The following is a 111,997-nucleotide window of genomic DNA, read 5'->3' as shown; positions in this document are numbered from 1 at the left end:
CTGTGTCGCTGGCGTTCTCGGTATTGTCGCTGTTTCAGGTGCTTGGCCTGTACGGACTGCAGTTCGACAGTGCGATCGAGATCGTGTCATGCATCCTGACCGGGCTCGGGCTGTATTGCGCTTTCACCGGCGATGCGAAAACGTGGTTCAAGGCCTGATCGCATTTGCTGCGGCGGCTGCCGAATTCCTGTAAACTGCCCCCATGGAATGGACCGATGAAGGCATCATCCTGGGCGTGCGGCGGCATGGCGAATCCAGTGCCATCGTCGAATTGCTGACGCGTAGCCATGGTCGTCATCTCGGCCTGGTGCGCGGTGGTGCGGGGTCAAAGATGCGACCGCTGCTGCAACCCGGCAATAGCGTGCAGGCGATATGGCGTGCGCGGCTGGACGAACAGCTCGGCTATTACCTGATGGAAGGCACGTTGATGCGTGCCGCGGCGCTGCTGGGTTCGTCCCATGCGGTCTACGGCATCACCCATCTCGCCTCGCTGGCGCGGTTGCTGCCGGAGCGCGATCCGCATGAAGACATCTACGAGACGCTGGAGCGCATCCTGGATGACTTCGATGATGTCGGCGAAGCCGCGCTCCATGTGATCCGGTTTGAGCTGGCGATGTTGACCGAACTCGGCTTCGGCCTCGATCTGGAGAATTGCGCCGCCACCGGCGTGACCTCTGACCTGATTTACGTGTCACCCAAATCTGGCAATGCAGTATCCCGGACCGCGGGTGAACCGTATCGCGACCGGCTGATGCGGCTGCCGTCATTCCTGCGCGAGAGTGAAGACGGCCAAAACAGCATCTCCGACCGCGACCTGCAGGACGGCTTCGACCTGACCGGGCGCTTTCTGCTCCGCAACGTGCTGGAACCGCGCGGGCAGGGCCATTCCGACGCCCGCGAAGGGTTCATCAACGCGGTGACGCGGCACCTCGCGCGAATCTCATCGTCCTGAGGCAAGTTCGACATTGGCGAATGCCGGATTCGCGTCTATGTTCCGTGCGTTGACGGGTTCATAGGAAGATATCGCATCCAGATGCTGGTTCGTCTGACCAGAGTGCAGCGGCTGAGAGCAGGGTGGTTCGTCGCCCTGGTTTATTTGTTGTGCGTGCTGGCGCCGACGATCTCCCTTGCCTTGCCGGGACAGCACCCGGTCGCGCCGTGCCTGACCGGCGAAAGTCATATGACCGGCATGGTTCATGTTAACAGCAGCGCGTCGGCGCACATGCATGGCGATGGTCACGCACACGATCATTCTGTCGCGCACTCATCTGCTGCACATGCTGACGGCGACCATGCATTGACGGCAATCGACGATGCCTCGGGTCCGCACAAGGTCCCGCACTCACCGAATGGTCCATGCTGCGGCCTGATGTGTGTCTCCGCGCTGCCGGCACCGCTGACTGACATCGTGACCCCTTCGGTGCCGACGGTCCTTTGTGTCACCGAAGGCTATCGCGCGGTCACCGACAGTGCGCCCGCCCGGCTCTACCGCCCTCCCATTTCCTGATCTGATCGTATCGACGCGGTGCCGCGCCCGCTAAGGGCACGCGCACCTGTGATCCATCGTCATTTCAGGAAAATAACATGCTTGCGCAGCTTGGGGCGAAGCTCACCGCCGTTTGTTCGGTGGTCGGGAAGCTATTCGATATCAGATTTGGAATCCTCGCAGCGATGACCGCTGCCAGTATGGCGCTCGGTGGTTGCATGCCAGTGACCGCACCGTTGGCTGGCGCCGACCCGGCAGATCCCGGCACCAAGGTCGCTGGTGTCGGCTATCGCTCCACCGTGGCTCCTTACAGCAGCCTTCGGCCGGTTGCCCCGTCGTCATGGCGCGAGCAGAACGACCGTGTCGCTCCTGTGCCGAAATCTGGCCGGTAGGGGCGCGTCATGTTCAATAAGCATCACAAGTCGCGCACGCACGCGCGCCAGTTCGGTTCAAGGTCTGCAGCCAGCATTTCGCTGCTGTTGGCGCTGTTGCTGGCGGGATGTGCATCGTTCTCGCCTGACGGCGGTATGGGCGTCGTCGCCGGGGTCGCAAGCGGGACCATCAACAAGGACGTGATTGCGATCCGGACGACGGATGACGCACAACGTGCCGATGCAACCGTCAAAGCCCTGCTGCGGCGGCCATTGACAGTCGACAGCGCGGTCCAGATCGCACTGCTCAGTAATCGCGGGCTGCAGGCCGCCTATAACGAACTGGCGCTGGCTGAGACTGACCTGGTCGGCGACAGCCTGCCGCCCAATCCGACATTCTCGATCTCGCGCATTTCCGGCAACGGCGCGTTGGAAATCGAGCGACAGGTCGTCGGCGATATTCTCGCGCTGGCGACACTGCCGTTCCGCTCCGAGATCGCCCGTCAGCGATTCCAGAAGGCGCAATTGCGCGCCGCGGAAGAGACGCTGCGGCTGGCCGCTGACCTCAGACGCGCCTACTACCGCGCCATCGCTGCCAATGAACTTGTTGGCCTGCTGACGGACGCCAAGTCAACGGCGGAAGCTACAGCGCAACTCGCGCAGAAGCTGGGCGAGACCGGGTCGCTGAACAAGCTCGATCAAGCCCGCGAACAGGTATTCTACGCGGAGACGACCGCCGATCTCGCAACGCTCCGCCAGGAGGCCACGAGTTCGCGCGAGCGTTTGATCCGTCTGCTCGGACTCTGGGACACCGACATCGGCATCAGGCTGCCGCAAAAACTTCCAGTACTGCCGCGCCAGCCGCTGTCGTTGCCGCGCATCGAGGTCGATGCCGTTGCACACCGCATTGACCTGCAGATCGCCCGCATTGAACTCGCCGCCCTCGCCAAGTCGCTGAACCTCACCGAAGCAAGTCGGTTCGTGACATTGCTCGACGTCGCAGGCATCGACCGCAAGACGCGGGATCCGGAGGGGGCGCCGTTCCGCGAACGCGGCTTCGACGTGCAATTCCAGATTCCGATCTTTGACGGTGGTGAAGTGCGCGTTCGACAGGTGGCGGAGACCTATAACCAGGCCTTCAACCTGTTGACCGAGAAAGCGGTGAATATCCGCTCCGAAGCGCGCGATGCCTTCAGGGTTTATCGCTCGACCTACGATATCGCCGGTCACTACCAGCGCGAGGTGCTGCCGCTCCGCAAGATCATCTCGGAGGAGATGCAATTGCGCTTCAGCAGCATGCAGGTCGATGTATTCGCGCTGCTGACCGAGGCCCGTCAACGTATCGCAGCTTTGCGCGCCGCCATCGAGGCCAAGCGCAATTTCTGGCTCGCGCAGTCCGAACTGCAGACCGCGATCAATGGCGGCGGCCGCGGCGAACCATCATCCGAAACAAGATCCGCGACGGCCGTGCAGGCGTCCAGCGGAGGAGGGCACTGAAATGGAGAAAACCATGCTGTCCCGACGAAGTTTTCTCGGCACCGCCACAGCGCTCGCTAGCGCTGCTGCGGTCACCGGCCGCGTGCAGGCGGCGAATATTCCCGAAGCGCCCATGATGGACAAGGTAACGATGCAGCCGCCGCTGCATCCGTCGAGTGGACCCGATTACAATCCGGTGGTTACGCTCAACGGCTGGACGTTGCCGTGGCGTATGAATGGCGACTGGAAGGAATTCCATCTGGTCGCCGAGCCCGTCGAGCGCGAATTTGCGGACGGCATGAAAGCCTATCTGTGGGGCTACAACGGCCAGTCGCCGGGGCCGACGATCGAAACTGTCGAAGGCGACAAGGTTCGCATCTTCGTTACCAACAAACTGCCGGAGCACACCACTGTGCATTGGCACGGTGTAATCCTGCCAAGTGGCATGGATGGCGTCGGCGGGCTGAGCCAGCCGCACATCAAGCCCGGCAAGACCTTCGTCTACGAATTCGAGATGAAGCACAGCGGCACGTTCATGTATCACCCGCATTCGGACGAGATGGTCCAGATGGCGATGGGCATGATGGGGATGATGGTCGTGCATCCTCGCGACAACAGCTTCCGGCCCGTCGATCGCGATTTCGTCTTCATCATGAGCAGCTATCTCATCGATCCCGGCACCTATCTGCCGAAGGTCAACGAGATGACTGACTTCAATATGTGGGCGTGGAACAGCCGCGTCTTCCCCGGCATCGATCCGTTGCCGGTTCGTCTCGGCGATCGTGTGCGGATACGCGTCGGCAATCTCACGATGACCAACCATCCGATCCATCTGCATGGGCACAAGTTTGCGGTCAGTTGTACCGATGGCGGATGGGTGCCTGACAGCGCGCAATGGCCAGAAGTCACCACTGACGTGCCGGTAGGCGCGATCCGGGCATTCGACTTTGTCGCCGACAATCCCGGTGATTGGGCGTTCCACTGCCACAAGTCGCATCACACCATGAATGCGATGGGTCACGACGTCAGAAACCTGATCGGAGTCTCCAAAAAGGATCTGGCGAAGGCAGTCGGCAAGCTGGCGCCGGACGCGATGGTGATGGGATCCACCGGCGGTGCCATGGGCGAGATGGAGATGCCGATGCCTGACAACACTCTGCCGATGATGACGGGATCAGGTCAGTTCGGTCCGATCGAGATGGGCGGCATGTTCAGCATCATGAAGGTGCGGGACGGACTCGCGCGCGACGATTACCGCGATCCGGGTCCTTACGATTTCCCGAAGGGTACGGTGGCCTATGAGATCGAGGCGCCGCAGAGCGAAGCGCCACGACAGACGAGCGTGAAGGACAAAACCATCAAAGGCCAGGGATCGAAGCCGATGGACATGAAGAAGGGCATGAAAATGAAGGGAATGTAGGGCCAGGACTGCACATCGTCATCACAGACAACAATCAAACACGGAAAACTGAAATGAACGAGACTCGAAAATATATCGGTTGCGGCTTCATGTTGGCCGCGATGGCTTACGCGGCTGCTGCTGCAGCTCATGACAAGCATGGAGGATATTCGGCTGGCGAACCCGGCGATTCCAAGAAGCCGGCGCGGGAGATCGTCGTCAGCATGAACGAGATGGATTATTCGCCTGCGGTCATTGAGGTCAAGCGCGGCGAGCAGATTCGCTTCGTCATCCGTAACGCGGGGACAGAAGCACATGAATTCCTGCTGGCGACCACGGCAGAGAATCTGAAGCACGGCGACGCGATGAAGAAAAATCCCGATATGGAGCATGACGAGCCCAACGGCTTGCGTCTCGCCGCCAAGAAGTCCGGGGAAATCCTGTGGAAGTTCTCGAAGGCAGGGACGTTCGAATATTCATGCATGATCCCGACGCATCGTGAATTGGGGATGACCGGCAAGATCATCGTGAAATAGGCCGATGCAAATAGTTCAATCTCAAGCAAGGACCGCACTATGAAGACCAATGGATCTGTCGCGCTTGTCGCGTTTGTTGCGCTCTCAATGTTCTGCGTCGCGGGTTACGCGCAGGACGCTGCGGTGCGCGGAGAAGTAAAGAAGATCGATGAAGCGGCAGGCAAGATCACTCTGAAGCACGGTCCGATCAAGAGCCTCGATATGGACGAGGGCATGACCATGGTCTTTCGCGTGAAAGACCCGGCGATGCTGAAATCGGTCAAGGTGGGCGACAAGGTGAAGTTCGATGCCGGTCGCGTCGATGGTCAGATCGTCGTGACCTCCATCCAGAAATCCAAATAGCCGCGGGAAGATGGCGTCCAGGCTGAGCCTGGAATCGCCATCTATCCCATCGCCTCATGGCTGACGAAATGACGTAGGCGGCCTCTCCCCGGGCGAGGGCGCCCCGATAGCGATGGAACTTGATCGGTGGCGCATGATTCATTTCTTGCCCGATTCGCCGGGAGGCGCTAACCCCTCGCCATGGGAAAAAGACTGATTCCGCCGGAGCCGGCTGAAATTCACGAAGTGCAGCTGCGGGACGCGCTCGAGGAGCGCTATCTCGCTTATGCGCTGTCAACGATCATGCACCGGGCGCTGCCGGATGCGCGGGACGGCTTGAAGCCGGTTCACCGCCGCATCCTCTATGGCATGCGCCTGCTGCGGCTCGATCCGGGCACGCCGTTCAAGAAATCCGCCAAGATCGTCGGCGACGTGATGGGCTCGTTCCATCCGCATGGCGACCAGTCGATCTATGACGCGCTGGTGCGCCTCGCGCAGGATTTCTCGTCGCGCTACCCGCTGGTCGACGGCCAAGGCAATTTCGGCAATATCGACGGCGATAGCGCGGCAGCCTATCGTTATACCGAAGCCCGCATGACCGATGTTGCGCGGCTGCTGCTCGAAGGCATCGACGAAGACGCGGTCGAGCTGCGCCCGAATTACGACGGCCAGACCAAGGAGCCGGCCGTGCTGCCGGGCGGTTTCCCGAACCTGTTGGCCAATGGCGCGCAGGGCATCGCGGTCGGCATGGCCACCTCGATCCCGCCGCACAACGTCGCCGAACTCTGCGACGCCGCGCTGCATCTGATCGACAAGCCCGACGCCAAATCGAAATCGCTGATGCGCTGGGTGAAAGGTCCGGACTTCCCGACCGGCGGCATCATCGTCGATTCCAAGGAAAGCATCGCCGAAGCCTATATGACCGGGCGCGGTTCGTTCCGCACCCGCGCCAAGTGGCATGTAGAAGAGGGCGTCCGGGGTGCCTGGAATGTCGTGGTCACCGAGATTCCATGGTTGGTGCAGAAGTCGCGGCTGATCGAGAAGATCGCCGAGCTGCTCAACGACAAGAAGCTGCCGCTGATCGGTGACATCCGCGACGAGTCCGCCGAAGACATCCGCGTCGTCATCGAGCCGAAGACGCGCAATGTCGATGCCGGCCTGGTAATGGAGTCGCTGTTCAAGCTCACCGAGCTTGAGAGCAAGATTCCGCTAAATCTCAACGTGCTGGTGAAGGGGCGCATCCCCAAGGTGCTCGGCCTTGCCGAATGTCTGCGGGAATGGCTCGACCATCTGCGCGACGTGCTGCTGCGCCGCTCCAACTTCCGCAAGAACCAGATCGAACATCGGCTGGAAGTGCTCGGCGGTTACCTGATCGCCTATCTCAATATCGATGAAGTCATTCGGATCATCCGCACCGAGGATGAGCCGAAGCCGGCTTTGATGAAGGCGTTCAGCCTCACCGAATTGCAGGCCGAGTCGATCCTGAACATGCGGCTGCGCAGCTTGCGCAAGCTCGAAGAGTTCGAGATCAGGAAAGAAGACAAGGAGCTCCGCGCGGAGCTCAAGGGCATCAACGCGATCCTGAAGTCCGAAACCGAGCAGTGGGCCAAGGTCGGCGAGCAGGTCCGCAAGGTGCGCGACATCTTCGGGCCGAAGACGCCGCTCGGCAAACGCCGCACGGTGTTCGCCGATGCGCCGGAGCACGATCTCGCAGCCCTCGAAGAGTCGCTGGTCGAGCGCGAGCCCGTCACGGTCGTGATTTCCGAGAAGGGCTGGGTCCGCACGCTGAAGGGCCAGGTTGCGGATCTCTCCAACCTGACCTTCAAGACCGACGACAAGCTCGACAAGGCGTTCTTTGCCGAGACGACTTCGAAGCTGATGCTGCTGGCCACCAATGGCCGGTTCTACTCGCTCGACGTCTCGAAGCTGCCGGGCGGTCGCGGCCATGGCGAGCCGATCCGCCTGTTCATCGACATGGAGGGCGATGCCGCCATCGTCTCGATGTTCGTGCACAAGGGCGGCCGCAAGTTCCTGATTGCCAGCCATGACGGTCAGGGCTTCCTCGTCAATGAGGACGACTGCGTCGGCACCACCCGCAAGGGCAAGCAGGTGCTGAATGTCGAGATGCCGAACGAGGCGCGGGCGCTGACGGTGGTCGGCGAAGGCAGCGATCAGGTCGCTGTCATCGGGACCAACCACAAGATGGTGATCTTCCCGCTCGACCAGGTGCCCGAAATGGCGCGTGGCCGCGGCGTGCGGCTGCAAAAATACACCAGCGCAGGCCTGTCGGATGTCACCACTTTCGTGGCCAAGGAAGGCCTGACCTGGAAGGACTCGTCCGACCGCGAGCATCGTCTGACCTGGAAGGAACTGGCCGACTGGCGCGGCAACCGTGCGGATGCCGGCCGTCTTGCGACCGGTTTGCCCAAGTCGAACAAGTTCGGCCGGGTGATCGAGTAACCTCGCGCGTTATGACGGTCACCATCTTCCACAATCCCTCCTGCGGGACATCGCGCAATACGCTCGCGATGATCCGACAGAGTGGGATTGAGCCGGTGGTGATCGACTATCTCAAGACGCCGCCGGATCGCGGCCGGCTGGTCGCGCTCATCGGCGCCATGGGCGGAGGCGTTCGGGCGCTGCTACGTGAGAAGGAGAGTGTCTATGGCGAGCTTGGGCTTGCTGATCCCACGCTCGGCGATGACGCACTGATCGACGCGATCATCGCGCATCCGATCCTGATGAACCGACCCATCGTCGAGACGCCGAAGGGCACGCGATTGTGCCGGCCGGCAGATGTGGTGCTGGAGCTGCTCTAGGGGTCCAACTCGCCGATCAAACGACGGCCTCATCCTGAGGAGCCGCGCTCTTGTGCGGCGTCTCGAAGGATGGCGGCAACGTTGGTGTCAACGAGCCCATGGTTCGAGACGAGTGCAAAAGGCGCGCTCCTCACCATGAGGGCTGCAGATCTCGGCGCCAGATGGGCCGCAGCAACTACGTCACCGGCGCGAACTTGAACAGCTTCTCTGGGTTGGTCACCAGCAGTTTGTGTTGAACCGCAGGATCCGGCGCGTAAAGCGGGATCAGATCCACGAGCGTGCCGTCATTGGGCATGATCTTGACATTCGGATGCGGCCAGTCGGTGCCCCACAACACGCGGTCCGGCGCATTGTCGATCAACTGCTTCGCGAACGGCACGGAGTCATGGAACGGAGCTGCGCCAGCCGAGGCGCGTTCGAGACCTGTAATTTTCATCCAGCACTTATCGTCGCTGACCTGCAGATCGAGCAGTGCCTTGAATTCGGGATCGTCGAGGCCCTTGGCGGCACTGATCGTCCCCATGTGATCGATCACGTAGGTCACCGGGAGCGCTTTCAGGATCGGCACGAACTCACGGACTGTGCCGGCTTCGAGATAAATGTCCACATGCCAGCCGATGGCGGCGACGCGGTCGACCAGCGTACGGAAGACCTTCATGTCGCCGACGCCGCCAAGTCGTTTGAGGAAGGCGAAGCGGCAGGCGCGGATGCCGCCTTTGTCGAGCGCCATGAGATCGGCTTCCGACATGCTGTTGTTCACATTGGCGACGCCCCTGTACCTGCCGCCGCTCTGCGCGATCGCGTCGATCACCACGCGGTTGTCAAACCCATGGACGGTCGCATTGACGATGACGGCGCGTTCGACGCCGATCGCTTCATTCAGCTTGCGAAACATCTCAAGCGGAGCGTCAGGCGGTGAGTAGGGGCGCTTGGGCGAGAACGGATACACCGCGGCAGGGCCAAAGATGTGTGTATGCGTATCGACGCTTCCGGCGGGCGCGCGGAATTTTGGAGGAATTGTATTGAGATCGGGGCCTGCAATGGCGGGGATTGCGGGTTCGTCGGCAGCCTGCGCTATTCGGCTTCCAATCACATTTGTGAGGCCAAGTGATGCCATCGCGGCCAGAACGTCACGTCGGTGCATTTAATCTCCTTACGTCTGCATGCGCTGCGGCATGCACCAGACGTGAATCATCGGTGCATGTGTCGCCGTAGAGCGGCACCTGCAAATTTGTTGGCTGTCGAAACGATATGTCTCTGCGGGAATGCGAGCAGCGCTCATGGCCGGATGATGAATCTCTGCAGCGTTTCACCCTTAAAGTTATTTGTTGGAATCCAGGGCGCGCATGACGTGCAACGGAAACAGACCGCATCAAAACTAGAGGGGGTGAATTTATGAAACAAATGAGAAATTCGGGATAATAGCGCTATCTCGTGCATATATTGCAAATCCGTAAGGTCGCCTGAATTCGAACAGCTTGCTATCGAATTGTAATAGGCGTATCGCCGCAGCCCGACGAAGCGGCGCGTCGATCGCGCGAAGAATGATAGTTCGGAGGAAATCCCATGGCGTACACCAATCGCAGGACCGTCTTGCAGGCAGCTGCTGCGCTCCCGGCGCTGGCTGCAGCGGGGCGTGGTGCGTTGGCTGCGGAGCCAGCTGCCAGTGAGGCGCCGAAGAAAGTCGCATCGGTTGCTCCGCCGCATGTGACGCAGATTCTCGCGCACTACATTGTCAACGCCAAATACGATGACCTTCCGGCAAGTGTCCGTAAGGAAGGCGTGCGGACGCTGTTGAACTGGGTCGGTGTCGCCATTGGCGGTTCGCATCATCAGACGGTGGACATCGCGGCGTCGGCGCTGGCGCCATTCTCCGGTCCGGCGAAGGCCTCGCTGTTCGGGCGCAACGAACGCTTCGACATCATGAACGCCGCTTTCATCAATGGTGTCTCGAGTCACATCTTCGATTATGACGACACCCATCTGAAGACGATCATTCATCCGGCAGGTCCAGTCGCATCTGCGATTCTGGCGATTGCGGAAATGAAGCCGGTGTCCGGCAAGGATTTCCTCAATGCGCTGGTGCTCGGTATCGAGACCGAATGCCGGATCGGCAATGCCGTTTATCCGAACCACTATGACGTCGGCTGGCACATCACCGGCACCGCCGGGGTATTTGGCTCGGCCGCCGCCGCTGGCAAGCTGCTCGGTCTCAACGAACAGCAGATGATCTGGGCGCTGGGGCTCGCGGCCTCGCAGCCTGTCGGCCTGCGCGAGTCCTTCGGTTCGATGAACAAGAGCTTCAATCCTGGCCGTGCTGCCAGCAACGGCATCTTTGCCGCTATCCTTGCGTCAAAGAATTACACCAGCTCCGATGGCATGATCGAGGCCAAGCGCGGCTGGGCCAATGCCATCAGCACCAAGCAGGACTATGCCGAGATCACCGAGGGGCTCGGCAAGCGTTACGAGTCAGCGCTCAACACCTACAAGCCGTTTGCCTGCGGCATCGTCCTGCATCCGCTGATCGACGCGGCGATCCAACTCAGGAATGAGAACAAGCTGACGCCGGATGTGATCAAGCAGGTTGACGTGAAGGTTCATCCGCTGGTGCTCGAGCTTACCGGGAAGAAGACCCCCAGGGAGGGGCTCGAAGGAAAATTCAGCGTCTACCATGCGGTTGCCATCGCCTTTATCGAAGGCGCCGGCGGCGAGAAGCAGTTCAGCGATGGGGCGGTGCGCGACGCGAAGACGATCGAATTGCGCGGCAAAGTCGTTCCGACTGTCGATCAATCGATCAAGCCGGAACAGGTCGAGATGTCCGTCGAGTTGAATGACGGGCGCGTGCTCAAGAAGCGGATCGAGCACGCCATCGGCAGCCTCGAGAAGCCTATGAGCGATGCCGATCTCGAACGCAAGTTCAAGGATCTCGCTGAAGGAATCCTGCCGCACAAGCAGGCGGCAAAGGTCATGGAGCTGTGCTGGAAGGTGGAGGGCTTGGCGAGCGCCGGAGATATTGCAAGGGCAGGCGCGCGATCCACTGCCTGACAGCCGTTGCCCGCGATGAAGCATTGAGGCCTTCGCGAGGTGGCCTGAACGTACGTCAATCGTCACGCCGTCAGTATTGTGAGCAGAAACCTCGCCGCATCCCTCCAGGGAGCCTTGCGGCCAACACTCCTTAAAGGATGACATGTCCCAGCGTCGTACGCCTTCACGCCGTCGCGTTCTCCAGTCTGCCAGTGCTCTCGCCGCATTAACGCTTTCGCCGTCCATCATTCGCAAGGCTGCAGCAGCGGATGCGGATGTCACCGGGCGTCTTGCGCGCTACATGGTCTCGGCGCGCGACAAGGCGCTTCCTGATGTGGTGATGACGGAATGCAAACACCGCATCCTCGATACGTTCGGCGCGATGGTCTCCGGTGCGCGGATGCATCCGGGCGAGATGGTCCTGAAATATGTTCGGGGGCTCGGCGGCGAACAGCAGGCGTCGGTGATCGGATCCAGTTTCCGCACTACCGCCGTCAACGCCGCGCTGGCCAATGCCATGCGCGCGCATGCGGACGAGACCGATGATTTCGAGCCGGTCACCAAGGCGCATCCGGGAAGCGCTGTCGTGCCGTCCGCGCTGGCCATGGCGGAGAAGGAAGGCGGCCGTTCGGGCATCGAGTTCATACGCGCGGTGACGCTCGGCTATGATCTCACTTGCCGTCTGTTGATGGCGCTCGGACCTGACCTCGTGCGCGGCAGCCATCGTAGCGCGGAAGGGACGAGTTCCACCTTCGGCTCGCTCGGTGCAGCCGCATCGCTGGCTCGGCTAGACGAGAAGGGTATGCGTTATGCGATCTCCTATTCCTCGCAGCAGGTGGCTGGTCTGTGGAGCTGGGTGAAGGACGAGGATCACGTCGAGAAGGCTTTCGACTTCGCGGGCATGGGCGCCCGCAACGGCCTGACCGCCGTGACCATGGTTCAGGCCGGTTTGACCGGCGTTCATGACGTCCTCGATGGCACGCATAACTTGTTCATTGCGCTGTCCACGGATCCGAAGCCGGAAGAGATGCTCGCCGGTCTTGGCAGCCGCTTCTACGTCACTGAAACGGCGATCAAGACATTCTCGGTCGGCTATCCCATCCAGTCGCCTCTCGACGCGATCCTGACCCTGCGCAAGCAGAATGGCCTGACACCGGGCAATGTGAAGAGCATCCTTGTCAAGATTCCGACCGATGCGACGGGGATCGTCGGCACCAGCGCGATGCCCGACGTCAACTGCCCGCATCTGGTGGCGGTCGCGCTCGTCAAGGGTGCCGTGTCGTTCGTCGACAGCCATGACCAGGCGCTGATGAAGGATTCCAAGATCCTTGAGCAGCGCGCCAAGGTAACCGTGGTCGGTGATAAGGCCCTGATGGATCCGGCCGCGCCGCGCGGCGCTATCGTCGAGGTGGAGATGATGGATGGCAAGAAGGTGGAGCACTTCACCAAGTTCCCGCCCGGCACCAAGGAAAATCCGCTGAGCACCGAAGCCGTCAGTGCAAAGGCCCGTGACTTGATCGCGCCGGTTCTCGGGGCCAAAAAGGCGAAGAAGCTGATCGATCAGATCAACAATCTGGAGAAGGTCAAGGATATCCGCTCGCTGCGGCCGCTCTTCACGGCCTGATGTCCCGATACATGGAGCGCTGGGATGAATTTACCCTAGCGCTTCTTCCTTGACGCGGCTCGCCAGCACCTTGTCGATGCGACGGCCGTCGAGGTCCATGACCTCGAACCGCCAGGCATGCGAGATGATCTCGTCGCCGACCTCGGGAATCTTGCCGAATTCCTGCAGCAGGAAGCCGGCGAAGGTCTGATAGGGGCGCGACTGCGCGGGCAAGTCGATGCCGAGCAGGGCGGCGAACTCCACCGCGGGCATCCAGCCGGAGATGAGGTAGGAGCCGTCCTCGCGTTTGTGGAAGGCGACCTCGGCCGGGCCTTCCTCGGTGTGAAAGGCGCCGACGATCGACTCCAGAATATCCGCTGATGTCACCACCCCCTGGAACACGCCGTATTCATCATGCACGAGGCCGATATGGAATGGCGAGTCACGCAGGATCGCCACCACGTCGCGCGCATCGACCGTGTCGGGAATGACCGGAGCCTCGCGCACCAGCGCGCGGATGTCCGGCGTCTTGCCGCTCAAATACACATCGAGCAGATCCTTGGCCTGCACGATGCCGATGGCGGAATCGCCGTCGCCATCGAACACCGCAAAGCGCGAATGCGAGCTGCCGGCGAGTTCGGCCTGGATGGTCTCGATGGGGTCGGCAAGATCGATCATCGCCACTTCATGGCGCGGCGTCATGACGGCACCGACGGGTAGGTCGCCGAGGCGCATCACGCCTGCGATCATTTCCTTCTCGCCGGGCTCAAGCACGCCGGCGGTTTCCGCTTCAGTCACGAGCGTGCGGATTTCGTCTTCGCTGACCTTCTCTTCGGCTTCACCGCGCTGCCCAAGTAGAAACAGGATCGCCTTGCCGGAGCGGTCAAGCAGCCACACCAGCGGCAGTGAGATTTTTGCGAGCAACACCATGGCCGGCGCAACGCGCACGGCCACGGCTTCGGGATCGCGCAGTGCGATCTGCTTCGGCACGAGTTCGCCGATGATGAGCGAAGCGTAAGTAATGATCGATACGACGATGCCGACGCCGAGCGTATCGGCGAGACCTTTTGATACGCCAAGGTCAAGCAACAGTACGGTGAGACGCTGGCCCAGCGTCGCACCGGAGAAGGCGCCCGACAAAACACCGATCAGTGTAATGCCGATTTGTACGGTGGAGAGGAACTTGCCGGGATCGGAGGCCAGCGTCAGTGCGCGGCGTGAACCTGTCACGCCTTTTTCAACCAAAGCGGCGAGGCGGGCAGGACGGGAGGATACGATCGCCAGCTCCGACATTGCCAGCAGACCGTTGACGACGATCAGGATCGCAACGATCCCGAGTTCGAGAGATAACACGCTCAATCCTTTTGGATGATGGGCAGGTATTATAGTCGATCCGCTTATCTCGCGCCATGGTGGCAAGTGGCGTTGCGACACTCCGCCGGGCGGGTTGAATTCCTCGGTGCGCCCATAGGTCGCTCCCCCCGAACCGACGCCTTGCGCAGGCGCACGTCCCGCAGCAGGACGTTATTATAACGTCGGTATGACGCGAGGCGTCGCGTGGATGTGGCAAGACAATGGCCGCAGGATAGCAGCCCATTCGGGCATCAATTATTTCGCTTGATGTCGAATTGATATAGCGCATGATGACCGCCATATCGCGTGTCGTGGCGGGGGTCTGGTTTTGAAACATTCAATCAGTTTGTCGCGATTATATGACGTTGGAAATGCCTTTGCGTCGTGTTTGTCGGTCGCAGCGCCTGTTGTGGCTCTTCTCCTGCTCGCCGGCTGCGGCAAGAAGGAGGAGGCCGCTGCACCTCCGCCGCCACCGGTCACGGTCGCCAATCCCACCAAGAAGGTCACGACCGATTGGGATGAATTCACCGGCCGCTTCGATGCGATCGAACAGGTGCAGATCCGCGCCCGCGTAACCGGCTTCGTTACCAAGGTTGCTTTCACGGACGGCGCCGTCGTCAAGGCCGGCGATCTGCTGTACGAAATCGACCCGCGCCAGTATCAGGCTGCAGCGGAGCAGGCGCAGGGCCAGCTCGACGATGCCAAGGCCAAGGTCGTGCTGGCAGAGAAGGAGCTCGAACGCGCCACCACGTTGATCAAGACCCAGGCGATCTCCGAAAACATCGTCGATCAACGTAGCCAGGCAATAGCGGCCGCGCAGGCCGCGACGCTGCAGGCCGAAGGTGCGCTGAAGCAAGCGCAACTCAATGTCGAATATACCAAGGTAGTCGCGCCGATCGCCGGCCGTGTCAGCCGCCATCTCGTGACAGTCGGCAATTTGGTGCAAGGCAGCGAGAGTGGCGCGACGCTGCTGACCTCGATCGTGTCGCTGAGCCCCATCTACGTCTATTTCGACACCGATGAAGCCACTTACGTCCGCAACAGCAAGCTGTGGTTTGAGGGCAAGCGGCCGAGCTCGCGCGATACGCCCAATCCCGTGCAGATCACGCTGGTCGGCGAAACCAAGCCGTCGCATGAGGGCAAGATGGATTTCCTCGATAACCGGCTCGATGTCGGCACCGGCACGCTGCGCGGTCGTGCTATTGTCGACAACAAGGACCTCTCCATCCTGCCGGGGCAGTTCGCCCGGGTCCGGGTCATCGCCAGCGGCGAATATGAAGCGCTGTTGATTCCTGATGCTGCGGTCGCCAACGACCAGTCACGCAAGATCGTGATGGTGGTGAAAGCCGATGACACGGTGGAGGCGCGGCCTGTGACACTTGGTCCGCTGGATGGCGGATTGCGGGTGATCAGGGAAGGGCTCAAACCCGACGATCGGGTAATCGTCGACGGGATTCAGCGCGCCCGTGTGGGCGCCAAGGTGGCGCCGAAGATGGCGGCCGCGACGCCCGCACCAGCAGCTGGCACAAAGCCATGAATCTGGGCAGCCTCTCCGTCAACCGGCCCATCCTGGCGATGGTGCTCTCCATCGTGCTGCTGATCGTCGGTGCGCTTGCTTACACGACCTTGCCGGTTGCGGAATATCCGCAGGTGGCGCCGCCGACCGTGGTCGTGACCACGCAATATCCCGGCGCATCGGCACAGACCGTGTCGGATACCGTCGCGACGCCGATCGAGCAGGAGATCAACGGCGTCGAGGACATGCTGTATATCTACAGCCAGGCCACCTCGAACGGCCAGCTCAACATCACCGTGACTTTCAAGCTCGGCACCGATCTGGATAAAGCCCAGGTGCTGGTGCAGAACCGCGTGGCCATCGCGCAGCCGCGGCTGCCGGAGGAGGTCCAGCGCAACGGCGTCGTCACCCGCAAGAACAGTCCCGACCTGATGATGGTCGTGTTCATGCTGTCGCCTAACGACACTTACGACCAGCTCTACATTTCGAATTACGCGCTGCGTCAGGTCCGCGATCCGCTCCTGCGCCTCGATGGCATTGGCGACATTACCATCTTCGGCGCGCGCGATTATTCGATGCGGCTGTGGCTGGATCCTGACAAGATTGCCACGCTGGGCATGACCGCAGGCGACGTGCTGACTGCCATCCGCGCGCAGAATTTGCAGATTGCGGGCGGCCAGGTCGCCGAGCCGCCGATTGCAGATCGCGCGTTTCAGCCTAACCTGACCTTCACCGGTCGTCTGAAGGAGCCGCGGCAGTTCGAGGACATCGTGCTGAAAGCGGGCGACGATGGCCGTCTGGTGCGTCTCCGCGATGTCGCGCGCGTCGAGATAGGCGCGCTGTCGTCGACGACCAACGGCTTCCTGCTGCGCAAGGAAGCGGTGGCCATGCTGGTCTATCAGCGTCCGGGTTCCAACGCGCTGGCGACCGCGAAGAACATCGAAGAGGAGATGAAGAAGCTCAAGGCCGATTTCCCGAAGGGGCTGGACTACAATATCGGCTACAACCCGACCGAATTCATCGCCCAGTCGGTCTCCGAGCTGATCAAGACCATCTATGAAGCCATGGTGCTGGTGGTCATCGTCGTGCTGGTGTTCCTGCAAGGCTGGCGACCGGCGATCATTCCCATCATCGCCATTCCGGTGTCGCTGGTCGGCACATTCGCCGTGATGGCCGCGCTGGGCTTCTCGATCAACAACCTTACTCTGTTCGGGCTTGTGCTCGCGGTCGGCATTGTCGTCGACGACGCCATCGTGGTGGTGGAGAATGTCGAGCGCCATCTCGGCGACGGCATGAGCCGGCGCGACGCGGCGCTGCTGACCATGGACGAGGTCGGCGGCGCGCTGATCTCGATCGCGCTGGTGCTGTGTGCGGTGTTCGTGCCCACGGCATTCCTCGGCGGCATCTCCGGGCAGTTCTTCCAGCAATTCGCCATCACGATAGCGGTCGCAACGGCGATCTCATGCTTCTGTTCGCTGACGCTGTCGCCGGCACTAGCATCGCTGATCCTGCAGCCGCATCACGAGAAGAAGCCGCCGGCGAGCTGGAATTTTCTGGCACGAGGATGGGCGGCGTTCACCGGCGTGTTCAATCGCGGTTTCGACCGCCTGTCGCATGCCTATGGCGGCCTCGCGGGCTTTGTCATTAAGCATTCGGCGCTGATGCTGATCCTGTATGTCGCCCTGATCGGCTCCGCTGGCTGGCTGCTCTACGCCACACCGCAAGGCTTCATTCCGGCGCAGGACCGTGGCTATGTCATCGTCGTTGCGCAATTGCCCGGTGCCTCATCACTGGCGCGCACGACGGCGATCGTCAAACAGATCGAAGGGATCGTGCTGGATACGCCCGGTGTCGCGCGGATGCCGGCGCTGGCCGGCCTGTCCGGCGCGACCTTCACGCAGGCCGGCAATGCGGCCGCCATGTTCCCGGTGTTCGAGAATCCGGAGGAGCGCGCCAAGAAGGGGCTGAGCGCGGGAGCCATCACGGCTGAATTGCGCAAGCGCCTCTCGGTGATCGAAGGCGCTTTCATCATCGTGCTGCCGCCACCCGCGGTGCCGGGTATCGGCACCGGCGGTGGTTTCGCCATGCGGATCGAGGATCGTCAGGGCAGGGGGCCGCAACTGCTGGCCGCGGCGACCGATGAGCTCGTGAATGCCGCGCGCCGGGCGCCGGGCCTGACGTCGGTGTTCTCGCCGTTCTCCGCCAACACGCCGCAGGTGTTCGTCGATATCGACCGCCAGAAGGCGCAGATGCTGGGCGTGCCCATGCAGAACGTGACCGAGGCGATCGAGACCTATTTCGGCTCGACCTATGTCAACGATTTCAACATTCTCGGCCGCACCTATCACGTCACCGCGCAGGCCGATTATCCGTTCCGCAAGGAAACGGCCGATCTGGCGCGGTTGCAGACGCGCAACAGCGCCGGCAACATGGTAATGCTCGGCAGTGTCGTGAACTTCAGCGACACGGCAGGCCCGGACCGCGTCGCGCGTTACAATCTGTATCCGTCGTCTGAAATCTCCGGCGACACGCTGCCGGGTACCAGTTCGGCGACGGCGCTCACGGCCATGAAAAAGCTCGCGGATGACACGCTGCCGAGCGGCTTCGCGTTCGAGTGGACCGATCTGTCCTATCAGCAATCGACCGGCGCCAATGCCGGTCTCTATATTTTCCCGATCTGCGTGCTGTTCGTGTTCCTGGTGCTGGCCGCGCAATATGGCAGCTGGACATTGCCGTTCACGATCATCCTGATCGTGCCGATGTGCCTGCTCGCGGCCACCATCGGTGTGCGCATCATGGGGCAGGACATCAACATCCTCACCCAGATCGGTTTCGTCGTGCTGGTCGGCTTGGCCGCAAAGAATGCGATCCTGATCGTCGAGTTTGCCCGCGACATCGAGCAGGAAGGCCGCGATCAGCTCGAAGCCGTGATCGAGGCCTGCCGTTTGCGTATCCGCCCGATTCTGATGACGTCCTTTGCCTTCATTCTCGGCGTGCTGCCACTTGTGATCTCGTCGGGCTCAGGCTCGGAGATGCGACAGGCCGTCGGTGTCGCGGTGTTCTTCGGCATGATCGGCGTCACGATCTTCGGCCTCGTTTTCACGCCCGTCTTCTACATCCTGATCCGGCGCCTGTTCCCCGGCTCCGTCGAGATCCACGCCAAGGAGCAAGGCGCGCATGGTTAAAGCGCCGCAGGATGGGTTTCGCAAAAGCTCAACCCATCCTACAAGTGTCTCATGGAAACTGCCGCACGCATTGAACTGATGAGCTGGCTGGTCGGCGAGGGTCTGACCGGCCTTCCGGAAAACGACCTGATCCGCGGCTTCTGCGAGCGCTGCCGTGCCGGCGGTATCGATGTATCCCGTGGCCTCGTCTTCATTGACACGCTGCATCCGATCTTCGAGGGCCGTGGCTTCCGCTGGAACGACACGGCCAGCAACGAGAGCGACGTGTTCGAATACGGTTCGACCGAGATCGGCGAGGCCGCCGCGAACTGGCGACGATCGGTGTTCTTCCACATGCTGGAAGAGGGGCACGACGAATTGCGGCTCGATCTGCACGCGCCCGGGATCGCCGACCGCTTCTCGATGGTCAGCAGCTTGCAGGAAGGCGGTCACCGCCACGGCGCCGTGTTCCTGCACAAGTTCGGCGAGGCTGGCTCGATGGGGCAGATGGATTGCCTCTATTCCTATTGGGCCACGCGCCATGAAGACGGGTTCGACGAGCGCCAGATGTCGGCGCTGCGCGAACTGGTGCCGATGCTCGGTCTCGCCATCAAGTCGGGAGCCCAGATGGAGATCGCGCGCACCCTTGGCCGCGTCTATCTCGGCCGCGATGCCGCCGAACAGGTTCTGCGCGGCAAGATCGCGCGAGGCGTCACCGAGCGTATCAATGCGGTGTTGTGGTTTTCCGACCTGCGCAACTCCACGGGGATCAGCGAGGCGATCGGACCGGACGAGATCATCCCGTTCTTGAATGACTATGCCGAAGCCTCGATCGCTGCGATCCATGATGTCGGCGGCGACGTGCTCAAACTTATCGGCGACGGCATTCTGGCGATGTTCACCGGCGACGACATGGTGAAGGCGAAGCGCAACGCCTTGCGCGCCGAACATCAGTTCCGCAAGAATATCGCCAAGCTGAATGCGAAACGTTTGGCCGCGAACCGGCCGGTCACGACTGCCTATGTAGGTCTGCATGAGGGCGAAGTATTCTACGGCAATATCGGCAGCGACGAGCGGCTCGATTTCACCGTGGTTGGTCCCTCGGTCAACGAGGTGAGCCGCATCGCTTCCATGTGTTCGTCGGTCGATCGGCCGCTGTTGACCTCGTCCGCGTTTCAGGCCGGGCTCGATGCGGCCGGCCGCAAATATCTGGTCTCCACGGGCCGCTACGCCTTGCGCGGTATCGGCCGCGCGCAGGATCTCTACACGCTGGATCCCGAGATCGACAGCGACGAGGTCGTGCGCGGCGGCTATGAGCGCTATCTGGCGCGTTAGCTGACCGCAGTGGTTGGCTGGCGCATGGCGTAGAGTACGATAGCGATCAGGCAGGCTGCACCGAGAACGATGCCGAGCGCCAATGCGGCCTGCGGCACGATCGTGGCCGACAGGGATACGCCGATCGCGGCCCCCATCATCTGCCAGAAGCCGAGCAGTGCCGAGGCGGCGCCGGCATGGGTGCCGAACGGCGACAGCGCCTGCGCCGTGCCGAGCGGATTGACCACGCCCATGCCCAGCAGGAACACACAGGTCGCGGCGATGAAGGTGACGACGTTGCCGTGGAAGTAGGCGGTCGCGAACACCGCGATGCCGCCGATGAACGCGATCAGCAAGCCGTAGCGAATGGCCCGATCCAGTCCGAAGCGGGGGGCGAGGCGCGCGGCCAGCATGCCGGAGCCGAACACAACCAGTACGGTGCCCGCAAAGAACAGCCCGAGCGCAATCGGTGTGAAGCCGTAGCCCTCTATGAGAATGCGAGGTGTTGCGGAGAAGATCGAGAACAGTCCACCCATGATCAGGCCCACCGTGGCGGCCGGGATCAGGAAGTGGCGGTTCACCGAAAGCTTGAGATAGGTTGTACTGACGGCGAGCGGATTGAGCGGGATGCGCGTCGTGTTGTGGGTTTCGCCGAGCACCAGGACATAGCTGAGAGCCGACAACACAGCGAAGGCGCCGACGAAAACAAATTCTGAACGCCATCCGAAAAAATAATCGAGTCCGCCACCAAGCAGCGGGGAGAAACCAGGGGCTGCGGCCTGCGCGATCATCACCAAGGTGAGTGCGCGTGCCAGCGCGGCGCCGCTGAACAGGTCGCGGGCGATGGCGCGCGAGAGAACCGAGGTCGAACAGGCACCGGCGGCCTGGATCGCGCGGCCAACCAGTAGCGAAGGAAGATCAGTCGAGACGCCACACCAGATACTGCCGATGATGAAGACAGCGAAACCGGCCAGCACCGGCATGCGACGCCCGTAACGGTCGGAGATCGGCCCGACCAGCAATTGGCCAAGCGCGAAGACCAGCAAAAACACGGTGATCGATGCCGTAACCGCGGGCGTCGTTACCTGCAACGATACCGCCATCTGTGGCAGCGATGGCAGCAGAATGTTGGTCGCCAGGGTACCCATCGAGGCCAGCCCCGCGAGGACCGCGATCTGCAGTGCGGTGGAGGATGCTTCCTGCGGCGGGGTGTCTGCCATGGCGTCTGCCGTGCGGTCGGTCATATGATGATCCTCATTTTATAAATGATGTACATCATATAAAGCGAGCTGCAAAGAGCAGGGCAGTCATGCGGTATTCCGGGAGGACGTGAGTGCCACCGCCGCGTTCCCGGCGGTGGTCGAGGCTGATGGATCAGTTTCCGTAGAGGTAATTCGGCAGCCACAGCGTCAGGCCGGGCCAGATATACATCAGCACCATGCAGATGATGACGATGAGCATATAGGGCATCATGCCGGAGAAGATCTGGTTCAGCGTCACATGCGATGGCGCGACGCCTTTCAGATAGAAGGCGGACATCGCGACCGGCGGCGACAGGAAGGCGGCCTGCAGGTTGACGAAGACGAGCACGCCCCACAAGATCGGGTCGATGCCGAAATGCTTCAGCATCGGCAGGAAGATCGGCACGAAGATCACGATGATCTCGGTCCATTCCAGCGGCCAGCCGAGAATGAAGATGATCGCCTGCGACAGGATCATGAACTGGACCGGCGTCAGGTTCAGCGACAGTACCCAGCTCTCCAGCAGCGCCTGTCCGCCGAGAATGGCGAACACCGCGGAGAACAGCGCCGATCCGACGAACAGCCAGCACACCATGGATGTGGTCTTGGCGGTCAGGAACACGGCTTCCTTGGTGCGCTTCCAGTCCAGCGTGCGCGCCTGGAAGGCGAGCAGGAACGCGCCGGCGGCGCCGACGGCGGCGGACTCCGTTGCCGTCGTGATGCCGAGCAGGATCACGGCCAGCACGATGGCAGTCAGGATGCCGAGCGGCATCACGGACGATGTCAGCAGCCGCAGCACCTCGAACTGGGCGGCGCCCATGGTCCAGTAATAATAGAACAGCATCAGTGCGATGATGGCCGCCGTGAAGGCGAAGTAGGTATAGAATTCCGGCGGCGGTCCGGCATCGACCGGCGCATTCGTGGGACTGTTTTGCAGATCGGCATTGCCCATCTGCTGGAGTACTTCCGGTTCACTCTCTTTTGCCGAGCCGGACTGGGCGGCGCCGAGCTCCTCCAGTTTTTCTTCTTCAGGTGTGGCGGTGCTGGCGTCGCCGGACTGAACCCGCTCGATGATCGCGGCTGCGGGGGCGTCGGGCTGCGGATGGATGACGACATACCACCACGCGGCCCATAGCGTGGTCAGCGCCAGGATCAGTGGCACCAATGCAAAACCGAGATTCTTCAGGATCGTCGCATAGGTGATCCGTGCGCCATCCATGGTCAGGGCCATCGCGCGCGACGGCGCCACGGCTGCCGTCAGCAAAGCCGGCAGCATCTTGTGCGAATAGGCTTGCTGCAGATCGGCGATCCATGGCCGGATGGGCACGCGTGTTTCGCTCTCGGGCAGCTTCGGCGCGATCTTCGGGTTAATGAGCGCCCAGCCGATGATGTAGACGAGATAGAGGAAGGCCAGAAAGAAGCCCGGAAACATCGCAGCGGCATAGAGCTTCACGACAGACTGTCCGGCGACGGCGGCATAGACGATGATCATCACCGATGGCGGGATCAGGATGCCCAGCGTGCCGCCGGCCGTGATCACGCCGGACGCCAGCTTGACGTCATAGCCGGCCTTCAGCATCGGATTGAAGGCGATCACGCCCATCAGTACGACGACGGCGCCGACCAGACCGGATGCTATGCCCCAGAAAGTGCAGACGATCAGCGTCGCCACCGCCAGCGAGGCCGGGACGCGGCGGAAGGCGAGCTGGATCGAATAGAACATCTTGTCGACCAGCGCGCCGCGTTCCATCACATAGCCCATCAGCACGAAGAGCGGGATGGAGATCAGGACGTCGTTAGTCATGGCGCCATAGGTGCGCTGGACCATCAGATCGAAGATGTGGTTGTCGGCCCAGGATTCGCCTGCGCGGTAATAGGCGAAAAAGCCGAAGAACATGCCGAGGCCCATCAGCGTGAAGGCCGTGGGGAAGCCCAGCATGATCACGACAACGATGAGGCCGAGCATCAGGAGGCCGAGTGCAGGATCGCTCATTTTTGCGTCTCCCCGCCCATGCCGCGCTGGCGTGCGCTTTCCTCGATCTCTTGCGCCTGCGCGATGGCATTCCTACGCACGTCATCATCGACGTGTTCGCTATGCGCGAGCTGCTCCTCGACGACATCGATTTCGGACACGTCCTTGAGCCGGCTCGGCCACACCCCTGTCTTCAGGCAAATCGCGGCGCGGATGATTTCAGCCATGCCCTGCAACAACAGCAACGCGCCGGCTAGCGGGATCATCGCCTTGAAATGATAGACGGGCGGTCCGTCCGCCGTGACGTTGGAATGCTCGCGGATGCGCCAGCTGTCGCCCGCATAGTCCCAGCCGGCATAGACCAGCGCGGCGATGCCGGGCAGGAAGAACACGATGTAGAGAACGAGATCGAGCGAGGCCTGCGTGCGCGGCCGCATCGAGCTGTATAGGAAGTCGCCACGGACATGGCCATTCTGCGCCAGCGTATAGGCGCCGCACAGCATGAATAGCGTGCCATAGAGCATGTTCGACGCGTCGAAGATCCATGCCGTCGGCATGTTCAGCATATAGCGCTTGAACACTTCGGCGCAGACGAGGCCCATCAATCCCAAAATGAGCCAGGCCGCGGCCTTGCCGGCGAATGTACTGATACCGTCGATGGATTGCAGGAAACGCTCGGCGGTCATTTCATGGAGGCCAGTCTACAGGACATGTGGGCAGGTGAAGATCGGCGATATCAGGCAACAACGAAGCATCATCCGGGAGAAAGTCCCGGATGATGCGGGATATCTGCGCCTGATGGCGTCAGGTCTTCTTCTTCGCGTTCGGGCCGAAGTAATGGTTATAGGCCATGCGGCGATTCACGACCGTGTCCTGCTCCCACTGCGTGGCGCGCTTGGCGAAGGCCTGCTGGGACTCGGAGATTTCCTTGAACAGGGGATTCTCGGCCGATTTCTTGGCGACGACCTCGTCATAGACCTCAAGCTGCTTCTGCAGGATCGAGTCAGGTGTCTTGTAGAACTTGACCTTGTCCTTGCTCTGCATTTCCGCGTAGTCCTGCGAATAGCGGTCGATGGCCTTCCAGGACATTTCCTGACCGGCCGCATCGGCGGCGCCCGCGATGATCGCCCGCAGCTTCTCGGGCAGGGCGTCATATTTGGTTTTGTTGAACAGGATTTCGAACTGTTCGGCATTCTGGTGATAGCTCTGCAGCATGCAGGTCTTGGATACGTCGGGGAATCCAAGGATGCGGTCCGACGAAGCGTTGTTGAACTCGGCCGCATCGAGCAGGCCGCGATCCATCGCCGAGACGATTTCGCCGCCGGGCAATGCGTTCACTGCTGCACCAAGGCCGGTAAACACGTCGATGGAGATGCCGACGGTGCGGAATTTCACACCCTTGAGATCATCGGCCTTGGTCACCGGCTTTTTGAACCAGCCGAGTGGCTGGGTCGGCATCGGTCCGTAGGGAAGTGACACGACATTGGCGTTGATCGATGCATAGAGCTTTGCCAGAAGCTCCTTGCCGCCGCCAAATTTGTGCCAGGCCAGCAGCATGTTGGCATCCATCGCATAGGCCGGGCCAGAGCCCCACAGCGCCAGCGCGGTCTGCTTGCCGTAGTGATAGACCATCACGCCGTGGCCGCCGTCGAGCGTGCCTTTGGAGACCGCATCGAGCAGGCCGAAGGCCGGGACTACGGCGCCAGCCGGAAGCACCTCGATCTTCAGGTCGCCACCGGTCATGTCGTTGACCTTCTTGGCGTAGTCGAGCGCGTATTCGTGGAAGATGTCCTTGGCCGGCCAGGTGCTCTGCCAGCGCATGCTGATCGGGCCCTGCGCCTGGGCGATTGCCGGTGCGACGACGCTTGCAGCGGCACCGGCGGTGGCGACCTTCAGAAAACGGCGCCGAGACGGAGTCCTGTCCTTGGATGAAGCCATTGTGTTCTCCCCGAATGGTCGTCCTTTTGCGGACTGACCTTGTTGATTGATGACAAGACAAAGGCTTGCTTGCCGCTTTGGCAAGAAAGTTCGCTTTGCTGCGACGCTTCGACGCGGCGTAACTACACTAACTATCCGTGCTGCGGTGCGGGGAGATCATGAGCGAGTGCGAACTACAGATGAACTACACCAAGCCTGTTAGACTTTCGTCGGAACGCATCCGGTCACATCGCCGACCATGTCCGGCTGCCGTTCCAGCGTCACTGCGGGCGAAGTCAGGATCACCACGGCCTGCCAGGCGAAACCCGCGACGGCGAGGTAGAGGCACGCCTCCGCGTGATAGAGCCCGCCGACAACGGCCGCTATCCCGGTTCCGATCGGACGGGCGCCGTAACTCAGGATGTTGATCGCGGACACGCGTCCGAGCAGGCTCGGCGGCGTTACCGACTGTCGCAACGTCGCGGTGGAGATCACCCACAGGATCGGACCGACGCCGAGCAGGAAGAAGCTCAGGCCCGCCAAAGCCGGCGAGGGGATCCATGTGGTCAGTGCCATCATGACGGAGGCAACGAAGCCGGTGACGGGGCCAAGCGCGATCACGGTGCCGAACGGCAACCGTCTCATCACACGTGTTGCCAGCAGTGCGCCGATCACCATGCCGACGCCATACATCGCGAGTGTCACGCCGACGCCGGAGGCGGAGAGACCGAGATGGCGAACCGCGTAAGGCACGAACACCGCCAGCACCATGAAGGACGCGGCGCTGAAGATGAATTGTGTGATGAAGACCGGCCGCAAATACTGATGATAACAGACGAAGGACAGGCCTTCGGCGATATCCTGCACCGGGTTGCGTTGTTGAATGGTTGTGCGCGGGGGCTCGTGGATGCCCGATAGCAACGCGACAGCGATGACCGACAGCGCGGCGGCAAAGCCGAAAGCAGGCGCGGCGCCAGTGAAGCCGACGAGCGCGCCGCCGACGGCAGGACCGCTCGCAAAAGCCACGGTGCGCGCGAGTTCGATCCGCGTATTCGCCGCGCCGAGCAATTGCGGTACGACCAGCGATGGCACAAGCGACGGCGCGGCGACGCTGTAGACCACGGTGCCGCACACCGCGACGAAGCCGAGCAAAGCGAGCAGCGTCATCGTCAGCGCGCCGAACCAGATCAGCCCCAGCGTCAGCAACAGCGCGATCGCACGCAGCGCCTCAGCTCCGGCCATCAGCGTGCGGCGCGACATCCGGTCGGCGAGCAGACCGGCGGGAATGGCGAACAGCACGAAGGGCAGGGTCAGCGCGGTCTGCAGCAATCCGGTCTGGCCTTCACCGACGCCGAGCAACAGCACCGCGACGATAGGCGCGGCCGCCAGCGCGATCTGCTCGGCCGACTGCGCCGCGAGGTTCGACCAGGCGAGGCGGTTGAAGGTTGGTGGCAGTCGGTCAGTCGGCGTGCGGGACATGGCGATTCCTGTCTGTGACAGCCACCATGGGGTCCGGACGAGTACGCAGCCACCCGATTACTGAGCGCACACCGTGACAGGGAGTGCCCACCAACCGGCTAGATGCAGTTGCAAATGAGTTGCAACAAGGGAGGGATTGCTCTATGCAGCTCTGATGGATGCACTTTCGCCGAAAACCTCGCCCGATTCGTCAACGTCTCCAATCCCCGGCAGCGTTCCAGACGCGGCCGGCTGGCGCTCCGGCCTTGGCGGGGATTTCCGCCGCAGCCTCTCGGAGGTCAATTCGTCGATTCCGGTTCCGATCGGCGGCCACTGGTTTCGGCGGCTGCTGGCGTTCGCCGGACCGGGTTACATGGTCTCAGTCGGCTACATGGACCCCGGCAACTGGGCGACCGATCTCGCAGGTGGCTCGAAATTCGGCTACACGCTGCTCTCGGTGATCCTGCTGTCGAACGTGATGGCGATCCTGCTGCAGGCATTGGCCGCGCGTCTGGGCATCGTCACCGACCGCGACCTGGCGCAGGCCTGCCGCGACAGCTTTTCCCGCCCGGTCAACATCATGCTGTGGCTCGCCTGTGAGACGGCGATCATCGCCTGCGATCTGGCGGAAGTGATCGGTACCGCGATTGCGCTGCAGCTACTGTTCGGCATTCCGCTGATCGGGGGCGCGCTCATCACCGCGCTGGATGCCTTTTTGTTGCTGTTGCTGATGAACAAGGGTTTCCGTTTTCTGGAAGCTTTCGTGATCGCGCTGCTCATCGTCATCGCGGTCTGTTTCACGGTTCAGATTGTCGCCGCGGCGCCGCCCGTGGCTGCAGTGCTGAGCGGCTTCCTGCCCTCCACCGCGATCGTGACCAATCCCGAAATGCTCTACATTGCGATCGGCATTATCGGCGCAACCGTGATGCCGCATAACCTCTATCTGCATTCATCGATCGTGCAGACCCGTGACTATCCGCGCACCGATGCAGGCCGCCGCGACGCGATCAAGTGGGCGACGGCGGACAGCACCATCGCGCTGATGCTGGCGCTGTTCATCAATGCGGCGATCCTCATCGTCGCGGCGGCGTCCTTCCATACCAGCGGTCATGCCGATGTGGCCGAGATCGGTCAGGCTTACGAGTTGTTGTCGCCGTTGCTAGGCCTCGGCATCGCATCGACGCTTTTCGCGATCGCACTGCTGGCATCCGGCCTCAACTCGACGGTAACGGCAACGCTGGCCGGCCAGATCGTGATGGAGGGCTTTCTCCGGCTGCGTCTGCCGAACTGGGCGCGCCGGCTCGTGACGCGCGGCATCGCGATCGTTCCGGTCGTGGTCGTCACTGCGCTCTATGGCGAACGCGGCACCGGACAACTCCTCGTCTTCAGTCAGGTCATCCTGTCGATGCAGCTGCCATTTGCGATCATCCCGCTGGTGCGGTTTGTCTCGGATCGGCGAAAGATGGGTGACTTCGTAATTTCGCGGTCGGTCGCCACGGCGGCATGGATCATCGCCGGCATCATTGTGATCCTGAACTGCAAGCTGCTTTACGACACCTTTTTCGGCTGAAGCCTTGAAATTTAAGGCAGCTGCAGATGATGCCACCAGACTTTGGTGAAGGGGACTGGCCTTTGTGGCCATGTGCGACGTAATCCTGCCGCGCTGGATTTCGCGATCTCCCGCGTGAGCTCCATGACAGTCCGGCATGCCAGCGTCAGGCTTCCGTGACGCGACATCGCCTGAGCAATGTGGCGCGTGACGACCGAATCGACCAGTTTCGACGATTGCAGACGGCACATCCTTCGATGCCGCGGCGATTGCATAGGGTCCCAGCAAAGCGTAGATGCTTCCTTCGGCGACAATATGCGTTTGCAGGCTGAGTGAATCGGCCTCCAAGGCGACGTTGAGCGAAATGCCTTAGCCTGCAACCTCGGAAGCCGCTGACATCAGCTCTCGCGGAGTGGGAGCCCCGAACATGCGATTGCCCCCCTCAGGAACTTCGGTAAAGCTCCAACGTACGATGCCCTCCCGGTCAAGCAGAAATTGGCCAAAGAGCTGACCCTGGCCGGTTGTCAGCATGTGCTCGTCGGCTTCGGTTATTTCGTAGCCGTCCTTCGTGTTGAGAAGATCGGCCGCCGCCATCGGGTTCATCGGCTCAGGCAGTTCGCCCGGCATGTCCATCCGCATGCTCATGACGGCGTTCATACCCAGCTTGCGCGGCCATTCGGTTTCGCTCTCCGTGAACTCGAGATTGGGCAAGCCAAACGCGCGGTGCGAGACGCGCTCGGGGTCGGACGCGGCGAGCAGATTGGGCAAGGGATGATACCGGAAATAGAGCCGCGCACGGTCGATAGGCGTGTTGACCACCACGAGACTCTCGACGCCTTTCTCGCGCAGGGCCGGGTCAAGTTGCGCCTGGGCCGCGAGATGGCGCCGGCAGAACGGGCAGTGCAGGCCTCGAAACAAGCCGACCAGTACTGGGCTGTGGCCGCGAAAGTCGTCAAGCGCGATCTTGCCGTCACGTGTGATCGCATCCAGCACAATGTTCGGTGCGCGGTCGCCCGCGTGGAGTAACCCATCGACATGATGTTCAGACATGGTCAACCTCCTCTACTTGCTAATCAAGAAATGGCAGTACGACCAGCGCTTCGGGATCAAGCCCGTGCCGGGCGCAGACATCGTGCGCCAGAGCAAAATACCGCTCGGCCTCAGGCATGTCGCCTCGATCGAGGTTCAGCGTCGCGAGACCATCATAGCATGGAAAGAGCTGCTGGGGTTCGCCCGTTTCCTGCGCCACCTCAATTGCTTCATTGTAGCAGCGGGCGGCAAGTTCCGGCTGGCCATGGCATTGATGAATTTGCCCGAGCACAATCAATGGCACAGCGAGATGTTCGCGCTGATCAAGCGCACGGTCGAGTTCGATCGCCTTTTCGGCCGCCGGCACGCCTTCGTCGGCACACCTGTCCGTGAAGGTGCAACAGGCGACAGCGAGATTGACAAGGAGACGCGCCTGAAAACCGAGATCGCCGATCCGGCGGGCGACATCAAGACCGCGCCGGCATACTTCCATGGCTTGCGCCGGATCGACCATCGTGTAGAGCACGCCAAGATTGGTGTAGCCGCGGCAGGCTGCGCTGAGAAGGCCGGCGGCTTCGGCAACTGCGACGCTTCGCTCCACCTCGCGAACGGCCTCCTGGCTTCGGCCCAGCCGCGCCAATGCAACCCCCTTGGTATTGAGCGCCTCCGCGGTGGCGCGAGCCGCTTCTAGTCCGGCTTGCTTGTCTACCTCCGGCGGCACGGATTGAGCGTAGCCAAGCGCATCGTCTGCCCATCTCGCGGCCGCAGCATGATCGCCGATGCGAAACGCGAGGTGGCCGCGCTCCTGTAACAGGTGCGCCCACTCGATCGGCGCGTCCGTTCCTTCGAGCAACGCAGCCGCCTCGGCGTAATGCGCCTCCGCCCCGTTTCGTTTGCCGGCATCCCACATCAAACGGCCAAGCTTGCGAAGTATCCGCGCTCCGGCGGCGCGGTCCCCGGCCGCGCGGTGGGCCTCCAATACCGTCTGGTAATGTTCGTCGGCCGTGTCACGCCGGCCCGCCGCTCCACACAGGTCGGCAATTCGTTCGTATAGCACAAGCCGTTCCGGTCCTTGATCGCCAGCGGTCAACAAGACGGCGAGGGCCTGCTGATAGAGGCGGATGGCGTCGTCGTTGGCATAGATCGCGCGTGCGCGATCGCCGGCCGCGCTCAGGTAATGTGCACCCTTCGGCTTGCTCGCGCTGAGGCTGAAATGATGTCCCAGTAGGGAGAGGTCTTCGAGCCGCTCCGGATCATCTCCGCACAGCCGCTCCAGGGCAGCACCGATCCGCCCATGCATCTCAATGCGCCGTTGCAGAAGGAGGTTTTGGTAGATCACATCCTGAAGCATGGTTTGCGTGAAACGATAGGATTGCAGCGAAATCGAGTTTGCGCCCGCGATCTCCTCGATGATCTCGGCGTCGCATAGCAGTTCAAGCCCTGCCTCTACTTTCGCAGAGTCGGTCGCTGTGGCACCGAGAAGGGCCGCATCAAAGCGCGGCCCGATGACCGCTGCCTCCTGAGCCAACCTGCGCACGCCGTGTGGCAGTCGGTCCACTCGCGCGAGCAGCAGTGCCTGAATGCTCGCCGGGATGTCAGCGGCTGCTTCATCTGACTTGATCTGCCAATGCGAGCCGTCACGTTCCAAAATGCCAGCTTCGATGAGACCGCGTATGATTTCTTCAACGAACAGCGGATTCCCGCTCGCGCGTTCAAGAATTCGATTGAACAGATTGCCGGATGATCCATTCCAACCGTCACCGAAGAACGCCGCGAGCAGCTTTTGTCCGTCGGCGATGCCAAGGGGTGCCAGCCGCAGTGTTGTATGGCTAATTCGACTTGAGTCGAGCTGGTCCATTTCAAGTGTCGGCCGGTGTGTGAACAATAGCATCAGCCGCCCGCGCTCCAGCCGATCCATTACGAACCGCAGCGCCTCAAGCGATACGGCGTCGGCCCAGTGCAGGTCCTCGACAATGATCAGGAGGGGCGATAGGGCCAGACGCCGTTCGAAGACGGTGCGGATCGCGAAAAAAATCTGCCGTCGAAGCTGTTCCGGTTCAACGTGCTGCAGGGCGTCGTCGGGGTCGCCGAGACCAAGAACATAGAAATAGAGGGGCATCAGCCGCTCGACCTCTTCGGCCGCCATGCCAAGCCCCGACAACGCTTCGGCTAGCTTGGCTTGCGCCTCTGCCGCCGAAGCCTTGTGCGCGATGCCGTAGGCGCTACGCAGCACTGCGGCAAGAGTACCGTAGGATTGCTCGCCCAGCGGCGAGCAAGCGGCCCGCCGGATCGCCACGCCTGCGAAGCGATCCTCATCGCGAGTGCGGGTAGCGAATTCATCCACCAGGCGCGATTTTCCGATGCCGGCTTCGCCAACCAGCCGCATCAGCTGGGCAGCTCCGTTACACGCCAGGTCAAGGCACCCCATCATACGGGCCATCTCCGCGTCGCGCCCGATCAGCGGCGCGCTCAGGCCCAGTATCTCGAGTCCGCGTGCCGCACGCGGTGTCTCGAGCGGGCCCCTCAAACGATGGACCAGGACGCTGCCTGCCTTGCCGCGCAGCGCAACGTCGCCGAGAGATTCATACGAGAATGCATGCCGGGTGAGGCGGTAGGTCAGCGGTCCCACCAGCACGTCGCCCGGGGGGGCCATCGACTGCAAGCGTTGAGCGGTATTCACCGTGTCGCCGGTCACTGAATAGGACTTGGCAACGCCTGCGCCCAATCCACCCGCAACCACGTGCCCGGTGTTGATTCCGATATGAAGCATGAGCGGCGATCCGGCGGATATCTTCGAACGTTCGCTCAAGCACGCCGTCCGCTTGATCATGTCGAGGGCCGCGCGGAGTGCCCGCTCAGGATCGTCCTCGTGCGCGGCCGGCGCACCAAACAGAGCGAGTAGCGCATCGCCAATGAATTTGTCTACGAAGCCGCCGAAATTTTGCACCGCTGCGGTCAGTTCCTCGAATAATTCGTTCTGAAACGCCTGCACGACTTCCGGGTCGAGCCGTTCGCTCATCGTGGTGAAGCCGCTGAGGTCGGCAAACAGCACCGTGATGGTGCGGCGGTTAGCTTCGCTGTCGACCTTATGGAGCGTCCGCCGGGGTGCGCGCTCGGGCTCGACAAGCATCAGCGCCGGTGAACGGGCGCCAGTCGTGACCGTCGCCGGAATTGTTGGCGATGACGGCTCCCGCTGGTTGCCGGCCTTGGGGGCGTGATCGACGCGGGCGCCGCATTTCGGGCAATACGCAAAATCCGGTGCGCACGCGTAGCCGCAACTGGGGCATGGGTCCGGCTGCTTCGCGCCGCATTTTGGGCAGAACGCAAAGCCGCTCTGAACCTCGAAACCGCAACACGAGCAGTTCATGGATCAAGACCTCGCGGAAGCCGCGATGGCACGATCTAATCCTGGACCTCGTCGAACAGGCCCTGGATCCCTGGTAACAATGGGCTTGTGGCGCCGGAAGAGCAAGCCATGACTGCGGCCCTGCCAGCCGCATGCGCGACCGGGATCACCGATGCCGCTGATCGGGCCTCGACTACGCGCGGCGTAGTCCCGCAGCGCTGGATTTCGCGATCTCCCGCATGAGCTCCATGACAGTCCGACATGCCAGCGTCAGGCTTCCATGACGCGACATCGCCAGAGCAATGTGGCGCGTGACGATCGGATCGACCAGTTTCGACGATTGCAGACGGCACTCCGTCGATGCCGCGGTGTCCTTCCATACGTCAGGTCATGCCGATGTGGCCGAGATCGGTCAGGCTTACGAGTTGTTGTCGCCGTTGCTAGGCCTCGGTATCGCATCGACGCTTTTCGCGATCGCACTGCTGGCATCCGGTCTCAACTCGACGGTGACGGTGACGCTGGCCGGCCAGATCGTGATGGAAGGCTTTCTCCGGCTGCGCCTGCCGAACTGGGCGCGCCGGCTCGTGACCCGTGGCATCGCGATCGTCCCGGTCGTGGTCGTCACCGCGCTCTATGGCGAACGCGGCACCGGACAACTCCTCGTCTTCAGTCAGGTCAATGCAGCTGCCGTTTGCGGTCATCCCGCTGGTGCGGTTTGTCTCGGATCGGCGAAAAATGGGTGACTTCGTGATTTCGCGGTCGGTCGCCACGGTGGCATGGATCATCGCCGGCATCATCGTGATCCTGAACTGCAAGCTGCTTTACGACACTTTTTTCGGCTGAAGACCTGGAATCCAGGACGGTGGCGGATGATGCCGAAGGCGGATCGTCAGCCGGGCCAGCTAATCCTGCGGTTCGGGCATCGTCTCGCCAGTCGCGTCCACGCGCAACCAGCCCGAGGGCGCCAGCCGCTGCTGCGGCAAGTAGCGGCCCTTGTAGTCCATCTTCTTGGAGCCTTCGATCCAGTAGCCGAGATAGACGTAAGGCAGGCCGAGCCGCCTGGCGCGGGCGATGTGGTCGAGGATCATGAAGGTGCCGAGCGAGCGGCTTTCCTCACCAGGTTCGAAGAACGAATAGACCATCGACAGCCCATCGCTCAGCACGTCGGTCAGCGCGACTGCGAGCAGGTCCTCGCCGCGTCCGGTGATGCCTGTATCGGGGCCGCGGCGGCGATATTCGATGATGCGGGTTTCGACGTGGCTGTCTTCCACCATCATGGCGTAGTCGAGCACGGTCATGTCGGCCATGCCGCCATGGCGATGGCGCTGGTCGAGATAGGCGCGGAATACGGAATACTGTTCGGAGGTCGGCACCGCGCTGCGCTGCTCGCCGATCACGTCGGCATTGCGTGCCTGGATCTTGCGGAAGTTGCGCGACGGCTTGAACTCATTGGCGATGACCCGGACGGAGACGCAGGCGCGGCACTGGTCGCAGGCCGGGCGATAGGCGATCGACTGGCTGCGCCGGAAGCCGCCATGGGTGAGCAGGTCGTTGAGATCGCCGGCCTTGTCGCCGACCAGATGGGTGAAAACTTTCCGTTCGTGCCGGCCCGGCAAGTAGGGGCAGGGCGACGGCGCCGTGAGGTAGAATTGCGGAGTGTCGCGGGAGTGCTGGGTCACGGGTTGCCGTCGGTCTCCGAAGCAGTTTGGCGTAGCATCGCGCCGGCCGGGCAAACGGTCAATCGCTTTGCCCGGCCAAGTTGGCGTCAATCGCGGCTGTTAGTAGGCGCGGCCGGGCGGCTGGGCGTAAGCGGCGCGGACCACGGAATTATTCACCACCACGGTTCCCAGCACGAGGTCGTGCAGCAACTGACGGCGGCCGTTGAGCAGGCCGACCACCAGCACCAGCGGCGTGAGTAGCGACACCGAGGCCCAGAACAAGACCGCGTGTGCGGCGCCAAGAACGAAGTAGCCCGGCGTGCCGCTGAAGGTGCGCATCTGCAGGTCCATCATCCGCATGCCAACGGTGGCCGAATGCGGCCCGCCCAGCGACATGCCGTAATAGACGACCGGCCAGATCACCGTCGCCGGCGAGATCAGCCAGAACAGCGCCCAGCCGAGGCCGAGGGTGACGACGCCAAACAGAAGAATGAACACCCACGCCAGCACGATCGGAATCGACAGCACCACGAGATCGATCAGGAAGGCGACGACGCGCCGCATCAACACGCCGCGGAACAAATCCGGCTGCGCATAGGGGTCGAAGGCATGGGCGCGGGGCGGGGTACCGGCACTGCGCCAGGTGTCACCCTGCCAGCTTCCGTTATTGGGGCCGCCAGCATTCGGGCCGGTATCAGACATGACGCATCCCTCCGTTTGCATCCTCACGGTCCATCACATGGATATCACCAGACCGCGCAACAAGTGCGCGGAATCGTTACAGACTGTCCATGACGTAAATCAGGCGAGGCTTGAGCGCGGATGCGCTCAGCGCGCAGCCTTGATGCGTTCCGCGGCATGCGGCGCGAAATAGGTCAGCACGCCATCGGCGCCGGCGCGCTTGAAGCCGAGCAGACTTTCCATGATGGCGCGGTCGCCGTCGATCCAGCCGTTGTTCGCGGCGGCCATGATCATCGCGTATTCGCCGGACACCTGATAGGCGAAGGTCGGAACCGCGAACGTGTCCTTCACGCGGCGCACAATATCCAGATAGGGCATGCCAGGCTTGACCATGACCATGTCGGCGCCTTCGGCGAGATCGAGTTCGACCTCGCGCAGCGCCTCGTCGGAATTGGCGCTATCCATCTGATAGGTACGCTTGTCGCCGGTTAGCGTCTTGGCCGAGCCAATGGCGTCGCGGAACGGGCCGTAGAAGGCCGAGGCATATTTCGCGGCATAGGCCATGATCTGCACGTCGAGGAATCCCGCTTCGTCAAGCGCCTCGCGGATCGCACCGACACGGCCGTCCATCATGTCCGATGGCGCAATGATATCGCAGCCGGCTTCGGCCTGGACCAGCGCCTGCTGGACCAGCACGGCCACGGTCTCGTCGTTGAGGATCTTGCCGTTCTGGATCAACCCGTCATGGCCGTGGCTGGTGAACGGATCGAGTGCCACGTCGCAGAGCACGCCGAGATCGGGGAATTCCTTCTTGATGGCGCGCACGGACTGGCAAACCAGATTGTTGGCGTTGCAGGCCTCGGTGCCCATCTCGTCGCGCAAGGACGGGTCGGTATAGGGGAACAGCGCGATGCAGGGGATGTCCAGCTTCATGGCGCGCTCGGCATCGCGCACCGCCTGATCGACGCTGAGGCGTTCCACGCCAGGCATCGAGGCAATGGCCGCGCGCTGGTTGTCGCCGTCGATCACGAAAAGCGGCCAGATCAGGTCGTCGGTGGTCAGCACGTTCTCGCGCACCAGCCTACGAGCCCATTCGGACTTGCGGTTACGGCGGGGGCGGGTGGTCAGGCCGAGGGAGGGGGCATCATAAGTGGCCGGGCGGGGGGCGTGATCGCGCAATTCGATGGGGCGCCCGAACTTGATTGCCATAATACCGTCTCTCCCGCGGGCCTTCGTGAGGTCGAAAGCCCCTTAAATTCGACCTGTTCTAAGTCTAGCACCTTGATGTCCCGGCGTCACCGCGATCATGCACGTCATGCGCGCGTGATGTGACGGGCTGGGTCATTGATTTTGCAGGCCCAAAGGCTCACAAAAAGCCCCCATGAATCGCCTGAACCGTCGCCCAAACGTCCAGTTCCCACCCGTGAGATCGCATTCGCATGTCTGAGCAGATGCCGCGCGACCTCGGGTCGAGAGACCCCACGTCGCGGGACCATGCCATGTCGGTTGCGGCGATCTCGTCCGGACGCATCGAATCCGACGAAAACATCTGGACCCGGCGCCTGGTCCTGTTCCTGCGCGTGATGGCCGTCGTCTCGATGATGCAGGGCCTTTATCACTGGGCGCAGGTCACCGGCTTTGTCGGCACCGAGGATGACGCCTTCGAGGTCCAGACCATGGGCTGGCAGACCGCCACGGTCTATTTCGCCGTCATCGAGCTGGTCAGCGCCGTCGGCCTCTGGCTCGCGACGCCATGGGGCGCCGTCGTCTGGCTGACGACCGTGGTGTCCATGGCGGTGATCGAGCTGATGTTTCCGACCATCTATGGCGGCAATCTCCTGATCGTCGGCGTCCAGGCTGCGTTTCTCGCAGGCTACCTTGCGCTGGCATGGATGGCGGCGCGCGAGCGGCCGCCATAGGCTCAGGACGTCAAGCAGAGGCCTCGCAGAAGGCCCTGCATTCAGGGAGGTCATTTTGAACCAGCTTTATTCCGGCGGCACCGCCGGCAGCCTCATCGTCAGCGCGATCGCCCGCTATGGTGATCGGCCCGCGCTCGCGGACGGCCATGTCCGCTGGAGCTACCGCGACTTCGGCGACATGGTCGCGCGTTTCATCAGCCTGTTCCGCAATCTCGGCCTCAGGAAGGGCGATGCACTCTCCATCCTGTCCGGCAACCGCGCCGAGAGCTGGGCCGCAATTTCCGCCGCCGCCGTGATGGGCCTGCGCTACACGCCGCTGCATCCCATGGCCGCCGAGGACGATCACGCCTTCATTCTCGAGGATGCCGAGATCTCCGCGCTGATCGTGGAGGCCGGCAAGTTCGCCGCGCGCGGCCTCTCGCTGCGCAGTCGCGTGCCGGGCCTGAAACACTTGCTGTCCTTCGGCGCGCTCGATGGCGCGCGCGATCTGCTGGCCGAACTGCCCAATGCGACGCCGGCGCCGCTGGTGGACGAGAGCAGCACCGGCGATATCTGCTGGCTGGCTTATACCGGCGGCACCACGGGCCGTTCCAAGGGCGTGATGCTGCCGCATCGCGTGCTGGTGGCGATGTCGCTGGCAATCTATGCGGACTGGGACTGGCCGGCCGATATCCGCTATCTCGCCGCGACGCCGATCAGCCACGCCGCCGGCATCACGCTGTTTCCGGTGATGCTGCGCGGCGGTTTCGCGCGGCTGGTGCAGGGTTTCGATGCGGAAACCTATTGCCGCGTGGTGCATGAGGAGAAGATTACCGCGACCTTCCTGGTGCCGACGCTGATCTATGCGCTGATCGACGCGCCGGATCTGCGCGCCAAATACGACATGTCGTCATTGCAGATGATCGTTTATGGCGCAGCGCCGATGTCGCCGGACCGGTTGCGCGAGGGCGTTGGCATCTTCGGCAATGTGTTCGTGCAGCTCTACGGCCAGACCGAAGCGCCGCAGATCATCACCACCATGCGCAAGATCGATCACGACGACTCAAAGCCGGGCCGTCTCGGTTCCTGCGGCCGCGCCAATCCGATGGTCGAGGTCAAACTGTTCGATGCCGAGATGCGCGAAGTGGCGACAGGGGAGCCCGGCGAGATCTGCGTGCGCGGCTCGCTGGTGATGGATGGTTACTGGAAACGGCCGGATGCTACCGAAGACGCGTTTCGCGGCGGCTGGCTGCACACCGGCGATGTCGCGGTGAAGGACAGCGACGGCTTCTTCTATATCGTCGACCGCACCAAGGACATGATCATCTCCGGCGGCTTCAACATCTATCCGCGTGAAGTCGAGGATGCCTTGATGGCGCATCATGCGGTGGCGTCCGCTGCGGTCATCGGAATTCCCGATGCGAAGTGGGGCGAGGCGGTGAAGGCCTTTGTCGTGCTGAAAGCCGGCGCGAATAATTCCGCGGAGGAACTTCAGGCGCATGTGAAAGACAAGCGCGGCGCGCCGTGGTCGCCGAAGACCATCGATTTCGTCAGTGAGATCCCCGTGACGGGCCTCGGCAAGATCGATCGCAAGGCATTGCGGGCGCCATATTGGGACGGGCGAACGCGCGGAGTTGCGTAAAATTGTCGAATTAATTTTCGGGGCGTTGGCGGTAAGACTTCGGTCACCCTAACGCCCCGGTTACGAACCTTACGCGAGTGTTTCGAATTTTAGGCAAGCTGTTCCGCTATGCGACAGATCGGGCGGACAAAGCTGGAACATGGGCTTCGCAGCATGAATCAAACCTTGCGAAAACCCCTTGTTTCACCGGCTTAATCTCAGATTCACTGTCTCAAATTCATGATCTCTTTATTGTCTTATTTAAGCGGTTCTTCAAACGCTCCCCCTTAAGTTGGCCCTATCAGACGGGACACAAGTTTCGTCGAATAAGTCGATAAAAACGACAACAGGGGTAGTGTCATGATGAAGACCGTTGCGACGGTGGAAAGCGTCGATCTCGTTCCGGGCCAGGCGCCGGTTCAGCCGCTTTATCTGGAAGCCTTGACGTTGGTGGAGCGTCTGCATCGCCGCCTGCTCGATGTCATCAAGGATGAATTCGATCGCCGCGGCCGCGCTGATATCAATTCGGTCCAGGCACTGCTGCTCTACAATATCGGCGACAAGGAATTGACCGCCGGCGAGCTGCGCACCCGTGGTTACTATCTCGGCTCCAACGTGTCCTATAACCTGAAGAAGCTCGTTGAACTCGGCTTCCTCGATCATCAGCGCTCGCGCGTCGATCGTCGCTCGGTTCGCATTCGTCTGACGGCGCAGGGCCAGGAAATCCGCCACATCGTCGACGCGCTGTATCAGAAGCACGTCAAGACGGTCGAGCAGGTCGGTGGCATCTCCAACGAGGAATTCGCGACCCTCAACAAGTCGCTGCACCGCCTCGAGCGCTTCTGGACCGACCAGATCCTGTATCGCCTCTGAGACTTTCGACCTCCAAGTTGCCGAACCACTGCCGACGGATTGCCCTCCGAAAGCACATCGAAATGCGCGCAAGACGCATGCGACACTGAAATTGATCAAGGCGCCCTCGCAGGGCGCCTTTTTCTTTGGCGTTACGCGCATCCCACGCTTGCTGAACGAAAACACCTCCAAGACAGACACAGAGATATTGGAGATGATTTCATGAAGCGCTTGTTGATCTTTCTGCTCCTCTTTCCTGCCGTTGCGACTGTCGCGTTCTACGCAGTGACGTACGTCCTGACGGGCGCAGCGGTGGATAGCGGTACAGGGCCGGTGTTCATGTATCTCGTCTTTATTGTGCCGGGGCTCCTGGTCGCTTTGCTCGACTGGCTGATTGCCAGGACGTCCATGCCTGCGGTCATGACGACGACACTTCTTGCCTACGGGCTGTCGGTGTTGGCGATGGCCTTGCTTCTCGGCTCCAGCAAGCAACTCGTGGCACTCGGTCTGATCGGCGCAATTCCGGCTGCAGTGTGTTCGTGGCTGTCAAATAAACCAGAGGAAATCGTAAATGCGTGAGCGATTCGTCGCTCGTGCCAACCTTTATGAGGTTTGCGGAGTTTATCATCGGGCGCGCTTCGCGCGACGTCTTGGCTCTTGCCGTCCTGCGCTTCCTTGGAGGAGAGCGTAGCGTTCCGTTCTGCCGCTCGCGAAATTTCCTTCGTCTCTCGTGGAACCGGTTCCATTCTCGCGGCTTATCGCTTCGTCAGAAGGGGTCAAGTCATGCTGGTCGAACGCGGTCTGAAAGTGATGAATGTCGAGGCGGTGGGCGACGCCTATGCCATCGCTGCGAACTACCTGCGCAAGTCCGGCGCGATCCCCGATACTTATCTCACCAACGATCGGCTGCTCGAAATCATCGTCCGGATGTTTCATCGCGGCGAAGACAACAAGCTTCGCCTTGCGAACAGAGCGATCGCGCAATTCCAGGCTGCACGGGCTGAAGCCGCGTAGCCGGTTTTCTGATGTCCAACGGGGAAAATGACGACATGCAGATTGCCATCGACCGCATCATGCACACCTATGACCTGATGATGTGCCGCACCCAGGCGGCATCCGACGAAGCCCGCACCAAGGTGACCGACTATGTGCAGTCGCTGTTCGACGGCGGCGAGAAGGATCCGCACCGGCTGACGGTGTTCGGCTTGACCTATCTGCGTGAGCTTGATGGCAGCAACGATCCGGTGAAGGCCGGGTTTACCGGCCTTTGAGGGAGTAGGGCGCAATAGCGCTGCGTTTAAGCGCTGGCGCCCTGTCCAGGACTTCATCAGATTCAACTGTCAAACAGCCACTGCTCTTCAGGCACGGGTCATCGCCCCTGTTGTTTGCGGCGCGGGGGCGCCGTCGTGGTTTGCATTCCCGGCCCCCTGTGAGAGGGCGTGCGGAACGCCGGGTGCCCGTTGCACCCTTGAGCCTGATGCGATGCGGTCTTCCGCAGGGTTAGAGTGCATCAGGACTTTCGGAGGCGCCGAGCGATTGCCCGACGTTCCGCATGCGGTGTTTTTTCGGTTGCTTGCACTTTGCCTCGACGAACGCTCCGATCGCGAATTAAAGTCCCAAGGCGATGGGAAGGGAGCCTCAAGCGACTGGGCCGAACGCGTTTTGACTTGGTCGTCCGTCACACTGTCCAGGGGTTTGTCCATCCGAAGGTCGGCCGTCTCCTTGCCAGTGGCAGTGCTGGCGCAGATCCGTCCTGCCCGAAGACAGACGTCCCCCGTGAACCGCGTAACGCCGCATCTCCGGCGTCCACCGCATCCCACCCCGCGAACGTGACGATCGCGATCGCCCCTCTCGGTGGGGCAGGACGTAGGGGAATATAAACCTGATGGGGATGGTGTCAACGGTAGATAGGAAAAAATGTTCGGGCGCGCTCAGCCCGAGTCCGCCTCACACTCGTCATTCCGGGGCGCGGCCGGCTCATGCCGACCGCTTCGCAGTCCGGACTGCCCTCGGGCACACCAGTTGGTGGGGAATGACGAGCGGGACGCGATGCGCTCATCGCATGTGTGCTCTCATCGAAACGCTGTCATCGCGGTTCTGCTACTCGAACTATCGCTCGACAAGATGCGCGCGCGAGACTGCAGGTTCAAACCGATCGGCGAAATACTGCGTTTCGTTGGCCACCCGTCCGTCGCGGAACTCCATGATGCTCACCGCGTAGGATGGTATACCGTCATAGGTCAGGATGAATTCGGTGACCCATAATTCGCCGCTGCCGATAATCCGCCGAACCGTAAAACGTTTCTCGTTTGGCTGGACAAGCCGGCTCATCTGAATGTTGTGTCGACCGCGGATGCGCTCCCCCGATTGAGGATAATAAAGCATCGCATCCTCATGGTAGATGTCATGTTCGATATTGAAATCGTTCGCGTCCGATGCAGTCCAATGACGCTCCAGGGCGGCCCGTACATCGTCCATCTCAACCTCCTGCGATAAGCCTCAGGTTGGCGGCTTGGCTTGGTGCAGAGGGGAAGGAGAGCCGAACCTCTCCACAACGACAGACAGTCGCCTTACCGGCAAACTAGCATGGAAAAGCTCGCGAAGATTTTCTTGTTCGCTGTTTCCGCGCGATAATCCTCGAAGACTTCTCTCACGCCGACGGTCTAGAGATCGGGCCGAGGACAACACAAGGACACGCCCATGCTCACGCTTCATCATCTCAACGACTCCCGCTCGCAGCGGATCATCTGGCTGCTGGAAGAACTCGGCGCGCCCTACGATCTGACAACCTATCAGCGCGATGCGCAGACGCGGCTGGCGCCGCCGGAATTGGAGGCGGTGCATCCGCTCGGCAAGTCGCCGGTCATCGTCGACGGCGATGTGACCATCGCGGAATCCGCAGCCGTCGTCGACTACGTCATCCGCCGCTACGGCAAGGGCGCGATGCGGCCGGCGGAGGGCACTCCGGAGCATGAGGCCTATCTCGAATGGCTGCATTATGCCGAGGGCTCGGCGATGTTGCCGCTGATGCTCAATCTCTACGTGTCTCGCCTGAAGGAGGCCGGTGCGCCGTTGCGGCCGCGGATCGACAGCGAGATGGCCCGGCATCTCGGTCATGCCAACCGGGCGCTGCAGGGCCGCGCGTTCTTTGTCGGCGACAGCCTGACCGGCGCGGATATCCAGATGAGTTTCGTCGCCGAGGTTGCCGGCAGCTTCGACCGGCTCAAGGCCTATCCCGATCTGGCCGCCTGGATTGGCCGGATGCATGCCCGCCCGGCGTTCCAGCGCAGCGTAGAGAAGGGCGGGGTATACCGTCTGGCGAAATAGGTACGGAGCGCTTCGGACGTTGACCGATGATTATAATGTATCTACATTATAATCATGAAAATCCTCTGGGACGAGCCGAAGCGTCTCGCCAACCTGGACAAGCACGGGTTGGATTTCGCCGATCTCGATGAGGCCTTTTTCGAAAGCGCTCTGGTTCTGCCGTCACAGGTGAAAGCCAAGCGTTGGATTGGCATCGGCCGGAATATCCGCGGCGTCATTGTGGTGGTGTTCGTGGTTCTCGGAAAGGAGGCCTTGAGCGTGATTAGCATGCGTCCCGCCAGTAAGAATGAGAGGAGGCTCTACAATGACCGTTAAAAAGCGGGGTTATGGCGCCAAAGATATGCGAGAGGTCAGCGACACCCCGGAGTTGACGAAGGACGACTTTGCCAAGGCTAAGCCCTTTGCCGAAGCCTTGCCGGATCTGGCCAAATCGATCCGCAAGGGGCGTGGTCCCAACAAGGCGCCCACCAAAACGCTCGTCTCGCTGCGACTGAGTCCGGACGTCCTGACCCATTTCAAGTCTAAGGGGCCGGGCTGGCAATCGAAGATCGACGAGGTCCTGCGCAAGGCGGCGGGCGTCAAGCGATAGGGCGGTATCGCCGTTTACTTCGGGCGGTAGGCAATCGGCATGTGCAATCGCCGCATTTGCCGCTGCTGCCTAAATATCGCGCCCTGAACCGCAAAACCTTGGCCCCGCCAGCCAGATATGGTATTCGGGGCACCGTTTCCTGATCGCCACTCGTGACCGTCCGCACGCCGAAAGAAGGCCGCGGCGGTGGAGATATTGCCCTATGACCACTTCGGCCAAAACCGGCTCCGCGCCCGACTCGTTCTTCTCCGCCACGCTTGCTCAGGCCGATCCCGAGATTGCCGAGGCGATCAAGGGTGAACTCGGCCGCCAGCGTCACGAGATCGAGCTGATCGCGTCGGAAAACATCGTCAGCCGCGCCGTGATGGAAGCGCAGGGCTCGGTGATGACCAACAAATATGCCGAGGGCTATCCGGGCGCGCGCTATTATGGCGGCTGCGAATTCGTCGATATCGCCGAGAATCTCGCCATCGAGCGGGCCAAGAAGCTGTTTGGCGCCCAGTTCGCCAATGTGCAGCCGAATTCCGGCAGCCAGATGAACCAGGCCGTGTTCCTGGCGCTGCTGCAGCCCGGCGATACCTTCATGGGTCTCGACCTCGCAGCCGGCGGCCATCTCACCCACGGCTCGCCCGTCAACATGTCCGGCAAGTGGTTCAAGCCGGTGCACTACACCGTGCGCAAGGACGACCAGATCCTCGATATGGATGCGATCGCCAAGCAGGCCGAGGAGGTGAAGCCGAAACTGATCATCGCCGGCGGCTCGGCCTATTCGCGCTCGTGGGACTTCAAGCGCTTCCGCGAGATCGCCGATAGCGTCGGCGCGTATCTGCTCGTCGACATGGCGCATTTCGCAGGCCTTGTTGCCGGTGGCGTTCATGCCTCGCCGGTACCGTATGCTCACGTCACGACGACGACCACGCACAAGTCGCTGCGCGGCCCGCGCGGCGGTTTGATCCTCACCAATGACGAGGCGCTGCACAAGAAGCTGAACTCGGCGATCTTCCCGGGTCTGCAGGGCGGCCCGCTGATGCATGTCATCGCGGCGAAGGCCGTGGCCTTCAAGGAAGCGCTGCAGCCGGACTTCAAGGTCTATGCGAAGAACGTCGTCGAGAATGCTAAAGCGCTCGCCGAAACGCTGCGCGCACAGGGCTACGACATTGTCTCGGGCGGCACCGATAACCACCTGATGCTCGTCGACCTCAGGCCGAAGGGCCTGAAGGGCAACGTCTCGGAGAAGGCACTGGTCCGCGCCGGCATCACCTGCAACAAGAACGGCGTGCCGTTCGATCCGGAAAAGCCGTGGATCACCTCGGGCATCCGTCTCGGCACGCCCGCCGCCACCACGCGCGGTTTCGGCATTGCCGAATTCAAGGCAACCGGCGAGATGATTGCCGAAGTGCTGAGCGCGGTGGCGCAGTCCGGCGACGGCAGTGCGCCGCTGGTCGAAGCGGCCGTGAAGGAGAAGGTCAAGGCGCTGACGGATCGTTTCCCGATCTATCAGTAAGGCCTGCTACGAGGCGGAGACCTGCGCGGTCAGAAGGTCGCGCAGGAACGAGTGTCTGGAAGGTTCTCTGGAATGCGCTGTCCGAACTGCAATAGCCTCGATACGCAGGTGAAGGACTCGCGTCCCGCGGAAGATTCCGCCGTGATCCGCAGGCGGCGCGTCTGCGTCACCTGCAACTTCCGCTTCACCACCTTCGAGCGCGTGCAACTGCGCGAACTCACGGTGATCAAGCGCAATGGCCGCCGCGTGCCGTTCGACCGCGACAAGCTGGTCCGCTCGCTGTCGATCAGCCTGCGCAAGCGCCCGGTCGATCCGGAGCGCGTCGAGACCATGGTGTCGGCCATCGTGCGCGAGCTGGAAAGCGGCGGCGAGGCGGAGATTTCGTCGGAGACGATCGGCGAGATCGTGATGGAGCATCTGCGCGGGCTCGATGACGTCGCCTATGTGCGCTTCGCCTCGGTCTATCGCAATTTTCGCGAGGCCAAGGACTTCGAGGCGGTGCTCGGCGAATTGCATGCCGACGACGACGGCCGGCCGGTGGTCGTCCGAAAATGATCTTCCGTATCCTGGAAGATCAATACGCGCAAAAATCCCAAGAGGCGAAAGCAACCGACCTGCGCTTCATGCAGCTGGCGCTGACGCTTGGCCGGCGCGGGCAGGGCCGGACATGGCCCAATCCCGCGGTCGGCGCGGTCATCGTGAAGGATGGTGTTATTATTGGCCGCGGCTGGACCCAGCCCGGCGGCCGTCCCCATGCCGAGCCTGTCGCACTTGCGCAGGCCGGCGAGGCCGCACGCGGTGCCACGCTCTATGTGACGCTGGAGCCATGCTCGCATTTCGGCAAGTCGCCGCCTTGCGCGGATGCGATCGTCGCTGCGGGCATCGCGCGCGTCGTCGCGGCGATTGAAGATCCCAATCCGGACGTGGCGGGCCAAGGTCATGCGCGGCTGCGTGCGGCGGGCATCAGGGTCGATGTCGGGCTCTGCGCCGAACAGGCCGCGCGCGATCACGCCGGGCATTTTCGGCGTATCCGCGACAAGCGCCCGCATGTCGTGCTGAAGCTCGCGGTGTCGCCGGACGACAAGATCGCGGCAGCCGGTCACAAGCCTGTCGCCGTCACCGGCGAGATGGTGCGATCGCGCGTGCATCTCTTGCGGGCGCAATGCGACGCCGTGCTGGTCGGCATGGGCACCGTCATCGCTGACGATCCTGAACTGACCTGTCGCTTGCCGGGCATGATGCAGCGCTCGCCGGTGCGCGTGGTGCTGGATCGCGCGCTACGCATTTCCGGTAACAGCAGACTGGTGCATTCCGCGCGTACGACGCCGCTGTGGGTGATGACCTCCAGCCTGTCGGAAGCGCCTGCCGCGATGGCGCTGGGCGCTGCCGGCACGCAGGTGCTGCGCGTGCCGACTACGACCTCGCCGCCGCCGGGGCTGGATTTGCAGGCCGTGCTGCATAGCTTGTCGGAGAAGGGCATTACGAAGCTGCTGGTCGAAGGCGGATCGAAAGTTGCATCGTCTTTCGTGGCGGCGGGGCTCGTCGATGAGGTCTGGCTGTTTCGCGGGCCGAAGGAGATCGGCGAGGGTGGCATCGCCGCGCTGGATGCATTGCCGCTATCGGCGATCACCGGGTCGCCGGACTTCGTGCAGCGTGCTAGCGAGACGATCGAGAAAGATACTCTGACCATCTACGAAAGAAGCTAATGTTCACCGGCATTGTCACTGACATCGGCGAGATCGAGAGCCTGCAGCAAATCGCACAGGGCCAACTCCACCGGCTGCGCATTCTCTGCGACTACGACCAGACCACCATCGCCGACGGCGCCTCGATCGCCTGCAATGGCGTCTGCCTCACAGTGGTCGGCTCCGGCGTGGCCAACGGCAAAACCTGGTTCGACGTCGATGCCGCAGCGGAGACGCTGGGCATGACCACGGCGAAGCACTGGAAGCTCGGCACCAGACTCAATCTCGAACGCGCGCTGAAGATCGGCGACGAGCTTGGCGGCCATATCGTCGCCGGCCATGCCGATGGCATCGCCACCATCGTGTCGCGCGAGAACCTGCCGGACATGGCGCGGATCACCTTCCGCACCACCCGCGAACTGGCGCGTTTCATCGCCACCAAGGGCTCCATCACGCTCGATGGCGTGTCGCTGACGGTGAATACCGTCGATGACGTGCAGTTCGCCGTGTTGATCATTCCGCATACGCTGAGCGTCACCACGCTGGGCAAGGCGTGGGAAGCAGGCGCCGAGGTCAATATCGAGGTCGACCTGATGGCCCGCTATGCGGCGCGGCTCAGCGAAATGCCTGTTTAAGGCTTCGACCTCTCGGCCGTCATGGCCGGGCTTGTCCCGGCCATCCACGTCTTCGTGCTCGGCCAAGACGTGGATACCCGGCATGCGCCGGGCATGACGGCGCTAAATTGCCGAGTATTGCCCTTGGCTTCGCAGCCGCACACGACTAAAACCGCGCGATTGTTGACATACACCGTAAGCGGATGTTGTCAGCGTTTTGAACGGATTGAGATATGGCAGACGCGCGACGCGCTCATTTGCAGGACCAGACCGACATCACGGGCGCGCGCGTCCTGATCGTCGAGGCGCGGTTCTATGACGACATTCAGGATGCGCTGCTGGAAGGCGCGATCGTTGAGCTGAAGGCAGCCGGCGTCACCCATGACGTGTTGACGGTGCCGGGCGCGCTGGAAATTCCTTCGACCATCGCTATTGCGGTCGATGCTGCCGCGAAAAGCGGCAAGCCTTATGAAGCGGCAATCGCGCTAGGCTGCGTGGTGCGCGGCGAGACGTTCCATTTCGAGATCGTCTCGATGGAGTCGTCGCGCGGGCTGATGGATCTGTCCGTCGCTCTGCGGCTGCCCCTCGGCAACGGGATCATCACGGTGGATACCGATGAGCAGGCCTGGGCGCGCGCGCGCGCCGGCGAATTGAACAAGGGCGGGGACGCAGCCCGCGCCGCGCTGTCCGTGCTGCGCATCAAGCGCCGTCTGGCGAAGGCTTGAGTGATGGCTGACAAGAAAGCCGACTTCAAGAAGCCCGTGCCGAAAGGCGACCGCAAGGCCAACCGCCGCGGTGCCGCGCGTCTCGCCGCCGTGCAGGCGCTATATCAGATGGATGTCGGCGGCGCTGGCATCAACGACGTCTTCGCCGAGTTCGAGAGCTTCTGGCTCGGCAGCGAGATCGAGGGCGACCAATATCTCCCCGCCGAAGAGGCGTTCTTCCGCGACATCGTGTCCGGCGTGGTGCGCGATCAGAACAAGCTCGATCCGCTGATCGACGACGCGCTCTCCAGGGGGTGGCCGCTGCAGCGGATCGAGGCGATCCTGCGCGCGGTGATGCGCGCCGGCGCCTATGAGCTGGAACATCGCAAGGACATTCCCGGCCGCGTCGTGGTGTCGGAATATGTCGATGTCGCGCATGCCTTCGTGGAAGGCGACGAGACCGGCATGGTCAATGCGGTGCTCGACCAGATCGCCCGGCAGTTTCGCGCGGAAGAGTTTTCGCGCGCAGGACACTGATCATGGCAGCCGGATCCAACGCATCCGGCGAAGACTCCCTGATCGCGCGCTACTTCAAGCCGCTTGCGACTGATCCTGGCGCGTTCGGGCTCACCGACGACGCCGCGGTGCTCAAGGCCGACGGCGAGGATATCGTCGTCAACACCGACGCCATCGTCGAGGGCGTGCATTTCCTGCCTGACGATCCCCCCGACACCATCGCGCGCAAGGCGCTGCGGGTGAACCTGTCAGACCTCGCCGCCAAGGGCGCAGTGCCGGCCGGCTTCGTGGTCACGCTGGCGCTGCGGACACATGACGAAGCGTGGCTCACCGAATTCGCGCGCGGTCTCGGCGAAGACATCGCAACATTCGGCTGTGCGTTGCTCGGCGGCGATACGGTCTCGACGCCGGGGCCGCTGATGGTCTCAGTCACCGCCTTTGGACGCGTTCCGGTGGGCAAGATGGTCCGCCGCCACGGCGCGGCGGTGGGGGACCGCGTGGTCGTGAGTGGCACGATCGGCGATGCCACACTTGGCCTTGCGGCGCTGAAAGGCGGCGCGGTCGCGACGGCGCTGGCCGGTGACAGTGACGCGCATGACGCGCTCGTGGCACGCTATCGCGTGCCGCTGCCACGCAATGCGCTGGCATCGGCGGTGCGCGATTTCGCGACGGCGTCGATGGATGTCTCCGACGGATTGGCCGGCGATCTCGCCAAGCTCTGTGCGGTGTCGGGCGTCTCTGCCGTCATCGATGCATCGGCTATTCCGCTGTCGGATCCGGCGGCAGCACTGCTGGACCGCGGTGTGATCGGTCTCGAAACGGTCGTTGCCGGCGGCGACGATTACGAAGTCCTCTGCACCATCCCAGAGAATCGCACGACCGATTTCGTGCAGGCCGCGCATCAGGCGGGCGTGCGGGTCGCGGTCATCGGGACGATTGTTGCAGGTGCGTCATCGCCCCGCTTCGTCGACCAGGCGGGCAGGGACATCGTGTTGAAGCGCCTGTCCTACAGCCACTTCTGACTAGCCTCACTGTTCCGGCAAGCGCGGACCTAACCTCTCCCCGCGCAAGATGCGGGGAGAGGTCGCCGCGTCTTCGCGGCGGGTGAGGGGCGGGGCACGCGGTTTGACCAAGTAATGCTGTTGCTGGTTCGGAGCGATCTGAAGCTGCCGACCAGGGGAGGGGCCATTGCCATGCCCCTCACCCGACCCGGCTTCGCTGCGCTACGCCGGATCGACCTCTCCCCGCGCAAGATGCGGGGAGAGGTTAAGAGCCCCTCCAAAAATCCTGCATTAGCCCATTGGCAGCGTTGCACGCCGATACCGATTTTGCCATGCTCATCAAACGAGAGGCCGTCCTCACGTGCTGGGCAGGCCTCCTTTTTATGCGCCAAATAACAAGGCGCCGGGCAGGAAGGACTGAGGCAGATTCCATGACAGCATTGTGGGTGATCGTGCTCTGCGGGGCACTGTCGATCGTTTACGCGATCTGGGCGACGAGTTCTGTGTTGAAGGCCGATGCGGGTAACGCACGGATGCAGGAAATTGCAGAGGCCGTGCGAGAGGGCGCACAGGCCTATCTGAAGCGACAATATCTCACCATCGGCATCGTCGGTGTCGTGATCTTCGCGCTGCTGGCTTACTTCCTCGGCATGCTCGTTGCCTTCGGCTTCCTGATCGGCGCCGTGTTGTCAGGCGCAGCCGGCTTCATCGGCATGAACGTCTCGGTGCGTGCCAATGTCCGCACCGCGCAGGCGGCGACGATCTCGCTGGCCGGCGGCCTCGAACTCGCCTTCAAGGCGGGTGCGATCACCGGCATGCTGGTGGCGGGCCTGGCGCTGCTCGGCGTCACCATCTACTTCGCCTATCTCACGCACGCCCTCGGCCTCGCTGCCAACAGCCGCACCGTGATCGATGCGCTGGTGGCGCTCGGCTTCGGCGCGTCGCTGATTTCGATCTTCGCGCGTCTTGGCGGCGGCATCTTCACCAAGGGCGCTGACGTTGGCGGCGATCTCGTCGGCAAGGTTGAAGCCGGCATTCCCGAAGACGATCCGCGCAATCCCGCGACCATCGCCGACAATGTGGGCGACAATGTCGGCGATTGCGCCGGCATGGCCGCGGACCTGTTCGAGACCTATGCGGTGACCGCGGTCGCCACCATGGTTCTGGCCGCGATCTTCTTCGCGAGTTCGCCATTGCTGGTCAACATGATGACGCTGCCGCTCGCCATTGGCGGCATCTGCATCCTGACATCCATTGCCGGCACGTTCTTCGTCAAGCTCGGTGCCAGCCAGTCGATCATGGGTGCGCTGTACAAGGGCCTGATCGCCACCGGCGTGTTGTCGCTGTTCGGCGTTGCCGCCGTGATCTACTGGCTGATCGGTTTCGGTCCGCTGGCAGGCGTGAAGTATACGGGTCTGGCGCTGTTCGAATGCGGCGTCGCCGGCCTCGTCGTCACGGCGCTGATCATCGTGATCACCGAATACTACACCGGCACCGACTATCGGCCGGTGAAGTCCATCGCGCAGTCGTCGGTCACCGGCCACGGCACCAATGTGATCCAGGGTCTCGCGATCTCGATGGAGTCGACGGCGGGTCCTGCGATCGTCATCATCGCCGGCATTCTCGTCACCTACAGCCTCGCGGGCCTGTTCGGTATCGCGATTGCCACCACGACGATGCTGGCGCTGGCCGGCATGATCGTGGCGCTCGACGCCTTCGGTCCCGTCACCGACAATGCCGGCGGCATTGCCGAAATGGCCGGTCTGCCGAAGGAAGTCCGCAAGGCCACCGACGCGCTTGACGCGGTCGGCAACACCACCAAGGCGGTCACCAAGGGCTATGCCATCGGTTCGGCTGGTTTGGGCGCACTGGTGCTGTTCGCGGCTTACAATGAAGACCTCAAATTCTTCATCGCCAATGCCGCGAAGTATCCGTACTTCAAGGACGTGCTGCCCGACTTCTCGCTGACCAATCCCTATGTGGTGGTCGGTCTGCTGTTCGGCGGTCTGCTGCCTTACCTGTTCGGTGCGATGGGCATGACGGCCGTGGGCCGTGCAGCCAGCGCCATCGTCGAGGAAGTGCGGCGTCAGTTCCGCGAGAAGCCGGGCATCATGCAGGGCACCGACAAGCCGGATTACGGCCGCGCGGTGGATCTGCTGACCAAGGCGGCGATCAAGGAAATGATCATCCCGTCGCTGCTTCCGGTGCTGTCGCCGATCGTGGTGTACTTCATCATCTACGCCATTGCCGGCGGCGGCGCAGTCGGCAAGTCGGCGGCATTCTCGGCGGTCGGCGCGATGCTGCTCGGCGTGATCGTCACCGGTCTCTTTGTGGCCATCTCGATGACCTCGGGCGGCGGTGCCTGGGACAATGCCAAAAAGTATATCGAGGACGGCCATTTCGGCGGCAAGGGCTCCGACGCTCATAAGGCCGCGGTGACCGGCGACACCGTCGGCGATCCCTACAAGGACACGGCGGGCCCTGCGGTGAACCCGATGATCAAGATCACCAACATCGTGGCGTTGTTGTTGCTGGCGATCCTGGCGCACTAGACGGCCGCGATGCCGAATGCGAAAATCCCGCGGCGCAAGCCGCGGGATTTTTCTTTCTACGTTTGATCAGGTAGGACTACATGCAGCCGTTGCCCCATGGTCGGGTTCGTTTTCGTCATAGTCTCGTAGCCATCGGACTGTTTGTGGCCTGCAGCGCACCGGCCTCGGCCGCCGAGCAATGCCCGGTCTCCGAGGCTGCGATCTCGAAAGCCGGCGGTCTCCACCAGGCGATCATCGCCGCGATGAAGACCGAGTTCAGCTGCGAAGGCGCATACCGGATTCTCGAACTCTGCCAGCTTGGTTCGTCCGGTGATAATGCATTCTCCAGCATCGTGCTGTCGAAATGTGAACCGCGCTTTCTCCCCAAGGCGCTCCCCGCGACCAAGGCCGCCTATGAAAAGGCGCGTGCGAAATGCGATAAGATCGCAGAGAAGAACGAGGGCTCGATGTATCAGAGTCAGGCCGCGATCTGCATTGCGCGATCCGGGCGTGATTTCGCGCGGAAATACGGGACGAAGAGCTAGGGGGCCTGCCGGCCACGACGCGTTAGCGTAGACGACACAGAAGCCCCGCGATGTGATCGCGGGGCTTCTTGTTCAGATAGTCGACCTTACGCCGCCTTGCTCTGCTTGCCGTCCTGGATGGCGCGCCAGATGCGCTCCGAGGTCAGCGGCATGTCGATATGCGTCACGCCATAGTCACTGAGCGCATCGACCACCGCATTGACGATGGTGCAGAGCGAGCCCGCGCAACCGGCTTCGCCGCAGCCCTTGGTGCCCAGCGGGTTGGTGGTTGCAGGCGAGGGATGATCGCCGACCAGCATCAGCGGAATGTCGCCGGCGCGGGGCATCGCATAATCCATGAAGGAGCCCGTGATCGGCTGGCCCGACGCGTCGTAGCTGACTTTCTCCATCAGCGCCTGGCCGATGCCTTGCGCGACGCCGCCATGCAACTGGCCCGCCACGATCATCGGATTGACGATGGTGCCGAAGTCGTTGACCGCCGCGTAATTGACGATGGTCAGCACGCCGGTGTCGGGATCGATCTCGACTTCGGCGACATGACAGCCGTTCGGGAATGTCGAGGGCACGTCCGATGAGGTGTGGTCGACATCGAGCGAGGAGGGTACGCCGTCCGGCATCTTGCCCTCGCGCACACGCTGCGACAGTTCCATGATGTCGATGGAGCGGTCAGTGCCGGCGATGGTGAAACGGCCGGCCTTGAATTCGATGTCGGCTTCGGAGGCTTCCATCAGATGTGCGGCGGCAGCCTTGCCCTTGGCAATGACGAGATCCGAGGCCTCGACGATGGCCTGGCCCGATGCGGTAATCGAACGCGAGCCGCCAGTGCCATTACCCATGCGCACGAGGTCGCTGTCGTTCTGCTCGAGCCGGATGGCCTCGAACGGCACGCCGAGCTGTGCCGACAAGACCTGTGCGAAGGGCGTGGCGTGACCCTGGCCGTAATCCAGCGTGCCGGTGGTCAGCGTCACGGTGCCGTCATCGCCGAAGGTCAGTTTGCCGAGTTCGCCTGACGGCGGCGCGGTGACTTCGAGATAGGAGCCGACGGCAATGCCGCGGAGCTTGCCGTTCTTGCGGCTATCTTTCTTGCGCTTGGCGAAGCCGGCGTGATCGGAAATTGCCAGCGCCTTGTCGAACACGGCCTGGAAATCGCCGCTGTCATAGGTGACCCCTGAGGCGGCCGCGAAGGGTAGTTGCGACGGCTTGATGAAGTTGCGCTTGCGCAGCGTGAAGCGATCGATGCCCATCTCGTCGGCGGCGCGATCGATCAGCCGCTCCATGAAGTAGTTGGCCTCGGGGCGCCCGGCGCCGCGATAGGCGCCCATCAGCGTGGTGTTGGTGAGCACGCATTTGATATCCACCGACAGCAGCGGCGTCTTGTAGACGCTGGCGAGATTCTTGCCGGTGTTGAGCGACAGCGGGCTTGGCGACACGCCGGTGATATAGGCGCCGAGATTGCCGTAGCCTTTCAGGCGCACCGCGAGAAACTTGCCGTCCTTGTCGAGGGCGAGTTCGGCATGGATATCCTGCGCGCGGCCCTGGCTGTCGGACAGGAAGCTGGAGGAGCGCTCGTCGAGCCACTTCACCGGCTTGCCCAGTTCCTTCGCCGCATGCAGCAGGCAAATATATTCGGGATAGCTGATGTTCTTCATGCCGAACGATCCGCCGACATTGCCGGTGAGGATGCGGACCTTGTCCGGCGCGACGTTGAGCTGCTTGGCCAGCGTATTGCGGTTGCCAGCGACGCCCTGGGTCGGCACCTGGATCACGTAGCGGCCGCCGGATTTTTCGTAAGTGGCGAGCGCGCAGCGCGGCTCCATCGACACCACGGCGACGCGGGTGTTCTCGATGTCGAGTTTGGTGACGTGGGCGGCAGAGGCGAATGCCGCCTCGACGGCGTGGGTGTCGCCATAGTGATAGTCAAGCGCGACATTGTTCGGGATGTGGTCGTAGAGAACAGGCGCGCCGGGCTTCGTTGCGGCCTCGCAATCGGTGACGGCGGGCAGAGCGTCGATGTCGAGGACGACGGCTTCGGCGGCATCGCGCGCCTGTGCGACTGTTTCAGCCACGACGAAGGCGACGGGGTCGCCGACATAGCGCACCTTGTCGGTCATCAATGCATGGCGGTTGGTCTGAAACAGCGGGGTGCCGTCCTGGCTCTTCAGCGGCAGGCCGCAGGTGAAGGGGCCGTAATTGGCGGCTTCGAGGTCCCGGCCGGTCCAGACGCCGCGGACACCCGGCATCGCCCTAGCAGCCTCGGAATCGATGCCGCGGATCACGCCATGGGCATGAGGACTGCGGACGATCCAGGCATAGAGCTGGCCGGGCAGGTTGACGTCGTCGGTATATTTGCCCTTGCCGCGGACGAGGGTGTCGTCCTCCTTGCGGCGGACAGGCTGGCCGACCCCGTATTTCTGCATGGCGATGGCGTTGTCGACGGGCGAGCCGGTAAAATCTTGCATGATGAATCCATCAAATGTGGATGATTCCAGGATTTGGCGCGGGCGCGCGCCCCTGTAAGTCCCTGAGATAAGGCAGCGTGACCTGTACGACAACGGACGATTGGGCATGGGGGTGCGCCAAGGTTGCGCTGATCCTGTGCCCTGCTAAACTTTCCGTGAAAGATATTTCCAAGAAGGTTTCCACGCCGGCCGGAACGGTCGCGGAAAGACAGATTGAATGGATGATGACACGCGGCTTCGCGGCGGCCATGGGCCGGGCGAGGGTGTGCAGGGATTGGTTGCGGCATTGGCCGACGGCGGGCGCGAAGCCGCATGCGCCAACACCTATGCCGCGCTCGATCTCGGAACCAATAATTGCCGTCTCCTGATCGCCTGTCCTACGGGCGATAGTTTTCGCGTGGTCGATTCGTTTTCACGGATCATCCGGCTGGGCGAGGGCGTCTCGACATCCGGCGTGATCAGCGACGCCGCGATTGCCCGCGCGATCTCGGCTCTCAGCATCTGCCGCGACAAGATCCGCGCGCGGGACGCACAGCGGCTGCGGCTGATCGCAACCGAGGCCTGCCGCGCGGCCTCGAATTCGGACGCGTTTCTCGACCAGGTGGCGCGCGAAACCGGCATCACGCTGGAGATCATCGATCGCGAGACCGAAGCGGCGCTGGCTGTGATTGGCTGCTCGCCGCTGATCGATCCGCTGGGCCGCGGTGCCATCCTGTTCGATATCGGCGGCGGCTCGTCGGAACTGGTGCGCATCGAGCGTGATCCCACGGATCCCAAGGGCAAACCGTTGATCAAGGCGTGGATGTCGATCCCGCTCGGCGTGGTGACGCTGGCCGAGAAATTCGGCGGCAAGCACGTGACCCGGGACAGCTACACGCAGATGATTGCGGAGGTCGCCCGGCACGTGGCGCCGTTCGCCGCCGAACATGCCGGCGATCTCGACGGCATGCATATGCTGGGCACCTCGGGCACAGTAACCACGCTGGCCGGCGTCTATCAGGGGCTGGCGCGCTACGATCGCCGCCGCATCGACGGCATCTGGCTCAGCAATGCCGAGCTCGACGAGACCATCTCCAGGCTGCTCGACATGACCTACGCGGAACGCGCCGCCAACCAGTGTATCGGCCCCGACCGTGCCGATCTGGTGCTGTGTGGCTGTGCCATTCTGGACGCCATCCGCAACGCGTTCCCGCTGCCGCGGCTGCGCGTCGCCGACCGGGGGCTGCGCGAGGGCATGCTGGTGGAAATGATGCGCGAGGATGGCGCGATCCGCGCCTCCTGAGCCTGATTTTCCCGATTCAGAGCGAATATTCGGGTTTCCCGCCATGCCGTGCTAAGGGAAACGCGAATAGCTGAAAGCAAGCACGAGACCATGGCCAAAGACACCACCGGACGCCTGCGGATCCAGGTCAAGAGCGCCGGCAGAATGAAACTGTCGTCGAAGCTCTGGCTCGACCGCCAGCTCAATGACCCCTATGTGCAGCAGGCCAAGAAGGACGGCCTGCGGTCGCGCGCGGCCTACAAGATCATCGAAATCGACGATAAGTACCGCTTCTTGAAGCCCGGCCTGTCCGTGGTCGATCTCGGCGCTGCGCCTGGCGGCTGGAGCCAGATCGCGGCGCGTCGCGTCGGCTCGGCCGAGGGCAAGGGGCAAGTGGTGGCCATCGATCTCTTGGAAATGCCGGAGATCGTCGGCGTGACCTTCGCCCAGATGGACTTTCTCGACAATGATGCGCCCGACAGATTGAAGGCGATGATGGGCGGGCTCGCCGACGTGGTGATGTCCGATATGGCGGCCAACACCACCGGCCATCGCAAGACCGATCAGCTCCGCATCGTCGGCCTCGTCGAGGATGCTGCGGCCTTCGCCGCTGACGTGCTCAAGCCCGGCGGCACCTTCGTCGCCAAGGTGTTCCAGAGTGGCGCCGACGCCACGCTGATGACGCAGCTGAAGCGCGACTTCGCGACGGTGAAACATGTGAAGCCGGCCGCGAGCCGCAAGGACTCGTCGGAGCGCTATGTGCTGGCGATGGGTTTTCGTGGTGTGGCAGGTGATCATCGGCTCGGTGAGCACGACAACTAGGCCGTGAGCGCATACGCGACTCTAAGTCCGATTTGGTAGAGCGCTCGATCTCACTTGTGTGATGGCAACACCGGAGATGGCGAGCAGCGCCCCGACAATCAACGTTGGAGTGATATGCTCGTCAAGGAACAGCGCGCTTGAAATCAGGGCAAAGACCGGAAGAAGCAAACCGAATGGCGCCACGCGGCCCATGGTGCAGCGAGCGATGAGCCAGAACCAAAGGCTAAATCCAACAATTCCTCCGATGAAAACGGTGTAGGCGAGCGCGAGCCAACCACGTTCATCCGCCGTGACGAGGGACGTCAATTGTCCATCTTCAAGGACAAACGACATCAGCATCACCTGCGGCACCGTGAAGAGAGAGGACCACCCCGTCAACATCAAGGGGTCAAAGGGTCCGTGCCGCTTCGTTAAGACGTTGGCGACCGCGAAGGCGAGTGCTGCCCCGACCACCAGCAGAATCGGAATAGCGTTTGCGGACAGACCAGGCCCCGCTGCAAGCACGACCACGCCGAGAAATGCCAGCAACACCCCACTAGACGTTATGAGAGACGGTCTCTCCGCGAGCAGCGGCCAAGCCAAGAGGATGGTGAAGGGCGTGGCGAGTTGATATGCGACGGCCGAAATACTTCCGGAGCCGAGCCCGAGGCCGACATAGAAGAGGCCGAAGTTCAGCCCACCAAGAAAGACCGAGATCGCGGCGACAGGGCTGAGTTCCTGACGTGCAGGCTTTTTGACGAACGGAACGAGCAGCAATGCCATAGCCAGAAAGCGCAGGCCAAGGAAGAAGAGCGGCGGAAATTCCACAATGCCCACCTTGATGACCACGAACTGATAACCCCAAAGCAAGGGCACCATCACCGCGCAGACAATCTGGATGAGCGACATGACACTTTCCATTCAAGACTGTTCAGTCCAGATATAGGTGCGCTCAACCAGCAACGCCTTGACGCGTTACCTGATGAAGCGTGCGAGAAGAGCGTCAACGGTGGCTTGCGATGTGCTTCGTGTCGGACGTGTTTTACCTACGACACGCAGGCCCTCGACGAAGCAGACCAGCAGTCGCGCCGCGCTTGCAGGCTCGACACCATGAGCCAACTCGCCTGCGGCCTTCGCGCGCGACAGCGCATTGGCTACTTTGGCCTCCATAGTTTTGAAAAAGCTGCCGATGCGGCGGTCGACTTCCGGGTCGCGGCCACCCAACTCCATGGCTGTCGCGACCAGCAGGCATCCGCGGCGACCATTGGCGCCACTCGTCCGATCGACGTAACCAGCAAGGTAGGCCCGTAGGCCAACGACTGGCGCGCGGCGTGGGTCGAGTTCGATGTCGATTCGTAGCAGGGCGTCGGCAATGTAGCGATCGAGCGCACGCAGGAAGAGTCCGCGCTTGTCACCGAAGGCGGCGTAGAGACTGCCACGCGAGAGGTTCGTCGCTTGAAGAAGGTCCGGAAGCGCCGTGGCATGATAGCCGCGCGACCAGAACACGTTCATGGCGCGCTCGATAGCAGCTTCCGTGTCGAAGCCTCGGGGGCGGCCGCGCGGCAACCGCACAGGGGGATGATGTTCCATTAGTGATATATGGACTGATTGGTCGTGAATTGCAAATGACAGCTTAAGGTGATGGGCGCGGGGAGTTTATGACAGGGCGCGCTTTGCGCGATCTGTCGGCTCTCGTCATCTTACGGTCGGATGATTTACTTCCCGCTCTCGCACTTCGGCGACAGCATCGGCACGTTCGGCCATGACCAGTTTCGCCAGGATCCATCACGCTCGATGCAGGCCGGCGGTGTTTTAGCGGCAGCCGGATCGGTCTGCGCTTTGGCGTCCTGCGCGGTCACCTGCTCAACGGGCGCGGGCGCGGGCGGAAATCGCCTGTTCACATATTCGAACGACATGACGCCGGCGATGATCGTGAGGACGATCGTCGCGATGCCGATGGCCCATTGCGAGCGCGTCACAACTCACCCCAGCTTCTGATCCCTTGCATCTGCGGTGCCTTCGCTGGCCGCCTTGACGGCGGCTTTTGCCTCGCCCTTGCGGCTGGCGATATCGATCACCTTGCGGCCGGAGATTTCGTGGCCGGCGTCGTCCGGCATCTGCCAGAAGAACCAGGCCGAGGCTGCCGAGATCACGGACACCACGAGGAAGGCCGGTGCAAAATCGGCCGCGGACAATTCGGTCATGCCGCGCATCAGCATGGTGGATTCCACAGAGAACGCACCGATCGCGACGCCGGCGGAGATCGACAGCTGCTGGTTGACGCTGACCAGCGTGGTGGCGCGGCTCATCTGCGCCGTCTCGACCTCGGCATAGGCGACCGTATTGATCGCCGTGAATTCGAGCGAGCGGAAGAAGCCGCCGACCACCAGGATAATCAGGATCAGCATCAGCGGCGTGGTCACCGTGAACAGCGCACAGGCGGCAAGGAATACCGAACTCACCACGGCGTTGACGGTCATCACATTGCGGAAGCCGAAGGCGCGGATGATGCGCGCCGCCAATGTCTTCATGCCCATGGCGCCCACCGCCGAGCCGAAGGTCACCATGCCCGACTGGAACGGCGACAGGCCGAAGCCGACCTGCATCAACAGCGGCAGCAGGAACGGCAATGCGCCGATGCCAAGCCGGAACAGGAAGCCGCCGATGATGGCCGCGCGCAAGGTCACCAGCCGCATCAGCGAGAAGTCCAGCACCGGGGACGCGGTGCGCCGGGCATGGATCACGTAGAGGGTCATCGACACCGTGCCGATGCCGACCAGTGCGGCGACGATCGGCCATGGCAGCAGATTGAGGCCCGCGACCGATAGGCCGAAGGCGATGCCGGCGAGGCCGACGCCGGCCAGCACCAGACCCAGCAGATCGAAGCGCTCCGGATCCTCCGAGCGGATCGGATCGATGAAGCGCAACGCCAGATAGATGCCGAGGCAGCCGATCGGGATATTGATCAGGAAGATCCAGTGCCACGAGAAGTAGGTGGTGATGAAACCGCCCAGCGGCGGTCCGATCACCGGGCCGATCAGCGCCGGCACCGTCATCCACGCCATGGCACTGACGAGCGCGCTTTTGTCGATGGAGCGCAGCAGCACGAGGCGTCCCACCGGCGTCATCATGGCGCCGCCGAGGCCCTGGATGATACGGGCGATGACGAAATGCGTGACCGATTGCGACAGCGCGCAGCCGATCGAGCCGATCATGAACACGCCGATGGCGATCGAGAACACCGCGCGTGCGCCGAACCGGTCGGCGGTCCAGCCGGATGCCGGAATGAATACCGCGAGCGAGAGCAGGTAGGAGGTGATCGCCAGCTTCAACGTCAGCGGACTGGTGCCGATATCGGCGGCGATGGCTGGCAGTGAGGTCGCGATCACCGTGGAGTCCATGTTTTCCATGAACAAAGCGGAGGCGACGATGAGCGGGATCAGGCGTTCTTTATTCATGAAATTATTGATGATTCTTACGAGTGCCCAAGCTGCGGGCGCTTTAACATCCTGCCGGGGCGTGGGCTATTGCGAGAGGCCGAATACCTCCTAAATCATCCGTGACTGCGCCCGCCCGGCTGAAGGCCGAAAACGCCTAAAATCCCTGTGCATGGCAGCCAAACGCTTTGATTTCGCGCAGCAGCATGCTATCGACCACCGCCAATCCTACTTATGGGTTCAGATTCGACGACGGTGTCCTGCGCCGCCGTCGAATTGGTGCATCCAGAGGTTTCTACCGCGATCCCGAGGTCGCCGCATGGAGTTGGCAATGGCAGTCGTTCAGAAGATCCGCGAAGCGTACACGTTCGATGACGTTCTGCTGAAGCCCGGCCTGTCGGACATCCTGCCTTCCGACGCCGATATCCGCTCCCACGCCACCCGTGCCATTCCGCTCAACATTCCGATCATCGCCTCGGCGATGGATACCGTCACCGAGGCCCGCATGGCGATCGCCATGGCGCAGGCCGGCGGCCTCGGCGTGATCCACCGCAACTTCGATCCGGAGGGCCAGGCCGCGCAGGTCCGGCAGGTCAAGAAGTACGAATCCGGCATGGTGGTAAATCCGCTCACCATCGGTCCCGACGCCAAGCTGGCCGAAGCGCTGGCGCTGATGAGCGAGCACGGCTTCTCCGGCATTCCCGTCGTCACCGGTGCGAGCAAGGACGTCCCCGGCAAGCTGGTCGGCATTCTCACCAACCGCGACGTGCGCTTCGCCAGCAATCCGAACCAGAAGATTTCCGAACTGATGACGCACGAGAATCTCGTCACCGTGCGTGAAGGCGTCAGCCAGGATGAAGCCAAGCGCATGCTGCACAAGCATCGCATCGAGAAGCTGCTCGTCGTCGACGATCAGTATCGCTGCGTTGGCCTGATCACCGTGAAGGACATGGACAAGGCCGTCGCGCATCCCCTTGCCAGCAAGGACGCGCAGGGACGTCTGCGTGTAGCTGCTGCAACCACTGTGGGCGAGGGCGGTTTCGAGCGCACCGAACGTCTGATTGATGCCGGCGTCGATGTCGTCGTCGTCGACACCGCGCATGGTCATTCCATGCGCGTGTTGGAAGCCGTGACGCGCATCAAGAAGATTTCGAACTCCGTGCAGGTGATCGCCGGCAACATCGCCACCACCGAAGGCGCGCAGGCGCTGATCGATGCGGGCGCCGATGCGATCAAGGTCGGTATTGGCCCGGGCTCGATCTGCACCACGCGCATCGTCGCCGGCGTCGGCGTGCCGCAGCTCACCGCGATCATGGATGCGGTGGAAGCCGCGAAGAAGCACAACATTCCGATCATTGCCGACGGCGGCATTAAATTCTCGGGCGATCTCGCCAAGGCGCTCGCTGCCGGCGCTGACATCGCCATGGTCGGCTCGCTGCTTGCGGGTACCGACGAGACCCCCGGCGAAGTGTTCCTGTGGCAGGGCCGTTCCTACAAGGCCTATCGCGGCATGGGTTCGGTCGGCGCCATGGCCCGCGGCTCGGCGGATCGCTACTTCCAGCAGGACATCAAGGACACGCTCAAACTCGTGCCGGAAGGCATCGAGGGCCAGGTGCCCTATAAGGGCCCGGTGGCCAATGTGATGCATCAGCTCGCCGGTGGCCTGCGCGCCGCCATGGGCTATGTCGGTGCCAAGACGCTGACCGAATTCCACGACAAGGCAGAATTCGTCCGCATCACCAGCGCCGGCCTGCGGGAAAGCCACGTGCATGACGTGACGATTACCCGCGAAAGCCCGAACTATCCGGGCGGCGCTTAACTATATGCGTGATATGCGGCACTTTCGCAGTGCCGCATAGGCATCGCTGCCTAAATTGAGCCCCACAGATCGGCGAAAACGCGCTACTGTTCGCGCGTCACGTGCGCTGTCGGCCATGGATGTCCCGTTATGGATTTCCAGGGCCGGACGAACCCGGCCGCGGAGCTTGGCTCCGTGTCGCGTTGTGATGCTCATTTTCGACAATGACCTCGTCACGCGTCGAAGTAACACCCGCAGAAAAGAACGTTGGATACTATGGCCATTGAATGGACGGACGAACGCATTGCGGCTCTCGACACCGCGCAACTGAAAAACCTGCGTGAGAACGCCACACGCCGCGAGGTCACGGCGCTGGTTGAGCTTTGCACCACCGAGCTCGCCAAGCGTAACGCCGACAAGCCGCGCAGGATCGGCCAGCCGCGCAGCGAGGCCAAGCAGTTCGAGCATGACATGTCGGCGGAGCTCGCAACCGTCGGCAAGGCGATGGCCGAGAAATACGATCTCTCCGAAGCGACGGCCAAGGCGAAGTCCGAAGGCGTGAAGGGCTTCAAGGCGCACAAGCTGCTCGGCTCCGATGGCCATGCCAAGCTCGGCGGTATGCAGCGCGACGGCTCGGTCGCCGTCGATCGCTACATCTCCTATCGCCGCGGCACGGATATCGCGTCGCTCAGCGTGTTCCTGCTCAAGGACCAGCCGATCGAGACGCATGAGTTTCAGGTGATCGCGCCGCTGGCAATGCTCGACGGCGGCAAGCCGGTAGCTGAAATCCGTCCGACGGCAACGCCGGCGCAGAAGCAGTCGGCCGACGGCGGTCTGTCCTTCAAGGATCTCGACAGCGCAGCTGCAGCATTCGACAAGGTGCTGGCGAAGATCACGGCCTGATATTTGCCGGTTTACGTTTTGAATGCGGCGCGCGATCATCGCGCGCCGCATTTTTTTGCGATCAAGAAAGAGAAACGGAGAAGTCCCATGTCAGCAGCCAAACGCGTCGTTCTCGCATCGCGCCCGCACGGTGAGCCCGGCCTATCGAATTTCCGTGTCGAGGATTATGCGGTGCCGACGCCGGGTGATGGCGAGGTGCTGCTGCGCACGATCTGGCTGTCGCTCGATCCCTATATGCGTGGGCGCATGAGTGACGGCCCGTCCTATGCCGCGCCGGTGCCGGTGGATGGCGTGATGGAAGGCGGCACCGTATGCGAGGTGATCGCCTCGAACAATCCGGGTTTTGCCAAGGGCGATATCGTGCTGGCTCATGCCGGCTGGCAGACCCATGCGATCTCCGACGGCAAGGGCCTGCGCAAGCTGGATCCGAAGCTGGCACCGATCTCGACCGGCGTCGGCATTCTCGGCATGCCGGGCATGACCGCTTATACCGGCCTGCTTGCTATTGGAAATCCGCAGGCCGGCGAGACCGTGGTCGTGGCCGCGGCCTCGGGCGCGGTCGGCTCTGCAGTTGGCCAGATTGCGAAGATCAAGGGCGCACGTGCCATCGGTATCGCGGGCGGTGCTGACAAGTGCCGCTATGTGAAGGAAGAACTCGGCTTCGACGAATGCCTCGATCATCGCGATCCGGATTTTCCGGCGAAGCTGAAAGCCGCGTGCCCGGGCGGCATCGATGTGTATTTCGAGAATGTCGGCGGCGCGGTGTTCGAGGCAGTGTTTCCGCTGCTGAACTTCTTCGCGCGCATTCCGGTGTGCGGGCTGATTGCGCAATACAACGATACGACGTCGGAAGCGCCGAAATGGGCCGGCGCCATGATGCGCAACGTGCTCACCAAGCGCCTCAACTTCCGTGGATTCATCGTGCGCGACTTCGCGTCGATGCATGGCGACTTCCTGCGTGACATGTCGCAATGGGTGCGCGAGGGCAAGGTGAAGTACAAGGAGCACGTCACCGAAGGTCTCGATAACGCGCCAACGGCGTTCATGGGGCTGCTGAAGGGCGCGAATTTCGGCAAGCAGCTCGTGCGTGTCGGCGCCGACAAGGCGTAAGGCGAATACGCCTTCAGGCTGTCATCACTGCGGGCGCACCGTGCCGTCCGCATTGATGACGGTGAACAGATCGATGTCAGTCTGGCCCGGCGCGCGGCGGTGACGCACTTCAAAGCCGTCGGGCTGGAAACTGTATTCCACGAGCCCGACTTCCTTGACGCCGATCGTCTCCTGCTTGTCCTCCGGACGAATGATGAAACTACTTGAGGGCGCCCAGATGTGCCTGACGCCGCGCCATATGTAGTCGCGCCGCTGGTGTACATGGCCGCAGGCGACGAGCCGCAGATCGACGCGGTCAAGCAGATCGATGAGGCGGCGGCGCGCCGGCATCGGGACGTAGCGGATCGACGTTGCGGCCAGTTCCGGATCGTCCGGTGCATTCAGAAATAGCGGTTTGTGGATGAACAGCGCCAGCGGCCGTCCGTTCAGGCCCGTCAGTTGCGAGGCGAGCCAGTCGAACTGCTCCTCTTCGCAGGCGAGCCCGCTATTCATGATCAACGAATTCAGGCCGATGAAGCACCAGCCGGCCGCGTTGAAGCGCCAGTGGTCGTGTCCGAAGACCGACACGAATGCCTGCCGGTTCTGCTCGGAAATCAGCTGGCTTGGCGGCGGGGCGACCAGAGTCGGGTTGTCGCCGATGTCGTGATTGCCCGGCAGATAGCGGCAGGCGACGGGAAGGGCGTCATGCTGTGACCTGGCGAAGGCGAGGTCATCGGGCTGGCCCGGGCCGTCGAAGGCGAGGTCGCCGCTATTGATAACGAGGTCTGGCTTCGCTGCGTCGATGAACGCGCTGACGCGCTGGAAATTTGCGACGAATTGCGGAAAGCCCGCGCTGAGATGCGTATCGGTGATCTGGATCAGGCGGAATTCGGACATGGCGGGAACTCCTCTGGCGGGGAGTGTAGCCATCTCGGATGTCAGTCAGATGGCTCGGGCGACCGAAACATTAGATCACGCGATATCGGATCGCATAGCCGTCGTTGGTGCGGGCCGTCTTGCCCGCGCGGGCTGAGGCGCTCACCTGATCGACCAGATGCCACGGGCTGAATTCGGTCGAGTGGCTCGGGCTTGCGGCCAGCCGCAGTTTGAAGATCAGCGGTGCTTCGCCCGGCACGTTCACGATCATCACACGCTGCGCGGTGCGAAATTTCAGTGGCACCGTACCCCTGAGAATGCTCTCGCCCTTGTTTGTGAAAGTCGGGCCTTCGCTGATGGCGGCGAGGGCCTGGTTGCGGTCGGTATGCAATTCGATCTGCGTGGCTTCCGCGATGATCTTCGCCGCGACCGCGTCGGGCAGGCGGATTTCGAATTCGACAGCGGGCCTGGTCGGGTTGATGCCGAGATAGCCCAGTGCCGTGTGGCGCATGTCGGTGGCGGCGAAGGCGAGCAGGCCCAGCACGGCCAGCGCCGCGACGCCGTGGTGGACCACGTCATGGACCGAGCGATACCGGGCTCGGAAATAGAGGTTCAGCAGGATGGCCACCGCGAGCGCCGCGGCGGCGCCGGCCAGCGCCGACATCGTGAGGCCGGCCCAGCTGTCCGGGTCGCCGGGCGTCAGCATCGCAAAGAGGGCATCGAGATAGGCCATGGCAGGGCTCACGGGCAGAACTCTTGAGGCTGGCGCGCCGCCGGGCAGCGCCTGCAAATGGGTGTCGAGGGCGGCCCAGCCGGTTCAATGGAACCTGCATGGAACCGATATGGAACTCATAGGGAACTCTTATGGAACTCTTGGGCCGGTTAATCGTCATGTTCCAAGGGGCGGGTCTGTAGCGCGAGCGGGGTGCCGCGCGGCTCTGAATTCCGGCCTTGAATTCCCATGGCTGAGGAAATTTCAATGTCGATTCAATGGGTTTTGTTGCCGGTCTTCGTGCTGGTGGCGATTACGCTGGGCATGTTCTTCTGGACCGGCCGGCGCGGCGGCCTGCTGAGCCGCAACGACGCCGGCGATCTGCCGAATACGGCTCCGCAGCTCGACCTGCTGTTCTATGCGCTGATCGCCATCGGCCTGCCGCTGCGCAAGATCGATCTGGTGCTGGTCTGCCTGTCCTGGATCTTCGTCATCGCCCGCTTCGTGGGCGCCGGGTTCATTGCCAATAGCCGGGGATCGCAAGCCTGGCTCGCCAGCGCGCTTGTGTTGTTGGCGATGTGGTTCTACTTCGCGCTACGGATGCTTCTCCTGATCTGATCGGGAGCGGCGTCGCGCCTCTCTCCGTCGAAAGATTGCCATGACTCCCGCCGCACGCCTCTCCGCCGCGATCGAAGTGATCGAGGCCATCGACACCCAGCGTGTCCCCGCCGCCAAGGCGCTGAAGGAATGGGGCACCGCGCACCGCTTTGCCGGCTCTGGCGACCGGGCCGGGATTTCCGGGTTGGTCTGGGATGTGCTGCGGCGGCGCGCCTCCAGCGCCTGGATCATGGACGACGACACGTCGCGGGCGCGGCTGCTCGGCATGCTCAAGGCCGAGCGCAGAATGGATGTCGATACGATTGCCGCGCTCTGCGACGGCAGCGGTTTTGCGCCGGAGCCGCTGTCTGACGCGGAGCGCTCGGCGCTGGCGTCGCGCACGGTGGCGGATGCACCGGCGCATATCGCCGGTGATTATCCGGAATGGCTCGATGGCCAGCTGGCCGATGTATTTGGCGACGATCGCGTGGCGGAAGCCACCGCCATGGCCAGCCGCGCGCCGCTGGACCTGCGCGTCAACACGCTGAAGGCCAAGCGCGAGAAGGTGCTGGGCTCACTGCGCCATCTCGGCGCCACCGAGACGCCGTGGTCGCCGCTGGGGCTGCGGATCGATCTCGGCGCCGATGCGCGCAATCCCGGCATCCATGCCGAGGAGGATTTCATCAAGGGCGGCATCGAAGTGCAGGACGAGGGCTCGCAGCTTGCGGCGCTGCTGTCCGGCGCTAAGCCCGGCGAGCAGGTGATCGATCTCTGCGCGGGCGCCGGCGGCAAGACGCTGGCGCTGGCGGCGATGATGCAGGGCAAGGGCCGGCTGATCGCCACCGATGCCGACAAGCGCCAGCTCGCACCGATCCACGAGCGGCTGTCACGCGCCGGCATCCACAATGCCGATATTCGCACCCCAAAGGGCCCGGATGATACGCTCAGCGACATCCACAACTCGGCCGACCTCGTGCTGATCGACGCGCCATGCACCGGCACCGGCACCTGGCGCCGCAATCCCGACGCCAAATGGCGGATGCGGCCGGGCGCCCTCGAGGTCCGGATCAAGGACCAGGCCGAGGTCCTCGACCGCGCGGTGGCGCTGGTGAAGCCGGGTGGTCGGATCGCCTATGTGACCTGTTCGGTACTTCCTCAGGAAAACCGCGACCAGATCCGCGCCTTTACCGCCCGCCAGCCGGAGTTTTCGGTGGTGCCGCCGGCGCAGGTGATGTCGGCCCTGTGGGACAAGGCCGAGGATTTCGCGGCCGCGACGTATCAGAGCCCCGAGGGCTTGCTGATGACCCCGCGGAAGACGGGAACGGACGGGTTTTTCGTGTCGGTGATGAAGCGCCAGCCGGTAGGCTGAGACCCCTCCGCCGTCATTGCGAGCGCAGCGAAGCAATCCAGAAGGCCACAAGCGAAGACTGGATTGCTTCGTCGCAAGGGCTCCTCGCAATGACGGGGATAGGCCGGTGCAGGGCTGCCATGACAGCCTTTTCAGCCTTGCGACCCCGCCGTGAGTCGCGTAATTCCTCGCTATGACAGCCCCCAGCAAAACATCCGTTTCGCCCGCCGATCCGTCACCCCATGTGGCCGCGGCGCATGACAAGATTCTGATCGTCGATTTCGGCTCTCAGGTGACGCAGCTGATCGCGCGGCGTGTCCGCGAGGAGGGCGTCTATTCCGAAATCGTGCCGTTCAACAAGGCGGAGGCTGCCTTCGCCGAAATGAAGCCGAAGGCCGTGATCCTGTCCGGCGGTCCGGCCTCCGTGCTCGACGACAACGCGCCGTCCGCGCCGCTGTCGATCCTCACCGCAGGCGTGCCGGTGCTGGGTATCTGCTACGGCGAGCAGACCATGGCGCAGCAGCTCGGCGGCACCGTCGAAGCCGGCCATCATCGCGAATTCGGCCGCGCCGCGATCGAGATCACCGACACCTGCGCGCTGTTCGACGGGGTGTGGGAAGTGGGTGGCAAATACGACGTCTGGATGAGCCATGGCGACCGCGTCACCAAGATGCCCGACGGTTTCCGCGCCGTCGCGAAAGCGCCGGGCTCGCCGATCTCGATCATCGCCGATGACGTCCGTAAGTTCTATGCGATGCAGTTCCACCCCGAAGTGGCGCATACGCCGGACGGCGCAAAGCTGATCCGCAACTTCGTGCGCAACATCGCCGGCTTCACCGGCGACTGGACCATGCGCGCGTTCCGTGAGGAAGCCATCGAGAAGATCCGCGCCCAGGTTGGCAAGGGCAAGGTGATCTGCGGCCTGTCAGGCGGCGTTGACTCTGCCGTTGCGGCTGTGCTGATCCATGAAGCGATCGGCGACCAGCTCACTTGCGTGTTCGTCGATCACGGCATGCTGCGCAAGGACGAGGCCAAGACCGTCGTCGATCTGTTCCGGCACCACTACAACATTCCGCTGGTGCATGTGGATGCGTCGAAGACTTTCTTGGGCGAGCTCGAAGGCGTCACCGATCCCGAAGTGAAGCGCAAGACCATCGGCCGCCTGTTCATCGACGTGTTCGATGCCGAGGCCAAGAAGATCGGCGGCGCGGATTTCCTCGCGCAGGGCACGCTATATCCCGACGTAATCGAGAGCGTCTCCTTCACCGGCGGACCTTCAGTCACCATCAAGTCGCATCACAATGTCGGCGGGCTTCCGGCGCGCATGAACATGAAGCTGGTCGAGCCGCTGCGCGAGCTGTTCAAGGACGAAGTCCGCGATCTCGGCCGCGAACTCGGCCTGCCGGACATCTTCGTCGGCCGCCATCCGTTCCCGGGCCCGGGCCTCGCCATCCGCTGCCCCGGCGAGATCACGCGTGAGAAGCTGGACATCCTGCGCGAGGCCGATGCCGTCTATATCGACCAGATCCGCAAGGCGGATCTCTACGACACCATCTGGCAGGCATTCGCCGTGCTGCTGCCGGTGAAGACCGTCGGCGTGATGGGCGACGGCCGCACCTACGAATACGTGGTCGGCCTGCGCGCCGTGACTTCCACAGACGGCATGACCGCTGACTTCTATGCGTTCGATATGAAGTTTCTCGGCGAGACCGCGACACGCATCATCAACGAGGTGAAGGGCGTGAACCGTGTGGTGTATGACATCACCAGCAAGCCGCCGGGCACGATCGAGTGGGAGTGAGCCCTTTGTTATTTGATCTTCAATAACAGTCGACTCACGCTAGATTTTTGTTGCGTGCAGGTTTGTATTTAAAGGGCGGATGCCGCCGTTCTGCAATAGTTGCAAAAACTTGCAACGTCGAATTCTGAAATCCCTTCAGCGTCTCCATTGGTCTGCTCAGGGCAAATCAAGAATACGTGACGGCCGGCATCAATCCTAAAGTTCATTAAACTTCGATTTCGATGCTTAATTTTATTGAGTAGTTGTCTGAGTGTGAGGCTGACCGGGCGACCAATGCCCGATGGAAGCTGACCATTACCGGGGCCGAGTGCTGCCATGTCTAATTGTTGTTGAGCAGTCACACCGCTCAATCCTTGGCCGGCAACCTGCGCCATGGCACGAGCAAAAGCAGAATTTTCATACGTTCCGCGCCGTTGTCGATCACTACACTCGCGCAAAAATTCGTTCACTATGTAGTCGAAGAGGATCATCGCGTTCTCGCTGACTTCAGCGGCTCGTCGGTGCTCCCTTGAAATCCAGCGTTGGATGAACAGCGTCGAAGTGTCCTGAAGATCTTCTATGCTATCAGGCAGATTGGAAGGAGAGGATTTATTCAATCCAGTCAGATAATCAATGTTTCCCACGAGAGCCCCTCGTTGTTGTTTTGCCTGATGCTTTAATATACTGCCCAATGTTATATTGTAGGGTGGAATAGTAAAACGTATTACGCCAGCGTCTGGCTAGATGGCGCAAAAGGTCGCGTTATTGCGCCTACGATCTAAACCATCAACTCAGTCATCACGCCCAGCACCGGCCCGGCTTCGGCCAATCGCTGATCCAGCGTCTGCACCGTAGCGCCAAGCTCTGCGGCGATCGCAAGATGCAGCGCATCGCCGGCGCGGAGTCCGAGTATATGTTGGTCGACGAATTTTGCTGCCGTCCGGAAGTGTGAGCCAGTCAGAGGTGACACGGTAAAACTGTCGACGATCAGTCTTTTGATCATGGAGCAGCACCGGATAGCCGGGGGACTCTAGGGCGCATCCTCGGCCATCGACAGCGGTCGACCGATTCTCACGGTCGTAGATCGATTACTGCTCCTTCTTGAACACATCCTGGAAGATCAGCTGGCCCCAGGTGCGGCCGCGTGCGTGCACCAGCGCGCCACCTTCGTTGAGCTTTCCCAGCTTGACGGGTGCGAAGCCGAGTTGCTTGGCCAGGGCCGCCACGGGAGTGATCGCGTCCTCGTCGTCACCAGACAGAAAGACGACCCGATGCCCGCCCTCGACGACCGGATCGGTCGCCAGGGTGGCTGCGCCCAGGTGATTGAAACCTTTCACGAACCTGGCGCCGGTGAATGCCTTCGCGACGACGGCGGAGCCCGGGAGACCGTCCGGCTCGTCGGAGCCCGGAAACAGGTTCATCGCGTCGATGACCGTCTTGCCGTCCCAGCTCGGCAGGATCTTCGCAACCTCGCGATGCTCGCCGAACGGGACCGCCAGGATGATGGTGTCGGCCTCGAGCGCATCCCGCAGCGACCTGGCGACGACCGTGGGTCTGATCGCCCCGGGCTTGCTGCGCCAAAGCCTCGGGCGGCCGGCGGCTCGCGACGGTCACGTCGATGTTTTTGCGGGCGAAGGCGTGGGCGAGGGCCTGGCCAATCTTGCCGAATCCTATAATTGCGTAGCTCATAATCTTCTCCGATTTGTTTTGATATTGATTCACGGCCTTCGAGGGCGCCGGGTTATTCGGTCTGCGGTGGCGCCCGCGTAGAGGTCCTGTGGTGAACGAGGTGCGATTTCAGATCGCCGAGAAGCCGCCGTCGACAGACAACTCCAGCCCATTCACGAAGCTTGAATCGTCTGACGCAAGAAACAGTGCGACCGCCGCAATTTCCTCAGGGCGACCCATCGTTCCCCGCGGGATCAGGGATTCGAACATCTGCTTCGCCTCCGGGGTGAGAACCTGGTCCTGCATCGGTGTGGCGATCGGTCCCGGGTGCAGCACGTTCACCCGGATATTCCTGCTCTTGAGTTCGTTGAGCCATCCGCGTGCGAATGCGTGCAGCGTCGCCTTGCTCGCCGCATACACGCTGTAACCGGGAAAACCTTTGAGCGAAGCAACTGAGCCGGTCATGAAGATTGATCCGCCATCGTTGAACAGCGGCAACGCCTTCTGAACAGTAAAGAGCGTGCCGCGCGCGTTCAGGCCGAAGGTCGCATCGAAATGCTGCTCGGTAATTTCGCCCAGTGGGACGGCTTCGCCCGTGCCGGCGCTCGCGTACAGGATATCGATCTTGCCCTTTTCCCGCTTGACCGTATCGAACAGGCGGTCGAGGTCGTCGAGATTGGCCGCGTCGCCGCGCACGCCGGTCACATTCTGGCCAATCAGCTTGATGGCCTCGTCGAGCGCCTCCTGCCTCCGGCCCGTGATGAACACATAGGCGCCTTCTTCGACGAACCGCTTGGCGCTCGCCAGCGCCATGCCGCTCGATCCACCCGTGATGACTGCAACCTTACCGTCTAGCTTTCCCATAACTTCTCCTGTCGTGGTGTCGGGACTGTCCCCGAGAACCTGGAGATGGGTCTGCCGGCGTCAGGCGTTGAGTGCGGAAGCGCGCACATCGGTGGTGCGAAATCGATCCGGATGGACGACTAACGCCAGCCGCGGCGATCGGTGTCCGCCGGTCGGAATTGGACCGCGCTCGTCGCCATAGGCTATGATGACAGCCCGTATTGTTGCACCATGTTTGGATACGGGCTTGGAAGGCGCGCCGCACGGTGCGAGATTGCACCATGATCGACTGGGATGACGTTCGCTACTTTCTTGCCGTCGCGCGCGGAGGCTCGGTGCGGGCTGCCGCCGAGCGCCTCGGTGTGAACCACGCGACCGTGCTGCGACGCATCGCCCAGCTCGAGGCACGCCTCGGGGTGCAAATGTTCGAAAAGCTGCCTTCGGGCTACCGCCTGACGACTGCGGGCGAGGAGGTTCTCGAGTTCGCGGACCAGATGGAAGCGTCGTCGCATTTGCTGGAGACGCGCATCTTCGGTCGCGACCAGAGCGCGCGCGGGCTTTTGCGGGTGACGCTTCCACCGTTCCTCGCGACACACCTGCTCATGCCGGATCTCGCCGATTTCGCGCGTATGCATCCGGACATCGAGATGGAAATCATGTCGACCGGCGAGGTGGCAAATCTGACCAACCGAGAGGCCGACGTGGCGATCCGCATTGTCGCCAACCGCAAGACTCTGCCGCTCAATCTTCACGGCCTGAAGGGACCGGAGCTGTTCAGCGGTGTCTACATGTCTCGCGATCGACTAGCCGCGTGGCGTGCGGGCACGCCTGATCCCATCCGGTGGATCGTCATAGACAATCGTGGACTCCCGGCCTGGGCGCGCGAGGGAGAGGTTCACACCACGGGAGTTCCGTTCAGGACCCCGGACGCCGAGACGCAGATCGTTGCTGTACGGCAAGGGATCGGGATGACAAAACTGCCGTGCTTCGTCGGAGATGCTGACGCTCTATTGGTGAGGGTGCCGGGCACCGACCTGCCCATGCATGGGACGCTCTGGCTTCTCACGCAGGGGGAAACACGCAAGACGAAGCGCGTGCGGCTCTTTACTGAGTTCGTATCCGGAAGACTCGCCGCGTACGCGCCGCTGCTCGCGGGGCTGTCCGTATCGCGCGACTGACGCGCGGCGGGTCGCCGACCACCAATTTGCTGACGGTGGCGGGTCAGACCGACGTTTTGGACGTGTCTTCGGGGAGTTTCTTTGCGATAGGTCGGGTGAGAGCCAGCATTTCAGCCCGGCAAGCATGCCTGCCGTCATGTTTTGACCGTTGAACGCTGAATTTAAAGGGCTATTTTTACCGCAATGCAGTATCTTGTCAGTCGGTCGCGATTGACGTACTCGAAGCCGAATTCGCCTTTAGACCGGTTTTAACAATAACGGTTGGTGGCGCTGCGTTTCCAGCGTCAACCACCTCATGACGTTGGGATGACGATGAGCCTCTATTCAGATTACCTCGCTGAAATCGAAAGCAGAAAAGCTCAAGGCCTCGCTCCCAAACCGATCGACGATGGCGCGCTCACCGGCGAAATCATCGCCCTGATCAAGGACACCGGCAGCGAATACCGCGCCGACGCCCTGAAATTCTTCATATACAACACCCTGCCGGGCACCACGAGCGCCGCAGGCGTCAAGGCCGCGTTCCTGAAGGAGATTATCCTCGGTGAGGCGATCGTCCCGGAAATCACGCCGACCTTCGCGCTGGAACTGCTGTCGCACATGAAGGGCGGCCCCTCGATCGGCGTGCTGCTCGACGTCACGCTCGGCAGTGATACCGGGCTTGCGAAGCAGGCCGGTGAAGTTCTGAAGACCCAGTTCTTCCTCTACGACGCCGACATGTTCCGGCTGCGCGATGCCTTCAAGGCGGGCAATGCCGTCGCCAAGGGCGTGCTCGAGAGCTATGCCAAGGCCGAGTTCTTCACCAAGCTCCCGGACGTCGCGGACGAGATCAAGGTCGTGACCTACATCGCTGCCGAAGGTGATATCTCGACCGACCTGCTGTCGCCCGGCAACCAGGCGCATTCGCGCTCGGACCGTGAGCTGCACGGCCAGTGCATGATGACGCCGCAGGCGCAGCAGGAAATCGTGGCGCTGCAGAAGCAGCATCCCGATAAGCGCGTGATGATGATCGCCGAAAAGGGCACGATGGGCGTGGGTTCGTCGCGCATGTCCGGTGTGAACAACGTGGCGCTGTGGACCGGCAAGCCGGCCAGCCCCTATGTGCCCTTCGTCAACTTCGCCCCGGTCGTCGCCGGCACCAACGGCATCTCGCCGATCTTCGCGACGACGGTGGACGTCACCGGCGGCATCGGCGTCAATCTCAAGAATTGGGTCAAGAAACTCGACGCGGACGGCAAGCCGATCCTGAACAACGACGGCAACCCGGTCCTCGAACAGAAATTTGCGGTCGATACCGGCACCGTCCTGACGCTCGATGCCAAGGGCAAGAAGCTGCGCGACGAAAACGGCAAGGAACTGGTCGACGTCGCTGCCGCCTTCACGCCGCAGAAGATGGAGTTCATGAAGGCCGGCAGCTCCTATGCCATCGTGTTTGGCAAGAAGCTGCAGACCTTTGCAGCCGAAACACTCGGCGTCGAGCCGACCCCGGTTTTCGCGCCAAATAAGGAGATCTCGGTCGAAGGCCAGGGCCTGACTGCGGTCGAGAAGATTTTCAACCGCAATGCCGTGGGCGTGCTCGGCGGCAAGGTGCTGCATGCGGGCTCGGACGTGCGCGTCAAGGTCAACATCGTCGGCTCGCAGGACACCACTGGCCTGATGACGGCGCAGGAGCTGGAAGCGATGGCGGCCACCGTCATCTCGCCGATCGTCGACGGCGCCTATCAGTCGGGCTGCCACACGGCATCGGTGTGGGACAAGAAGGCGCAGGTCAACATCCCGAAGCTGATGAGCTTCATGAACAATTTCGGCGTGATCACCGCGCGCGATCCCAAGGGCAGCTATCATGCGATGACCGATGTCATCCACAAGGTGCTGAACGACATCACCGTGGATGACTGGGCGATCATCATCGGCGGCGACAGCCACACCCGCATGTCCAAGGGCGTCGCCTTCGGTGCCGACTCCGGCACCGTGGCGCTGGCGCTGGCGACCGGCGAGGCGACCATGCCGATCCCGCAATCGGTCAAGGTCACCTTCAAGGGCGCGATGCAGCCGCATATGGACTTCCGCGACGTGGTCCATGCGACCCAGGCGCAGATGCTCAAGCAATGCGGCGACAATGTTTTCCAGGGCCGGATCATCGAGGTCCATCTCGGCACGCTGCTCGCCGACCAAGCCTTCACCTTCACCGACTGGACGGCCGAGATGAAGGCCAAGGCCTCGATCTGCATTTCGCAGGACGACACGCTGATCGAGTCGCTGGAGATCGCGAAATCGCGCATCCAGATCATGATCGACAAGGGCATGGACAATGCCGCGGGCACGCTGAAGGGCCTGATCGCCAAGGCCGATGCGCGCATCGCCGAAATCCGTTCGGGCGAGAAGCCCGCGCTGACGCCGGACGCCAATGCGAAATACTTCGCCGAAGTCGTCGTCGATCTTGATATCATCGACGAGCCGATGATCGCCGATCCCGACGTGAATAATGCCGACGTCTCGCGCCGCTACACCCACGACACGATCCGTCCGATCTCGTACTACGGCGGCACCAAGAAGGTGGACCTCGGCTTCGTGGGCTCGTGCATGGTGCACAAGGGCGACATGAAGATCGTCGCCCAGATGCTCAAGAACATCGAGAAGACCGAAGGCAAAGTGGCGTTCAACGCGCCGCTGGTCGTCGCGGCTCCGACCTACAACATCATCGACGAGCTGAAGGCCGAAGGGGATTGGGAAATCCTGCAGAAGTATTCCGGCTTCGAATTCGACGATGTGAAGCCGAAGACCGCGAACCGGACCGCATACGAGAATATCCTGTATCTCGAGCGCCCGGGCTGCAACCTGTGCATGGGCAACCAGGAAAAGGCGGAGAAGGGCGATACCGTTCTGGCGACCTCAACCCGTCTGTTCCAGGGCCGCGTCGTGGAAGACACCGCCGAGAAGAAGGGTGAATCGCTGCTGGCCTCGACCCCAGTCGTGGTGCTGTCGGCGATCCTCGGTCGCACGCCGAGCGCCGAGGAATACAAGGCCGCCGTCGAAGGCATCGACCTGACCAAGTTCGCGCCGCCGAAGGCTGCTGCGATGGGAGCGTCCGTCTTCTACTGAGGGCGGAGAGCGAGAACAGTTCAAGAAGCGGCGTTGGCAGGTGAACATCTGCCGCGCCGCGGGGCTGGTACGAGAGCGGGCATCAATCGCGTGGTGTATGACATCACGAGCAAGCCGCCCGGGACGATCGAGTGGGAGTGATGGTGAGCGCCGTCGTCTGATTGTAGTCGATCGGACTGTCGGCGCTTCAAGCTCAGAGCCAGGAGTGAACAATATGGCCACCTTTATCCTCATCCCCGGGGGCTGGCAGGGTGGCTGGATCTACCAACAGGTCGCCGAGATTCTCACAGCGCACGGTCACAAAGCCGTACCGATGACTCTTGCAGGGCTGGGCGATGCTCCTGCCCCAACGGCTAATCTTGATACTCACATTGGTGAAGTCGTCGCTACCGCAGGGGCGCAACACGATGACCTGGTCATTGTTGGCCAGTCCTACGGTGGAATGATCGTGAGTGGCGCCGCTGATACTGAGCCATCGCAAATCCGAGCGCTAGTCTATGTGGACGCCTATGTACCTGATACAGGCGATTCCGTATGGTCACTGACGACGCCTCGCTTTCGTGATCTCTTTATCGCGGGGGCTGAGGCTGATGGCCTCACCTGCACGCCGCCTCCCAATCTCGATCCGCGATGCCGGCCGCAACCAATCGGGACGTTTCTCCAATCGATCAAGCTCCGCGGACGTTGGCATGACGTGCCGCGCAAGACCTTCGTCGGTGCATTTGGATGGGAAGGAAGCCCATTTCATGATCTGCACAAACGCTTGAGTGACGATCCGGAGTGGTCGACCTTTGCCTTTGATTGCGGGCACAATGTCGCGCGGCACAAGCCCGAGGCGCTGGCCGATATATTGCTGGCTCACGTCTGATCAGCAAGTGGCGCAGAATAGCGAAGCATATTCCGCCGCATTGCAGATGGGTGGCGCAATACGCTTCGCTATTGCGCCCCACGTCTCACGCCAGCAATTTCGTCGGTACACCCAGCACCGGCCCGGCGTCGGCCAAGCGCTGATCCAGCGTCTGCACCGTAGCGCCATGCTCCGCGGCGAGGGCAAGATGCAGCGCCTCGCCGGCGCGGAGTCCGAGTGTGTGTTGATCGACGAACTTTGCGGCCGTTCTGAAGTGTCTGCCAGTCACCGGCAACACCGTAAAACTCTCGACGGCCAGTCTGCTGAACATGGCCAGCGCAGCCGCGCGCTGTTCCGGATGGATCTGCAAGGTTCGCAGCTTCATTGCCAAGGTTGAGGACATCTCGGTGATGGTCCAGTCGCTGATCAGAAGCTGCGCGGGCTCCTGTTCGGCAAGCCAATCCTGGACGTATGACGTCATCGCCGCGTTCGAAAGCGCGGCGACAATCAGCGACGTGTCCAGATAGAGCATCAGGAGCGGTCGCTGTCCCGCATCGATCGCACCAGATCGGCGGCGGCCTGTGTCTGCAACGGCATGCTCGCTGTCAGGGACTGGAGCTGGGCCGCGTCAATCGGCTTGCGCGGCCTGGCCACGGCCGTGAGCCGCGCGACCGGCTTTCCGCGCCGGGTGATGCGATCGAATCTCCCGCCTCGACCCGATCGACAAGTTCGCTCAAATGGGTCTTTGCATCTGCCAGATTGATCGCGTTCATATGCCGCTCCTGACCATCTACATGGTCATATAGCTCTGGAGAGTTCCAGTGACCCCAGAGCGGACTTTTGTTAGCCGGTCGGTGGCTTGCCGGTGAAGACCGCCAGTTGATCGACGAAGGCGCGCTTGTAGGCGGGCCGTGCTTCGCCGCGGGCGATGTAGGCGCAGAGGTTCGGATAGTCCTCCAGTAGTCCCGACCCGTTCAATCTGCGCAGCACCGTCACCATCAGCAGATCACCGGCGCTGAACCTGCCGTCGAGCCAGTCGGCGTCGCCAAGGCGGGTGGACAGGTCTGCCAGTCGGGCGCGGACGCGATCGTCGAGGATCGGCTGGCGCGTCGCGTACCACGTCTTGTCGCGCTCCGTGAGCGTGGCGGCTCCGCGTTCCACGATCGGCGGCTCTACGGTGCTGAGCGCGGCGAACATCCAGGCGATCGCGCGCGCCCGGGCATTCGCATCGTCTGGCAGCAGGCCCGGATGGCGCTCCGCGATATGGAAGACGATCGCCCCCGACTCGAACAGCATGAGGTCGCCGTCTTCGTAGGTCGGGATCTGTCCGAAGGGATGAAGCCTGCGATGCGCGGGGTCCTTCATCTCAGCGAACGACAGCAGACGGACGTCGTAAGGCTGGCCCACCTCTTCGAGCGCCCAGCGAACGCTCATGTCACGCGCCAATCCCCTTCCGCGATCGGGAGACCGTTCGAAGGCGCTAATCGTGGGCATTGTTTCTCTCCACCTGGGTGTTTCACATCCCTAGGACGAACGAGCGGCGCGTCTCCCGACAGCCGATTTCGATTTTTGGCCGCGGAATTTCGCGGGCCGAACCTGTCATCGGACCCCGCCGGACCACGGATATTCTTCGAAACCGAGAGCATTGACCATTGAGCGAGTTGCTAACTTAGAGATGAAATTACGGAGCGTCACACGCTCGATTCAGAATGATCAAAGATGAGGTGGCTGTTCGAGTGAAGGACGGTCGCCTGCAGCGGTCGCCAGACGACATGCGACTGATCAATGCACCCCCGCTCAAACGCGGGATGTGCGTCATTCTCCGCGATGTTACGACTGGCTCACCATCCTCCCGGAGCCCCTTCATGTCTGACGCGCCTGCACCGAACCACGTCCCCACCGCCGCCGAGACCGATCCCGAGACGCTCGGCTGGATGAAGGGCTTTCCGCCTGCGCAGGACAAGACCATCCAATTTCACGACGGCTCGTTCCGCAACTTTCCCGAGCTGCGCTGGGCCTGGAGCAATGTCCGCCAGCTGGTGCCGACGGTGAATGTCTGGCGCGGCGCGGGGCCGGCATCGGCGCTGCCGCGCGCGGAGCGCGATATCGGCGGCATCGCGTCGACCACCATGGATGGCCGGCCGATGACCTTCGCACGGATGTTTGACGAGACCTATGCCGACGGCATTGCCGTCCTGCACAAGGGCAAACTCATCTACGAGCGCTATGCCGGCGCGCTGAAGCCGCACAAGCCGCATATCGCGATGTCGGTGACCAAGTCGTTTACCGGCACGCTGGCCGGCATTCTGGTGGCGGAAGGCAAGATCGATCCGCAGGCGCCGGTGACCGATTATGTGCCGGAGTTGAAGGCTACCGCCTTCGGCGATGCTGATGTGCATGAGGTCATGGATATGACCACGGGGCTCAAATACACCGAGGTCTATACCGACAAGAATTCCGATGTGTGGGGGCTGCGGCGCGCCAATGGCATGGCGCCGATCCCTCCGGATTACGAAGGCGCGAGCGACATCTTCGCCTTTCTCTGCACGCAGACGAAGCAGGGGGAGCACGGCAAGGCCTTCGCCTACAAGACCGTCAACACCGACGTGCTGGCCTGGATCATCCGCCGTGCCAGCGGCATGACGCTGTCCGATCTTCTGTCGGAGCGCATCTGGGCGCCGGTGGGGGCGGAGGAGGACGCGCATTATCACGTCGACCGCATCGGCACCGAGAGCGGTGGCGGCGGGCTGTCGACGACGCTGCGCGATCTCGCGCGCTTCGGCGAGGTGATGCGCAATCACGGGCGCTTCAATGGCCGCCAGATCGTGCCTAGCGCAGTGGTCGAGGACATCGAACGCGGCGCCGATCCCGCAAAATTCAAGCCGGCCGGCTACACCACGCTGCCGGGCGCGTCGTATCGCAACCAGTGGTGGGTGACCCATAATGAACACGGCGCGTATATGGCGCGCGGCGTCTACGGGCAGGGGCTCTATATCGATCCGAAGGCCGAGATGGTGATCGCGCGCTATGCCTCGCATCCGGTCGCCGGTAATGCCGCCAACGATCCGGTGACGCTGCCGGCCTATATGGCGCTGGCGAAGGAACTGATGGCGGGCTGACCATCAGGGTTCGTGGAACCCGAGGGAACCCGGTCGGGAACCTTGGGGCAGGTTGGGCGTATGCTTGGCGGCCGACATCTTCCGTCGGCGCCAGGCGGACCCCTCCAGAATGATAAAACCCTTGTCCATCGCTCCGTGGCTGCGCTGCTGGTGTGCGGCGCTGTTGATGTCATGCACCGTCGTTGCAACGGCGCCTCTGCATGCGCAGGAGCGGGCGTCTGGCGCTCGGGCCGCCCGCAGCAATCCGGCTGTCGCCACTGACGGCGCGACGCTGATTCATGGCAATTACTGCGGTGCCGGCAACCGGCCGGGCAAACCGCCCATCGATGCCCTCGATCTCGCCTGCATGAATCACGATGCCTGCACACCGGCGAGCGGCATTCCTAACTGCGACTGCAATGCCAGGCTTCGCGACGAAGCGGCCGCCGTGGCAGGGGACCCCCGACAAGCGCCGGAGCTCCAGAGTCTGGCGGCATTGACCTCAGCGGCTGCGGCCGTGATGCTCTGCAAGCCGATGATCGATGCCGCGGTGCCGCCGGTGGTTGCTCCTGTCCCTGTGGCTCGGGACGCTCCTGCAGCCGGCGCGCCAGTGGCAATCACGCCGGCTCCCGTTGCTGGAGCACCTGTGTCGATTGTCCCTGATAGTGTCGCGCCCGTGGCTGCCGCTCCCGTAACGGACGTAGTAACTGAAACCCCGCTGCCTGTCGCGCCAGTCACTGACGCTCCCGCGCCTGCCGTACCCGTGCCCAGGTCGACCGCGTTGCCCTGAGCAGACAGAGCCCTGATCGGCTCTTGCGCGCCGCGATCTTTCCGGGGCAATCATGACCGCGAGTCCAGGTGCGCCGACCGCGCAGCCCATGGCAGAGGGAAGCGCGCATGAAGTTATCTGTTGCAGGGTTTGTCACGCTCGCATTCCTGCTGGGGCCTCTGGCGCTCGGCTCCGCTGCGAATGCCGCCGATCCCATCCGTATTGGCGCGGTCCTGCCGTTTTCCGGCGGTGTCGAACTTTATGGCCAGCAAGCAAAACTCGGGCTCGATCTCGCTGCCAGGGAGATCAACGCGGCGGGTGGCATTCTCGGCAGGCCGCTCGAGGTCATCTATGTCGATGACAAGACCCGGCCGGCCTCCGCCGAAAGCGCGATGCGGTCGGTGATCGACAGCGGCGTCGTGGCGGTTATCGGCCCTGTCACCTCGGCCAACTTCAATGCGATCAGGCCGCTTGCCGAGAGTACGAAGACGCCGCTGCTTTACGCCACCAATTTCGAAGGCGGCACATGCAGCCGCTACATCTTCTCGTTCAGCACGGTGCCGAACCAGGATCTCGGCCAGTTGCTGCCCTATGTGAACGAGGCTGTCGGCAACACCTATTTCCTGCTCGGCGCCGATCGCGTCTGGCCGCACCAGATGTTCGATATCGCCAAGCCGCTGATCGAGAAGCTCGGCGGCAAAATCGTCGGCACGCAATACACGCAGGGGACCGAGACGGACTTCACGCCGCTGATCAAGCAGGTGGCGGCGGCCAAACCAAAGGTGCTGCTGTTCGCGCTGAAGGGTGACGGCATCGATTTCATCCGGCAGGCCGATGATCAGGGCTTGTTCAGGGAGACCACGGTTGCATTCCTGGGATTGTCCGAGATCGATCTCGGCATCTTCAAGGGCAAGGGCCAGAACATGATCACCGTGGTGCCGTCGCTGGCGACCAGCGATGCGCCGGAGATGAAGGCGTTCGTCGCCAAAGTGCGGGCCTCAGCCGGCAATGACGTGCTGGTGTCGAACTATGTCATGAGCCACTACAACACGCTGATCGCGCTGAAGGCTGCGATCGAGAAAGTGGGCCGTGTCGACAAGGAGGCCATCGTCGATGCGCTGGCCGGGCTCACCATCCCGTCGCCGACTGGAACGGTCACCATCGATGCGAACCACTATGCGACCATGAGCATGTTCATCGCCAAGACGCAGGGCAGTGAATTGGTCACCGTCCGTGCGCTCGGCAGAATTCCGCCGCAGCCGGGTTGCACATTGGCTGGTCGCTGATCGCAACTGGCAAGCAGACGGCTGGTGTAAGTCGCGCGAGATTGCTTAACTCGGCATCGACACAATTCTGGATGAGCGAAGAGGACAACTAATGGCACGTGTGCGCTGTATCACCGAGATGGGCATGGGGGTCGACGTCCACGGCCGCGACGCTACCAAGGCTGCGAAACGCGCGGTGTCGGACGCGATCCGCCATTCCAGCGTTGGCTTCTTCCGGATGGTCGGCAAGACGCCGCATGACATGTTTGTCGATGTGACCGTCGCGGTGCCGAATCCGGACGACGTCGACACGGCGGCGGTCGCGAAGGAATTGCCTTACGGCACCGTGACCGTGACCGCGGTCAAAGGCGGCCTCGACATTCCGGCCGAGAGCGGCGGCGACGGCATCCTCATCGCCAATGCGGCGGTGCTGGTGAGCCTCGACGACGGCAAGTAGATCGGCCGCCTCGGACGACGCCCGCGCTTTCCGCGATCCCGAAAACTCCCTCCATCCAATTTGCGCTTGACCAATCCATAGCTCGCCGGTTATTGATCTAATCGATAGCTGACGGGTTATGGATTGCGATGCCAAACACCTTCGATGTGCTCTTCAAGACGCTCGCCGATCCGACCCGGCGCGCGATCTTCGAACGGCTCTGCCGTGACGGGGAGCAGACCGTCGCGGCACTGACCGCGCAAGCCGGCGTCTCGCAGCCGGCGGTCTCCAAGCATCTCGGCGTGCTGAAGCAGGCGGGACTGGTGCTCGATCGCCAGAGCGGCCGTCAGACACATTATCGATCGCAACCCGCGGCCCTGGCGCCGCTGCTCGACTGGACCAGCCAGATGGCCGGGTTCTGGGAGAGCCGGTTCGACGATCTCGAACAACTGCTGAAGAGGATGGACAATTGACCAATATTGCAGCCGAAACACGTTCTGTCGTCGTCGAGCGGGAATTTGGCCATGCGCCGGAAAAGCTCTGGCGCGCGCTGACCCAGCCGCATCTGATCGCCGAGTGGCTGATGAAAAACGATTTCCAGCCCGTCCTCGGGCATCGTTTTGATCTGAGCGCAAACTGGGGCGTGGTCGCTTGCCGGGTCACGGAAGTCGAGCCGAACCAAAAGCTCGCTTACACGTGGGAGGCCCTGGGTCTCGAGAGTGTCGTGACCTGGACCCTTACGCCTTCCAGCAACGGGACACTGCTGCGGATGGAGCAGATCGGCTTCCGGCCGGATCAGGAGCAGGCCTATCAGGGCGCCAAGTTCGGATGGCCGCGATTCCTGGCTTCGATGGAGCAGCTTCTGGCGCGATTGGACTGAATTCGGCCGACGCAGAATCTCACGCAACTTCCGCATTGCACTGAGGGTCACTCAACATGAGCCTATGGATCAGATACGCACACCGCTGGCTGTCGCTGGCCTTTACCTTGACGGTCATCGCCAATTTCGCTGCCCGCGGATTTGGCGAGCCGCCAGCCTGGGTGACCTTCTCGCCGCTGCCACCGCTGTTTTTGTTGATGTTCAGCGGTCTCTATATGTTCGTGCTGCCCTATGCCGCAAAGTGGCGTAGAGCAACGCAGGGCAGTGGACGGATGAACGCGTGAACTGGAATGCGCATGGATATTTTTGATCGTCTCAAATCAGCTGCGGCCGATGACTGGTCCAGCTATGTCGATCATAGTTTCGTCCGCCAACTCGGCGCCGGCACGCTGCCTGAGCCCGCGTTTCGCACCTATCTGGTGCAAGACTATCTGTTCCTGATCCAGTTCGCGCGCGCCTATGCGCTGGCGACGTACAAGAGCCGCTCGCTTGATGACATGAAAGCGGCCCAAGGCGGACTTGCGGCCATTCTCGGCGAGATGGAGCTTCACATAAAACTGTGCGGCCGCTGGGGACTGTCGCCCGCCGACATCGAGGCCGCGCCCGAGCTGCAGGCAACGGTGGCCTATACGCGCTTCGTGCTGGACTGCGGCGCTGCCGGCGACCTGCTCGATCTGCATGTGGCGCTGGCGCCCTGCGTGATCGGTTATGCCGAGATCGGCAAGAAGCTTGCGCCGGGTGGTGCCGACGCGCTCGGCGATCATCCGTATCGCGAATGGATCGGCGAATATGCCGGCGAGGCCTATCAGGATATCGCGATGAAAGCACGCCGCCATCTCGACGATCTCGCCGCGCGTGCGATGACCGAGCGCCGCTTTACGGAGCTCGCCAAACTGTTCGGCCAGGCGTCGCGCCTGGAAGCCGATTTCTGGCAGATGGGGCTGGACGCGCGCTAGTGCGGCGCGCAGCGGTCAGGACAGAGCATGGCACCCGTCAAAGTCGATCCCGCGAATGTGCGCGAGTTCAAGAGCGCCGACGCCTTCTATAAATGGCTCGGCAAGAACCACGACAAGGCCGGTGAGGTCTGGATCAAGATTCACAAGCTGAAATCTGGTCTCGCCTCGATCACGCCGAAGGAGGCGATCGATGTTGTGCTGTGCTGGGGCTGGATCGACGGCATCCGCAAAGGGGTGGACGAGACCAGCTTTCTGCAGCGCTATTCACCGCGCGGCAAAAAGAGCGTCTGGAGCAAGATCAATGTCGACAATATTGCGCGCCTCATTGAAGAGGAGCGCATGACCGAACACGGCCTCGTCCATGTAGAGGCTGCGAAAAGTGATGGTCGCTGGGATCGCGCCTATGGGAGCGGCAAGGACATGGCGATCCCCGCCGATCTGCAGGCCGCGATCGACGCCGAGCCGAAAGCCAAAGCGATGCTGGCCAAGCTCAGCGCCCAGAACCGCTTCTCGCTGGCATTTCGGGTGCACAACATGAAGACTGAAGCCTGCCGCAAGAAGCGGATTGCGGCCTTCGTCGAGATGCTGAAGAAGGGCGAGACGATCTATCCACAGGGGAAGAAGTGAGCCGCGACGGGACGCGGCTCACGCTACCGATCACTTCCGCTTCGGCCGCCTGATCGCGCGTACCTTGCCGCTGGCTCCGCCGCCGGCGAAGAACTGATCGGCACCATCCGACTCGAGGCCGGAGACGCCACTGCCTGCCGGCAGTGCGAGTTTCTCCAGCGCTTCGCCGGTTTGCGGATCGATGCGCCTGATGTCGCTCTCGTCGTTTTCCCAGGTGCCGTGCCAGAGTTCGCCGTCGACCCAGGTGACGCCGGTGACGAAGCGGTTGCTCTCGATGGTGCGCAGAATCTTTCCAGTGTCGGGATCGATCTGGTGAATCTTGCGTTCGCGATATTGTCCCACCCACAGCGTGCCTTCGGCCCAGGCCATGCCGGAGTCGGCACCGCCGCCGGGCGCAGGGATGGTATTCAGCACGCGGCCGGTCGCCGGATCGATCTTCTGGATACGGTCCTCGGCGATCTGGAACAGATGCTTGCCGTCGAATGCCGTGCCGGCGTGAGCGGCGACGTCGATGGAGCGCACCGTCTTGCCGCTTGCGGGATCGAGGGCATGGAGTTTGTCGCCGGATGCGAACCAGACCTGCGTGCCGTCATAGGTGACGCCGTGCACGCCGTCGACACCCTCGAAGGGGCCATATTCGCGGATGATTTCGGCTGCTGAGTTGGTCATGTAACTCTCCCTGATGATGTGACGATGACCCTAGTGATCCGGCAGGGGCGGCGGGAGTAACAACATCGTCGCGAGTCCTGGCAGGGATGGCGACGTCCAGCGGCGTGCTCGACCGCGACCGAGCGGCTGCACCTTATTCTCTACCGCCAGTTCGTCGAGTGCCCGCTGAACGCTGCGCTGGCTGGTATCGAGCGCGAGCGCCAGTGCAGAGCTCGACCAGGCTTCTCCATCGGCGAGAAGCGCGAGCACTGCGGCGTGTTCTTCCTCGACCGGCCGCGCCAGCACGACGACGTCGCGGGCTCGGTGCAGTACCAGCGCAAAACCGGGCTTGGTCGCGTTCACCTCGGCCAGCGGCGCAAGCAGTTTGCGCAGCCGTCCCATCTCGACGCGGAGCCGCGCGCGATGCGAGTCATCGGCATGTCTGGCGCGGAATGCGCGTACCAGCAGCGTCTCGCGCGAAACATCCGCAGGCCATGCTTCGCCAAGTGCGCGGGCGAGGGCGAACAGGACGGGCCGGGTGGCCAGTGACAGCTCTGTCTTCTGGCAGCGGATGACATGCCGGCACGCATCGATGACAATGGCTTTCGAATTCTGCAACGCCTCGACATCGTCGAGCAGCAACACGCGTTCGCCGCCACGTGCGATCAGACGCGCAGCGGGAGCGTCGAGGAGCCGGGACGCAGTGTCCACTTCGGCCGTTAGCGCCGGAATGCAGGCAAGCCTGGCGGCACGCTGCGCGTCGGCAATCGCGGCGCGTGACTTTTTCGCCTGCAGGCGGCGCATCGCGATGCCGGCGACGACCAGCGCGTGAGCCGTACGCAAGGCGGGCGGCAGAGGCGCGGGATCGAGCGCGCCGAGCTTTCGCTCGGCTTCGTCGAGACGTCCGATCAAGAGAAGGCGCCTGACGTCGAGATAGCCGCCATAGGCCGCATTCACATGGTCGCCGTGGGCGTCGAGTGTGAGCCGCGCGGCGTCGAGCGTCTTGGTGGGCCAGTTCAGATCGCGCGAGACGAGGGCGATCTCGGCCTCGGCGACGATGCACCGCGCACGCGCCACGGGTTCCTTCGCACCGAAGGCACGCGCGGCCCGTTTCACGAGATCCTTCGCGCGTGCAAAATCGCCGAGCTGCGCCATTGCGATGCCGCGTAGCGCAAGCGCCGGCGCGTCATCACGCAATGCAACACGCTTCAGGGCACCGAGCGGATCACCCGCCGCGAGCGCATGACCTGCGGCGGTGATCAGGGAGTCCATTCAAATCCCGCCACACTTGTCACTCCCACCCGTCCATTGCCGGATCCTAATCTACCTCACGACGATCAACCGGCAAGTCGTGCCGGCAACGCATGACGATGGACGAAAGTGGAGAGAAGACCATGACGGCACCGATGAAAACACCACCGATTGTGTTACCGCAGGCATGGGAGGCTGCGCGAACGGACATGCTCGTGAAGGAGAAGGCTGTCATGCGGGCGCGCGACGCGCTCGCTGCCGAGCGCCGGCGGATGCCGTGGATGGAAGTGAATAAGGCCTATGCGTTCGAGGGGCCTGGCGGAATGGTCAGCCTGCGCGATCTGTTCGCCGGCCGCCGTCAGTTGATCGTCTACCGCGCCTTCTTCGAGCCCGGCGTGTTCGGCTGGCCCGATCACGCCTGCCGCGGCTGTTCGCTGGGGGCCGATCAGGTCGCCCACCTTGCGCATCTGAATGCCCGCGATACCACGCTCGTCTATGCCTCGCGGGCACCGCAGGCGGATATCGCACGCCTGAAGGCGCGGATGGATTGGGAGATGCCCTGGGTCACCATCACGGACAGTTTCGACGCCGACTTCGGTGTCGACGAGTGGCACGGCCATAACGTGTTCTTCCGTGACGGCGACCGCGTGTTCCGCACCTATTTCATCAACAGCCGCGGCGACGAGGCGATGGGGACCACCTGGAGCTATCTCGACGCGACGCCGCTCGGCCGCCAGGAGGTCTGGGAGGACTCGCCCGAAGGCTATCCGCAGACTCCGACCTACAAATGGTGGAACTGGCACGACAGCTATGTCGCCGGCGCCGCACCCGACAAAAAATGGGTTGAGGTCTCGGACGCAGGAGAGGCAACGTTCCGGAAGACCGATGAGTAGCGCCATCGACGACGTCAATCGTGCGAAGGCCCATCGCTGGAAAATGGGTAGCCTTGCGCCGGCCGCCGACTGGCTATGCCTTGCAGCCGCACCGGCCTTCGCACTGATGGCGCTGCTGACGGGTGTGCTCGATGGCAGTTCGCCGGACCTACTGTGTTCAACGTCGCGTTCATCGCCGTGGAGTGGAATGGCGATGATGTATGCCTTCATGAGCTTGTTCCATACCGTGCCCTGGCTCAGGCTGATATCCGGCCGATGCCGCCAATCGCAGTGGCGGACGTGACGGTTGTCGCGCGCTTCAGGCGCGCGGCAACTTCTCGAACCGCTTGATCAGCCGCTCGCGCTTGAGGCGCGACAGGCGCTGGATCCAGAACATGCCGTTGAGCTGGTCGATCTCGTGCTGGTGGCAAACCGCACGCAGGCCGTCGGACTCTTCGAGCTGTGTATTGCCGTCGATATCCTGATAGGCGAGTCGGATACGCGCATGACGTTGGATGTCGTCATTCACACCGGGCATCGAGACACTGCCTTCCTGATGCATGATCAGTTCGGGCGAGGCCCATGCGATCTCCGGATTCACATAGGTCTTGGCGCCATCGCCGAGATCGAGCACGACGACGCGCAGGGATACGCCGATATGCGGCGCGGTGATGCCGATGCCAGGAGCGGCATGCATGGTGTCGCGCAGATCGTCAGCGAGCGCGCGCAGCGCATCGTCGAACACGGTGACATCAGCAGCCGGCTGCGCGAGAAGCGGATTGGGATAGCGGACGATAGGGCGGATGGTCATTCCGGCAGTCCCGCAGCCTTCAGCGCATCCGCATAGGTCTTCGCCATGGATTCGACGGGGACGGGGATGCGCGCAAAGAAAGCGGAGACCGTGAGCTCCGGTTCGATGGTCAGCAGTTCCTCGACTACCTGCGCTGCACGTTCGTGCGCGCCGGTTTTCACGAGCGCCACGGCGAGCGCGCGGAGTCCAACGGCGAAACGCCGATTCTGCAGCAGCGCCTTGTCGGCCCAGTTGATCGCTTCGGGATAGTTCTCGTCGATGATCGCGGCGATGGCCAGCGCACCGGAGACGAACCAGCCGTGCGGATCCAGCGGGTTCAAACGTCGTGCGCGATCGAGCAGAGCGCGGCCGGCCTGCTGCTGTCCGCGCATGGTCTCGATCCATCCGGCCAGTGCGAGTGCAGTGGCGGAGTTTGGATTGATCGCGAGGGAGCGGCTGAACAGCTCAATGGCAGCGTCCTTGGCGGTCTGCGTCTCTGCCAGATTCCAGATCGCAAACGCCGCCATCCAGAGGATCTGCGGATCGTTCGGCATCCGCTCGATGGCGCGATGCGCCAGCGCGAGGCCTTCGCTGCGATGGGCGTCGTCCGGGCTGATCCAGCCCTGGAAGTGTCGCTGCGCATGGCAATAGGCGGCCGCTGCCATCGCGGGCGCGTAAGCCGGATCAATGGCCAGAGCCTGATGCAGGCAATCCAGCGCCGCGGTCATGCTTTCGGGCGTGAAGTCGTGTTCGAATCCGGAGGCGCGCAGCAGCAGGTCATAGGCATCGGTCTTGTTCGGACGGCTGTGCTTGCGCCGTTCGATTTCGGCGATGCGTAGCGTCGGCTCGATGGCGGCGACGGCTTGTTCGGTGATGCGGTCCTGCAGGTCGAACACGTCGCTGCGGGCGCCATCGAAACGATCAGCCCACAGATGCGCGCCGGAGCGGGCGTCGATCAATTGCGCGATGATGCGGAGCCGCTCGCCGGCGCGGCGGACGCTGCCTTCGAGTACGTAGTTGACGCCGAGCGTGCGGCCGACCTCCCGAATGTCGACGGGCTTGTTCTTGTAGGTGAAGGACGAATTGCGCGCGATCACGAACAACCCGCTGCAGCGGGACAGCGCGGTGATGATTTCCTCGGCGATGCCATCGCCGAAATAATCCTGCTCGGGGTCGGCGCTCATATTGGTGAAGGGCAGCACCGCGATCGACAAACCTGCGGGATCGGCGGTAGCGGGCAGGAGTGCAGTTGCGGGCGTTGTCACCACGGGCGGAGAGGGGCTGTCGGTCTGTTCGATGACCTCGCCGACGAAGCGAAACCCCTTCCGCGGTAAAGTGCGGATCAGCCGCTGCTGCTCGCCATTGTCGCCGATGGCCGTGCGGGCCGCATTGACCCGGCTGCTGAGCGTCGCCTCGGACACGATGCGGCCATGCCAGACTTCGGCCAGCAGATCGTCACGGCTGACGACCTTGTCCCGCGCACGGATCAGGAATTCCAGCACATCGAATACCTGCGGCTCCACCGCCACCGTATTCGTGCCCCGCCGCAGCTCCCGCCGGTCAGTGTCGAGGACGAATTCGTCGAACCGGAACAGCAAGATAGGGGGTCCAATACCTGTTGTCGCGCCAAGGCTTTGTGCGCAGGAGCGTCCCCTAGCACACCCCGTCTCAACGATAAATCATGGCCTTCTCAAGAGAAAATCGGAGAAATCTTCAAGCGAGGATGCCGGTACCGCGGCATGGTCCGCACATCGACGGCCTCAACCGTCATTGCCCGGAGGACCTGCACCATGACGAATGACAAGCGCGACACCAGTCACTTCAACCGCCGCAGCCTGCTGGGCGCGGCGCTCATGGGCATCGCCGCGGCTCAGTTCGGCGGCATCGGCTCCGCCGCGGCGCAGGCCGCCAAGGCCGGCAAGCAGCTCCCGGCCATCAAGCGCGGCACGCATACGTCGTTCAAGCCGCTGAAGCAGATCAATGCCGGCGACCTCAGTGTCGCCTATGCCGAGGACGGCCCGGCCAACGGCCCCGTTGTGCTGCTGCTGCACGGCTGGCCCTATGACATCTATAGCTATGTGGATGTCGCGCCGCTGCTGGCCTCGGCCGGCTACCGCGTCATCATCCCGTATCTGCGCGGCTATGGCGGCACGCGCTTCCTGTCCGACGCGACGGTGCGCAATGGCCAGCCGGCGGCGCTCGCCACTGACATCGTCGCGTTCATGGACGCACTGAAGATCGAGAAGGCGGTGGTCGGCGGCTACGACTGGGGCGGCCGCACCGCCGATATTCTCGCTGCGATCTGGCCCGAGCGCGTCAAGGCGCTGGTCGCCGTCAGCGGCTATCTGATCGGCAGCCAGGAGGGCAACCGCATGCCGCTGCCGCCGAAGGCTGAACTGGAATGGTGGTACCAGTTCTACTTCACCACGGAGCGTGGCCGGCTCGGCTATGACAAGTACCGGCACGACTTCGCCAAGCTGATCTGGAAGCTCGCCTCGCCGAAGTGGAATTTCGACGACGCCACCTATGACCGCTCGGCCAAGGCGTTCGAGAATCCCGATCACGTCGCCATTACCATCCACAACTATCGCTGGCGGCTCGAACTCGCCCAGGGCGAGGCGAAGTATGATGAGTTGGAGAAGCGGCTGGCGCAGGGGCCGGTGATCTCGGTGCCGACTATCACCATGGAAGGCGACGCCAATGGCGCGCCGCATCCCGATCCCAAGGCCTATGCGAAGAAGTTCACCGGCAAGTACGAGCATCGCACGGTGAATGGTGGCATCGGTCACAACCTGCCGCAGGAAGCACCGCGTGAATTCGCCCAGGCGATCATTGATGCCGACGCGATGGCACGCTGAGGACGTAGGCAATGCGCTGGATCCTCGCAGCAAGCCTCGCGGCAGGCGTGGTGTCATCCGTGGTGGTGGCGGCCTTTGCCGCCAACACGGTCAGTCCCGCCAACCTGTCGCCGATCTACGGCGTCGGGCTTCCCGATGGCTACCGCAAATGGGAGCTGATCGCGCCGGCGCAGGAGGCCGAGCCTCTGAATGAATTGCGCGCCGTGGTCGGCAACGACATCGCCGTCAAAGCCTATCGGGACGGCCAGCTCCCGTTTCCCGATGGCACGGTGCTGGTGAAGCTCGCCTGGAAGCACACCCAGTCGCCGGAATTCGAATCTGCCTCGATCCCCGGCGCCGCGACCACGGTTCAGGTCATGGTGAAGGATTCGAAGAAATACCCCGCGTCAGGCGGCTGGGGCTTCGGCCGCTTCATCGACGGCAAGCCGGTGGATCAGGCGCAGCACGAAACCTGCTTTGCGTGTCACGAGGCACGCGTGAAGGAGCGGGACTACGTGTTCACGAAGTGGGCGCCGTAAGCGCCCACGTCACGAGACGCCGACCTCGGCCAGAAACGCCGTCAGGAAAGCCTCGGTCCGCGCGTGGCGTTCCTGCGCCATGCGTCGGCCGGTGGCGGTGTTGAAGCCGTCCGCGAGCGTCAGCAGTTTCGCCGGCAGATGGTCGATCGCAAAATTGCGGTCATCAAAGGCGCGATGCCGCGCAGCGGGATCTTCGGGATCGTACAGGAAGGATTGCATCCGCCCGGCGGTGTAAAAACAGCGCGCGATGCCGATGGCGCCCATGGCGTCCAGCCGGTCCGCGTCCTGCAGGATCTGCGCTTCGATCGTTTCAGGTGTGATCTTCGCCGAGAAACTATGCGCCGCGATGGCATGAGCAACGCGCTCGAGCCGCTCGGTCGTCCAGCCGAACGGGGCGAGCAGGGTCACCGCGTGTTCGGCAGCGAGGCGCGAGGCACTGGCGCGGAGCGGTGAGCTCTTCTCGACGGCGACGCAGTCGTGCAGCAGCGTCGCTGCCGCCAGGATTTCGGCATCTCCGCCCTCGACGTCCTGGATGGTGCGGACGTTGGACCAGACACGCGCCAGATGCGCGACGTCATGCGACCCGTCATCGGTCTTGACGTGATGTAGAAGCGACGACGCCAGCGTTTCGAACGGAGCGAAGGCGGCAGTGATACCGGTGATCTCAGTCATGGCGTCGTTGTTAGATTGGCCTCCGAGCATTGCCAAGCGTGTTTTGATGTCATTAGATTCGGATTGCGAACGGGTAGAACTCAGGCGGCAAGGCTGAGTGTGTATGCCGTTTTATCGCCGAAGCAGCATCATGAGGAATTGTGGCCAATAACCCCGTCAACAGCCTTAGCGCCTTGCTTGAGCAGAGCATCGATAATTTGGCTCTGATCATCGGAAACGGCATCCACCGATACGTAGAATCGAAACGTGTAAATTCCTGGGATCAGCTGCTCGTTGAGATTGCTCAAGAGTGCTCGCCCGGGCTTGTCGAGGTACCACCTGGCACGACGCTTACAGAATTTTATGATGTGCTGGAGCTCTTGTCCGGGAGTAAGATCGGTGCTCTGCAGGAGAAATTTTGTGCGCTCCTGGACGGTTGGGATGTACTCCCACATCACCGGAAGATCATGAGCTGGGCAGTCCGACACCGTACTCCAGTGCTCACAACGAACTTCGATCAAGTGTTGGGCGATGCTGTCAATGCACAGTTCTGGCGTCCGAAAAATCCGAAATTCACGAGCTACTACCCGTGGGAGTGTCACTTTAGCCAAACGGCTATCATAAATCCTTGTGCTTCTTTTGGCGTTTGGCACATCAACGGGATGGTAAAATACAAGCGAAGCATTCGCCTGGGACTCAGTCACTATATGGGGTCAGTTCAGCGAGCCCGGACTTGGCTTCATCACAGCGGCGGCGCCCCTCTCTTCGGAGCAAAGGATCGTCGCGATTGGGCAGGTGCGAATACCTGGGTGCATGTTGTGTTCAACAAGCCCTTGCTCATCTTTGGTTTGGCTCTTGAAGAAAACGAAGTCTTTCTGCGCTGGCTTCTGATTGAGCGTGCCAAGTACTTCAAGAAGTTTCGCGAGCGCTTTCATCCAGCTTGGTATGTTTACAAAAACGATATGTCCGACGACAGGCAGGCCGGAAAGCTCTTTTTCTTGGAGTCGATGGGAGTCAACTGTATCGCGGTTCAGACGTTCGGAGAGATTTACGACAATGCGGGTTGGTCGTCCTGACGTGCCAGCAACGCATTTGTAAGGTCGCTCGCACCCGCGGGGAACGACGCCGCTATCGCTTCAGCAACTCATACACCACGGGATCATCCGCGCAGGCCTTGAAGCCGCATTCGAGCAAGGTCGAGGCGATGTTCGCAGCCGTCAGGCCGATCACGAGCCAGACGGCAACATGCGCGATCACGCTGGGCGCCGAGTGAGCAGCGGGGTCCTTCTCGAATTGCCGGTCGAACAGCAGCACCAGCGACAGCAGCACGATCGCCGCGACGAAGCCGATCAGTGCCCAGGTGTAATAGTGATAGCCGAACAGCGCGGTGCCGAAGCCGGGATCGCCGGGCGTGATGTGCAGCAGCACCTGCCGCGTTGAGACGGCGGCGCCGACCACGGCGGCGAGCAGTGATAGCGCATAGTGGCTGGGGCGCGGGCCGAAGCGAATGTTGAGGATCGGGCCGATGGCGAGCAGCGCGAACATGATCCGCTGCAGCAGGCATAGCGGGCAGGGCAGTTCGCCCAAAATGAACTGTGCGGCAAAGGCGGCCGCGAGCAGCGCGGCGAGGGCGTAGAGTGCGAGGACGTTGAGGGCGATAGCGCGCTGTGAGGTCATGATGGCCTCAAAACGACAGTTTCAGCGCGTCGGTGGCGTGGTGCAGGAAGGTCGCCACGCAGGCGATCAGCACAACGGCGAACAGAGAGAATGCGAGCGTGCGGCTGCCATACCATGCGACGAGCATGGTGATGGCGATCGCCAGGAAAAGTGCAGTGAATTCCATGGTCGCTCCGGCGCTGAATGTGTCCGGCATCTTACGACAGATTCGCTGGCGCCCTGTCGTGTGTCATCTACGTCAGTCGGCACTCTCCGCCACGGTCGCACCTGTTTTGCCGGTGTAGTTGGCCACGGCATCGCGAAAGGCATGGACCTCGCTGTTCAGGGCGATCAACCGTTCCGGCGTCATGCCGGCTGCGGCGAACAACGTCTCGCCAAGGCAGCGGGATTTTTCGCGCAGACCCACGCCTTTGGCAGTGAGGCTGACGACGACCTGCCGCTCATCGTCCGGATTGCGCTTGCGCGCGACGAAGCCGGCCTGTTCGAGCCGCTTCACCAGCGGCGTGACCGTGCTCGATTCCAGTGCCAGCCGGTCGGCGATGCCGCCGACGCTCTGTGCGCCGCCCTCCCACAATGTGCTCAGCACGAGATATTGCGGGTAGGTGATCTCAAGCGCGTCGAGAAGCGGCTTGTAGGCGCGGCCGATGGCCATGCTGGCGCTGTAGAGCGAAAAACAGAGCTGGTGATCCAGCGGAATGTCGGCGGGCACCACGGCAACTCTCCTCACGTCGATATCACAATAACGTATATCGCGATAAATAAATATGGACAAGGCGGCCTGCTCAAGCCAATAAACATATCGCGATATTAGTTATCGCAATATGTAATTTTGACCAAGGTTCTTCCGCCAGCCCGGTGGAGAGCGCCCGGTCCAAGCTTCGATGGAGACCAGCATGACCGTCCCACAGGGAACCGCCAGCCTGCCGGCCGTAGCGAGCGGAGACCTCGCACGTTATTACCTCGTCCGCGGCATCGTCGCGGCGGCCTGGGTGGCAGCCGCCTTCACCGTTGGCGTCTCGTCGCCCGGGGCCGCCGCCATCCTGCTGGTCAGCTATCCCGCCTGGGATGCACTTGCGAACTGGTTCGATGCCCAGGGCAGCGGCGGCTTGCTGGCCAATCCCTCGCAGGCGCTGAATGTGGGGGTGAGCCTCATTGCCGCACTGGCCGTGGCCATCGCCTTGCGCACGGGGATGAATGCCGTACTCGCGGTGTTCGGCGTCTGGGCGGCATTGGCGGGCCTCGCGCAACTGGTCACTGGCGTTCGACGCTGGCGCGCATTCGGTGCGCAGTGGGCGATGATCCTGAGCGGAGCGCAGTCGACCGCGGCCGGCCTGTTCTTTGTCAAGCAGGCGGGCGGCGCCACAGTGCCGACGATCGTGGATATCGCGCCCTATGCCGGTTTCGGCGCCTTCTATTTCCTGGTGTCGGCGCTGTGGTTGATCTTCGCGAACCGCGGGCGTACGGCCTGAGATCTGAGGACAAACCGATGATGCCGGCCCCGGCATCATCGGCCGCCTCTGTGGATGATCGCGGATTTGCTGTCAGCCGCTGCTGCCTGATCTGCTAGTCAGGTGAGAACGACGATCACTCCTGGCAGGCACGGCGACATCTCATGGCCATCACCATCTACGGCATCAAGAATTGCGATACGATGAAGAAAGCGCGCGTCTGGCTCGACAGCCATGGCGTCGCCTACAGCTTCCATGACTACAAGGCCGAGGGCATCGACAAGGCGCGGCTGCAGCGCTGGGCCAAGGAGGTCGGCTGGGAGACGCTGCTCAATCGCGCCGGCACCACGTTTCGCAAGCTGGATGACGCTGCCAAGGAAGGTCTGAACGAGAGCAAGGCAATCGCGCTGATGCTCGAGCAGCCCTCGATGATCAAGCGGCCTGTGCTCGATCTTGGCGGCAAGCTTGTGGTTGGCTTCAAGCCGGAGATTTACGCAAAAGACGTAAAATAGCGATCAGTCGATCTCGACGACGTCGCCGGCTGCGAGCCGGTGCGGCGCACGATAGGACAGGCTGCGATCGATCACCGCGCGGAGTTTCGGCACCGGCACGCTGTGATGGCCGCGCATCAGATTTTTGATTTCGAATCCACCGTCCTCGCTGATCGTCTTGAGCGACGCGATGATATGGGTGACGCCATCGCCTGATGAGAACGGCATCAGCATCCGCTCATAGGCGACAACACGACCGTTGACATCGTCGATCATCGAGACGGTATAGGTCGGCAACTCGCGTGCGATACATTCATGATAGGCCGGCAGCACGACAGGACCGAGGATCGGGCCGAGATAGTCGTCGAGATAGCGTCCCTTGCCGGTGGTACCATAGGCGCTCGCCATGCGGGTGCCGTTACTGTCGATGATGAGCCGCGGCGGTGCGGTGCTGTGATCAACAATGTAGTCGACGAGATCGGGACGTTCGTCGCCCATCCGATCCGGGCGATAGTTGGTGATATCGGGCAGGGCCTGTTGCGGCGCATAGAGCCGTAGCCAGCAGTTCAGCAGATCGCGCTGCCGAATGGACTTCACCACGGACGCGTCGGCGCTCTGGAAGTCCACGGCAACGATCCCCCTGATATCGATCGAGGGTAGTATGAGTACAGCGAGCAAATAATCAATGAACGCGGGAAGTCGCCTCGCAATACAATTAACGAGCGATTTTCAAAGCTCCTTGCGGCGCAAACAGATGGTGCGTTCTGCACGGTGGACCGGTCGCAGGCGGACTCTGCTTTCTGCATGCGCAGGGGGCTAACTGCCTACGACTAAGGGCGAAGTCAGTGCGACAGGCAGTCCACCCAATTCTGCCGCATTGCACCTTGCGTTCGCCGTCGCGTTGACGGCATATTCGCGCCACTCGATGTGGCCGCGCGGGGATGACTTTCAGTTTTCCCCGAAATGCGGCTGCGCAAAAAGTTGGCCACTGGCGGAGACACACGCCGGGAAGGTCGATGGGGGAAATTTGCTTGACCGATGAGTTCATTCTCGAAACCAACGGATTGACCAAGGAATTTGCGGGCTTTTTCGCAGTCCGCGATGTCAGTCTCAAAGTTCGCCGCGGCACCATTCACGCATTGATCGGCCCTAACGGGGCTGGCAAGACGACGTGTTTCAATCTGCTGACCAAGTTCATGCAGCCGTCCGCCGGCCAGATTTTCTACAAGGGCAAGGATATCACCGCGACGGCGCCCGCCGACGTGGCGCGCCTTGGCCTCGTACGTTCGTTCCAGATTTCCGCGGTGTTTCCGCATCTGACGGCGCTGGAGAATGTCCGTGTTGCACTGCAGCGTCAGCATGGATCGTCGTTTGACTTCTGGCGGTCCAAGAGCGTGCTGGATCAGTACAATCAACGCGCCGCTGAACTGCTCGACGACGTCGGCCTCAGCGAATTTGCCAATACGCCCGCCGTGGAAATGCCCTATGGCCGCAAGCGGGCATTAGAGATCGCCACTACGCTGGCGCTCGATCCCGAGATGATGCTGCTCGACGAGCCGATGGCCGGCATGGGCCACGAGGACATCGACAAGATCGCAGCGCTGATCAAGCGCATCTCGGCGAAGTATACCATCCTGATGGTCGAACATAACCTCAGCGTCGTGTCCAATCTGTCGGACATCATTACCGTTCTGACTCGCGGAAAGGTTCTTGCGGAAGGCAGCTACGCCGATCTGACCAAGGACGAGCGCGTCAAGGAAGCTTATCTGGGAGCCGGGCATGGCTGAGATCACAATGGCCGCACCGGCAACGACTGCAGCAACTGGCAATCCAATTCTCAGCATCGAGAATCTCGAAGCCTGGTATGGCGAGTCGCACATTCTTCACGGCATCAATTTCAACGTGAAGCCGGGCGAAGTCGTCACGCTGCTCGGTCGCAACGGCGCCGGCAAGACCACGACGCTGAAGTCCATCATGGGCATCATCGGCAAGCGCACCGGCTCGATAAAGTTCGAAGGCAACGAGATCATCAAGACCTCGTCGGACAAGATCGCGAAGCAGGGCATCGCATTCTGTCCGGAAGAACGCGGCATCTTCTCCAGCCTCGACGTGAAAGAGAATCTGCTGCTGCCGCCGACGATCCGGCCGGGCGGGTTGTCTCTGGATCAGATCTTCGAGCTGTTTCCAAATCTGAAAGAGCGTCTCAACAGCCAAGGGACAAAACTCTCCGGCGGTGAGCAGCAGATGCTGGCGATCGGGCGCATCCTGCGCACCGGCGCGCGCTTCCTGATGCTGGACGAGCCAACCGAGGGGCTGGCGCCCGTCATCATCCAGCAGATCGGCCACACCATTGCGCGGCTGAAGTCGGAGGGCTTCACCATCCTGCTGGTCGAGCAGAACTTCCGTTTCGCTGCCACGGTGGCGGATCGCTACTACATCGTCGAGCACGGCAAGATCATCGATGGCTTCGCCAATTCCGAGCTCTCGGCGAATATGGACAAGCTGCATACGTATCTCGGCGTCTAATATCGAATAACGGACCGAGCCAACGGTCCGACGATAGACACAATCATCAATACGGGTAGGGAGCACAGAATGAAAAAAGCCGTTTCGACGTCGCTGCTGGGTTTTGCGCTGATGATGAGCGCAAGCTCGCTTGCGTTCGCCCAGGACAAGACCGCCAAGATCGGCGTGCTGAACGACCAGTCGGGCCTTTATGCCGACGTGACTGGTCCGGGTTCGGTGGTCGCGGCCCAAATGGCCGTCGAGGACTCCGGACTCCTGGCCAAGGGCTGGAAGATCGACGTCGTGATCGGCGATCACCAGAACAAGCCCGACGTCGGCTCCAACATCGCGCGTCAATGGTTCGACGTCGACAAGGTCGACACCATCGTCGACGTGCCGACATCGTCGGTCGGCCTTGTGGTCAACAATATCGTCAAGGAAAAGAATGGCGTTTATCTGAATTCGGGATCGGGCACCTCCGATCTCTCCAACGCACAGTGCTCGCCCAACACCATTCACTGGGCTTACGACACCTATCAGCTCGCCAACGGCACCGGCTCCGCCATGGTCAAGAACGGTGGTGACACCTGGTTCTTCCTGACGGCGGATTATGCTTTCGGCACCGCGTTGGAGCGCGATACCACCAACGCTGTCACTGCGAAGGGCGGCAAGATCATCGGCAGCGTCCGGCCGCCGCTCAACACGGCGGACTTTTCGTCGTTCCTGCTGCAGGCGCAGGCGTCCAAGGCCAAGGTGATCGGCCTCGCCAATGCCGGCGGCGACACCATCAACTCGATCAAGCAGGCGTCGGAATTCGGTATCATCAAGGGCGGGCAGAAATTGGCTGGTCTCTTGATGTTCATCACCGACATCCATGCGCTCGGACTTCCGGTCGCCAATGGTCTGAGCTTTACCGAGACGTTCTATTGGGATCTCAACGACGGCACGCGCGGGTTCTCCAAGCGCTTCCAGGCGCGCATGAAGAACAAGAACATGCCGACCACCGTGCAGGCCGGCGTTTATTCGTCCCTGATCCATTACTTCAAGACGCTCGACGCCATGGGCGGCAACCCCCATGACGGCCTGAAGATCATCAATGCGATGAAGGCGGCTCCGACCGACGACATCATCTTCGGCAAGGGCACGATCCAGCCGAACGGCCGCAAGCTGCACCCGGCCTATCTGTTCGAGGTGAAGAAGCCCGAGGAGTCAAAGGGGCCATGGGATTACTACAAGCTGGTGGCGACGATCCCTGCCGATCAGGCCTTCACGCCGCTCGACAAGAGCGCTTGTCCGCTTTTGAAGAAGACCTAATTTAGAAGCCCGTCGTCCAAATCATTGAGAGGAAGCCATGAAAAACAAGATTTCAACCGCACTTCTTGGCACGGCACTTTCGCTGGCCATGGCGGGCATCGCCATGGCGCAGGACAAGACCGTCAAGATCGGCGCACTCAGCGATCAGTCCGGTCTCTATGCCGATCTCGGCGGCCCGGGCTCGACCCTGGCTGCGCAGATGGCGGCGGAGGACTCCGGTCTGATGGCCAAGGGCTGGAAGATCGACATCATCTCCGGCGATCACCAGAACAAGCCGGATATCGGCTCCAACATCGCGCGGCAGTGGTTCGACGTCGACAAGGTCGACACCATCGTCGACGTACCGAATTCCGGCGTGGCACTGGCGGTGAACAACATCGTCAAGGAGAAGAACGGCGTCTACATCAATTCGGGCGCCGCGACGTCGGATCTCACCAATGCGCAGTGTTCGCCGAACACCGTGCACTGGACCTATGACACCTACATGCTCGCCCATTCGACCGGGCAGGCGATGGTCAAGGCCGGCGGTGACAGCTGGTTCTTCCTCACCGCCGACTACGCCTTCGGTGCCGCGCTGGAGCGCGATACCTCGGAAGTCGTCAAATCCTCGGGCGGCAAGGTGGTCGGCGGCGTCAAGCATCCGCTCAACACCGCGGACTTCTCCTCCTTCCTGCTGCAGGCGCAGTCGTCGAAGGCCAAGGTCATCGGTCTGGCCAATGCCGGCGGCGACACCACCAACTCGATCAAGCAGGCGGCTGAATTCGGCATCGCCAAGGGCGGTCAGAAGCTCGCGGCGTTGCTGCTGTTCATCACCGACGTCAAGGCGATCGGTCTTGAAACCGCACAGGGCCTCAGCTTCACCGAGACCTTCTATTGGGACCTGAACGACAAGACCCGCGACTTCTCCAAGAAGTTCGCGGCGCGCATGAAGAACGGCGCTCCGCCGTCGATGGTGCAAGCGGGCGTGTATGCGGGCCTGATCCACTACTTCAAGGCGCTGGAAGCTCTCGGCAGCAATCCACATGATGGCGCGAAGATCGTTGCCAAGATGAAGGAATTGCCGACCGATGATCCGCTGTTCGGGCAAGGCAAGATCGAAGCCAATGGCCGCAAGATTCACCCGGGCTATCTGTTCGAAGTGAAGAAGCCGTCGGAATCGAAGGCGCCGTGGGATTTCTACAAGCTCGCCGGTACAGTGCCAGCCGATCAGGCATTTACACCGATCGAGAAGAGCACCTGCGCGCTGCTGAAGAAATAAGATCGTTGGCCCGGCGGCGCCGCGCTGCCGGGCCAAGACTTTCCTGCGATAAAAGTTGAGAACAACATGTCGATCAATCTACAGGCCCTGTCTGCGCAATTGCTGGTCGGACTCATCAACGGCTCGTTCTATGCGCTGTTAAGTCTCGGTCTCGCCGTGATCTTCGGCATGCTGAACATCATCAATTTCGCCCATGGCGCCGTCTATATGATGGGCGCGTTTGCGGCATACTTCCTGCTCAATCTGGCTGGCATCGGCTACTGGCCGGCGCTGATCCTGGCGCCGCTGGCGGTCGGCCTGTTCGGCATGGTGATGGAACGCACCATGCTGAAATGGATCGCCAATCTCGACCATCTCTATGGCCTGCTGCTGACATTCGGTCTGGCGCTGATCATCCAGGGCGTGTTCCAGAATTATTTCGGCTCGTCGGGTCTGCCTTACGCGATCCCGGATGCGCTGAAGGGCGGTATGAATCTCGGCTTCATGTTCCTGCCGATCTATCGCGGCTGGGTCGTTATCTTCTCGCTGGTGGTCTGTATTGCGACCTGGTTCCTGATCGAGCGTACGCGGCTCGGCGCCTACCTGCGCGCCGCCACCGAAAACCCGACGCTCGTCCGCGCCTTCGGCATCAATGTGCCGCTGATGATCACGCTGACTTACGGTCTCGGCGTCGGTCTTGCGGCACTCGCCGGCGTGTTGTCGGCGCCGATCAACCAGGTGCGCCCGCTGATGGGCGCGGACCTGATCATCGTCGTGTTCGCGGTCGTCGTGATCGGCGGCATGGGCTCGATCATGGGCTCCATCATCACCGGTTTCGCCCTCGGCATCATCGAGGGTCTGACCAAGTATTTTTACCCCGAGGCCTCCAACACCGTCGTCTTCGTGCTGATGGTGCTGGTGCTCCTTGTGAAACCTTCCGGACTGACGGGACGGGCTGCCTGATATGACAACGATCACTGAAAACGCCATTCCGTCACCCCGCCGCACCGTCAAAGACGAGATGGTCGCCTTTGCGATCATGACCGCACTGTTGCTGGTCGTGCCGCTCACTGGCGTCTATCCGTTCTTCGTGATGCAGGCGCTCTGCTTCGCGCTACTCGCCTGTGCGTTCAACCTTTTGATCGGCTATGGCGGTCTGCTGTCCTTCGGCCACGCGATGTTCCTGGGCACCGCCGGCTACTGCACGGCGCATGCGCTGAAAGTGTGGGGCCTGACGCCCGAGTTGGGCATTATCGTTGGTGTCGTCGCCGCCGCTGCGCTCAGCGTCGTCACCGGCCTGATCGCCATTCGTCGTCAGGGCATCTACTTCGCCATGATCACGCTGGCGCTGTCGCAGCTCCTGTACTTCGTTTATCTGCAGACGCCGTTCACCCATGGTGAAGACGGTATCCAGGGCATTCCGCAGGGCACGCTGTTCGGCCTGTTCAATCTGTCGAAGCCGATCACGCTGTATTACGTGGTCCTGGCCGGCTTCACGCTGGGCTTCCTGATCATCTACCGCGCCATCAACTCGCCATTCGGCGAGGTGCTCAAGGCGATCCGTGAGAACGAGCCGCGTGCGGTGTCGCTGGGCTACAAGACCGATCAATACAAGCTGCTGGCCTATATCCTGTCCGGCACGCTTGCGGGTTTCGCCGGCGCGCTGAAGGTGTTTGTGGCGCAGAACGCTTCGCTCACCGACGTGCACTGGAGCATGTCCGGTGAAATCGTGCTGATCACGCTGGTTGGCGGCCTCGGCACGCTGTTCGGGCCGGTGGTGGGCGCCTTCGTGATCATCGCCATGCAGCAATATCTCGCCGGCTTCGGCCAGTGGGTGACGGTGATCCAGGGCGTGATCTTCGTGGTCTGCGTGCTGACCTTCCGCCGCGGCGTCATCGGCGAAATCGCGCATTACTTCAAGCGGTCGCTCTAAATCCAGGCACTGCCTCAGGAAAAGCAGGCTGTCATAAAGCGGTGGATGATCGGGCCTAAAAGGTGCGCGATTGCCCGTCTTGGCCGGAAATGCTTTATGACATCCGTGTGACACAGGGCCGCCGGCGGTGGCCCCGCGGGACCATGTCCGCCATCTGGCGGTCCGGTCGCTGCGTTTTCCTGACAGTTGGATGAGATGATGCTGCGTTGGTTCCGGTCCTTTCTGCCCCGGGAGGAAAGGTTTTTCGACCTGTTCGCCCGCCATTCAGTGACCGTGGTCGAGGGCTCCAAGGCGCTTGCGGGGATGCTGGAAGGCGGCGACGAGACGCCGGTCTACTGCCAGCGCGTCAACCAGTTCGAGAACGACGCCGACGCCATCACCCGCGAGGTGCTGACCGCCGTTCGCCGCACTTTCATCACGCCGTTCGATCGCGTCGACATCAAGAACCTCATCACGGCGATGGATGATTCCATCGACCAGATGCAGCAGACGGCGAAAGCGGTGATGCTGTTCGAGGTGCGCCAGTTCGAGCCGCCGATGCGCGAAATCGGCACGCTGCTGGTGGAGTGTGCCAACCTGGTCGGTCGCGCCGTGCCGCTGATGAGCGCCATCGGCGACAATGTCGGTCTGCTCACCGCGATCACTGAGGAGGTCGGCAAGCTCGAAGGCCGCGTCGACGATCTGCACGACATCGGGCTCAAGGAGCTGTTTCTCAAGCATCGCGACGCTAACACCATGGATTTCGTGGTCGGCGCCGAGATTTACAAGCACCTTGAAAAGGTGGCCGACCGCTTCGACGACGTCGCGAACGAGATCAACAGCATCGTCATCGAACAAGTATAAGGCAGGGCCATCAGGTGGACGCCACGCTCGCCTTTCCGGTGCTGATCGGCCTCATCGCCATCGCATTGCTGTTCGACTTTCTCAACGGTTTGCATGACGCTGCCAATTCGATCGCGACGATCGTCTCGACGCGCGTGCTGCGGCCGCAATATGCGGTGCTGTGGGCGGCGTTCTTCAACTTCATCGCCTTCCTGGTATTCGGTCTGCATGTCGCCAACACCATCGGCACCGGGATCATCGAGCCCAGCGTCATCGATCCCGCGGTGATCTTCGCAGCACTCATGGGTGCCATCGTCTGGAACGTGATCACCTGGGGTCTCGGCATTCCCTCGAGCTCGTCGCATGCGTTGATCGGTGGTTTGCTCGGGGCGGGTGTCGCCAAGGCAGGACTCTCGGCAGCCTTATGGACCGGACTGTCCAAGGCGCTGCTGGCGATCGTGCTGTCACCGCTGGTGGGCTTCCTGCTGGCGCTGGTGCTGGTGGCCATCGTGTCATGGGCCTCGGTGCGCTCGACGCCCTTCGCCGTGGACCGCGCCTTCCGCATCCTGCAATTCGTCTCGGCTTCGCTGTATTCGCTCGGCCATGGCGGCAACGACGCGCAGAAGACCATGGGCATCATCGCTGTGCTGCTGTACTCGCAGGGCCATCTCGGCACCGAGTTTTCCGTGCCGTTCTGGGTCGTGCTGTCATGTCAGGCGGCGATGGCGCTGGGCACGCTGATGGGCGGCTGGCGCATCGTCCGCACCATGGGCCTGCGCATCACTAAACTCACGCCGATGCAGGGCTTCTGCGCCGAAACCGGCGGCGCGGCGACGTTGTTTGCGGCGACGTTCCTCGGCGTTCCCGTCTCGACCACGCACACCATCACCGGTGCGATCGTCGGCGTCGGCGCAGCCCGTCGCGTATCAGCGGTGCGCTGGAACGTGGCGAGTTCGATCGTCTATGCCTGGGTGATCACGATCCCGGCCGCGGCGATCGTTGCCGCCGCGACCTGGTGGATCGTGAAGCTGCTGCATTTGAGCTTTATCTGACGCAGGTCATGACACCAGCTTCAGCCCGGCAATGCCTGCCACGATCAGCCCGATACAGGTGATCCGCGCGACGGTGGCCGGGTCGCCGAATAGGTACATGCCCAGCGCTGCGGTGCCGACTGCGCCGATGCCGGTCCACACGGCATAGGCGGTTCCCATCGGCAGTTCCTTGAGGGCGAGGGCGAGCATGCCGACGGACGCGGTCATGCTGATCAGGGTCAGGACGGAGGGGACGAGGCGGGTGAAGCCTTCGGTATATTTGAGCCCGACGGCCCAGCCGACTTCGAGCAAACCAGCGATGAACAGCAATAACCAAGCCATGGAACGGCCTCCTGGTGAAAGTACAGGGCCGTCCCTGCAAGCAAAGGTCTCCCTTTGCCGGATGATGATGATTTGGAGGTCGTCCTCGCAGGGGTTATATGGGACCCACGCAGCCGGATCGCAACGCGGCCGATGGTCGCCACTTCGGCCAGTTTCCCGCCCAAAATCCCTTGATTGCGCCCGTTTTCCCTGCCACAGGCACGTTTATGTCCGATATCGCCCTTTCCGCCGACTCAGCCGCGCGTTCCCCGCTTGCCACTGAGGTCGCCCGCCGCCGCACTTTCGCGATCATCTCGCATCCTGACGCCGGCAAGACCACGCTGACCGAAAAGCTGCTGCTGTTCGGCGGCGCCATCAATCTGGCCGGGCAGGTCAAGGCCAAGGGCGAGCGCCGCAACACGCGCTCGGACTGGATGAAGATCGAGCGCGACCGCGGCATCTCCGTCGTCACCTCGGTGATGACCTTCGAATTCCAGGGCCACGTCTTCAACCTGCTCGACACGCCGGGCCATGAAGACTTCTCGGAAGACACCTATCGCACGCTGACCGCGGTCGACTCGGCTGTTATGGTGATCGACGCCGCCAAGGGCATCGAAGCGCGCACGCTGAAGCTGATCGAGGTCTGTCGTCTGCGCGACATCCCGATCATCACTTTCGTCAACAAGATGGACCGCGAAAGCCGCGACGTGTTCGATCTGCTGGACGAGATCGAGAAGACGCTGGCGCTCGACACCACGCCGATCAACTGGCCGGTCGGCCGCGGCCGCGATTTCATGGGCACCTATGACATCGAGACCGGTGGCATCCGCCTGCTCGAGGGCGGTGGCGCCAAGACCGGCGCAGCCGAGAAGATCGAGATTTCCGATCTGGCCGGTCGCAATCCGAATCTCGACGCCAGCGAGGTCGCCGACGAACTCGAACTGGTGAAGGAAGCCTCCAAGCCGTTCGACCTGCAATCGTTCCGCGAAGGCCATATGACGCCGGTCTATTTCGGCAGCGCGCTGCGCAATTTCGGCGTCGGCGATCTCTTGGAAGGCCTCGGCCGTTTCGCGCCGTCGCCGCGTGCGCAGGAGAGCAACCTGCGCAAGGTCGAGGCCGACGAGCCCCGGATGTCGGCCTTCGTGTTCAAGATCCAGGCGAACATGGATCCCAACCACCGCGACCGCATCGCCTTTGCGCGCCTGTGCTCGGGCAAGCTGACAAGGGGCATGAAGGCCAAGCTGGTGCGTACCGGCAAGAACATGTCGTTGTCGTCGCCGCAATTCTTCTTCGCGCAGGACCGCGCCATCGCGGACGAAGCCTATGCCGGCGACGTGGTCGGCATCCCCAATCACGGCACGTTGCGCATCGGCGACACGCTGACCGATGGCGAGGACATCATCTTTATCGGCGTGCCGTCCTTCGCGCCGGAAATCGTGCGCCGTGTGCGCCTCGGCGACGCGATGAAGGCGAAGAAGCTCAAGGAAGCCCTGCAGCAGATGTCGGAAGAGGGCGTCGTGCAGGTGTTCCGTCCGCGCGACGGCGCGCCGGCTTTGGTCGGCGTCGTTGGCCCGCTGCAGCTCGACGTGCTGAAGGCACGGCTGGATGCGGAATATCAGTTGCCGGTGAGTTTCGAGGTCTCGGAATTCTCGCTGGCGCGCTGGATTTCGTCCGAGGACAAGAAGAAGCTCGAAACCTTCATGTCCAACAACAATTCCGGCGTCGCCGACGACGTCGACGGAGATCCGGTGTTCTTGGCGAAGAACGACTTCTATCTGAACTACACCAAGGAACGCGCGGAAGGGATCGTGTTCTCGGATATCAAGGACGTGAAGAAGCAGGGGTGAGGCGACGCGTTGACCTCGGCCTTTCGTAGGCCGATGCAGCTGTCTCCCGACAGAGCCAGGACGATCCGCCGGGTCGCTCCGGCGGATCTTGACCTGCTAGCGGTACGCAATACATGAACCGCTTGAGTGAACCGTATCGCTGAACTCTTAAAGAAAGATTCCTGCGCGCTAGGCGTGTCAGCAAATCTTGTGGGATGAAGCAACGCAATCGGTCGCTGCCCCAACATAGTTGTCGCGGACTGGATACGAAATTCGTACGACCTTGAGGCACAGCCTCAGGTGCCGGATTCCACAATCCTCTTGATATTCCCTAATCCTAACTCCGCTTCCTCGTCGATCCGCTGAACCACTTCCGGCGTCGGCGCCTTCGGCCGCGCGGGATTGCGCACCGTGCGCGTGAACTTCGTCCCGCCATCCACGACATCGCAGACATATTGCACGACGATCGGGCCGGTGACGCTCATATGCGTCAGGCCGATCCACAGCTGCGGGCGTTCGCAGGCGATCACCAGCCAGTCCAGCGCAACTGGGCCCGACCGCGTCGACCAGTGTTCGTGAAACGTGTCGCCGAACCGCATCGGGCGATTCTCGCAGTCGATGTTGTGCGAGGAGGGCAGCCATTGCGGCCATGATTTGGGATTGGTGACGTAGTCGAACACAGATTCGGGCGCAGCCGCGATCACGATGGAGTGGCTGCGCTCGAACGGATGCGTCGGTGTCTTGGGTGTGGTCATGGCTGGCAGTTCCTCCGCGGTCTGTTCGCGCAGTTGTGAACGGTCTTATTCTTGATGAGTGTGCAACGGTGCTGCGTATTGTGTGGAGGCTTTGTCGGGGAAGATGGGTACGCGGGTCAAGCCCGTGTATGACGTATGAGTTGGGCGGTAGAATCTCCCTACGTCTTGGCTGTGCAAAGCGCGAAGCGCGGCTTCGCGAGATGACCGGCCATCCATCTTCCCTTGTGAGCCGGGCGGCTGACGATGTATTCGCGGCCTTTGACGTCGGGCGTGACGAACCCGGTTCCCGTCAATCGACTCGCATTTGAGGCATTTCCGATCAAATTTGATAGTGTTCTCTGGCTACGAGGTACCGGTGCCCAAGCCGTGCGTCACGACGACCTGGGCCTATTGGAAAGTTTGAGCGAGATGAATGGGGTCATCGTCCGAACTACGCTCCAACTGATAACGCCGGGAATATTGTTTGTCTTCGGAGCTGCCTTCGTCTGCGCGTGGCTCGTCGAGAAGAAGCGGAACTACCTGCTCTTACTGGCCGGCGCGTGCGTTCTGTTTGCCCTCGGTGCGATGTCGCAGATTTTGAGTTGGCCGCCCGGCGCGGGGCCCAATGCCATCGTCTCGGGCGCGCTCTACTCGTCGGCGGTTATCGCCGCCGTGGAGGGCATCCTGGTGCGTTCGGGGAAGGGGCTCGGTCCGGTCATCGATATGGCAATCCTTGCCGGCTTCGTCCTTCTGCTCGCCTATTTCTTTTATATCGATCGCAGTCTCATCGCCCGGGTCTACATCCAGAATTTCGGCTACGGCCTCCTGATGCTGATCGCAGCGGGGCGGCTCACCGCATTGGCGCGCGGGCCTTATGTCGATCGGGCTCTGTTCTGGGTGCTGTTGCTGTTTGGTTTGCATTTTTTTCCGCGAACCCTGCTCACGGTCGGATTTTCCGCGCCGGTCGACAGAACCGCGTTCAGCAATTCGATGTTTTGGCAAGCACTCCAGCTTTCGCTCGCCGTGCTCGGCGCCGGCCTGGCGCTGGCCATCCTCGCCGCGGCGGTGTCCGACATGATCGACGATCTTCGTCGCGAACGCGATCTCGATCTGTTGACCGGCATCCTGAACCGGCGCGGCTTTCAAGAACGGTTATCCGCCCATCTGCGCAAACACGGACCGAGCCGTGCTGCGCTTGCCTTGTGCGACATCGACAACTTCAAGAGCATCAATGACACCCTCGGCCATGACGTCGGGGACGATGTCCTCGGAGAGGTGGGGCGCATGCTGCGCAACGCGTCGCGCAAACGCGACATCGTCGGGCGGCTGGGCGGCGAGGAATTTGCGGTGTTCCTTCCGGATACGGACGAACAGGAAGCGGTTGAATATGCCGAACGGTTGAGGATCGCGATCGAGCAGAACAGCTTTGCCGTCCCGGGTGGAGCGAGGCAGGTCACTGCGAGCTTCGGCGTGGGGACGTTGCAGCCGGGAGATAGCTGGCCGAGCCTGTACAAGCGGGTCGATGGGCGACTCTACGAAGCGAAGCGGACCGGCCGTAACCGCACGATTTCCCGCACGCTAAGCGCCTCTGCCGACGCGCCAGTCGCTGGATCCGGATACGCGCTTCCGCAGCTGCAGAGCCAGGACGGCGCCCGGCTCTGACGTCGAATTCGTTCCGCAAGGATGGGGTGAGTGATCCAGCTTTGCGTCAGACGATTCAGTTGCGATGTATTCCATGTGCAGCGCGATGCGGCCGCTATGCCGGCAACGACTCGCCGCTCTGCTCGCGCACGATATAGTCGGCATACCAGTCCGGCCAGTTCTCGTCATGCTGGCCGCCGGTACGCTTCTCGTGCTCGCCATGGGCGACGGCCGCCCGCCGCAAGGCGGCTGCGAGATCCGCGGAAGAGTTGAACGTCGTGGCGCTGGCATCGACACGTCCGGGCAATCGCGCGGTGATCTCCTGAAACAGCCAGCCATTGCCGTCCGGGTCGTTGAATGATGCGAAGGAGCGATAGCTGGCGCGCGCGGGATCGAGGCCGTTCACCCGAAGTCGCCCGAACAAATAGGGTTCGTCCGGCCCGACATTGACATCTTCGGCGTGGAAGGCGTCGCTCACCTTGACGCCGCGGCCGAGCAGGTCTGCACGGGTGGCCTCGATATCGGAGACGATCAGATACAGACCCTGCGCCGAGCCCGGCGTCGCGGCGGTCACGTTCTTGCCGAAGATGACCGAGCAATCCGAACCCGGCGGCGTGAACTGGATCACGCGATAGTCGTCGCCGACCACGAAGTCGGCGTCGAGCCTCCAGCCGAGATTTGCGTAAAAACTCTTGGCCGTGTCGACATTCGACACGGGAATGACGACGATTTCGAGCTTCATGGTGACGGACGTATCACGATGCACCTGGGGACTGCTCATGTCGGTCTCCTGAGGTCGGGGTGTGATGATGACGACGTGTGGTGCCAGGCTGCGCGCAGGCGCAACAATGTCTGCAATCGGTCGTTTGGCCGGCGTTCCGCTTGTTGGTCTGCTCGTGCGGTTGTGACCCATCCCGATCTTGATGACGCCACACGCCTGTATCATTTCAGGTGAGGGCGTATTTGCAAAGGTGTCCGAATGACACGGAACCTCACGTTGCTGTTGATCGCCGGCGTCCTGGCGGCATTCGCTGGCCAGGCGGAGGCGCGGCGGCTGCGCGCCGGCGATGCAGTGCCGTTTTCGCACAGGCCGTGCAGCGTGCTCGATGGCGAGCCATGTACGCCGTCCACCTGCAGCGTGTTCGATCACGGGCCGTGCATTCCCGAGATCGATTATCCGATCGGGCAAAACCTGCAGGTCACGGTGCTGAGCGTGCCGCCGGGCGATCAGCAGGCTCTCTACCGCAAGCCCGATCATGATCTCGATACGATCGGCGACCTGTTCGCTGCCTTGCGGTCGTGCTGGTCGCCGCCCGCACCGGACGTTGCGCGTGCAGGCATGCAGATGTCGGTGATGTTCTCGTTCAACACGGCCGGTACGCCCATCGCGCCGCCGCGCGTGACCTTTGCCAGCAAGGATGCGCCGCAGGACACGCGCGACACCTATCTCAAGGCCATCAATGCCTCGCTCCATAGCTGCCTGCCGCTAAAACTCACCAAGGGTCTTGGCGGCGCGGTCGCCGGGCGGCCGATCATGATCCGCTATGTCGATAACCGGGAGCTGCAGAAGCAGTCCGGGAAGTAAGCTGCTTCCTAACCTCGCCCCGCATTTGCGGGGAGAGGTCGGAGTCGGCGCGTAGCGACGGCTCCGGGTGAGGGGCCTTGAATGGCGGGGGGAGGACGCGGAATCTCGGGTCTGCAGTATCGAGATCCGAGGGTGCTTCTTCGTGGCTGGCTTTGTGCCATGCCCCTCACCCGAAACACGCGCTGCGCACGCGTTTCGACCTCTCCCCGCGCAGAGCGGGGAGAGGTTAAGAGAGTGAACCACTGCGCCATCCGCCGCGACGAAGGGGAAATCACTCCGGAGGCGGCGATGTTTGGACGCAGGTTCGTATTGATTGCGACAATTGTTTGCGCTGTCGGCGCGCTCACCGGCGGCAGCGCACTGTTGTTCTGGCCCGAGCCCGACAACTGGACCGAGGAAGCCAAGGCCTGCGTCGGCGACAAGTATGTCGGCTTCTGGCAGGACAACGGCAAGTATTCGTTCAAGATGGATTTCGAGAACAACTGCGCCCGCAAGAT

The 111,997-nt window shown here is 62.2% G+C and carries 109 protein-coding genes and 5 pseudogenes (2 of these 114 running past the window's edge); 75 read left to right on the top strand and 39 right to left on the bottom strand.

Features of this window, described 5'->3' with window-relative positions; translation table 11 throughout:
* The 10 genes from AB7828_RS08610 to arsC all read left to right on the top strand — a co-directional run.
* On the top strand, nucleotides 1-158 hold the 3' portion of the coding sequence (locus AB7828_RS08610; RefSeq protein ID WP_175368496.1) for a hypothetical protein. It extends 235 nt beyond the left edge of the window; 158 of the gene's 393 nt are visible here — the last part of the coding sequence; the start codon falls outside the window, past its left edge; it ends in the stop codon at nucleotides 156-158.
* A 44-nt stretch (nucleotides 159-202) separates the two neighbouring features.
* Nucleotides 203-952 (top strand): DNA repair protein RecO, encoded by a 750-nt coding sequence (recO, locus tag AB7828_RS08605; protein WP_441229934.1) that lies wholly within the window; start codon nucleotides 203-205, stop codon nucleotides 950-952.
* An 81-nt stretch (nucleotides 953-1,033) separates the two neighbouring features.
* Nucleotides 1,034-1,507 (top strand): hypothetical protein, encoded by a 474-nt coding sequence (locus tag AB7828_RS08600; protein ID WP_441229933.1) that lies wholly within the window; start codon nucleotides 1,034-1,036, stop codon nucleotides 1,505-1,507.
* A 77-nt stretch (nucleotides 1,508-1,584) separates the two neighbouring features.
* Nucleotides 1,585-1,878, top strand: coding sequence for a hypothetical protein (locus tag AB7828_RS08595; protein ID WP_441229932.1), 294 nt, complete (start codon nucleotides 1,585-1,587; stop codon nucleotides 1,876-1,878).
* A 9-nt stretch (nucleotides 1,879-1,887) separates the two neighbouring features.
* Complete coding sequence (locus AB7828_RS08590) at nucleotides 1,888-3,354, top strand: TolC family protein (RefSeq protein ID WP_441229931.1); 1,467 nt, start codon at nucleotides 1,888-1,890, stop codon at nucleotides 3,352-3,354.
* Between the two features lie 13 nt (nucleotides 3,355-3,367).
* Nucleotides 3,368-4,753: a multicopper oxidase family protein gene (locus AB7828_RS08585; protein WP_441229930.1), complete on the top strand. Its 1,386-nt coding sequence runs from the start codon at nucleotides 3,368-3,370 to the stop codon at nucleotides 4,751-4,753.
* 53 nt (nucleotides 4,754-4,806) lie between these two features.
* Complete coding sequence (locus tag AB7828_RS08580) at nucleotides 4,807-5,268, top strand: cupredoxin domain-containing protein (protein ID WP_441229929.1); 462 nt, start codon at nucleotides 4,807-4,809, stop codon at nucleotides 5,266-5,268.
* An 87-nt stretch (nucleotides 5,269-5,355) separates the two neighbouring features.
* A complete protein-coding gene (locus AB7828_RS08575; protein WP_244528470.1) occupies nucleotides 5,356-5,610 on the top strand; it encodes a copper-binding protein in 255 nt (84 codons plus the stop codon).
* Between the two features lie 180 nt (nucleotides 5,611-5,790).
* Nucleotides 5,791-8,049 carry a DNA topoisomerase IV subunit A gene (parC, locus tag AB7828_RS08570; RefSeq protein ID WP_175368502.1) on the top strand — a complete coding sequence of 753 codons (2,259 nt, stop codon included), beginning with the start codon at nucleotides 5,791-5,793 and terminating at the stop codon, nucleotides 8,047-8,049.
* Nucleotides 8,050-8,060: 11 nt separating this feature from the next.
* Nucleotides 8,061-8,408, top strand: a complete 348-nt coding sequence (arsC, locus tag AB7828_RS08565; RefSeq protein ID WP_441229928.1) for an arsenate reductase (glutaredoxin) — start codon at nucleotides 8,061-8,063, stop codon at nucleotides 8,406-8,408.
* Between the two features lie 175 nt (nucleotides 8,409-8,583).
* Here the strand turns inward: arsC and AB7828_RS08560 are convergent, their stop codons facing one another.
* Nucleotides 8,584-9,552 carry an amidohydrolase family protein gene (locus tag AB7828_RS08560; RefSeq protein ID WP_441229927.1) on the bottom strand — a complete coding sequence of 323 codons (969 nt, stop codon included), beginning with the start codon at nucleotides 9,550-9,552 and terminating at the stop codon, nucleotides 8,584-8,586.
* Between the two features lie 422 nt (nucleotides 9,553-9,974).
* On the opposite strand from AB7828_RS08560, the gene AB7828_RS08555 reads away from it, so the two are divergent.
* On the top strand, nucleotides 9,975-11,453 hold the full coding sequence (locus AB7828_RS08555) for an MmgE/PrpD family protein (protein WP_441229926.1): 1,479 nt from the start codon (nucleotides 9,975-9,977) through the stop codon (nucleotides 11,451-11,453).
* Nucleotides 11,454-11,595: 142 nt separating this feature from the next.
* A complete protein-coding gene (locus AB7828_RS08550) occupies nucleotides 11,596-13,056 on the top strand; it encodes an MmgE/PrpD family protein (RefSeq protein WP_439058707.1) in 1,461 nt (486 codons plus the stop codon).
* Between the two features lie 30 nt (nucleotides 13,057-13,086).
* Here AB7828_RS08550 and AB7828_RS08545 read toward each other — a convergent pair whose 3' ends face one another.
* Nucleotides 13,087-14,388, bottom strand: a complete 1,302-nt coding sequence (locus tag AB7828_RS08545; RefSeq protein ID WP_439058706.1) for a hemolysin family protein — start codon at nucleotides 14,386-14,388, stop codon at nucleotides 13,087-13,089.
* A 388-nt stretch (nucleotides 14,389-14,776) separates the two neighbouring features.
* On the opposite strand from AB7828_RS08545, the gene AB7828_RS08540 reads away from it, so the two are divergent.
* From AB7828_RS08540 to AB7828_RS08530, 3 genes are read left to right on the top strand one after another with little or no spacing between them, the layout of a single operon-like run.
* On the top strand, nucleotides 14,777-15,925 hold the full coding sequence (locus tag AB7828_RS08540) for an efflux RND transporter periplasmic adaptor subunit (protein ID WP_420882336.1): 1,149 nt from the start codon (nucleotides 14,777-14,779) through the stop codon (nucleotides 15,923-15,925).
* Nucleotides 15,922-19,089 (top strand): efflux RND transporter permease subunit, encoded by a 3,168-nt coding sequence (locus AB7828_RS08535; RefSeq protein WP_441229925.1) that lies wholly within the window; start codon nucleotides 15,922-15,924, stop codon nucleotides 19,087-19,089. The genes AB7828_RS08540 and AB7828_RS08535 overlap by 4 nt, the downstream gene beginning before the upstream one ends.
* A gap of 51 nt (nucleotides 19,090-19,140) precedes the next feature.
* The gene (locus AB7828_RS08530; RefSeq protein ID WP_093761424.1) at nucleotides 19,141-20,403 is read left to right on the top strand and encodes an adenylate/guanylate cyclase domain-containing protein; all 1,263 of its coding nucleotides are present in this window, start codon (nucleotides 19,141-19,143) and stop codon (nucleotides 20,401-20,403) included.
* Here the strand turns inward: AB7828_RS08530 and AB7828_RS08525 are convergent.
* From AB7828_RS08525 to AB7828_RS08505, 5 genes are all read right to left on the bottom strand, one after another.
* Nucleotides 20,400-21,626, bottom strand: a complete 1,227-nt coding sequence (locus AB7828_RS08525) for a multidrug effflux MFS transporter (RefSeq protein WP_246297846.1) — start codon at nucleotides 21,624-21,626, stop codon at nucleotides 20,400-20,402. The genes AB7828_RS08530 and AB7828_RS08525 overlap by 4 nt on opposite strands.
* A gap of 130 nt (nucleotides 21,627-21,756) precedes the next feature.
* The gene (locus AB7828_RS08520; protein WP_441229924.1) at nucleotides 21,757-23,616 is read right to left on the bottom strand and encodes a TRAP transporter large permease; all 1,860 of its coding nucleotides are present in this window, start codon (nucleotides 23,614-23,616) and stop codon (nucleotides 21,757-21,759) included.
* A complete protein-coding gene (locus AB7828_RS08515) occupies nucleotides 23,613-24,281 on the bottom strand; it encodes a TRAP transporter small permease subunit (protein ID WP_175368508.1) in 669 nt (222 codons plus the stop codon). The genes AB7828_RS08520 and AB7828_RS08515 overlap by 4 nt, the downstream gene beginning before the upstream one ends.
* Before the next feature lie 118 nt (nucleotides 24,282-24,399).
* A complete protein-coding gene (locus tag AB7828_RS08510; RefSeq protein ID WP_089263837.1) occupies nucleotides 24,400-25,533 on the bottom strand; it encodes a TRAP transporter substrate-binding protein in 1,134 nt (377 codons plus the stop codon).
* A 198-nt stretch (nucleotides 25,534-25,731) separates the two neighbouring features.
* A complete protein-coding gene (locus AB7828_RS08505) occupies nucleotides 25,732-26,991 on the bottom strand; it encodes an MFS transporter (protein WP_120292146.1) in 1,260 nt (419 codons plus the stop codon).
* Between the two features lie 154 nt (nucleotides 26,992-27,145).
* Between AB7828_RS08505 and AB7828_RS08500 the strand changes: the two genes are divergently transcribed.
* Nucleotides 27,146-28,540: an Nramp family divalent metal transporter gene (locus AB7828_RS08500; RefSeq protein WP_184517646.1), complete on the top strand. Its 1,395-nt coding sequence runs from the start codon at nucleotides 27,146-27,148 to the stop codon at nucleotides 28,538-28,540.
* A gap of 348 nt (nucleotides 28,541-28,888) precedes the next feature.
* On the opposite strand, the gene AB7828_RS08495 is transcribed toward AB7828_RS08500, so the two are convergent.
* Complete coding sequence (locus AB7828_RS08495; RefSeq protein ID WP_441229923.1) at nucleotides 28,889-29,569, bottom strand: peroxiredoxin-like family protein; 681 nt, start codon at nucleotides 29,567-29,569, stop codon at nucleotides 28,889-28,891.
* Between the two features lie 19 nt (nucleotides 29,570-29,588).
* A complete protein-coding gene (locus AB7828_RS08490) occupies nucleotides 29,589-32,915 on the bottom strand; it encodes an adenylate/guanylate cyclase domain-containing protein (protein WP_441229922.1) in 3,327 nt (1,108 codons plus the stop codon).
* A 335-nt stretch (nucleotides 32,916-33,250) separates the two neighbouring features.
* Here AB7828_RS08490 and AB7828_RS08485 point away from each other — a divergent pair.
* Nucleotides 33,251-33,737, top strand: a pseudogene (locus AB7828_RS08485) (divalent metal cation transporter); the annotation flags it as partial.
* 59 nt (nucleotides 33,738-33,796) lie between these two features.
* Here the strand turns inward: AB7828_RS08485 and AB7828_RS08480 are convergent.
* From AB7828_RS08480 to hemB, 3 genes are all read right to left on the bottom strand, one after another.
* Nucleotides 33,797-34,573, bottom strand: coding sequence for an arginyltransferase (locus AB7828_RS08480; RefSeq protein ID WP_089263842.1), 777 nt, complete (start codon nucleotides 34,571-34,573; stop codon nucleotides 33,797-33,799).
* Between the two features lie 99 nt (nucleotides 34,574-34,672).
* Complete coding sequence (locus tag AB7828_RS08475; protein ID WP_089263843.1) at nucleotides 34,673-35,254, bottom strand: RDD family protein; 582 nt, start codon at nucleotides 35,252-35,254, stop codon at nucleotides 34,673-34,675.
* Nucleotides 35,255-35,380: 126 nt separating this feature from the next.
* Nucleotides 35,381-36,442, bottom strand: a complete 1,062-nt coding sequence (gene hemB, locus AB7828_RS08470) for a porphobilinogen synthase (RefSeq protein ID WP_120292157.1) — start codon at nucleotides 36,440-36,442, stop codon at nucleotides 35,381-35,383.
* Nucleotides 36,443-36,672: 230 nt separating this feature from the next.
* Here hemB and AB7828_RS08465 point away from each other — a divergent pair, with 230 nt between their 5' ends.
* From AB7828_RS08465 to AB7828_RS08440, 6 genes are all read left to right on the top strand, one after another.
* On the top strand, nucleotides 36,673-37,152 hold the full coding sequence (locus tag AB7828_RS08465) for a DUF6163 family protein (protein ID WP_089263845.1): 480 nt from the start codon (nucleotides 36,673-36,675) through the stop codon (nucleotides 37,150-37,152).
* A 55-nt stretch (nucleotides 37,153-37,207) separates the two neighbouring features.
* Entirely contained in the window at nucleotides 37,208-38,773 is a 1,566-nt protein-coding gene (locus tag AB7828_RS08460) for an AMP-binding protein (protein WP_441229921.1), read from the top strand.
* A gap of 339 nt (nucleotides 38,774-39,112) precedes the next feature.
* On the top strand, nucleotides 39,113-39,625 hold the full coding sequence (ldtR, locus tag AB7828_RS08455; RefSeq protein ID WP_068732529.1) for a transcriptional regulator LdtR: 513 nt from the start codon (nucleotides 39,113-39,115) through the stop codon (nucleotides 39,623-39,625).
* A 201-nt stretch (nucleotides 39,626-39,826) separates the two neighbouring features.
* Nucleotides 39,827-40,183 (top strand): hypothetical protein, encoded by a 357-nt coding sequence (locus AB7828_RS08450; RefSeq protein ID WP_184517631.1) that lies wholly within the window; start codon nucleotides 39,827-39,829, stop codon nucleotides 40,181-40,183.
* 204 nt (nucleotides 40,184-40,387) lie between these two features.
* Nucleotides 40,388-40,618 carry a hypothetical protein gene (locus AB7828_RS08445; protein WP_089263849.1) on the top strand — a complete coding sequence of 77 codons (231 nt, stop codon included), beginning with the start codon at nucleotides 40,388-40,390 and terminating at the stop codon, nucleotides 40,616-40,618.
* A gap of 35 nt (nucleotides 40,619-40,653) precedes the next feature.
* Nucleotides 40,654-40,875 carry a hypothetical protein gene (locus AB7828_RS08440; RefSeq protein ID WP_441229920.1) on the top strand — a complete coding sequence of 74 codons (222 nt, stop codon included), beginning with the start codon at nucleotides 40,654-40,656 and terminating at the stop codon, nucleotides 40,873-40,875.
* Nucleotides 40,876-41,713: 838 nt separating this feature from the next.
* On the opposite strand, the gene AB7828_RS08435 is transcribed toward AB7828_RS08440, so the two are convergent.
* On the bottom strand, nucleotides 41,714-42,082 hold the full coding sequence (locus AB7828_RS08435; RefSeq protein ID WP_439064126.1) for a nuclear transport factor 2 family protein: 369 nt from the start codon (nucleotides 42,080-42,082) through the stop codon (nucleotides 41,714-41,716).
* Nucleotides 42,083-42,304: 222 nt separating this feature from the next.
* Between AB7828_RS08435 and AB7828_RS08430 the strand changes: the two genes are divergently transcribed.
* From AB7828_RS08430 to AB7828_RS08375, 12 genes are all read left to right on the top strand, one after another.
* Nucleotides 42,305-42,931, top strand: coding sequence for a glutathione S-transferase family protein (locus tag AB7828_RS08430; protein ID WP_439064125.1), 627 nt, complete (start codon nucleotides 42,305-42,307; stop codon nucleotides 42,929-42,931).
* A gap of 54 nt (nucleotides 42,932-42,985) precedes the next feature.
* Nucleotides 42,986-43,246 (top strand): BrnT family toxin, encoded by a 261-nt coding sequence (locus tag AB7828_RS08425; protein ID WP_093761454.1) that lies wholly within the window; start codon nucleotides 42,986-42,988, stop codon nucleotides 43,244-43,246.
* Nucleotides 43,236-43,520, top strand: coding sequence for a BrnA antitoxin family protein (locus AB7828_RS08420; protein WP_441229919.1), 285 nt, complete (start codon nucleotides 43,236-43,238; stop codon nucleotides 43,518-43,520). The genes AB7828_RS08425 and AB7828_RS08420 overlap by 11 nt, the downstream gene beginning before the upstream one ends.
* Before the next feature lie 202 nt (nucleotides 43,521-43,722).
* Nucleotides 43,723-45,024 carry a serine hydroxymethyltransferase gene (gene glyA, locus AB7828_RS08415; RefSeq protein WP_089263852.1) on the top strand — a complete coding sequence of 434 codons (1,302 nt, stop codon included), beginning with the start codon at nucleotides 43,723-43,725 and terminating at the stop codon, nucleotides 45,022-45,024.
* A 72-nt stretch (nucleotides 45,025-45,096) separates the two neighbouring features.
* Entirely contained in the window at nucleotides 45,097-45,579 is a 483-nt protein-coding gene (gene nrdR / locus AB7828_RS08410; RefSeq protein WP_068732542.1) for a transcriptional regulator NrdR, read from the top strand.
* On the top strand, nucleotides 45,576-46,730 hold the full coding sequence (gene ribD / locus AB7828_RS08405; RefSeq protein WP_441229918.1) for a bifunctional diaminohydroxyphosphoribosylaminopyrimidine deaminase/5-amino-6-(5-phosphoribosylamino)uracil reductase RibD: 1,155 nt from the start codon (nucleotides 45,576-45,578) through the stop codon (nucleotides 46,728-46,730). The genes nrdR and ribD overlap by 4 nt, the downstream gene beginning before the upstream one ends.
* Complete coding sequence (locus AB7828_RS08400) at nucleotides 46,730-47,344, top strand: riboflavin synthase (RefSeq protein ID WP_441229917.1); 615 nt, start codon at nucleotides 46,730-46,732, stop codon at nucleotides 47,342-47,344. The genes ribD and AB7828_RS08400 overlap by 1 nt, the downstream gene beginning before the upstream one ends.
* Before the next feature lie 212 nt (nucleotides 47,345-47,556).
* Nucleotides 47,557-48,048, top strand: coding sequence for a 6,7-dimethyl-8-ribityllumazine synthase (gene ribH, locus AB7828_RS08395; RefSeq protein ID WP_439077461.1), 492 nt, complete (start codon nucleotides 47,557-47,559; stop codon nucleotides 48,046-48,048).
* 3 nt (nucleotides 48,049-48,051) lie between these two features.
* Nucleotides 48,052-48,564: a transcription antitermination factor NusB gene (gene nusB / locus AB7828_RS08390; protein ID WP_441229916.1), complete on the top strand. Its 513-nt coding sequence runs from the start codon at nucleotides 48,052-48,054 to the stop codon at nucleotides 48,562-48,564.
* A 2-nt stretch (nucleotides 48,565-48,566) separates the two neighbouring features.
* A complete protein-coding gene (thiL, locus tag AB7828_RS08385; protein WP_441229915.1) occupies nucleotides 48,567-49,565 on the top strand; it encodes a thiamine-phosphate kinase in 999 nt (332 codons plus the stop codon).
* Between the two features lie 410 nt (nucleotides 49,566-49,975).
* On the top strand, nucleotides 49,976-52,096 hold the full coding sequence (locus AB7828_RS08380; RefSeq protein WP_120292179.1) for a sodium-translocating pyrophosphatase: 2,121 nt from the start codon (nucleotides 49,976-49,978) through the stop codon (nucleotides 52,094-52,096).
* A gap of 143 nt (nucleotides 52,097-52,239) precedes the next feature.
* Nucleotides 52,240-52,620 (top strand): hypothetical protein, encoded by a 381-nt coding sequence (locus AB7828_RS08375; protein WP_231080399.1) that lies wholly within the window; start codon nucleotides 52,240-52,242, stop codon nucleotides 52,618-52,620.
* 86 nt (nucleotides 52,621-52,706) lie between these two features.
* Here the strand turns inward: AB7828_RS08375 and AB7828_RS08370 are convergent, their stop codons facing one another.
* Entirely contained in the window at nucleotides 52,707-55,079 is a 2,373-nt protein-coding gene (locus AB7828_RS08370; RefSeq protein ID WP_441229914.1) for a xanthine dehydrogenase family protein molybdopterin-binding subunit, read from the bottom strand.
* A gap of 217 nt (nucleotides 55,080-55,296) precedes the next feature.
* On the opposite strand from AB7828_RS08370, the gene AB7828_RS08365 reads away from it, so the two are divergent.
* Both AB7828_RS08365 and AB7828_RS08360 read left to right on the top strand, forming a co-directional pair.
* On the top strand, nucleotides 55,297-56,361 hold the full coding sequence (locus tag AB7828_RS08365; protein ID WP_441229913.1) for a Ppx/GppA phosphatase family protein: 1,065 nt from the start codon (nucleotides 55,297-55,299) through the stop codon (nucleotides 56,359-56,361).
* 90 nt (nucleotides 56,362-56,451) lie between these two features.
* Nucleotides 56,452-57,162, top strand: a complete 711-nt coding sequence (locus AB7828_RS08360; RefSeq protein WP_068730972.1) for an RlmE family RNA methyltransferase — start codon at nucleotides 56,452-56,454, stop codon at nucleotides 57,160-57,162.
* Between the two features lie 21 nt (nucleotides 57,163-57,183).
* Here the strand turns inward: AB7828_RS08360 and AB7828_RS08355 are convergent, their stop codons facing one another.
* The 4 genes from AB7828_RS08355 to AB7828_RS08340 all read right to left on the bottom strand — a co-directional run bounded on the left by AB7828_RS08355 (nucleotide 57,184) and on the right by AB7828_RS08340 (nucleotide 60,599).
* Entirely contained in the window at nucleotides 57,184-58,050 is an 867-nt protein-coding gene (locus AB7828_RS08355; RefSeq protein ID WP_441229912.1) for a DMT family transporter, read from the bottom strand.
* A gap of 66 nt (nucleotides 58,051-58,116) precedes the next feature.
* Nucleotides 58,117-58,653 (bottom strand): TetR/AcrR family transcriptional regulator, encoded by a 537-nt coding sequence (locus AB7828_RS08350; RefSeq protein WP_441229911.1) that lies wholly within the window; start codon nucleotides 58,651-58,653, stop codon nucleotides 58,117-58,119.
* 203 nt (nucleotides 58,654-58,856) lie between these two features.
* Complete coding sequence (locus tag AB7828_RS08345; RefSeq protein WP_441229910.1) at nucleotides 58,857-59,120, bottom strand: hypothetical protein; 264 nt, start codon at nucleotides 59,118-59,120, stop codon at nucleotides 58,857-58,859.
* Between the two features lie 3 nt (nucleotides 59,121-59,123).
* Nucleotides 59,124-60,599 carry an MFS transporter gene (locus AB7828_RS08340; RefSeq protein WP_115029190.1) on the bottom strand — a complete coding sequence of 492 codons (1,476 nt, stop codon included), beginning with the start codon at nucleotides 60,597-60,599 and terminating at the stop codon, nucleotides 59,124-59,126.
* 310 nt (nucleotides 60,600-60,909) lie between these two features.
* Here AB7828_RS08340 and guaB point away from each other — a divergent pair, with 310 nt between their 5' ends.
* The 3 genes from guaB to AB7828_RS08325 all read left to right on the top strand — a co-directional run bounded on the left by guaB (nucleotide 60,910) and on the right by AB7828_RS08325 (nucleotide 64,389).
* The gene (guaB, locus tag AB7828_RS08335) at nucleotides 60,910-62,397 is read left to right on the top strand and encodes an IMP dehydrogenase (protein WP_089263865.1); all 1,488 of its coding nucleotides are present in this window, start codon (nucleotides 60,910-60,912) and stop codon (nucleotides 62,395-62,397) included.
* A 255-nt stretch (nucleotides 62,398-62,652) separates the two neighbouring features.
* Entirely contained in the window at nucleotides 62,653-63,279 is a 627-nt protein-coding gene (locus tag AB7828_RS08330; RefSeq protein WP_441229909.1) for a hypothetical protein, read from the top strand.
* An 87-nt stretch (nucleotides 63,280-63,366) separates the two neighbouring features.
* Complete coding sequence (locus AB7828_RS08325) at nucleotides 63,367-64,389, top strand: NADP-dependent oxidoreductase (RefSeq protein ID WP_441229908.1); 1,023 nt, start codon at nucleotides 63,367-63,369, stop codon at nucleotides 64,387-64,389.
* A gap of 24 nt (nucleotides 64,390-64,413) precedes the next feature.
* On the opposite strand, the gene AB7828_RS08320 is transcribed toward AB7828_RS08325, so the two are convergent.
* A complete protein-coding gene (locus AB7828_RS08320) occupies nucleotides 64,414-65,265 on the bottom strand; it encodes a metallophosphoesterase family protein (protein ID WP_441229907.1) in 852 nt (283 codons plus the stop codon).
* Nucleotides 65,266-65,335: 70 nt separating this feature from the next.
* Complete coding sequence (locus AB7828_RS08315) at nucleotides 65,336-65,977, bottom strand: acriflavin resistance protein (protein ID WP_441229906.1); 642 nt, start codon at nucleotides 65,975-65,977, stop codon at nucleotides 65,336-65,338.
* A gap of 246 nt (nucleotides 65,978-66,223) precedes the next feature.
* On the opposite strand from AB7828_RS08315, the gene AB7828_RS08310 reads away from it, so the two are divergent.
* The 3 genes from AB7828_RS08310 to guaA all read left to right on the top strand — a co-directional run bounded on the left by AB7828_RS08310 (nucleotide 66,224) and on the right by guaA (nucleotide 69,702).
* On the top strand, nucleotides 66,224-66,574 hold the full coding sequence (locus AB7828_RS08310) for a hypothetical protein (RefSeq protein ID WP_175366215.1): 351 nt from the start codon (nucleotides 66,224-66,226) through the stop codon (nucleotides 66,572-66,574).
* A 40-nt stretch (nucleotides 66,575-66,614) separates the two neighbouring features.
* On the top strand, nucleotides 66,615-67,922 hold the full coding sequence (locus AB7828_RS08305) for an RsmB/NOP family class I SAM-dependent RNA methyltransferase (protein WP_441229905.1): 1,308 nt from the start codon (nucleotides 66,615-66,617) through the stop codon (nucleotides 67,920-67,922).
* A gap of 172 nt (nucleotides 67,923-68,094) precedes the next feature.
* Nucleotides 68,095-69,702, top strand: a complete 1,608-nt coding sequence (guaA, locus tag AB7828_RS08300) for a glutamine-hydrolyzing GMP synthase (RefSeq protein ID WP_320444473.1) — start codon at nucleotides 68,095-68,097, stop codon at nucleotides 69,700-69,702.
* Nucleotides 69,703-69,770: 68 nt separating this feature from the next.
* Here the strand turns inward: guaA and AB7828_RS08295 are convergent, their stop codons facing one another.
* From AB7828_RS08295 to AB7828_RS08280, 4 genes and pseudogenes are all read right to left on the bottom strand, one after another.
* Nucleotides 69,771-70,325 carry a hypothetical protein gene (locus AB7828_RS08295; protein WP_441229904.1) on the bottom strand — a complete coding sequence of 185 codons (555 nt, stop codon included), beginning with the start codon at nucleotides 70,323-70,325 and terminating at the stop codon, nucleotides 69,771-69,773.
* 134 nt (nucleotides 70,326-70,459) lie between these two features.
* A pseudogene (locus tag AB7828_RS08290) lies at nucleotides 70,460-70,663 on the bottom strand (type II toxin-antitoxin system VapC family toxin); the annotation flags it as partial.
* Nucleotides 70,664-70,769: 106 nt separating this feature from the next.
* Nucleotides 70,770-71,370 (bottom strand): annotated as a pseudogene (locus tag AB7828_RS08285) (NADPH-dependent F420 reductase).
* Between the two features lie 108 nt (nucleotides 71,371-71,478).
* The gene (locus AB7828_RS08280; protein WP_441229903.1) at nucleotides 71,479-72,213 is read right to left on the bottom strand and encodes an SDR family NAD(P)-dependent oxidoreductase; all 735 of its coding nucleotides are present in this window, start codon (nucleotides 72,211-72,213) and stop codon (nucleotides 71,479-71,481) included.
* 260 nt (nucleotides 72,214-72,473) lie between these two features.
* On the opposite strand from AB7828_RS08280, the gene AB7828_RS08275 reads away from it, so the two are divergent.
* The 4 genes and pseudogenes from AB7828_RS08275 (at nucleotide 72,474) to AB7828_RS08260 (ending at nucleotide 77,337) form a co-directional block, all read left to right on the top strand.
* A complete protein-coding gene (locus AB7828_RS08275; RefSeq protein ID WP_309945432.1) occupies nucleotides 72,474-73,370 on the top strand; it encodes a LysR family transcriptional regulator in 897 nt (298 codons plus the stop codon).
* Between the two features lie 312 nt (nucleotides 73,371-73,682).
* Complete coding sequence (locus AB7828_RS08270) at nucleotides 73,683-76,469, top strand: bifunctional aconitate hydratase 2/2-methylisocitrate dehydratase (RefSeq protein WP_441229902.1); 2,787 nt, start codon at nucleotides 73,683-73,685, stop codon at nucleotides 76,467-76,469.
* Between the two features lie 78 nt (nucleotides 76,470-76,547).
* Nucleotides 76,548-76,610 (top strand): annotated as a pseudogene (locus tag AB7828_RS08265) (GMP synthase (glutamine-hydrolyzing)); the annotation flags it as partial.
* A 73-nt stretch (nucleotides 76,611-76,683) separates the two neighbouring features.
* Complete coding sequence (locus AB7828_RS08260; protein ID WP_184517567.1) at nucleotides 76,684-77,337, top strand: alpha/beta fold hydrolase; 654 nt, start codon at nucleotides 76,684-76,686, stop codon at nucleotides 77,335-77,337.
* Nucleotides 77,338-77,422: 85 nt separating this feature from the next.
* Here AB7828_RS08260 and AB7828_RS08255 read toward each other — a convergent pair whose 3' ends face one another.
* The 3 genes and pseudogenes from AB7828_RS08255 to AB7828_RS08245 form a co-directional block, all read right to left on the bottom strand.
* On the bottom strand, nucleotides 77,423-77,848 hold the full coding sequence (locus AB7828_RS08255) for a type II toxin-antitoxin system VapC family toxin (protein ID WP_441229901.1): 426 nt from the start codon (nucleotides 77,846-77,848) through the stop codon (nucleotides 77,423-77,425).
* Nucleotides 77,848-78,089 (bottom strand): annotated as a pseudogene (locus tag AB7828_RS08250) (type II toxin-antitoxin system Phd/YefM family antitoxin). The gene AB7828_RS08255 and the pseudogene AB7828_RS08250 overlap by 1 nt, the downstream one beginning before the upstream one ends.
* A 70-nt stretch (nucleotides 78,090-78,159) precedes the next feature.
* Entirely contained in the window at nucleotides 78,160-78,810 is a 651-nt protein-coding gene (locus AB7828_RS08245; RefSeq protein WP_441229900.1) for a glutathione S-transferase family protein, read from the bottom strand.
* A 371-nt stretch (nucleotides 78,811-79,181) separates the two neighbouring features.
* Here AB7828_RS08245 and AB7828_RS08240 point away from each other — a divergent pair, with 371 nt between their 5' ends.
* From AB7828_RS08240 to AB7828_RS08200, 9 genes are all read left to right on the top strand, one after another.
* On the top strand, nucleotides 79,182-80,435 hold the full coding sequence (locus tag AB7828_RS08240; RefSeq protein ID WP_441229899.1) for a serine hydrolase domain-containing protein: 1,254 nt from the start codon (nucleotides 79,182-79,184) through the stop codon (nucleotides 80,433-80,435).
* A 121-nt stretch (nucleotides 80,436-80,556) separates the two neighbouring features.
* Nucleotides 80,557-81,204 carry a hypothetical protein gene (locus AB7828_RS08235; protein WP_441229898.1) on the top strand — a complete coding sequence of 216 codons (648 nt, stop codon included), beginning with the start codon at nucleotides 80,557-80,559 and terminating at the stop codon, nucleotides 81,202-81,204.
* 107 nt (nucleotides 81,205-81,311) lie between these two features.
* Nucleotides 81,312-82,469: a substrate-binding protein gene (locus tag AB7828_RS08230; protein WP_441229897.1), complete on the top strand. Its 1,158-nt coding sequence runs from the start codon at nucleotides 81,312-81,314 to the stop codon at nucleotides 82,467-82,469.
* A gap of 91 nt (nucleotides 82,470-82,560) precedes the next feature.
* On the top strand, nucleotides 82,561-82,905 hold the full coding sequence (locus tag AB7828_RS08225; RefSeq protein WP_116664620.1) for a Lin0512 family protein: 345 nt from the start codon (nucleotides 82,561-82,563) through the stop codon (nucleotides 82,903-82,905).
* A 128-nt stretch (nucleotides 82,906-83,033) separates the two neighbouring features.
* Nucleotides 83,034-83,357, top strand: a complete 324-nt coding sequence (locus AB7828_RS08220) for an ArsR/SmtB family transcription factor (protein WP_068731116.1) — start codon at nucleotides 83,034-83,036, stop codon at nucleotides 83,355-83,357.
* Nucleotides 83,354-83,764 carry an SRPBCC family protein gene (locus AB7828_RS08215; RefSeq protein ID WP_441229896.1) on the top strand — a complete coding sequence of 137 codons (411 nt, stop codon included), beginning with the start codon at nucleotides 83,354-83,356 and terminating at the stop codon, nucleotides 83,762-83,764. The genes AB7828_RS08220 and AB7828_RS08215 overlap by 4 nt, the downstream gene beginning before the upstream one ends.
* Nucleotides 83,765-83,820: 56 nt before the next feature.
* Nucleotides 83,821-84,048 carry a hypothetical protein gene (locus tag AB7828_RS08210; protein ID WP_441229895.1) on the top strand — a complete coding sequence of 76 codons (228 nt, stop codon included), beginning with the start codon at nucleotides 83,821-83,823 and terminating at the stop codon, nucleotides 84,046-84,048.
* Nucleotides 84,049-84,060: 12 nt separating this feature from the next.
* Nucleotides 84,061-84,720: a TenA family protein gene (locus AB7828_RS08205; RefSeq protein WP_441229894.1), complete on the top strand. Its 660-nt coding sequence runs from the start codon at nucleotides 84,061-84,063 to the stop codon at nucleotides 84,718-84,720.
* Between the two features lie 27 nt (nucleotides 84,721-84,747).
* Nucleotides 84,748-85,347, top strand: a complete 600-nt coding sequence (locus AB7828_RS08200) for a YdeI/OmpD-associated family protein (RefSeq protein WP_441229893.1) — start codon at nucleotides 84,748-84,750, stop codon at nucleotides 85,345-85,347.
* 30 nt (nucleotides 85,348-85,377) lie between these two features.
* Here the strand turns inward: AB7828_RS08200 and AB7828_RS08195 are convergent, their stop codons facing one another.
* Both AB7828_RS08195 and AB7828_RS08190 read right to left on the bottom strand, forming a co-directional pair.
* On the bottom strand, nucleotides 85,378-86,016 hold the full coding sequence (locus AB7828_RS08195) for a Vgb family protein (protein ID WP_093761512.1): 639 nt from the start codon (nucleotides 86,014-86,016) through the stop codon (nucleotides 85,378-85,380).
* A gap of 30 nt (nucleotides 86,017-86,046) precedes the next feature.
* Nucleotides 86,047-87,267, bottom strand: a complete 1,221-nt coding sequence (locus tag AB7828_RS08190; protein WP_441229892.1) for a helix-turn-helix domain-containing protein — start codon at nucleotides 87,265-87,267, stop codon at nucleotides 86,047-86,049.
* A 122-nt stretch (nucleotides 87,268-87,389) separates the two neighbouring features.
* Between AB7828_RS08190 and AB7828_RS08185 the strand changes: the two genes are divergently transcribed.
* Nucleotides 87,390-88,139 carry a DUF899 domain-containing protein gene (locus tag AB7828_RS08185; protein ID WP_441229891.1) on the top strand — a complete coding sequence of 250 codons (750 nt, stop codon included), beginning with the start codon at nucleotides 87,390-87,392 and terminating at the stop codon, nucleotides 88,137-88,139.
* Nucleotides 88,132-88,422 (top strand): hypothetical protein, encoded by a 291-nt coding sequence (locus tag AB7828_RS08180; RefSeq protein WP_441229890.1) that lies wholly within the window; start codon nucleotides 88,132-88,134, stop codon nucleotides 88,420-88,422. Before AB7828_RS08185 ends, AB7828_RS08180 begins: the two co-directional genes overlap by 8 nt.
* A gap of 15 nt (nucleotides 88,423-88,437) precedes the next feature.
* Here AB7828_RS08180 and AB7828_RS08175 read toward each other — a convergent pair whose 3' ends face one another.
* Nucleotides 88,438-88,929: a peptide deformylase gene (locus AB7828_RS08175; protein ID WP_439061690.1), complete on the bottom strand. Its 492-nt coding sequence runs from the start codon at nucleotides 88,927-88,929 to the stop codon at nucleotides 88,438-88,440.
* A complete protein-coding gene (locus AB7828_RS08170) occupies nucleotides 88,926-90,506 on the bottom strand; it encodes a winged helix-turn-helix domain-containing tetratricopeptide repeat protein (protein ID WP_441229889.1) in 1,581 nt (526 codons plus the stop codon). The genes AB7828_RS08175 and AB7828_RS08170 overlap by 4 nt, the downstream gene beginning before the upstream one ends.
* A gap of 255 nt (nucleotides 90,507-90,761) precedes the next feature.
* Between AB7828_RS08170 and AB7828_RS08165 the strand changes: the two genes are divergently transcribed.
* Both AB7828_RS08165 and AB7828_RS08160 read left to right on the top strand, forming a co-directional pair.
* On the top strand, nucleotides 90,762-91,766 hold the full coding sequence (locus AB7828_RS08165; protein WP_439079946.1) for an alpha/beta fold hydrolase: 1,005 nt from the start codon (nucleotides 90,762-90,764) through the stop codon (nucleotides 91,764-91,766).
* Nucleotides 91,767-91,777: 11 nt separating this feature from the next.
* Nucleotides 91,778-92,284 carry a cytochrome P460 family protein gene (locus AB7828_RS08160; protein ID WP_439064095.1) on the top strand — a complete coding sequence of 169 codons (507 nt, stop codon included), beginning with the start codon at nucleotides 91,778-91,780 and terminating at the stop codon, nucleotides 92,282-92,284.
* A gap of 9 nt (nucleotides 92,285-92,293) precedes the next feature.
* On the opposite strand, the gene AB7828_RS08155 is transcribed toward AB7828_RS08160, so the two are convergent.
* Entirely contained in the window at nucleotides 92,294-92,956 is a 663-nt protein-coding gene (locus AB7828_RS08155) for an HD domain-containing protein (protein ID WP_441229888.1), read from the bottom strand.
* 140 nt (nucleotides 92,957-93,096) lie between these two features.
* On the opposite strand from AB7828_RS08155, the gene AB7828_RS08150 reads away from it, so the two are divergent.
* Complete coding sequence (locus AB7828_RS08150; protein WP_441229887.1) at nucleotides 93,097-94,011, top strand: hypothetical protein; 915 nt, start codon at nucleotides 93,097-93,099, stop codon at nucleotides 94,009-94,011.
* 52 nt (nucleotides 94,012-94,063) lie between these two features.
* Here the strand turns inward: AB7828_RS08150 and AB7828_RS08145 are convergent, their stop codons facing one another.
* The 3 genes from AB7828_RS08145 to AB7828_RS08135 all read right to left on the bottom strand — a co-directional run bounded on the left by AB7828_RS08145 (nucleotide 94,064) and on the right by AB7828_RS08135 (nucleotide 95,264).
* Nucleotides 94,064-94,612: a disulfide bond formation protein B gene (locus AB7828_RS08145; RefSeq protein ID WP_120292238.1), complete on the bottom strand. Its 549-nt coding sequence runs from the start codon at nucleotides 94,610-94,612 to the stop codon at nucleotides 94,064-94,066.
* Nucleotides 94,613-94,619: 7 nt separating this feature from the next.
* Nucleotides 94,620-94,778, bottom strand: a complete 159-nt coding sequence (locus AB7828_RS08140; protein ID WP_176454532.1) for a DUF5993 family protein — start codon at nucleotides 94,776-94,778, stop codon at nucleotides 94,620-94,622.
* 72 nt (nucleotides 94,779-94,850) lie between these two features.
* Nucleotides 94,851-95,264 (bottom strand): MarR family winged helix-turn-helix transcriptional regulator, encoded by a 414-nt coding sequence (locus tag AB7828_RS08135; protein ID WP_184519612.1) that lies wholly within the window; start codon nucleotides 95,262-95,264, stop codon nucleotides 94,851-94,853.
* A 241-nt stretch (nucleotides 95,265-95,505) separates the two neighbouring features.
* On the opposite strand from AB7828_RS08135, the gene AB7828_RS08130 reads away from it, so the two are divergent.
* Both AB7828_RS08130 and AB7828_RS08125 read left to right on the top strand, forming a co-directional pair.
* Complete coding sequence (locus tag AB7828_RS08130; RefSeq protein WP_120292543.1) at nucleotides 95,506-96,081, top strand: DUF308 domain-containing protein; 576 nt, start codon at nucleotides 95,506-95,508, stop codon at nucleotides 96,079-96,081.
* 143 nt (nucleotides 96,082-96,224) lie between these two features.
* Nucleotides 96,225-96,572: an ArsC family reductase gene (locus AB7828_RS08125; RefSeq protein ID WP_120292243.1), complete on the top strand. Its 348-nt coding sequence runs from the start codon at nucleotides 96,225-96,227 to the stop codon at nucleotides 96,570-96,572.
* Nucleotides 96,573-96,575: 3 nt separating this feature from the next.
* On the opposite strand, the gene AB7828_RS08120 is transcribed toward AB7828_RS08125, so the two are convergent.
* Complete coding sequence (locus AB7828_RS08120; protein ID WP_441229886.1) at nucleotides 96,576-97,178, bottom strand: hypothetical protein; 603 nt, start codon at nucleotides 97,176-97,178, stop codon at nucleotides 96,576-96,578.
* A gap of 404 nt (nucleotides 97,179-97,582) precedes the next feature.
* Between AB7828_RS08120 and AB7828_RS08115 the strand changes: the two genes are divergently transcribed.
* The 8 genes from AB7828_RS08115 (at nucleotide 97,583) to AB7828_RS08080 (ending at nucleotide 105,414) form a co-directional block, all read left to right on the top strand.
* The gene (locus AB7828_RS08115) at nucleotides 97,583-98,338 is read left to right on the top strand and encodes an ABC transporter ATP-binding protein (RefSeq protein ID WP_089263895.1); all 756 of its coding nucleotides are present in this window, start codon (nucleotides 97,583-97,585) and stop codon (nucleotides 98,336-98,338) included.
* Nucleotides 98,331-99,077, top strand: a complete 747-nt coding sequence (locus tag AB7828_RS08110; RefSeq protein ID WP_441229885.1) for an ABC transporter ATP-binding protein — start codon at nucleotides 98,331-98,333, stop codon at nucleotides 99,075-99,077. Before AB7828_RS08115 ends, AB7828_RS08110 begins: the two co-directional genes overlap by 8 nt.
* 69 nt (nucleotides 99,078-99,146) lie before the next feature.
* Entirely contained in the window at nucleotides 99,147-100,370 is a 1,224-nt protein-coding gene (locus AB7828_RS08105; protein WP_441229884.1) for an ABC transporter substrate-binding protein, read from the top strand.
* 37 nt (nucleotides 100,371-100,407) lie between these two features.
* Nucleotides 100,408-101,628 (top strand): ABC transporter substrate-binding protein, encoded by a 1,221-nt coding sequence (locus AB7828_RS08100; protein ID WP_120292249.1) that lies wholly within the window; start codon nucleotides 100,408-100,410, stop codon nucleotides 101,626-101,628.
* A 66-nt stretch (nucleotides 101,629-101,694) separates the two neighbouring features.
* Nucleotides 101,695-102,570, top strand: coding sequence for a branched-chain amino acid ABC transporter permease (locus AB7828_RS08095; protein ID WP_089263899.1), 876 nt, complete (start codon nucleotides 101,695-101,697; stop codon nucleotides 102,568-102,570).
* Nucleotide 102,571: 1 nt separating this feature from the next.
* Nucleotides 102,572-103,540, top strand: coding sequence for a branched-chain amino acid ABC transporter permease (locus AB7828_RS08090; RefSeq protein ID WP_089263900.1), 969 nt, complete (start codon nucleotides 102,572-102,574; stop codon nucleotides 103,538-103,540).
* A 198-nt stretch (nucleotides 103,541-103,738) separates the two neighbouring features.
* Entirely contained in the window at nucleotides 103,739-104,383 is a 645-nt protein-coding gene (locus tag AB7828_RS08085) for a DUF47 domain-containing protein (protein WP_089264630.1), read from the top strand.
* Nucleotides 104,384-104,397: 14 nt separating this feature from the next.
* Complete coding sequence (locus AB7828_RS08080; RefSeq protein ID WP_089263901.1) at nucleotides 104,398-105,414, top strand: inorganic phosphate transporter; 1,017 nt, start codon at nucleotides 104,398-104,400, stop codon at nucleotides 105,412-105,414.
* Between the two features lie 6 nt (nucleotides 105,415-105,420).
* Here the strand turns inward: AB7828_RS08080 and sugE are convergent, their stop codons facing one another.
* A complete protein-coding gene (gene sugE, locus AB7828_RS08075) occupies nucleotides 105,421-105,735 on the bottom strand; it encodes a quaternary ammonium compound efflux SMR transporter SugE (protein WP_068731015.1) in 315 nt (104 codons plus the stop codon).
* 206 nt (nucleotides 105,736-105,941) lie between these two features.
* Between sugE and AB7828_RS08070 the strand changes: the two genes are divergently transcribed.
* A complete protein-coding gene (locus tag AB7828_RS08070; protein WP_441229883.1) occupies nucleotides 105,942-107,561 on the top strand; it encodes a peptide chain release factor 3 in 1,620 nt (539 codons plus the stop codon).
* Between the two features lie 275 nt (nucleotides 107,562-107,836).
* On the opposite strand, the gene AB7828_RS08065 is transcribed toward AB7828_RS08070, so the two are convergent.
* The gene (locus AB7828_RS08065) at nucleotides 107,837-108,295 is read right to left on the bottom strand and encodes an SRPBCC family protein (protein WP_441229882.1); all 459 of its coding nucleotides are present in this window, start codon (nucleotides 108,293-108,295) and stop codon (nucleotides 107,837-107,839) included.
* A 366-nt stretch (nucleotides 108,296-108,661) separates the two neighbouring features.
* Here AB7828_RS08065 and AB7828_RS08060 point away from each other — a divergent pair, with 366 nt between their 5' ends.
* Complete coding sequence (locus tag AB7828_RS08060) at nucleotides 108,662-109,936, top strand: GGDEF domain-containing protein (protein WP_441229881.1); 1,275 nt, start codon at nucleotides 108,662-108,664, stop codon at nucleotides 109,934-109,936.
* Between the two features lie 94 nt (nucleotides 109,937-110,030).
* Here the strand turns inward: AB7828_RS08060 and AB7828_RS08055 are convergent, their stop codons facing one another.
* Nucleotides 110,031-110,696, bottom strand: coding sequence for a VOC family protein (locus tag AB7828_RS08055; RefSeq protein ID WP_441229880.1), 666 nt, complete (start codon nucleotides 110,694-110,696; stop codon nucleotides 110,031-110,033).
* A gap of 198 nt (nucleotides 110,697-110,894) precedes the next feature.
* Between AB7828_RS08055 and AB7828_RS08050 the strand changes: the two genes are divergently transcribed.
* Nucleotides 110,895-111,500 carry a hypothetical protein gene (locus tag AB7828_RS08050; protein ID WP_441229879.1) on the top strand — a complete coding sequence of 202 codons (606 nt, stop codon included), beginning with the start codon at nucleotides 110,895-110,897 and terminating at the stop codon, nucleotides 111,498-111,500.
* A 288-nt stretch (nucleotides 111,501-111,788) separates the two neighbouring features.
* Nucleotides 111,789-111,997: the 5' portion of a hypothetical protein gene (locus tag AB7828_RS08045; protein ID WP_184517499.1), read on the top strand. The gene runs 169 nt beyond the window's last position; the window shows 209 of its 378 coding nt (coding positions 1-209); the start codon lies at nucleotides 111,789-111,791; its stop codon lies off the right edge, out of view.

The organism is Tardiphaga sp. 215_C5_N2_1, from assembly GCF_052076055.1.
Taxonomy (GTDB): Bacteria; Pseudomonadota; Alphaproteobacteria; order Rhizobiales; family Xanthobacteraceae; genus Tardiphaga; species Tardiphaga robiniae.
This window is presented reverse-complemented; position numbering and strand designations above follow the sequence as displayed.

What these genes read in the sequence shown, in the direction of transcription:
- arsC (WP_441229928.1), top strand. Translation starts at nt 8,061, where the DNA reads ATGACGGTCACCATCTTCCACAATCCCTCCTGCGGGACATCGCGCAAT.
- AB7828_RS08590 (WP_441229931.1), top strand. Translation starts at nt 1,888, where the DNA reads ATGTTCAATAAGCATCACAAGTCGCGCACGCACGCGCGCCAGTTCGGT.
- AB7828_RS08495 (WP_441229923.1), bottom strand. Translation starts at nt 29,569, where the DNA reads ATGTCTGAACATCATGTCGATGGGTTACTCCACGCGGGCGACCGCGCA.
- AB7828_RS08140 (WP_176454532.1), bottom strand. Translation starts at nt 94,778, where the DNA reads ATGGAATTCACTGCACTTTTCCTGGCGATCGCCATCACCATGCTCGTC.
- AB7828_RS08100 (WP_120292249.1), top strand. Translation starts at nt 100,408, where the DNA reads ATGAAAAACAAGATTTCAACCGCACTTCTTGGCACGGCACTTTCGCTG.
- AB7828_RS08125 (WP_120292243.1), top strand. Translation starts at nt 96,225, where the DNA reads ATGGCCATCACCATCTACGGCATCAAGAATTGCGATACGATGAAGAAA.
- recO (WP_441229934.1), top strand. Translation starts at nt 203, where the DNA reads ATGGAATGGACCGATGAAGGCATCATCCTGGGCGTGCGGCGGCATGGC.
- guaB (WP_089263865.1), top strand. Translation starts at nt 60,910, where the DNA reads ATGGCAGTCGTTCAGAAGATCCGCGAAGCGTACACGTTCGATGACGTT.
- AB7828_RS08135 (WP_184519612.1), bottom strand. Translation starts at nt 95,264, where the DNA reads ATGGCCATCGGCCGCGCCTACAAGCCGCTTCTCGACGCGCTTGAGATC.
- AB7828_RS08530 (WP_093761424.1), top strand. Translation starts at nt 19,141, where the DNA reads ATGGAAACTGCCGCACGCATTGAACTGATGAGCTGGCTGGTCGGCGAG.
- ribH (WP_439077461.1), top strand. Translation starts at nt 47,557, where the DNA reads ATGGCAGACGCGCGACGCGCTCATTTGCAGGACCAGACCGACATCACG.
- AB7828_RS08315 (WP_441229906.1), bottom strand. Translation starts at nt 65,977, where the DNA reads ATGGCCTATCTCGATGCCCTCTTTGCGATGCTGACGCCCGGCGACCCG.
- AB7828_RS08430 (WP_439064125.1), top strand. Translation starts at nt 42,305, where the DNA reads ATGCTCACGCTTCATCATCTCAACGACTCCCGCTCGCAGCGGATCATC.
- AB7828_RS08165 (WP_439079946.1), top strand. Translation starts at nt 90,762, where the DNA reads ATGGGCATCGCCGCGGCTCAGTTCGGCGGCATCGGCTCCGCCGCGGCG.
- AB7828_RS08520 (WP_441229924.1), bottom strand. Translation starts at nt 23,616, where the DNA reads ATGAGCGATCCTGCACTCGGCCTCCTGATGCTCGGCCTCATCGTTGTC.
- nusB (WP_441229916.1), top strand. Translation starts at nt 48,052, where the DNA reads ATGGCTGACAAGAAAGCCGACTTCAAGAAGCCCGTGCCGAAAGGCGAC.
- AB7828_RS08275 (WP_309945432.1), top strand. Translation starts at nt 72,474, where the DNA reads ATGATCGACTGGGATGACGTTCGCTACTTTCTTGCCGTCGCGCGCGGA.
- AB7828_RS08105 (WP_441229884.1), top strand. Translation starts at nt 99,147, where the DNA reads ATGAAAAAAGCCGTTTCGACGTCGCTGCTGGGTTTTGCGCTGATGATG.
- thiL (WP_441229915.1), top strand. Translation starts at nt 48,567, where the DNA reads ATGGCAGCCGGATCCAACGCATCCGGCGAAGACTCCCTGATCGCGCGC.
- AB7828_RS08065 (WP_441229882.1), bottom strand. Translation starts at nt 108,295, where the DNA reads ATGACCACACCCAAGACACCGACGCATCCGTTCGAGCGCAGCCACTCC.
- AB7828_RS08370 (WP_441229914.1), bottom strand. Translation starts at nt 55,079, where the DNA reads ATGCAAGATTTTACCGGCTCGCCCGTCGACAACGCCATCGCCATGCAG.
- AB7828_RS08535 (WP_441229925.1), top strand. Translation starts at nt 15,922, where the DNA reads ATGAATCTGGGCAGCCTCTCCGTCAACCGGCCCATCCTGGCGATGGTG.
- AB7828_RS08425 (WP_093761454.1), top strand. Translation starts at nt 42,986, where the DNA reads ATGAAAATCCTCTGGGACGAGCCGAAGCGTCTCGCCAACCTGGACAAG.
- AB7828_RS08505 (WP_120292146.1), bottom strand. Translation starts at nt 26,991, where the DNA reads ATGTCCCGCACGCCGACTGACCGACTGCCACCAACCTTCAACCGCCTC.
- AB7828_RS08160 (WP_439064095.1), top strand. Translation starts at nt 91,778, where the DNA reads ATGCGCTGGATCCTCGCAGCAAGCCTCGCGGCAGGCGTGGTGTCATCC.
- AB7828_RS08560 (WP_441229927.1), bottom strand. Translation starts at nt 9,552, where the DNA reads ATGCACCGACGTGACGTTCTGGCCGCGATGGCATCACTTGGCCTCACA.
- parC (WP_175368502.1), top strand. Translation starts at nt 5,791, where the DNA reads ATGGGAAAAAGACTGATTCCGCCGGAGCCGGCTGAAATTCACGAAGTG.
- AB7828_RS08085 (WP_089264630.1), top strand. Translation starts at nt 103,739, where the DNA reads ATGCTGCGTTGGTTCCGGTCCTTTCTGCCCCGGGAGGAAAGGTTTTTC.
- ribD (WP_441229918.1), top strand. Translation starts at nt 45,576, where the DNA reads ATGATCTTCCGTATCCTGGAAGATCAATACGCGCAAAAATCCCAAGAG.
- AB7828_RS08595 (WP_441229932.1), top strand. Translation starts at nt 1,585, where the DNA reads ATGCTTGCGCAGCTTGGGGCGAAGCTCACCGCCGTTTGTTCGGTGGTC.
- AB7828_RS08240 (WP_441229899.1), top strand. Translation starts at nt 79,182, where the DNA reads ATGTCTGACGCGCCTGCACCGAACCACGTCCCCACCGCCGCCGAGACC.
- ldtR (WP_068732529.1), top strand. Translation starts at nt 39,113, where the DNA reads ATGATGAAGACCGTTGCGACGGTGGAAAGCGTCGATCTCGTTCCGGGC.
- AB7828_RS08225 (WP_116664620.1), top strand. Translation starts at nt 82,561, where the DNA reads ATGGCACGTGTGCGCTGTATCACCGAGATGGGCATGGGGGTCGACGTC.
- AB7828_RS08070 (WP_441229883.1), top strand. Translation starts at nt 105,942, where the DNA reads ATGTCCGATATCGCCCTTTCCGCCGACTCAGCCGCGCGTTCCCCGCTT.
- AB7828_RS08090 (WP_089263900.1), top strand. Translation starts at nt 102,572, where the DNA reads ATGACAACGATCACTGAAAACGCCATTCCGTCACCCCGCCGCACCGTC.
- AB7828_RS08420 (WP_441229919.1), top strand. Translation starts at nt 43,236, where the DNA reads ATGACCGTTAAAAAGCGGGGTTATGGCGCCAAAGATATGCGAGAGGTC.
- AB7828_RS08310 (WP_175366215.1), top strand. Translation starts at nt 66,224, where the DNA reads ATGTCGATTCAATGGGTTTTGTTGCCGGTCTTCGTGCTGGTGGCGATT.
- AB7828_RS08400 (WP_441229917.1), top strand. Translation starts at nt 46,730, where the DNA reads ATGTTCACCGGCATTGTCACTGACATCGGCGAGATCGAGAGCCTGCAG.
- AB7828_RS08355 (WP_441229912.1), bottom strand. Translation starts at nt 58,050, where the DNA reads ATGTCGCTCATCCAGATTGTCTGCGCGGTGATGGTGCCCTTGCTTTGG.
- AB7828_RS08580 (WP_441229929.1), top strand. Translation starts at nt 4,807, where the DNA reads ATGAACGAGACTCGAAAATATATCGGTTGCGGCTTCATGTTGGCCGCG.
- AB7828_RS08245 (WP_441229900.1), bottom strand. Translation starts at nt 78,810, where the DNA reads ATGCCCACGATTAGCGCCTTCGAACGGTCTCCCGATCGCGGAAGGGGA.
- AB7828_RS08380 (WP_120292179.1), top strand. Translation starts at nt 49,976, where the DNA reads ATGACAGCATTGTGGGTGATCGTGCTCTGCGGGGCACTGTCGATCGTT.
- AB7828_RS08555 (WP_441229926.1), top strand. Translation starts at nt 9,975, where the DNA reads ATGGCGTACACCAATCGCAGGACCGTCTTGCAGGCAGCTGCTGCGCTC.
- AB7828_RS08330 (WP_441229909.1), top strand. Translation starts at nt 62,653, where the DNA reads ATGGCCATTGAATGGACGGACGAACGCATTGCGGCTCTCGACACCGCG.
- AB7828_RS08055 (WP_441229880.1), bottom strand. Translation starts at nt 110,696, where the DNA reads ATGAGCAGTCCCCAGGTGCATCGTGATACGTCCGTCACCATGAAGCTC.
- AB7828_RS08320 (WP_441229907.1), bottom strand. Translation starts at nt 65,265, where the DNA reads ATGTCCGAATTCCGCCTGATCCAGATCACCGATACGCATCTCAGCGCG.
- AB7828_RS08360 (WP_068730972.1), top strand. Translation starts at nt 56,452, where the DNA reads ATGGCCAAAGACACCACCGGACGCCTGCGGATCCAGGTCAAGAGCGCC.
- AB7828_RS08450 (WP_184517631.1), top strand. Translation starts at nt 39,827, where the DNA reads ATGAAGCGCTTGTTGATCTTTCTGCTCCTCTTTCCTGCCGTTGCGACT.
- AB7828_RS08525 (WP_246297846.1), bottom strand. Translation starts at nt 21,626, where the DNA reads ATGACCGACCGCACGGCAGACGCCATGGCAGACACCCCGCCGCAGGAA.
- AB7828_RS08340 (WP_115029190.1), bottom strand. Translation starts at nt 60,599, where the DNA reads ATGAATAAAGAACGCCTGATCCCGCTCATCGTCGCCTCCGCTTTGTTC.
- nrdR (WP_068732542.1), top strand. Translation starts at nt 45,097, where the DNA reads ATGCGCTGTCCGAACTGCAATAGCCTCGATACGCAGGTGAAGGACTCG.
- AB7828_RS08230 (WP_441229897.1), top strand. Translation starts at nt 81,312, where the DNA reads ATGAAGTTATCTGTTGCAGGGTTTGTCACGCTCGCATTCCTGCTGGGG.
- AB7828_RS08260 (WP_184517567.1), top strand. Translation starts at nt 76,684, where the DNA reads ATGGCCACCTTTATCCTCATCCCCGGGGGCTGGCAGGGTGGCTGGATC.
- AB7828_RS08185 (WP_441229891.1), top strand. Translation starts at nt 87,390, where the DNA reads ATGACGGCACCGATGAAAACACCACCGATTGTGTTACCGCAGGCATGG.
- AB7828_RS08220 (WP_068731116.1), top strand. Translation starts at nt 83,034, where the DNA reads ATGCCAAACACCTTCGATGTGCTCTTCAAGACGCTCGCCGATCCGACC.
- AB7828_RS08440 (WP_441229920.1), top strand. Translation starts at nt 40,654, where the DNA reads ATGCAGATTGCCATCGACCGCATCATGCACACCTATGACCTGATGATG.
- AB7828_RS08435 (WP_439064126.1), bottom strand. Translation starts at nt 42,082, where the DNA reads ATGGACGATGTACGGGCCGCCCTGGAGCGTCATTGGACTGCATCGGAC.
- AB7828_RS08280 (WP_441229903.1), bottom strand. Translation starts at nt 72,213, where the DNA reads ATGGGAAAGCTAGACGGTAAGGTTGCAGTCATCACGGGTGGATCGAGC.
- guaA (WP_320444473.1), top strand. Translation starts at nt 68,095, where the DNA reads ATGACAGCCCCCAGCAAAACATCCGTTTCGCCCGCCGATCCGTCACCC.
- AB7828_RS08095 (WP_089263899.1), top strand. Translation starts at nt 101,695, where the DNA reads ATGTCGATCAATCTACAGGCCCTGTCTGCGCAATTGCTGGTCGGACTC.
- AB7828_RS08490 (WP_441229922.1), bottom strand. Translation starts at nt 32,915, where the DNA reads ATGAACTGCTCGTGTTGCGGTTTCGAGGTTCAGAGCGGCTTTGCGTTC.
- AB7828_RS08575 (WP_244528470.1), top strand. Translation starts at nt 5,356, where the DNA reads ATGTTCTGCGTCGCGGGTTACGCGCAGGACGCTGCGGTGCGCGGAGAA.
- AB7828_RS08180 (WP_441229890.1), top strand. Translation starts at nt 88,132, where the DNA reads ATGAGTAGCGCCATCGACGACGTCAATCGTGCGAAGGCCCATCGCTGG.
- AB7828_RS08130 (WP_120292543.1), top strand. Translation starts at nt 95,506, where the DNA reads ATGACCGTCCCACAGGGAACCGCCAGCCTGCCGGCCGTAGCGAGCGGA.
- AB7828_RS08110 (WP_441229885.1), top strand. Translation starts at nt 98,331, where the DNA reads ATGGCTGAGATCACAATGGCCGCACCGGCAACGACTGCAGCAACTGGC.
- AB7828_RS08475 (WP_089263843.1), bottom strand. Translation starts at nt 35,254, where the DNA reads ATGTCTGATACCGGCCCGAATGCTGGCGGCCCCAATAACGGAAGCTGG.
- AB7828_RS08600 (WP_441229933.1), top strand. Translation starts at nt 1,034, where the DNA reads ATGCTGGTTCGTCTGACCAGAGTGCAGCGGCTGAGAGCAGGGTGGTTC.
- AB7828_RS08155 (WP_441229888.1), bottom strand. Translation starts at nt 92,956, where the DNA reads ATGACTGAGATCACCGGTATCACTGCCGCCTTCGCTCCGTTCGAAACG.
- AB7828_RS08200 (WP_441229893.1), top strand. Translation starts at nt 84,748, where the DNA reads ATGGCACCCGTCAAAGTCGATCCCGCGAATGTGCGCGAGTTCAAGAGC.
- AB7828_RS08325 (WP_441229908.1), top strand. Translation starts at nt 63,367, where the DNA reads ATGTCAGCAGCCAAACGCGTCGTTCTCGCATCGCGCCCGCACGGTGAG.
- hemB (WP_120292157.1), bottom strand. Translation starts at nt 36,442, where the DNA reads ATGGCAATCAAGTTCGGGCGCCCCATCGAATTGCGCGATCACGCCCCC.
- AB7828_RS08550 (WP_439058707.1), top strand. Translation starts at nt 11,596, where the DNA reads ATGTCCCAGCGTCGTACGCCTTCACGCCGTCGCGTTCTCCAGTCTGCC.
- AB7828_RS08515 (WP_175368508.1), bottom strand. Translation starts at nt 24,281, where the DNA reads ATGACCGCCGAGCGTTTCCTGCAATCCATCGACGGTATCAGTACATTC.
- AB7828_RS08445 (WP_089263849.1), top strand. Translation starts at nt 40,388, where the DNA reads ATGCTGGTCGAACGCGGTCTGAAAGTGATGAATGTCGAGGCGGTGGGC.
- AB7828_RS08175 (WP_439061690.1), bottom strand. Translation starts at nt 88,929, where the DNA reads ATGACCATCCGCCCTATCGTCCGCTATCCCAATCCGCTTCTCGCGCAG.
- AB7828_RS08305 (WP_441229905.1), top strand. Translation starts at nt 66,615, where the DNA reads ATGACTCCCGCCGCACGCCTCTCCGCCGCGATCGAAGTGATCGAGGCC.
- sugE (WP_068731015.1), bottom strand. Translation starts at nt 105,735, where the DNA reads ATGGCTTGGTTATTGCTGTTCATCGCTGGTTTGCTCGAAGTCGGCTGG.
- AB7828_RS08365 (WP_441229913.1), top strand. Translation starts at nt 55,297, where the DNA reads ATGGATGATGACACGCGGCTTCGCGGCGGCCATGGGCCGGGCGAGGGT.
- AB7828_RS08190 (WP_441229892.1), bottom strand. Translation starts at nt 87,267, where the DNA reads ATGGACTCCCTGATCACCGCCGCAGGTCATGCGCTCGCGGCGGGTGAT.
- AB7828_RS08500 (WP_184517646.1), top strand. Translation starts at nt 27,146, where the DNA reads ATGGATGCACTTTCGCCGAAAACCTCGCCCGATTCGTCAACGTCTCCA.
- AB7828_RS08195 (WP_093761512.1), bottom strand. Translation starts at nt 86,016, where the DNA reads ATGACCAACTCAGCAGCCGAAATCATCCGCGAATATGGCCCCTTCGAG.
- AB7828_RS08210 (WP_441229895.1), top strand. Translation starts at nt 83,821, where the DNA reads ATGAGCCTATGGATCAGATACGCACACCGCTGGCTGTCGCTGGCCTTT.
- AB7828_RS08585 (WP_441229930.1), top strand. Translation starts at nt 3,368, where the DNA reads ATGCTGTCCCGACGAAGTTTTCTCGGCACCGCCACAGCGCTCGCTAGC.
- AB7828_RS08350 (WP_441229911.1), bottom strand. Translation starts at nt 58,653, where the DNA reads ATGAACGTGTTCTGGTCGCGCGGCTATCATGCCACGGCGCTTCCGGAC.
- glyA (WP_089263852.1), top strand. Translation starts at nt 43,723, where the DNA reads ATGACCACTTCGGCCAAAACCGGCTCCGCGCCCGACTCGTTCTTCTCC.
- AB7828_RS08510 (WP_089263837.1), bottom strand. Translation starts at nt 25,533, where the DNA reads ATGGCTTCATCCAAGGACAGGACTCCGTCTCGGCGCCGTTTTCTGAAG.
- AB7828_RS08465 (WP_089263845.1), top strand. Translation starts at nt 36,673, where the DNA reads ATGTCTGAGCAGATGCCGCGCGACCTCGGGTCGAGAGACCCCACGTCG.
- AB7828_RS08050 (WP_441229879.1), top strand. Translation starts at nt 110,895, where the DNA reads ATGACACGGAACCTCACGTTGCTGTTGATCGCCGGCGTCCTGGCGGCA.
- AB7828_RS08205 (WP_441229894.1), top strand. Translation starts at nt 84,061, where the DNA reads ATGGATATTTTTGATCGTCTCAAATCAGCTGCGGCCGATGACTGGTCC.
- AB7828_RS08255 (WP_441229901.1), bottom strand. Translation starts at nt 77,848, where the DNA reads ATGCTCTATCTGGACACGTCGCTGATTGTCGCCGCGCTTTCGAACGCG.
- AB7828_RS08145 (WP_120292238.1), bottom strand. Translation starts at nt 94,612, where the DNA reads ATGACCTCACAGCGCGCTATCGCCCTCAACGTCCTCGCACTCTACGCC.
- AB7828_RS08270 (WP_441229902.1), top strand. Translation starts at nt 73,683, where the DNA reads ATGAGCCTCTATTCAGATTACCTCGCTGAAATCGAAAGCAGAAAAGCT.